This window comes from Mesorhizobium sp. CNPSo 4670, assembly GCF_057784235.1.
The window spans coordinates 57,483-159,220 of sequence record NZ_JBWJFQ010000016.1 but is presented as its reverse complement, the minus strand read 5'-3'; the positions used below and the strand labels follow the sequence as shown (position 1 = coordinate 159,220).

Genomic DNA, 101,738 nt, shown 5'->3' with positions numbered 1-101,738 from the left:
CAGTCGCGAACGCGACATGATCACCTCGACGTTGATAGGGGGGTTCGTCGAGGTCGACCTCGACCGCAATGGCGTCGTCGAGACGTGGCGGCGGACGCTCGACAAGCAGACCATGATAACGTGTGTTTGGACGGACAGGCCCGCGACCTCCCCATCAGTGTAGCGCAGGAACGATTTCGCGCCCGCGCATTTTCTCAAAAACAGCTGTCGACGATGGTGAGGCGGCCAGAGACCGCCGATGAACAGATAACTGGCATAGCGGCGGCAGAAAGTGTCGATCGCCGGCGCAAGGCAGAACAGGATATCGACGAGGCGGAACGCGCGATCCGGGCGGCCTTCCAGCAGGTCGTCCAAAGTTGGGCGGCGCAAGCTGCGTTCAACCGCGCCGAATCTGCTTCTGCCGACTTGGCGAGGCGACTTGAGTCGATCCGGAGCCGTCTTGAACAGGGCGGTCTGAGTGCCGAGCAGCAGGCCGTTCTCGACCAGCAGCCGATCTATAATCGAACCTTGGCCTCGTTCCAGACCGCCGTGAAACTGGTCCAGGCAACGCTCGACCAGGCAAACCTTCTGAAGGAGATTCCAATGGAAGGGTGGGAAAGCCATGTCGAGACCTCGTCCGTCAATAACGCACGGCAAGTCATCATGCGGTTGAACGACCGGATTCGCGGCGCCATTGACGAAATCACGGAAGCGCTTGCGATGGCGCTTGAGGAGCTCGCGCGGCATCAGGGCGAATTCGGCACCGACCAAGCCAAATTCAACGAGCAATACGCTGTCGCGAGCTTGGCGCAATCACATCTGACAACGCTGCTTGCAGAGTTCCGTCAGCTCGGAGAAGAACAGCAGGTCGCTGAGAGAAGCCTGCAGGACGCCAAAACGGCCATGTCCAAACTGGTCGGGGTCGAGGTCAGGCTTGCAGAGGCGAGGACGCTGCTCGGAACGAGGCTGACAACGATGCGAGAAATCCTCAACGAGGCATCGGATCACGTAATCGAGATGTCCACCGGAGTGCTTCGCGCCCATGTGGAGGAGGAGACAATCCCGCGTCGCTTCGTGGACGCTCTGATGGAGCTTTGCGAACGTTGTGGCATCCGCGAAGTAGAGGTCCGCTGCCGGGAGCTCGTCGAAACCGCAGCCCGTAACGGGCGTCAAGGATGGGAGGAGCTTGTCCACCGCTTGCAACGAATCAGGCATGGACAGGTCCTGCGTGGTCACGGGAATGAAGTCGATCCAAATGATATCACTGAGCTGAAGGCAGTGCTCACTTGGCTGACCGACAACCAGGCGCGCCTCGTGCTGGGGCGGTTGGACGATGATCGCCTCGGCAAATTCTTGTCAGCGTGGGCGTCGCCTTTCATTCGCTTCGACTACAGAGACCGAGGGAGCTACATGCCGTTTGAACGTGCATCGCCGGGACAGCAGGCCTCGGCGCTGCTCACGCTGCTCCTGCACCAGGAAGCAGGAACGCTCATAATCGACCCAGCCAGAAGATGACCTCGATAACCGAGTGATCATGGCAATCGCCAAGCTGCTGCAGACCACCAAACGCAAGCGTCAACTAATCTTCGCCACCCACAACCCGAATTTCGTCGTAAATGGCGACGCCGACAAGGTTGTGGCTCTGGTGCCGAGTGTCGAGCCGAACGCCACGGAGGCTGTAAGAGCAGCTCAAATTGCGATTGAAGAGGATGGGGCGATTGAAACTCCCGCAGTCAGGGAAGCCATAACCGAAACAATGGAAGGCGGAATGCGAGCTTTCGAATTGCGGGGAAGGAAGTACGCCGTCGTGTGAGGCGACAGGACCGCCGTTCTTGGTAATCGGCGCAGTCTCGGAACGGAGCATGAGCCGCTATGCTGGTGTGCTCCGCCAATCCCATGCTTGTCCACCGTCCCGGGACTGAGGACAAAGCTTAAGGACTACGGTTGCGCTGCTGTACCGCCCGCTCAACCCGCTTCACAGGCGTGGTCGTTGACAGCGGGCTGCGCTGTGCTTAGTGTCCTCTGTCCGAGGACAGAGGACGTCGCTCATGATGAAGAGCCAGGATGTTGTCGTCCTGTTCAAGCTGGCGAGCTTGGAGGACGACGCAAAGGATATCGGTCATGAATCTCCACCGGCCGGGCTAGCCGCGGGCGAGGATCCCTATTCCGTGCGCGCTCTCGAAGCAGCACTCGGAATCAGCAAGACCGAGATCAGCGCTTCGCTCAAGCGCAGCATCGTGTCGGGCCTCGCGATCAAGGATAGGAAGACAGGTCGGACCAAACCGAGCCGGCGCCATCTGCGCGAGTTCATCGTCCACGGTCTGAAATTCGTCTTTCCGGCGAGACCTGGCGCCATGCAGCGCGGGTTGCCGACGGCGTTCGCCGCCCCTGTGCTGCGGGAATCCCTGCACAGCGCCGGCAATCTCATCTGCGTCTGGCCGTACGCGCACGCAAAAGACATGGGTCAATCGGTCGATCCGCTCTTCAAAAGCGTGCCGGAGGCCTGCGAGAAAGATAAGCGGCTCTATGCCTATCTCGCCCTCATCGACGCGATCCGCATCGGTAATCAGCGCGAAAGCAAGCACGCCGCCGACCTGCTCGCACAGAGGCTGGAATGACAGTCCAGGGTCAGTTGAAAGCGATGCTGAAGACCGTCGCCGAGGCGCTTGGCGAGGAGTTACGCGCGCGTCTGGTCTTCGTCGGCGGCTGCACGACCGCGCTCTACATCACCGACCCCATCGTTCTCGAAGGGGTGAGAGCGACCGACGATGTCGACCTGATCGTCGATCTCGCTGGCTTTGCAGAATGGGTCGAGCTGACGGAGCGCTTGCGCGCACGCGGCTTCACCGAAGCGGTTGATGACACCGTCATCTGCCGCATGAAGCTTGGCGAGCTCAAGGTAGACTTCATGCCGGACGACAAGGCGATCCTGGGCTTCAGCAATCGCTGGTACGCAAAAGGGATCGAGACGGCCGTACCAGAAGAGCTGGAGGAGGCGCTGAAGATCCGGCGCCTTACTCCGGAGCTGTTTGTCGCGACCAAGTTGGAGGCTTACCGCGGACGAGGCGAAGGCGACCTCATCGGCAGCCGAGACGCCGAGGACATTCTCCTTCTGGTCGACGGGCGGGAAGAGCTCGTCGAGGAGATCGCGAGAGCAGAGCCGGAAATCCGGGTCTACATCGCCAAACAGATTGCGGCGCTACTCGACGATCCGAACTTCGACCATTTCCTTGAGGGAAACATTCGCGGACCGGCGGGCCGTGTCGACATCGTTTACCAGCGGCTGGTCGCGATCAGCACCCTCGAAGCGCGCTGACATGACCTTGCAAATCCAGTGGCATCGCCGCCAGGGAACGCGGACGGCCGACAACCGAGACCATGCAGGCATAGGCATCCGCGGCGACGCCGTCCTGGCCACCGTTCTCGATGGATCGACGTCAGGTTCGGCCAACGTCGTATGGTCGACTGGTTCGTAGCTGGGACTGAAGAGGTGACCGCCAACATCGCGATCGCCCAGCTTCGCATGACCCATGCGACGCTCGCGACAGACTTTCGCACCGATTCCGCCAGCTACTGCCTTCTGCACCTTGAAGAGACGGGCCCAGCCTTGGTGTTGCATGCAGGCGATTGCCTCGTAGGCCGACTAAAGGAGGATCGACGGATCGCATGGCTGATGCAGCCGCATACGCTCGCCAACCCGCTGCTGCCCGTAGCGATCGAGAGTGTCGCGAAGGACCCCGCGCGGCACAGGCTCACGCGTAGCTTCCGCTCGAAGCGCTTCATTGCTCCGGATCTGAATTCGATCCAACTCGACGACCGGCCACTGCTGGTTGCGACAGACGGCTTCTGGGCGGAACTTGAAGCGCACCAGCAGGTCGCCTTCATCGAAGGGCTTGTTGGGGCGGTCGAACAGGACCGCGACGATTGCGGTGCTCTCTCGATTGTGCGCGGCAGGTCTGGATCTGGGATCGAGCTCATTGATGTTGGGGCGGCGCCGAACCTTTATGTTAGGGCGGACAAGCCAAATTTACGCCGATAGCTCGCGACGGAGCGGCAGCGGCAACCCCAACCCTTTTCGCCTCTAGCGTACGATTGCCCTCTTCTTTTTTGTGGCCCTAAATGAGCCCCCACGCCCGGGAACTCCCCCGGCCCGTAAACTAGCAGGCTGGCGCGCGCCGACCAGTTCGCGCGCGCCCTGCCTCGACGCTTTCAGCGCCTTCCGCACCGTGCCAGCCGACAGGAGTGTTCACGACAGCACAACCTTGTCGAAAGGTAATCATGTTGCGGACCATGAACCCGATCATCGGCTGCCGCAGAAAACCGGTCTTCGTGGCCATGACTTGCCGGCTGCGGTCAAGGGTGCGACGCGCAACGACCATTCAAGACAGAGGGTCGTCAACCACCTCGTCCTCTGCCTCTTTGTCGTAGTCGCCCTCTCCGCCCGCCAGGCCGGTTGGAATATCGCCCGCCAACAGCTTTTCCTTTGATAGCAGTCCGGCATCCTCGAGCGCCTCGAAATCTGGCAGCTGGCGCAGCGTGTCGAGCCCGAACTGCGACAGAAAATTCTTGGTCGTCACATAGGTGTAAGGCGCGCCCGGCTGCGGGCTGCGCGGCCCCGAGGCGATGAGGTCCTGTACGCGTAGCACACCGATCAGATCGCGCGACACCTCCTTGCCGAAAAAGGACGACAGTTCGCCACGCGTGATCGGTTGGAAATAGGCAATGCACATCAGCACGAGCGCCTCCGACTGCGACAGTTCTTTTGTCCCCTTCCCGGCTGTGCCAAATGCGGCGTGAATGATGTCTCCAAAGGCCTTTTTAGTCCGGTGCTGCCAGCCGCCGGCGACGGACACCAGCTCGTAGGGGCGCCCTGCGAGCTCGGCACGGATGTCATCGATGATCAGCTCAATATTGCAGTTTCTTCCCACCACCCGCGCGAGGACACTACGTGTTACCGGTTCGCTGGCGGAAAAAATGACCGCTTCGACGCGGCCCATCCATTCGCGCCAGCGCAGCTCTGGCGGCAGGTGATCGAGCTCGGTGTCAAGCAGCGCCGGCTGATCGTTCGTCTTGTGCCGGGCAGAGGCTTCGCTCATCGCTAGAGTCCAAACAGCCGGAAGGTGGGACGGTCGGAGAGCTCGCGCACGGCCTCCAGGTGCTGCAGCCGCTCGAACAGCCGCCGGGATGCAAAGCGCGACAGATTCTTCGTCGTCAGCGATCCAGAGACGGCGTCTTCGTTGAGCAGCAGGAAGACCACCTCGCCGGCACCCTTGGCGCGCAATTTCGGCGCCACCGCCAGGAGTTTTGCGGCGCGGCGCGACAGCTCGGTGGCCAGCCGGCAGGCCTGCGCCGCCGCCTGAACAAACGCCACGCAGACCGCGCGCTCAAAATCTCTCTCCGCCGGCCGGATGCGCTTGCCGCCGGCCTCGGCACGAAAAGCCGGACCAAAGGCTTGCGCCATCAGGAGCGGCAGCGGTCGCGGCCAGCGCAGGCTTTGCGCTAGTACCAGGTCGGCGAGCCACCAGGCCAAAAGCTCCGCATCGGGACGGATGGCGACGACGTGAGCGGCGATCGCAGCGGCGGCGAACGGCGCCGGCCGCCCCGAGCGCGCCATGTCGTCGATGTGTTCACAAAGCGCGGCCAGCGTCTTGACCTCCCAATGGAGGCCAAGTTGGTCGAGTATCTTTTCGAGCCGGTCAGGGGTAGCGACGGGCGGCTGTCCGGCCAACTGCCGCCAGGCGCCGAAGATGGAGCCGGCGGGTCCGGGGTCGGCCCCGGCCTGGCGCAGGTACCAGGCGTCGCGCAAGGCGGCCGCGTCCTCGGCGCGGCCGGCGAGCCGCATGCCGGCGGCGGCGCAATTGAGCGCCAATCGTTGCCGCCAAACGCCGGCCCAGGCCGGCTGCGCGCGGGCGAGCGTGTCGAGGGTGGCCAAGGCCGCGCCGGCATGGAAGGCGGCGTCGGCGTCGCTGGCGTCGCGCGCGTGCGCTAGCGCCCAGGCCGGAACGGCCGGCGGTGCGGCGGAGCTGGCGGTCGCGGGATCGAGGCGAATCATGATTTCGAGGGTAAAGCCAACGTGCGCTTTGTGCCATGCTTTTCGCGCCAAAACGCACAGCCCGTCGGCACGCCAAAACGAATGATAATCCTTTCGAATCTTGGATAGAGTCTCCCAGACCATGGATCGCTGAATCCTGCAGCCCGAAAACCTACGCGGGCTAAGGAATTGACCGAAGAGGATACGCCCCGGCCCCCCTCCCCTCTCTGGGCAGGAAAACCCTCGGCCGATGTGATGGACGCTCTGTGCGTATCTATCATCGTAGGCGCGTCAAAACTACCGCCTAACATGGTCGTCAAGAACAGGGCGCCCACATTTCTCATCCGGCCATCCTCGCCGTCAAGCCATTCGCCTTCAGCGCCGCCATCAGCATCGGTCCGACGGAAAACTGCCCTGCCCTCGCCTTTTCGGTCAAAACCCGCAGATAACCGCCAGCCGAGTTGATATGCTGGGCGCGCTGCAAGATGCAGGCAATCACAATGGCGGCGACCTCCTGGCCCATTTCATGGCAAGCTTCCTCGTATGCCGAGGGCGAAATACCAAGGTAGCCTCTCACCTGGGCCGCGGTAATCATCAAATCGCGCCAGTTTCCGATCCCCTGCACCGCATAGTCTGAAATTTCGGGGCACGCTTTCAGCACCAGCCCTATCGGATAGCTTTTCAGCTTCTCATCGGTTCCCTGCCTTGGCTCGACCGCCGCCCTGCTTTTTTCGAAAGCTGGTTCAAATACAAAAATGGATTCTGTGTTTGAATCAGATTGCTGCCGCTCATTTTGGGACTCATTGGCGCTAGGATTCGTGGAATTTGTGAAGTTTTCCAGCATGATATCCACTTCATCATGAAGCGTTGTCAGGTCCGCAACAATTGCCTCCAGCTCGGGGAGCCCTGCCCTGCGCGGGATTGCATCCACAACGGCTCTAAAGCGCCTCCAGACGGCTCCCCAGTCGCCAGGAACACCCTCCTCGATCGCAGCCTCGACCAGTTTGTAGATATCGCGACGATGGAGCGTAATCCGCTCCCTCATTAACCTGAGCGCCTTGCTGTCGGCCCGTACCTTTTCGGCAGCATGCTGAAACTCAACTGCCCGCGCCAGCAGCGGCGCCAGCGAGAACCCGAAGGCTTCCTCGATCGCACCACCCCTTCCCTTCCGGGCGAACCTTTTCCCGTTTGGACTGTCACGGCGGATAACCAGGCCGCAACTCACCAGCTCGGCCAAGTGTCGCCGCAATGTGGAACTGGGCATGCCGTGTGTGCGAAGCGACAGCTGCGCATTTGAGGGAAAGACCATCAGGCCATTTTCCTCGCTGATTTGGTCGTCCGGATAGAAAGACAAGAGCCCGCTCAGCACGGCCAGGGCGCGGTCTCCCACACCCACGGCAGTCTTGCCTTCGCACAGCCAGCGATAGACCTGCCATTTTTCGACAAGAGCTCCTTCAGGAATCTCTCGTGCTGCCGTGTTCGCCTTCACCAAGGCAAGCGTCATCGGCCGCGGCCCAAAGGGCGTCGTCGCGTATCCACTCTCCATTTCCCTCACCTTTCAATAAGGCAAAAGAAATCCGCTCGCCGAAAACCGACGCTATGTCTCTTGACAGTGATTCGCGGAAATGAGATTCTCGAAGTGCGATCTACGAGAAGGGCTTCCGCGACGGCGACGTTCGGGGGCCTTTTTCTTTTGCGGTTTTAGTCTCCTGTTGCTGTTTTCCCCGACTTTCTGAAAGCCTCATAGAGACCTTGCAGATTGTCAGAGATCCAAGTTCCAAAGCGGCTGCCGTCCGTCTCCTTTACGGCGATCGTGACGGCCTTCCCTGCTCTTTGGACGCTGACGCTAACTGACCTGTCATCCGGTGCCCACGATTGTGCAACGGGCTTCACACCGGCCTTACGGACGCGCTTTTCCTTTGCGTTGAGCGCCATGAACAACTGTTCAAAGCGTCGGTTACTCTCCAGCCCACTGAACTCGGGTTCTGAGAGGATTTCATCGACTATGTCCGATCTCTTGCCGACGAGCAGAGATAGCTCAACCCAGCGCTCGCGGCCTATAGATGGAGCTGATCCAATTTTGCTTATGACAGATGGCGGGATCCGGGTAGCAACCGACACCATCTTTGAGACGGCGGCGGCGTTCGCTGCCAATGCCGACGAGATGACATCTCTGTCGTAATTCAACTCCTCGAGACGCTTTGCGAACGTCGCCTTCTCGATAAAACTAAGATTTGCTCGGGCAGAATTCTCCTGGCCCTGAGCAATGACATGAGCCTTATCGTCAATGTCCTTGATGACCGCCCTAACCTTCCGTCGGAGATCTCGGGCCACCCGGACCCTCCGATGCCCAAAGACGATCATGAAGCGGCCTTCGATGCTCGGATGGGGGCGCACAAGAATGGGGGAATCCTGACCCCTCTCCTGAATCGCTTCCAATAGTTCCTGATATTGTTCTCTGTCGTCATCCATGCGATCGGAAACGAACGAGCCGTCAATAGCGTTCGGGTCGAGTTCGACTACATGCTCACCTTCAAGGTACGCATCCGCCTGCTTTGCCAATTCGTTAACGGAGCGGATCATGGATTTCGAGGCACCGCGAATCGGATAGGCCGCGGTTGAGCTAGATGTCTGTTGCTCGTCTGTCTCCGTCTCTGCGAGGCCGGAAAGAAGATTCTTACGCGCCATCTTAGTCTACCTCCGGATACAACCTAGTCTGTTGAAAGCACAGTGCAAAAGTCCCCTTTTGTCAGCGGACAAGTCAGCGCCCCCATGCTTTATGTATCAACGTGGCGATTTCTCCGTTTACGAGATCGAGTGCATCCATTGCTCGCTCGTATGTGGAACGCGTCATCACGTTTTTTTCGACTTCGTAGAGGCTCTGCTTGGTAATCCCCGCATCAGAAATCGCCGTGGATTTCAGCATCTGGTTCTTCAGGATGAACTCACCAAAAAGCGTGTGGAGGAACGCTACCATCTGCGCCTGGGGCTGATCCGTCGGCTCGTATCGCGTTATAAGATAGCGATACCACTCCAAGTTCACCTCGGCGCCCGCTGCCCGGATCGGCTCCAGAATATTCCCGAGCATCAACAGGAATTGGCCCATCGACATGACGTCGAGCATCTGCGGATGAATGGTTATCAAGACCGACGTTGCCGCGGTCAACGCCGTAATTGTCAAATACCCCAGTTGCGGTGGGCAATCGATAACAACGACATCATACAGGGCGTCGACCTCCTCCAATGCCGTCGAGATGCGCGTGAAGAAGGCCCTTCCCACGTTAGACGTCCTGTCCGTCATTGCCAAAGGCGTATCGTATTCGAATTCCTGCAGCTCAAGGTTCGCCGGGACGATATCCAGTCCTGGGAAATTTGTTGGCCTGATAATTTCCGAGAGAGAGACCTTCTCGTCGTCGTAGCGGATCGCATCGTAGAGCGATTTCGTCTGGTCGAGTTCTGGCTGGAACCCGTGCAGTGAAGACAGCGACGCCTGGGGATCGAGGTCGACAGCCAATACACGGTGTCCCGTCAGAGCGAGATACTGGGCGAGATGAGCTGCTGTCGTTGTTTTGCCGCTACCTCCTTTGAAATTAACCACAGCTAGTATTTGAAGTTTCTCGCCGGATCGACGATGGGGAACATACATGCGGGCATCGGATCGCCCGTGTTGGTCAAGGTATTGGCGTAGCTCGATCATCTGCCCGGCCGCGTAGGACCGTCTCCCAGAAGACGAGGTTTCAGGTACCGGCCCTTTACCTTCTAGATGTAGTTTTTTTAGATGGCTCTGAGAAACACCGAGATACGTCGCTACCTCCGCCAACGAAAAAGGACGCAGATTCTTCTTGGCATGGGGAGGAAACCGCTGCATCGAGAGAAGGTGCAACTTTTTTGATATCTGCTCCCCTTGTTCGAGGATGCGTTTCTCGAACAGCAAAGGACTTTTCGCGGGAACGGGCGAACTCACGTTCATTCGATCAAGACTCTCTAAAAACGATTTTTGGCGGAATGTTGCCAAGCAACCGTCATTATGTCCGATTCGCTCGTGCCGGCAAGAAGTTTTAAGTTAACAACAGGTTAAACGCCCTCCAATCGGATACCGCGCGGCAAAACCAGTATAAACTGCCTCAAGGGATTGAATACGCTACCCAATTTGCTGATTTTGTCAGCGGACAAGAAAACTCAGTCTTGAGGTTCTCGTCCGGCAGCAGCAGGAGCCTCCAATTCGCCCGTCGCGATAAACCCCTCCAAAGCTGGGGCGGTGTGGGGCGATCCATGTCAAGCCATCGAGATCATGGGACATGAGAAGATTCAGGTCCCGGCGCTGCCCATCTCACACCGGGGCAGTTAGCGGCAATGGCGGCTCTCACAGAGCACTGGCGTGAAACTACCAATTTTTTGGCTGGCCAGTCTCGCTCTGTTTCCAGCGAGCATCGCGCACTCCAGGCTGCGACTTGCTTTGAGAAGGGCTAAGCGGGCCAGCGAAAGAGTGATACGCCGTGCCTGTGTGCCGGGTGCCGGTGGTAAAAGACAGAGGGCCGGGCGAAACGCCTATCCGCCAAGGTCGGCCAGCGTTTTCGCAAGGATATGAAGCGGAACCGCCTCGACGTCATGTTTCAACGGAAAGCGCTCTGCTCCCGGATAGACCACGAGGCGACGGCTCGGATTTACGTTTTCGCACGCCAGATGAAAGCCCTTCTCCACTTTTGGCGTCAGGTTGCGGTTGATTTCTATCGCCCAAGGGCGGCTGCCTGGAGGGGTCACGAGGTCGATCTCGGCCCCGGCGGATGTGGATAGAAATTGGCTTCTGTGCCGGACGGTGCGACCGCAATCAATGTCTCGATGACAAAACCCTCCCAGCTGGCGCCGACCGCGGGATGAGCGAGGATGTCCTCAAGGGTTGTCAGTCCAAGCAGCGTATGTGAAATGCCGCTGTCGCGCACGTGAACCCGCGGCGACTTGACCAGACGTTTTCCGACATTGGCATGCCGCGGCTCGAGCCTTCGCACCAGCAGCAGATCGAGCAGCAGGCGAAGTACGAGGCAATTGTCTTGCCATCGACTCCGAGGGCCCTGGCGAAGTCGGCAGCGTTGAGGAGGCTGGATTGATGATGTGCCAGCATGGTCCAGAAGCGGCGCAGCGTTTCGGCCGGAATGCGAGGCCCGAGCCCGAGCAGCGGGATATCGCGTTCGAGGTAGGTGCGGATGAAGTCCTGCCGCCACCGCTGACTGGCGCGGTCGCTTGCCGCCAGAAAGCTGTCGGGAAAGCCTCCGCACACCCAAAAGGGTTCAGATGTTCGGTCCGCACCTCCAGTCCATCAATCGGATGCATTTCAAGATAGGCGATACGGCCGGCAAGCGTCTCCCCAGTCTGCCTGAGGAGATCGATGGAAGCGGACCCCAGCAGCAGAAAGCGCCCGGTCTTCTTCCCGCTGCGGCGACCGCGGTCGATCAAGCCACGAAGATTTTGGAAAAGGTTTGGCAGCCGATGGACCTCATCGAGGATCACCAACTCGTCTTCGTGCTGGTAGCGCTGGGACGTTTATAAGCTAGGCGAGTTGCGTTCCGATCCGGCGCTTAATCATCCTCAATTATGGAGTGCAATTCCTGATTTGCAAGGACGGACTCGCGAGATCGCGGGCAGCCTAAGCTATTCGCACGCACGCCCGAATCTGGAAGAGGTACGCCAGATTTCAGGGGAGTGGCACCGTCCTCTACAGTCCCGACGCCTTGGTGAGATTGACGCGAAAACGGTCTCGCCGGCGTTGGTAACGGCGTGTCATCTCCGCCGAGGCGTGGCCAAGCTGCTTCTGCACATAGCGTTCATCAACTTCGGCGGAGGAAGCGAGGCCTGCGCGCAGCGAATGGCCGGAAAACTTTCGGCCACGCTCGCCTTCCGACAGGTCGCCGCGTACGCCGGCGGCGAGTGCCGCACGCTTGACGAGACGGGCGACCTCCTGATCGTTCAACCGATCTGTTCCCACTGCCTTGCCTTGGCCGGTCACGCGTCGAAACAGCGGGCCGTGGGCGACGCGGGCAAGCTTCAGCCAAGTCTCCAGCGCCACCACCGGGCAGGTGGCGTCGGACGAGCCGCGACCGATTTCGACCTCACGCCAGCCGGTCTTACCGCGCAGGGTGACGAGCAGCCCTTTTTCAAGGATCTCGACCCAGCCACGACTATCCTCGGTTTGATCCCTGGCCACGTCGAGGCCGACGATTTCCGAGCGGCGCAGGCCGCCTGCGAAGCCGAGCAACAGCATAGCACGGTCGCGCAAACCGCGTAGGGTGCCGCGGGGAAGCGTCTCCAGCATGGCAAGCAAATCCTTGGGCAGGATCGCTTCCTTCTGCCGGGGAGGGGACGCATGGGTGTTGCGGATACCGGCCATAACGGTGGCGATATGCCGGTCCTTGCGGTCGAGCGGCTGGCCGCGCTGCGCATAGTTCCAGGTCAGGGAGGAAAGCCGGCGTTCGATCGTCGACACCGCGTTAGGTTTCTTGTCGCCGGTCGCCTTGCCGGAGGCGCAAGCGGTGATGTAGAGGCCGACGACCTGCGGATCAGGCGGAAACATCTCGACGACCTGGCGCCGGCACCAGCCGGCAAAATGCTTCCAGTCCGAGCTATAGGCGCGGCGGGTATTGGCGGAACTCGCCGCCTCGACATAGTCGCGGGCGCGATCGGCGAGGTGCTCGAGGTGGCCGGGAAAGCGCAGCCGGTCGACAGGATTTTGCTCCGGCAGGGCAGGGGAGGGATCATTCCTGGCGGCCGTCAACCGCGCATTTGACTCTTCAGCGGTATCTCGGCCCATGGCGTGGACGATCTCCACGATATCAGGCAGGTCATCTTGTTCGGGCAACTCGCGGATCCTCAACTATGATTCGCAATATATCATGTCGGAGACGATTGGCTGGAACGTCAGCCCCGAAATAGGCCCTGGTCAGATCGCGGCGGTCGGTATGATGTTCAACGGCTTTCATTTTCGTTGAACATGGTCTATGTTCTATGTACGCCTTTAAGACACATACAATTGCCGGCGAGCCGTGATCCAGCTATACTGCGACCATCAACTCCAATGAAAATAGCCAGGGAGGGAATAAGGATTTATGCCTCGGGCAGCGATTGAAGCGAATGAGCGGATGAACCTGCGGGTAGCGGCGCAGCAGAAGGCGACGCTGATGCGGGCGGCCGCGCTCGTGCATGCCGATTTGACGGAGTTCGTTACCCGCGCGGCGTTGCGCGAGGCCGAAGCGGTGATCAGGAACGCCGAGAAGATAGAGGTTTCGGAGCGAGATTTCCTGCGCATTCTGGAGCTGCTGGACAACCCGCCTCCGCCGAACGAAAAGCTGCGCGCCGCGATCGCCGCCTTGCCGCGTGATCGATGAGCCTTCCGGCCTGGCACGAGGAGCCGATCTCGAAGGCGCACGACCGCAGCGGCTTCGATTGCGGCGACGCGGACATGAACCTGTTTCTGGCTCGCTATGCGCGCCAGAGTCACGAGCAGAACGCCGCCAAGACCTACTGTGCGATAGAGACGGGACGGCCCGGGCGAATCCTTGGATTCTATTCCATCGCGCCAGCGGCCGTTGACCATGCAGCCGTGCCGGCGCGCATGACCAAGGGGCTGGCCCGTCACGATGTGCCGGGTTTTCTGCTGTCCCGCATCGCCACCGACAGGTCGGTAGCGGGGCAGGGGCTGGGCGGTCAGCTGCCGGCGGCCGCGGCCAGGCGGTGTCTGCGGCTGGTGACGGAGGGCGGCGGTATCCTTTTTATCATCGACGCCAAGAGCGAACGCGCGGCCGATTGGTACGCCTCCTTCGGCGCCGAGCGGCTAGAAGGCCAGCCGCCAGGTCAGCCGCTTCGGCTGGCGATCCATCTGGCGACGTTCGCGGCGGATTTGCGGGCTGCAGGCCATCTCTGAGCATGTTTCTCGATAACGAACGATAATGCAACATTATCGTTCGTTTGATATGCGCGACAGGCGCAGCGCTTTCTGAGCAAATAGATTGCTAAAAGCGCCGCCGTGATTCATCGTGCTTGCGATGATTCTGCGACCCAGACCCTCTCTGTCTCGCCATGGCGTGCTCGGCGGCACCCCTTCGATCGCACCCATGGCGACGGTGCCGGCCTGGTTGCGCCGGGCCATCCCCGATGCGCAAAGCGGTGCAGGAAAAGATATTGAGGACGTGGCGCTCGTTGCCGGCGCCGCCGTCGGCGCACTCGATGCGGTGGTTCGGCGGCAGGAGCGGTGGGCCGGCGCCTGGCGGCAGCGCCTAGCGCTTGTCGCTGCCGCGCTAACGGCAAAGCAGGCCGGCCGCGTCGAGGACGAAGCGGCCTTGCGCGATGCCGTATTGCTCACAAGACCGGGCGACAATGTCGGTCCCGCCGGCCTTTTCCTTCTTGCTTGGCGGCGGCTGGCATCTCGGCCAGCAGACGATCTGCTGACGGAGAAAAATGTCGCGGCGGTGCTGGAAGATCTAGGTCTTACGCTCAACGATGAGGCGGTCAGCGATCTGAGGGACGATCTGCGACAGCTTGCCGCCAACACCGGCACGGTCGAAACGCTGGTCGGGGCCTTCACGGCCGCGGAGCGTTGCGGCTTCCGGCGCGTTCTCGGAGCCTGGCTTGCCGATGTCTTGCTCGCGCAGCGGCTAGGCTGGACACATGCAATCCCTTTGTTGGGCGCCGAAGCGACCTTAGTTGTGGGTACGGGCCGGGCGCGTCGACCAGTGACTGCCGCTCTGGCTGCCGGCTCCGAAACGGAAGCCGGTTGGGCCAAAAGCCTGCTGGCCGCGCAGGCGCGCGCTGCGCTGCGCGCCATTGATCTTTTCGCCGAACTTGAGCGCCGCGCGGACCGGCTGCTTGCGGTTGCGCCGAAACTCAGGGCCAAGGCGGCGGACGTCGTCGTGGAAAAGCTGCTCTCTGACGACGCGATCGTCGCCTCGGAACAAATCGCCGGCATGAGCGATCGCGGCCTGCGCCGCCTGTTCGACCGGCTGGTCGAGCTCGGTGCCGTGCGTGAATTGTCCGGCCGCGCCACCTTCCGCATCTACGGGCTGTGAAGACAATGGCGGAGAGTGCACGGAGGCGAGGGGGGAGCCGGCCAGATGACCGTCGATCAGCTGACCAGCTGTTTGACCGGGAACTGGATCATCTGCCGCCGGAAGCGCGTTGGCGTGAATGGATGCACCGGGTCGAAGCAACGATCTTCGCCGCTAGCGAGCCGGTCGACCGCGAAATGCTCGCCCGCATCGTCGGGAAAAGCTGCAGCATTGATCTTCTCATCGACGACATCCGCGAGGAGCTGCGCGGCCGCCCTTACGATCTGGTTTCGGTCGCCGGCGGCTGGAAACATTTGACCCGGCCTGCCTATGCAGACGCCATCCGCGCTGCTGTAGGTGGAAGTGGGAAGACGGCCGACCTTACGCAGTCGGAGGTTTTGGTGTTGATGTGCATCGGCTACTTCCAGCCGATCACCCGCGCCGAACTGTCATCGTTCTTTGGGAAAGAAGTTTCGCGCGACCTGATCGGCCACTTGCGCGGCGAGAAGCTGATCGCCTCCGGCCCACGCAGTCCGACGCCGGGCGCTCCCTACACCTACGTTACGACCAAAGAATTCCTGTTGGAGTTCGGGCTCGACACGCTGCGCGAGCTGCCGGACTTCGAAGCGCTCGAGGACGCCGGATTGCTGTCGAAGGATAAGCTACTGGCGGGGGATATTCCGGTCGGGTTTGCCAGCGGAGAGGTTGACGGCGAAGAGGAAGATGCAAGCGGTGGTAGTAGCGAGGGTATCGAGTTTGGTACCTGAGAGAGGGGATGCTTTTTGGAATCTGGGCGGTTCTGTTGCAAACGGTCGGCTCTGTCCCAATGAGAAGGCATTTGCCATGGCTAACCCTGGCTGTGGTGAATCTTTACGTTGCAAAACGGGCGGGGGGATTGGACCGGCTTGTGGCGCACGGCTTTATTGGGAGCGCAGATCCGGGCGACGGCCCTGCCAGGGCGATGTTTGATTAGTCGCCCTGTTCATGGCCCACCTACGGATCGCGGCGTTGTGCCAATGCCCAGGTTTTGCTTTATTACTGGTGGTAGCCGATTCCTACGCCTGACTGATGGCAACGGCTAGCCGAGGCCAACCCATCCGAGAACCGTCTTCCACACCCGAATCCACCACCTCGTCCGATAGTAGGCTTCGCGCCGACTGTGGTCGTATTGCAAGGCGGTCACGGCCTGGGCAGCGCTCATGGAAGGCGCCCAATGGATCTTTCCGTCAGTGATGATGTAATGAGACCGGCAGGGCAGCTGTCCGTTGCCGATTGAGGGCCAGACGGTAGGCTTTCCATTGCGCTCCCTGACGCTCCACCCGGCCGGCCCGAGGGAAATCGGGACCTTGCTGCCGCAACCGCAGGCGCACAGGTGCACGGCGATCTTGTATTCGTCGGAGACGTACAAAATACCGGCCTCCGGCTCCGCGGGAACGTAGTGGACCTTCTCGAGGCGGAGTTCCGTCACTCGACGGGCTCCGCAAACAGGTGTGGCATGACGGTGTTCATCAGCAAATGATAGGCCGGCACCGCGTGCGCGTAAAACCCACAGTGCTGCTTGTAGCGCAACATGGCGATGCTGGCATTGAGAGCGTTGAGTTCGGCGATCTGGATGTTGAGCCGATACTCGTCGCCCGGCGGGTCGGTGAGGGGCACCAGCCCCTTGCCGCGGACTTCGGCGGCGTTTTCAGGGAGGAACGTGGTCGTGCGGACCATGCCGGCGAGTGCGCCGTTTTGGCGGACCAGCCCCATTCCGACATCGATGAAAGGAATGCCCAGACGCATGAGGAGGTCGAAGATTTCCGCCCGTGCGGTACCCTTGTCGACGCAGACGAACGCGAAGGTTACGCCTGCGAAGTCCGCCTCGCAGTCGCCGTCGATGGCTTTGGCCTCGAGATGCAGCCCCTTGCGGAAGTTCTCGTAGCGCTGCCGGTAGACTTCGGCCTTCGGCTTGTCGAGCTCGTCCCGCAGCAGCCGCCCGGGCGAGCGGAACGCATTGTGAACGTGGAAGGGCTTTGGATCGAAGCCCCTGATTTCAAGCACATTGGTCTTCACGAGGAAGTCCAGCACATAGGCGCCGGTGCCGCCCAATCCGATGACGGCCACCACTTCACGGGCAAACTTCGCGGCAAGGTCGCCGATCAACGCACGGCTGGTCAGGGTGTCGCGGAAAAGGAAAACACTTTCGGGGCCGGCATCCTCGTCGACGTTGAACGTGAAGGGGTTGGCGTCAGGGTATTTGTGAATGGCAGGCCCCGAGAGGATCGACAGGTAGTGCTCGACCTTGACGAAGAAGTCGGGCAGCCCGCCCGGCGGCTTGTTGGAAAACGACCGCTGCACCACGACGTCGTTCTTGGCCAGCGTCACGGTGGCCGCACCGCCGCCGAGCATAGGTATCGGCTTGCCGTCCAGGCCATACGGCACGCCGCCGGCAAAGAAGACCTGATGGTCCTCAGGCCGAACCCGCGTGCCGTCAATGTCCTTGATGACGCTGACAATCGCGCCCCAGCACAGGTTTCCCTCCGCGTCGAGGTACGGGATGTCCCTGACGACAAGGTAATCGCTGTCGAGCCGGAGCGCGTAGCCCCGGTCGATCAGCTTTTGGATGTCGGCATTATGACTCGCTAGTTGGAATAACATGGAACTCCATCTCGTTCTTCGCCTTGACCGAGGAACCGGGCGCCAAAGTGCCTTCCTTGGGCTTTTCGCCGCGGGTGTAGGTCACAGAGTAGACCGTCTGCGGATGCTGCGGGTAGGTCGGGTCGAAATACGTCACTACTTCCGCGTAGGTCAGATCGTGGTTCTTCGGAACCTGGTGCGCGGTGCCGTTCACCACGATGGTGATGGTCTTGTCGTGATCGTCCTTCTTGGCGGCGCTGTCAGTCATTGCGTGTTTCCTTCTGTTAGCCCTTGGGAGGGTAGGGGTCGTTGCCGTACGAGTTGGAGTCGCGGATCTGGCCGTTGGGGCGGTGGATCACGACTTCACTGTGCTGGTTGATTGCGATGTCCCGGGCCGAAGAGATGGCGTCGGCCTGGGTGGGGTGAAGGGACGTTGGACGGCTGTTGCCGGCGCCGAGCACCGCCCATTGTCCGTCACGAGGTACCACATGCTGATTTTTGCCCATGAAAGTCTCCATTGAAGCCGCTTTGCTACAAACTCGTACAACTATATCTTACGGCAAGGCTTGCGTCAATGCCCACGGTATGATGTTGTAATGCTTTATCAGACGGAGTGCCGCGCAAGCGTGCGCGCCGCTATGACTCGTGGAGAAGGGCTGAATGGTAGAATTGGCCGTCAAACTGAAGCAGCTGCGCGTGAGGAACGCGAAATCCTTGCAGGAGGTCGCTGATGCGGTAGGGGCTTCCAAGGCCCATATCTGGGACCTCGAGCGCGGCGCCAGCAAGAACCCGTCGCTGGTCCTGCTGAAGGGCCTTGCCGACTATTACAAGATTGGCGTGGCTGAATTGGTGGGTGAAGATCCGACGGCCCCAGAGGAAGAGCCTGACCTGATTGCCCTTTATCGCAACCTCAGCGAACTGAAGCCTGAGGATCGCGAGACCATAGCGCTCATTGCCGAGCGGCTGAAAGCGAGCCGAAAATCATGAACATCACGCGGATGGATCTTGCCGACGCGGGCAGCCCCGAGCGCCTCGTTCTCGAGATCCTGAAGCTCGAGCCGCAGCTGCCGATTCCGGTGCCGATCGAGGAATTGTGCCTGAGACTGGACATCCACGAAATCGTGCCGCTCACGACGCAAGGCTATGAAGGCGGGCTCATCACCACGCCCGACAAGTTCAACGGATCGATTCTTTTCAACGAGGCAAGCCCACCGGAGCGGCGGCGCTTCACCATCGCCCACGAGCTTGGGCATTTTCTCATCCCGTCGCACGTACCCGCGGCGGAAGGCCGCTTCTTGTGCAAGTTGCAGGACATGCGCGAGCTGAAGGGCGGGGAGTCGGACCGGCGCCTGAAAATGGAGGTCGAGGCCAATCGCTTTGCCTCGCAGCTCCTGATGCCGCCCCCGAAGTTCCGGATGGATGTCGCGGTCGGCAAAGACCCTGACATCCGCCAACTGTCGTCTATCGCCAAGAAGTACCACGTTAGCAAGGAGGCGGCCGGCCGCGCGTACGTCAAGTTCCGCGAGGAACTTGTCTCTATAGTGGTGACGCATAACGGCAAGGTGCTGCGCGACTATCGCGACACGCTCAAGTTTCCCCGACTTGCAATCCCGACCGGGGCCATGGTTCCCGCACACTCGCTGCTACATCGCCGGAAGCATGAGATGGGCGTGCCCAGTGAAATCGACGAGACTGACGCCGGCGTGTGGCTCCCTGTCGAAAGGGGTCGCCAACCCGCGCCGCTCTATGAGCAGGTCCTTCTGCAACGGCAAGGTTACGCGATCATCATGTTGTCGCGGGACGCAGTCGCCGCCGATGAGGAAGATGTGGACGAGGAAGCCGAAATGACCTCGGCAGAACGGCTCAAACGCCGCCTGTTTTCTGACCGGTGAGGACGGCGTGAGCGACCCGGCGGCTTTTTCTCATAGCGGGGGCAGGGGGGCTGGTTTGAGCGCAGAGCATTCGGTCGTTTCCATGAGGGCAAAGCGCATGGGCCCATTGAGCTGGCCGACACGGTCGTTGCCATCGAGCTCGAAGGCAAGCCCTGTGAGTTCAGGGACGTGTCGCTGCGGCTCGATGAACACCTTGACCTCCAGCTGAGATGGACAGGACCCCTTAGGCCTGGGATGGTCAGGATTGATCAGGATCTCAAGGTCACCTTCGAAGGTGGCACGACGGCCGAGTTCCTGATGCTTTCCCATAAATACCAATTTGTGGGGTACGAAGAATTCTCGGCGACGTCGCGATTCTCGCCTCTGGATCTCGCGGGGAAATCCAAGGGCTTCGCGGAGGCCGTGATTCTGTGCGGTCCGGCAATCCATCCGAAGAAGGTCGGGATCACGCTGGAGTTCGGCAATCTTGCGGTGACCGTGCAGCCATTCGATCACTTCCTCGCGTTGGGCGGCGGAGGTGTCCGTCTGTCGTTGCTGCGCACTATTTCACATCGGGCGCTGCTTCGATCCCTGGATGGCAAACCTCTGAAGGCCACCAAACTGTATGAATTCCTCGGCCAGCTATGCTCCTTCCTTGGATTCATAAAAGGGACCCGGGTCGGGTATGGTGAGGTCCGCAACGCTGCTCGCAACGGGTTCCGATGTCTTGGATTCACCCGGGCCGACAGGCTGGAGGCTCCGAAAAAGTGGTTTCATTGGGCGATGGCCGATGACTTGCCGGGACTGTTTGCTAGCTACATGACCATCTTTAAGACCCCGGAGGCCAAGCGCGGCGTCGGGCGGGCCCTTGCGTACTACAAGATAGCGAACCTCTCTCGCTACGATTCGGTGGAGACGGGCCGTCATCATGTCGGCGGCCGGCTTGGAAACGCTCGCAGCCTATGTTCTGGGGACACGGGGAGGGTGGAGCGTTTCGATGTTGGGCAATGTAAGTCTTGCCGAACAAAATCAGGGCCTGCACCCGGCCGATCAATCCGACCTGCTTGGCAAACGCTTGAAAGCCAAGAAGGGGCAGCCGGTCCGCGACGGGTTCTCGCTACTGACCGAATTTCGCAACGGCGTTACGCATTCGTCGCCCTTCAATTACGACATGGACATTTTCCACGCTTGGGACGCCTCACGGTGGCTTCTTGAAATGCAGCTTCTGGCGCTGTTCAACTACCGCGGAAAATGCCAAGATCGGCGTCTGGAGATGCGATCTCACGCTGGCAATCTTGCGACCTTTCCAGTCGCATAGGCAAGGGGCCAGGTGCTGTTGAACAACGATGGGCGTGACGGCAGGACTTGAACCTGCGACCTCCTCGCCCCTAGATAGCGGTGTCACGCACCACCCAGGTCGAAAGCGAGGCGCTCTATCCTCTGAGCTACGCCACGATCTGCCTATGCATCGTTGTCGACGACCAGTTGCGGCTTCTTGCGCTTCAACCGGTCTGACCTTTCCTCGGTCGCCTTCTTGATCTCGGCGGCCTTTTCCAACGCAAACGGCCTGGCGGCCTCGATCAGGCCATCGAAATGATAGCGGTTCGTCATGCTGCCATTGGGCGTGTTGCGCCGTTCTTCCCGGCCAAGAAGTTTAAGGGCCTCGAGGGCGGCAATGCGTTTCTGAATGGTGCGGGGTGTCACCCCGATCGCCTTGGCGATCGTCTCCACCGAGGGGTGGGGCAGGTTGTCGGGCAGCCACCAGTACTGGACCAGGTGGATGATGATGTTCATATCAAGCGCATCTAGGCCGAGAGCCTGCTGCTTTTCGATGATGATGTTGGGGAAAGCGCTCCAGCCAGTGGCCATGAGCGCCTTGGTCCATTTCTTCTCGTTGGTGCGAAGCTTGTCGACGTCTGCCTTGGCGGTCTCTGGCTGGGCCATCTGGACTCTCCGGTGATCAACTGAGCCTTAGATATCGGTGGTCGTTGCCGAAGCGCAAGGGGTTCAGGGGTGAATCTTGAGTCGGGGGGAGGGTGTTTCAAGGTTCGCCCGGCCTATGTCCCTGGATTCACGGGCCGGGGAACCGCGCTGCACCCAAAGAAGAGGACTTGATAATATGAAGTGTCGATTAGACGAAGAGTGCTATACGCAAGCGATAAGATAGGGCCCCCCGACCAGAGGTTCACCCGGGGGTGTTGACAAAGAGAGCGTCAATACCCATACTTTGCGTGTGAGCATCGCTCCGGGGTTGGCGCCAGGCGCCAGCCGAACTTTTCAAAACGAAGGCCCGGCTAGTCCGGGTCTTTGTTTTTTATCCTTTCAAAGCAGCTGTATTTGATGCCGCAGGATGCCAGGTCCTCGGGCGGCAGGTGCGCGTCGATGAGACGCTTGTGGTCCATCAGGGCCCTGTAGGGCCGGTAGGACGGGTCATAGCCGCCCTTGGCCATCGGATAGAGGTAGAGATCAGCGATCTGCAACATCGGAGTGGCTTTGGTCCTACCGCGCGGCTCACCGCGCACAATGTCCATGAACTCCTCGGCGGTTAACGACCCGTAGCTGGCGGAGTTGGCACCGTCGAACGGCATTCCCTGCGTTTTCAGGATCCGCGTGTAGGCTATGAGGTCGCGGTCCTCGGCCTTGCCGGCCCGCTCAAAGAACACGCGCAGCTTGCGGTCCTGGCTGCGGGCATATTTGGCGGCGCGCTCGATCAGGATGCAGTAGGCCGTTTTGCACATAAACCACAGGCGGTCCTGATACCGGTCCCGGTAGCGGGCGACGTAGCCGGGTCGGTCGATGACCGCGGCGATCCCGATCACGGGCAGCGTAAGCAGCATCTCCTGCAAATCGCCCAGGAATTCAAAAGCGGACTCCGGCTTCTTCAGCCAGCCGAAGTCGCCACGGCCGCCCCGTATCGCCCAGGAGTGCAGCGGGTAGGTGATGCCGTGCTTCTGGCAGAAGGCCTTGTGGCGCGTGTAGAGCTCGTCGACGTCTTCCTTCTTGATGAGGATGCCGCCCAGAGCGAAATAATCCATCTCGTCCCGGCGCTTCTCCTTTGGTTGTCGGTCTGGCTCGCGGCTGCCGCTATCATCGAGGTAAAGGTGGATTTCGCGGTCTGTCATAGGCAGGCTTTCATTGTCCTCACAGCTTGGCGCAAAAACCGGAAACTGCATAGCAATCTGGTTGCCAGATGGGCCGGCAATTCAGCGCGTCGGTTTTCGTGCTGCCTCACCGCTACTCGTCGCTGCCGCCGAATAGGTCGCCTACGGGGACGACGGTAGCCGCGAAAGTCGCCGGGATGGGATTATATGAACTGGCGGTCCAGCACTACATCGCTGCGTCTGCGCGCGCTTTGGCGAGCATCGGAAGTGGATTGCCGACAACAGTCCGTTCTTGGAGGTGAAGGCCGAATGGGAGAAGCAGCCGTTCGACCAACAATACATAGACGATAACCCGGTTTTTAAGGAATATTGGAGGCTGCAAAACCTGGCCTTGAACAAGCCAAACATCTGGATCGGGGAGCCAACAAAACCGGTGCTATCGCGTGGCAACGGGCAGGCGGTGGTCGGGCGGTTCCTGTTGACCTACCGGCAAACCGAGGATTTTGAGAAACTCAACAAGTACCTGCTTGGTCACCTCTTCGACTGGCGGGGAGGGAGCAAAAGTGCTGATTGGCCGTGAGCTTGTCGATCGGATGAAGGGCTATGAGTTTCTCGATCAATTGATGCCCGAGGAGCGCACCGCTCTGAACAGCACCCCGATCGGTTTCTCCTGTTGAACAGATCAACATTGTATTCGCGAAAGAGCCAAAGGGCGATGAAATCATCCGTCTAGGCCGCAAGGTATTGCCAGACATTGAGCGTTTCCTGGATACCCTCAAATCATATCTTGCGCAGCAGGACTTACCGCTTCCGGTGCTGCAGATCGACGTCGGGACGCCAAAGAATAAAGGTCCGGTCAAAGTGAAGGCCATTGCGACGAAGCCGGGCAAGGGCACGAACGAACTTGCAAATCGATAGATTATTTGGCCTCGAGTCGGTATGAAACGGACGTTGCTTCGCAAGTGCCCCAACGCTAATGTTCGCTTCAAAGTACGCGCGGGGGGCGCAGTGGGGTTTAGATACAGAAAGTCATTGAGGCTTATTCCTGGCGTTCGCCTGAACGTCACCGGGAAAGGGCTCAGCAGTGCCTCCTTTGGCAAGCCCGGCTCCACGGTGAACATGGGCCGTGGCGGCATTCAGAGCACGGTTGGTCTTCCCGGTTCGGGTATGTCCTATGCTTCCAAGCGCAGCGGCAAATCAGCTCTTTTTCTGGGTTTATTGCTCGCTGCACTCGTGGCCCTGATCTACCACGCCGCCAGGGGGAGCCGTGCGGCCCAAGTCTCCCTGCTTGTTATCGGCGTCGTCGGTGTGGGGGCGGTCTTAGTTGTCCAGACTTCCGACACAAAACCTGGCGACGCGCCAAACTCGACATTGGCACCCCGAACCGACCGCCAGGAACCAGGGCAGACCAAACCGCTGCCGCCGGCAAGCCGCGACATCAGCCCTTCGATTCTGCCGCCATTTGTGGAAGCGGCCAAAGCGCCGGTTCAGCAGGACGCTCCGGTTGGCGATAGCTGGCCCACCTCCGCTGGTGATCAGCACACGCCAAGCGCGTCATCGGGGAACGATCTGGGCTCCTCGGTATCTGTCGAGCCGCCGCTAGGCGAGCAATTCCCAACGGCAGTCGTGACCAGGACCGCGAATATTCGTTCGGATCCTTCCATGGCCGGCGCCGTGATGAGCCAGGTGCCGGCGGGCACCGCTCTGACCGTACTCGAAATCAACGGTCGCTGGGCACGGGTCAGCAAGGACGAGATCACATTGGGGTGGATCAACCGGTCGCTGCTGGCGGCGCAGCCTTCCTACCAGTAGCACACCGGGCTCCTGCCGCCAGGCCTGCTGTAGGCGCTCCGGCCCCCGCACAAACGCCCATTGCGCATCAGGTCGTATGGGCAGTCGCATCTGCCGACCACTGGGTCTCTGACAGGATCGCCCGAGGCATGCTCCGAAACGGTGCCGTCATCTGGTGCAGCCGCTGGCGCAACCGGTGTGGTCGAAGTCAGCTCGACCGGCTTCGCCTCGCTGAGGTAGTCGCCATGGATCCATCCGATCCGTGCGGAGACCTTCACATTGTACCAGTCTCCCTGTTGACCGTTGGTCTGGACAAGGTCGCCTAGCGGAAGCGTGGTGACGATACGCGACCCGGTGTCCGGCGCGACCCTGACACGGACTTTTTTGGTGGTGTACAGCCAGCGAACCAACGTGGCGGGGTTGGGCTTCTGGGCAGCCACCGCGTCGGGCTTTGCATAGGCAATCGAGTTGTTGCTCGGCTGTGCCTGAGGCGCCGCGGTGGTCGTTGCCGCGGGGACCGCGGGCGGGGCGGGCGGCGGCGATCGGGCGTCGATGCTCGACATGGCCCACCCGATAGCGCAGAAAACCGCGATGCCCCAACCGATCCGTTGTTGGCTGACCATTTCACCCTCCCTGCACAATACAAAACAGAGCAGTCCGCGAAAGTCGAATCGACTTTTGGGTGGCTAAATCTCAAGTCAATTGACAGCAGAAACCGAGCATCTGTAGATAGGGAAGGGGATTGAAAATTGGGGCGGGCAAGCGCATCGACGCGCTTTGCAATTCCGGTTTCAATAATTTTTGGACGCTACCTGCCGAATGCCGGGAGATCCGGGGCTTGCGGGAAGCGATATTTCGGCGAAAAGGCGAGTAAAATGTCCAACCAGTTTGATCAGATACCATTTGGCGCTGCAGAATTCGCGGATAACCCAGAGCCTCGCTGTCCATGCCTCCTTCTGCTTGACACGTCCTATTCTATGAACGGAGCGCCAATCGACGCGCTGAACCAGGGCCTTGTCGCGTTCAAGGACGAGCTCGCGGCCGACAGCCTGGCGATGAAACGCGTCGAGGTCGCCATCGTCACCTTCGGACCGGTCAACATCGTCGCGCCTTTCCAGACGGCTGACCTGTTTACGCCCAGCACGCTGGCGACCAGCGGCGACACCCCAATGGGTGCGGCGATCGAGCAAGGCCTCGAGATGTTGCGACGTCGCAAAGATGAGTACCGCGCGAACGGCATCTCCTATTACCGCCCTTGGGTCTTTCTGATGACGGACGGCGCGCCCACGGACAGCATCGTTGCTGCCGAACACGCGGTCAAATCCGGCGAGGCGGCAAAGGCGTTTTCGTTCTTCGCCGTTGGCGTCGAGGGTGCCAACATGGACATCCTTGCCAAGCTCTCCACACGCCAGCCGCTGAAGCTAAGTGGCCTCAAATTCCGCGAGCTGTTCTCATGGCTCTCCGCATCGCTGTCGGGCGTCTCGCAGTCGCAGGTCGGACAGACCGTGGCGCTCCAATCTCCCGCAGGTTGGGCCGAGGTGTGATGTCTTGGCGCATAGCGTCGGCTAGCGCCATCGGCACTTCGCATGTCACGGCCGGCAAGCCCTGTCAGGATAATTCGGTCCATGCCCTGATCGAGGGCAGGGAAGGTCCAATCCTCGCGGCCGCCGTCTGTGATGGGGCTGGCAGTGCAGCGCATTCGGAGGTTGGATCTTGGCTAGCCGGGCAGAACCTGCTGGAGCTCATTTTCGTGCACTTCACAGAGGACGGCGCGCTCGATCAGATCGACCGGTCAAAAGCGTTGGGCTGGGTGGCCGAAATTGCCGAGCGCATCGCCGCTCATGCGCGCGCACTCGGGCACGAGGTGCGCGACTATGCATGCACGCTGCTGGTTGCCATCCTCGGTCCCACGAGCACCGTGTTCTTTCAGGTCGGTGACGGCGCAATGGTCGTTTCCCACGGCAGTGAAGACGGATGGTCCTACGTGTTCTGGCCGCAGCACGGCGAGTTTGCCAACACGACGAACTTCGTCACGTCGTCAAATGTCGCGGATGTCCTCGAATTCGAGTTCGCGCCGCGGCGCATTGATGAGGTCGCGCTGTTCTCGGACGGTATCGAGAATCTCGTATTGCACCAGGCTTCGCGCAGCGTTCACCAGCCTTTCTTCGATACGATGTTCCCGGCTGTCAGACGATCGGCGGTGGCAGGCGAGGATACAACGCTGTCGGATGGGCTGAAGGCTTATCTGCTTTCGCCGCAGATCTGCGAGAGGACCGATGATGACAAGTCGTTGATCCTGGCCACAAGATCGCCAGCTGAAGCGATGGTGGCCGCAAAATGAATGCCAGGGTCCGCGAGGTATTCACCCTGCGAGGGGAAGCCCTCAAGCTTGGCGAAATCGTCGGCCAGGGCGGCGAGGGCGCAGTCTACGACCTGGCTGCACACAAGAACCATGTCGCCAAAATCTACCACCGGCCGCTCGAGCAGCAGAGGATCGACAAGATCCGGGCCATGGGCAAGATCAAGACCGATTCACTCGAAAAGCTGACGGCCTGGCCGACGGGGCTGGTCTGCTCCAAGGACAGCAAGCCCATCGGGCTGATCATGCCGAAGATCAGCGGTCGCAAGAGCATCCATCAGCTCTACAGCCCCAAAAGCCGCAGAACCGACTTTCAGCGGGTTGATTGGCGATTTCTGACACGTGTGGCGGCAAACACTGCGAGAGCATTTGCGGCCGTTCACGACAACGCCTGCGTCATCGGCGATGTGAACCACGGCGGTGTGCTCGTGGCGCAGGACGCTACCGTGCGCCTGATCGACTGCGACAGTTTCCAGGTTTCATATCTGGGCCAGCAATATCTTTGCGAGGTGGGCATCGAGACCTTCACACCGCCGGAGCTGCAGGGCAGATCGTTTTCGGGCATCGTGAGGACGCCCAATCACGACAATTTCGGTTTGGCCGTGATGGCCTTCCTGTTGCTGTTTATGGGCAAACACCCCTTTGCCGGCCGCTACGCGGGAACCGGCGACATGCCGATTTCCAAGGCGATCGAGGAGTACCGCTTTCCCTACGGGGCGAACGCCGCCGCGGTCGGAATGGCGAGGCCTCCGAGTTCCCCCGAACTCGCCATTGTCGGCCCACGACTTGCAAAAATGTTTGAGGATGCCTTCTCGCAAAGGGGAACGTCGGCTGGCAGGCCCGTGGCCCGGGACTGGGTGGCTGCCTTGGCGGAATTTGAAGCGAATCTCAAGCAGTGCTCAGCCAATTCCAGCCACTGGTCACTTGGCTCATCGCCGTGCCCTTGGTGCAAAATGGAAGGCGCCACGGGCGTGCCGCTGTTCTCAACCATCGTTCCCGCAGGAGGGGCGACGCTTTTCGATATCGCCGGATTCCAGCGGCAGGTGGACGCCATCCCGCACCCCGGGCCGGTGCCGACCGTCCCCGAAACGAATGTGACACCAGATCCCAACGCCTTGAAGCTCAAGGGGCACGCGCGCCGCACCAACTTCCGGGCAGGAATGGCGGCCGCAGTGGTCGGCGTCGCTGGCTTGATGATGGCGCAGATCTGGGTGCTGGGCATCGCCTTGGGGGTCTTTCTGGGGTTGAGAGGTTTCTTGAACATGGACCGTGAGGCTGCGGAATATCGGCGCATCGCCGGCGAGGCCGCCACCCAGTGGAAAAACGCGCAAACCACGTGGATGCAGAGGGCCGGGCCGGATGCCTTTGACAGGCAAAAAACGGTGCTCGCGGCGCTCAGGCGCGAATGGGACATCTTACCTTCCAAACGGGTAGCCAGGATCTCGGAGCTCGAGCGCAACCGCCGTCAGGCGCAACTGCACAGGTTCCTAGACAACTTTGAAATCTCATCGGCAAAGATCGAGAGCATCGGACCGGGCAAGAAACAGGTCCTGGAGTCGTATGGCATCGAAACGGCGCTCGATGTCGAGAGAAACAAGCTCTACAGCGTGCCCGGATTCGGACCCAAAACCGCGCAGAAGTTGTTGAATTGGCGAAGGTCCGTCGAAGCCCGTTTTATCTTCGATCCCTCACGCGCGATCGATCCACGCGATATCGCGCAGATTGACCAGGATATTCTCGGCGACCGCAAGCGGCTGCAGGGCGCCTTGATTCTCGGTCTTGAGCAACTCAAGCAGACAAGAGCCCAGATTCTTGCCGCCCGTGAACACAGTCGCCCGGAGATGGAGCGATTACGGTTGGCATTGGATCAGTCGTCGGCAAACGTTGCCGCGATTTCAGGTTGAGACGGCTAACGCTGGATCGCCAATCAGCTCGGTGAGTTGTGGCTTACCTTCATCTCCCAGGTTGCGCGCCAGTGTGAAATACCCATTTCGCCCTGTTGGAGGCCTCGACGATTGTTGCCGGCCGGAGAGTGCTGACTCGAAGGAGAGGTGAACGGCGGCTTTGCGCCCAATCCCGGTCGTTGAACTTAACACTGTCGCCACCCAGAAGCTGACATCCCTCCATTGAACGACTGGACCGGTAGCGATACCGGCCTGACGCGGCTTTCAGGGGCTGCCGCGGGTCAGCTCGCGGACATGCCGGCAATGGGTCTTCAGTTCTTCGACCGGCGTATTCTCGATCACGCTGCCGGCGACGGGCGCGTGATGGAAATTGCGTGTATAGAAGTTGATGTCCCTGAGATCGTCCAGCGCGCCCTTGTAGCGGTGGTCGGCGGGCGCCGTCTCCAGCTTGCGGATGATCCCGTCGAGCATTTCATCCGGCGCGAAAAGTTCGGGATCGCCGTTGCGGTAGAAATGCTCCAGCACCTTGCGCAGTAACGCCCGAATTTCTCCCGGCTCGCCTTCGGTGGCGTCGATGAACTTGATCATCTTCATCCGCTCGGTCTCATTGCGGGGCTGGGTTGCTTTCTCAAGGTCGAACGCTGCAAGGCTCGCGATGCCTGGCGCGCCCGTCTGGATGGCGCAGGACGTAATCTTGGCTCGGTCGATGCGGTCCCATAGCAGGCGCAGGAATCCCAGCTCGTGGGACAGCACGATCACCTGCGCGGCACGGTCGGTCAGCTTGTTGATCTCATTGACAGTGAAGGTGCGGCGGAACTCGTCCATACTGGTGAACGGGTCGTCGAGCACGACGATGGTCTCGGCAAGGTGGGGGTCGGAATTGACGGTCGCGAGGAACAGCGCAAGCGCGAGCACGGATTTGTCGCCGCTCGAAAGGGTGTTCTTGAAGCTGGGCGCGGCAATGTCGTCGGCGCGTGGGGGCACGGCGGTGCGATTGATCAGGATCGAATAGGCGGCGGCAGGCTCCTTCCCCTTGTAGTTGGGCGGCTGATAGTCGATCTGGAACCCGGCCCCGAGCCGGTCGAGATAGGCGTTGATCGTTGTCCCGAGCGTTGAGGTCACGCGGTTGGTGTGAGTGGTCAGCTTGCCGCGCAGCTCTTCCTTCTGCGCTCTCAGGTTTTCCTGTTCGTCGAGAAGCTTCTTCCGCTCGTCGACAATCGCAGCCACGGCGGCCTCGTGCCGTTTGCGGCGCGCCTGCAGCAGTGCCAGATCGTTTTTCAGGGAGTCGAGATTGGCGCTCGCCTGGGCGCGCCGGACATCTTCGATGCGCCAGCCGAAGGCGGCGATCTCGTCATTATAGGCGACTACAGCCGCCCGCCCTTCGTCCCACTGGCGCGCCAGCGCCTCGTACGCGCACTCCTCGATCGGCGAGACTAGGTCCTCCTGCTTGTTCTGAAAGGCCCGATCGAGGCCCTCCGCGGCGTCCTCCATTCGGACGGCGATCTGCGCGACGTCGAGCGCGGCATCGCTGGCCTCGCCCGTAAGGGTCTTGAGGTTTGCGATCGCGGCGCGGTTTGCGTCCGCCTTGCCGGCGAGCGCCTGCCGGAAGTCACCGCGCCCGTAGCGTTCCAGCGTCTGGCGGCGCTGCTTTACGGCGGCAGCAAGGCTCTTATAGGCATCGCTGAAATAGGCGCCATAGAGGTCGAGCAGGCTGCGGTCGCGGAGTTCCTGTCCGCAATAGGGGCAGTCGTGCGCGGCATCGAACGCAAGGCCAAATTCCAGCCATGTCTCGTGCGCGACCGGCGCCGGGCGACCAGAGGCGTGCCGTGCGATGTGATCCTGGAGCCGGCGGTGCAGATCAGCGGCCACATCGCCGATGGTCTGACCGAGCACGGCTGTCAGTTCGGCGGCCGAGGTCGGAACAGGAAGGGCCTGCGGCAGCGCCGCGGTACTGATCTGCTCTTTCTCGGTGGCACGGCGGACTTCGAATTCCTTCGCGGCAATAGCGTCATTCGCCGCGTCGAGGGCGGCAAGATCCGCAAAAGCGGCGGCCGTCATGCGCAGGTTAAGGGCGGCGGTGGTGGCCGCGAGGTACTGGTCTTTTTCTTTCAGCGCCTGCCCGGCTCCCTTAAGCTGCTGGTCGATCTCCACGGCCCGCCCGATCAGCATGACCCCTTCCGCGCCGACGACTAGGCCGTACTGGCGCTTCATGTGATCGAGAGAGACGGAATCACCAGAGAAAACATTCTCGTTGATAAAGGCCTGATCGAAGATGGCGATACCCGGGCGGGGGCCTGTCCAGACCGCGCCGTCGAAGGCGCATTGCTGTCCGTCGACTAGCAGCAGGACCTTCTGCCGGCCGCCGGTTGCGAGAGTTTCGCGGCCCTTAATGATGTCCGGCTGATTGCGCGTCAGCGAGCGCAGGATATCGGCCAATGTGGACTTGCCCCAGCCATTCTCACCGAAGATGAGCGCGACCTTCGAGAAACGAAGACTGGCCGGTGCGGTCAGCTTTTCAAAGCGACCGACTTTCTGGATGTCGATGATCTTCTGCAGCGCCGGCATTCGCCCTCCCAACAACTTTTTCCGTTGGACCGGCGTTGGTGATCAGCGCACGCAAGCCGCTGCTATCAGGTCTCCCAGGCCCATATCCAAGACTAACAATCAACATTTACTCGCGATTGCGGTCAATCGCCGAATGCGCCCCTGGAATATGGAAGTTATTTGTCTGTTTTGATAGGCAAGCAGCGTCGAACGCCTTGTCATGGGGAGCGTGGGGCACCGGACGGGTGCCCAGTTTGGTCCGTGAAAGGCGCGCTGGCCGAGATTCGCAACTGAACGCCGCCATTCGGCTTTCGATCCAAAGACGGCTTCGCGCCCCATGTCGGTCGCAGAGCCTTCGCTCAGGAGCAGACATTCCGCAGGCGGTTTTTGCGCGTCATATGATTCGACCTTGCTGCCGGTCGGAAGCAACCTCGTGGGGTCATGGCAGAGATTGCCGTCCAGCCGGAAAACTGGGCGGGCATACCAAGGTGAAGTTTATGTTGTTGAGGAACATCCGTTAGACATTGTGTGGCGCGGTGCCTCGCGGCTACAGAGGCCAGTCGAGGCAACTTCGAGTTGCTCTAACCATCAAAGGCTAAGCGGTGGGGCCGGATATCGAAGATCGCGTAATTTCTCTTGGCCGCGGGCTAACTGCGATACCTGAGCGCCTTCTGCTAGCCCATGCTCGCGGCGAAGTCCTATTCATTTGCGGCGCAGGGATTTCGAGACCTGCAGGACTCCCTGATTTTCGTGAACTCGTAATCGATGTGTACGCGCGTCTGGACACAAGCGTACATGCCGTCCTGGCTGGTTTGCCAGCTGGTGTGTGTAACCAATGGCAGGTCGATTGTTCTGGCTTGACCGAACGCCAGACGGCTGAAGTTAAGCGGTTTATCGTCGGCGACTATGACGTTGTCCTGGGCATGCTTGAACGGCGTCTTGACGATAGGACCCGCGGCGACAGCCAAGTCAGGCGTGAAGTCGCTGCGAGTCTCCGCTCCGGTGCCAACAATCCTGCACCGATCCATCGGGCGCTCATGCGCCTCGCAGACCGAGGCGGGGTCAGGACCATTGTCACCACGAATTTTGATCTGCTACTCGAAGTAGCATCTCAGCGGCTTCGATCGCCCGTCCAGACCTATGCATTGGGTTCTATCCCCAGGCCTTCTAGGCAGATGGATTTCTCGGGTGTCCTTCACATACACGGCGCTCTGGACAGAAACCTGTCTCGCTTTTCCGAGCTCGTGTTGTCGGATCAAGATTTCGGTGAATTCTACCTGAGGCGGCGGGTCGTGCCTGATTTCATATACGATGCGGCTCGCCTCTTTCACCTCGTCCTGGTTGGATATAGCGCAAACGATCCACCGATGCGCTACCTGTTGAATGCAGTGGCCGCCGATGGCAGTCGCTTTGACGACTTGAAAGAGCGCTTCACCTTCTTCGGCACAAACGCGCCAGATCCGGTATCATTGGAGGACTGGAAGGCGCGCGGGATCACGCCGGTTCACTACGACTCCAATGGCAATCACAATGCGTTACTGGAAACGCTTGACCGATGGTCCGAACTGTCGGCCGTAAATGGAAGCAAAGCAAAGATCGACGCGGAGCTTCGCCGGATCGTCAAGGCAACCCGGGCGGCAGCCCCAGAACCTGATCGCGACTTATATGATCACCTTTTCCGCCGAAGCAATGCGAGCGAACGCGTGCGGTTAGCATCGCTAGTATCTGACGCGAAGGCGGACATTGGTTGGCTCGACGCCATCGTGAAAATCGCTAGTGAAAGAGAGCGAGGGCGGAAATCATGATCCGACCTTCGGCTTATCTCGACCCGTACGATCGGGACACGTTCCGAGCAACGATCGCATTTCTGCACAAGCGCTTAGCAGAGCAAGGTACGATCAACTGGGCACTGAGCCTGGGACGGGATCAACGTGTTGAACGAATCGCCGTTGAAGACTTGCTGAACAGTCCCGGCGCCCGGGACTTGCAGGAACCCTGGGCAACTGCTTGGCGCCTGGTTGAAGAAAGCTGGTCCTCCGGCTATTCCGAGAGAGATGATGGAACGGCGATCTATGGCATCCAGAAGCGGCTGCGTGCCGGGGATCGTTCTGGTGCGGTTGTTTCCGCCATCGTGAATCTTGTTGCTCCACGCCTTAAAGTGGAACCGGTTGATTCCTGGCGCTGGCAGTTCATCAAGAAGCCGCGGTCCCCTAAGTCTTTCGAACATCTCCTTTCTGCGAGCCTGACGAGCGGCGGTCTTATCGATCTGAAATTGCTTCAACTCGCCAACCTGTCAGACATCCAATTCCTAAACTCGGTAGCCAGTGCTCTTGAAGCCGCGATTCTGCACGGTCTCGATATCGCTAGACGGCTCGGATGGGATGGGCAGCGTCGCTTGTGGCAGCTCGGAGATTTGGGGCGGGTCTACTACATGACCGCTCCTCCGCAGGCTGGCGAAAGCAAAGACCCGGATTCCTACCATCACGGGATCGCCCCCTCCGTGAAGCTCCTCCATGCCGTTGTCGCGCGGATTGCTGAACTTGACTCAGGCGCCGCGCGGCCATTTCTGATGCGATGGAGCCTGGTTGACTCCCCGGTGCACGTTCGCCTGTGGGCTGCCATGTCCCGGAACTCTCAGTTGACCTCGGCTGAGCAGGTCGGGTCCTTCCTCGTAGGGCTCGATGATCGCAAGTTCTGGGACTTGCACGTGTTTCCCGAGATCGCTGAGCTTCGGGCAACGCGTTTTGGTGATCTGAATCAGAGAATCCAAGAAGCCATTACCGAACGCATCCAAGTCGGTCCCCCTCGGGATCATTGGCCAAAGAAGGCTGAGGCGGCAAAAGTCAAGAACGCACGCCTCTACTGGTCTGTTCGCGAGCTGAAGCGTATAGAGGTTGCGGGTGGCCAACTGACATCAAGTTCGAAGTCATGGCTCGACGCACGAATGCCGCAATTTGCCGATCTTGCCACGATGGCAATCGACGCAGGTTTTCCGGAAGCGGCAACCGCAAGATGGATGCCTCCGAACCCCGATGATCGGTACAATATACTTGAGGGGGTACCGCGTCTGCGCGCGCTTGAGACGGCGCTTTCAACGAGCCGCGGCGGCTGGGACGACGACCCCGCTGAACGGGCGAATGATTGGCTGCAACAACCTGAAAAGGCCGCACTTGTCCTCGGAGATTTGGAAGCCGCAGGAAATGGCGTAGATGACTTCCCCAGAGTTTGGAACCGTTTCGGCTGGGCACATTCACCAGGTTCGCAAGGACCTCTAAGCGCGGCGCAACGTGATCTTCAGGGTGAGGCAGTAAGAGTGCTAGCGCTTCTGAACCAACTCTCAGAAGGGACGCTATCAGCATCGATAGAAGGGGTCAGCGCGTGGCTGGACGCGTGGAAAGAGCAGATTGTCTCCAAACCGCTGGGATTGCCCGTGTGGTTGCGAACTTGGCCGATTGCCGTTGAGGCGACCAATATCAGACCGGAGAAAGGCGATGATACCGATCTCAGCGTCACCGCCCGCTCCGAGGACGACGATCGGGAGCCGATGGATCTCGACACGCTCAACACGCCCGCCGGAAAACTTGTTGGTGTTTTCTTGGCGGCATGCCCAATGCTCACGCCCGATTCACAGGCATTTGCCGTTGGATCGGTTGAGCGACAGATGCGCGATGTCGTGATTGCTTCAACCGGGCGAAGCGGACTGATCGCTCGGCATCGTTTGATCGAGGCACTGCCTTACTTCCTCCGCGCTGACCCGGACTGGACACAGGAGCATCTGATTGTCCCGCTACTGAACGACGACGGGGCGTCGCTCGCACTCTGGCGCGCCATTGCCCGGCGCACCCATTTCACCGAGGTCTTGAAGATTATCGGCAGCGCAATGGTGGAGCGAGCGACCGATCGCCGGCTAGGGCGGGAGACGCGGCGAAGACTGGTGTTCAGCATCGTCATCGAGTCGCTCCACGCTTTCCGCGAGGGGCGGGAATCCGCCGTACCCAATCCGCGGATTCAACAAATGTTGCGCACACTCGATGACGAGGTTCGTGCGTCGGCGGCGAACGCGATCCAGCAATTCGTCCGCGATTTGTCCAAGAAGGTTCCCGAGGAAGGCCAGCCTGAAGGCGAAGAACCAGAGAACGCACCTTCCGCCGCGGCACTGTTCCGGTCCGCAGCTGCGCCCTTCCTTCGCGACGTTTGGCCACAAGAGCGCTCGCTCGCAACTCCAGGCGTCAGCGGCGCACTTGCCGATCTTCCCGCCACCACGGAAGAGGCTTTCGCCGAGGCCGTAGACACTATCGCACGCTTCCTCGTGCCCTTTGAGTGCTGGTCGATGCTCAACTACGGCCTCTACGGCGACGAGGGCGGGGCGAAGAAGCTCGCGATCATCAACGACGAGGACAAGGCAAGAGCATTGTTGCGATTGCTCGATCTCACCGTGGGAATTTCGGAAGGCGCCGTCATTCCCGACGATCTCACCGATGCATTGGATCAGATTCGGTTCGTCGCGCCATCTCTTGCCGATGAACCTGCCTTCCGGCGCCTCTCAACCTCCGCTCGTCGTTGAAACGTGTGATTGCCAGAAGCCGTCGGTCAGCTATTTCGTCCTGGAGTTGGGCTTACTGGACATCGTCCTCGATGAGCGGATGTCGCATGAGACAGCTGGTTGGCGGCGGTTCAATTCCGGTTGCCGGATTCTAACTGGGCGCAACCAAACTGGTGAAAACGGCACTAAGCCAGGATTTTGGTCCTTCATCCTACCAAATCGCCAAAATACATCAGGTGGTTGGATACCATCAAAAATACCAACACCGAGACGGGGGAAACCCACTTAATAATGGTGCCGGCCTTCATCGCGCCGCCGACCTAGCGGCCCCTCGAAACCTCTAGTGCAGACGCAGGGCTTTCGTCCGCGCATTCGGGTATCGCCGCCTTGGTGTAGCCCTGCCGGATGCGTTCGGCGTCGGCCGGATTGCTGAAGGGTAACCGCCCCACGTGCTCTGAAAAGCGATAGCTCGGATTTATCTTTTTTAGCTCGGCGCTCACGCGCCGCGCTTCATCGAAATCGCCAAGGTGGCCAAGCGCGGCAATCAGAAGCCCCCGCGACAGGTCGGTCTTGGGCGACAGGCGGATACGCTCGCGAAATGCCTCGGCCGCTTTCTGGTACTGCCCGGCCAGGAGGTAAGCCGAGCCGATGAAGTGCCAGGTCAAATGTCCCTGCAGCGGATCGAGGCGCAGCGCGTGCTCCAGATCCGGAATCGCCTCCAGCGGCGCGCCGTTGTAGATGTTGCCCACCCCGCGGAGGCCGAAGGCCAATGCGAAGTTGGGGTTGAGAGCAAGCGCCTTCTCCACCTCTTCGCGATGTCCGGCCGGATCCTTCTCCCAAAACTTCACCAGCGCGGCCATGTAATGCCCATAGGGTAGGTTGGGGTCCTTCTCGAGCGCCAGCCGACTATAATGGGCAGAGAGTTCCTTGCTGTCGGTGCGCCCGCTCCAGTGGTTCTGGAAGTCGTGGTTGTACGCGTGAGCCAGGCCGGCATACGGTTCGGCATAGTCGGGGTCGAGCTCAATTGCCTGGGTGAACAAGGCGACCGCGCGCTCGAATGTCTCGTTTGTCTTATCAGGACGGGACAAGACCTCGCGCCCGTGCAGGAAAAGATCATGCGCCTGGATGTTTCTCGTTGGTGTATGGGCGATGCGGGCCGACTCGGCCGGGGTCAGGGCAACCCTGAGGGCTTCGACGATGCGGTGCGTCACGTCGTCCTGCAGCGCGAAGATATCGGTCATGTCGCGGTCGTAGCGGTCCGCCCAGACATGGGTCCCGGTCCGCGCATCGATCAACTGGGCATTGATTCTGACGCGGTTGCCGGCGCGGCGGATCGAGCCCTCGAGCACCGCAGTCACGCCGAGCTCGCGCCCGACCGTCCGGACATCGATGTTCTTGCCTTTGTAGGTGAAGCTGGAGTTGCGGGCGATGACCGAGAGGCTGGCGACCTTCGACAGGTCGGTTATGATGTCTTCGCTGATGCCGTCGGCGAAGTAGTCCTGCTCGGTGTCGCCGCTCATATTGGCGAACGGCAGGACGGCGATCGACAGCTTTGCCGACTTTGATCCTGCCGGCCGGCTCGTCGAGGGTTCCGACGTCGCGATCGCCTTCGCGCCGGCGGCACCGACCGCCAGCGAATAAACTCGGATCGGCTCGGCTATGTTCTTGAGCTGCGTGCTGCCGAGATCGGCGACCGAGAGGTCGAGCCTCGCTCTGACCTGGCGATAGGCATCTTCGGACAGGCAGATGCACCCGGGCGCCGCAACGCCCTCCAGACGCGAAGCGATGTTGACACCATCGCCCATCAGGTCGCCGTCGCTTTCCTCGACAACGTCTCCCAGATGAATGCCGATCCGGAACTCGATGCGACGGTCCTGCGGTACACCGGCGTTGCGCTCCGCCATTCCGTTCTGCACCTCGATAGCGCAGCGCACGGAATCCACCACGCTGCGGAACTCGACCAGCGCTCCATCCCCGGTGCGCTTGATCACGCGCCCGTTGTGCACGGCGATGGTCGGATCGATCAGGTCGCTGCGTAGTGCCCGCAACCTCGCCAAGGTGCGATCTTCGTCTTCGCTGGCGAGCCGACTATATCCGACCACGTCTGCGGCTAGGATTGCGGCTAGCTTGCGATTCTCACCCATAGCGCCCTCCGCGGCTATCGAGGTTAGCACAACGAACCGTTGAGCGCCTCCCCATTCGATGGGTGCGATCCAGGCGAAAGCCGTCGTTGAAATTAGCGCGCGCCTAACGGCAGCTATTCAAGCCTCGACGCCCGGAAGCCGACAGTCAGAACTCGGCCCCCTTGCGGCCATTCACAAGCCGGGCCGATAGCCGAAGTGAACCAGTGCTATTGACGTCGAAACCACATACGCCGCCACTGCATGTTCGCCTTTTGTGCTTCGAAAGTCGCATAAAGGGCAGACCGGTATGATGTCCGGAATTATTTGGCATTTCATGGGGTTTACCAGTCCGGAATTAAGTGCTGCGGATGTCCAGCTATACAATTGAAAACAAGAGGGTTTTCAGGCCGAGGATAGGGGTTCCCGATCCAAGGACCGGGTTTACCAATGGCCTCAATGACAGTTAATTCTGGACTGGCGTTAGGTGATTGAATTTGCGCGGAATATAGGCTCCGCTGTTGGTCAACCCGCTCACGGTCGGTAACAGATTGACTGCTCGCCGGCAACACTCATCGATTAGCGGGCACGAGGCGTGATATCCACGCCGTGGATCAGATAGAAAGCCGTATCGGCATGCGTTTCGAGATCGGGCAGCCGACGCGGGAGGATTGCGTGAGGATCGGCGCCGAACACAACGTTGAGGGAGCCGACGCCTACGAAGCGATTGCCATCTACGGTGAGAACACCTCCCTTCGCGCACTTTGCCACCTCCTCCAGAACTGCGCCGCCGTTACCAACGGCGTTGGCAGCATTCGTCTTACCCGGATCGAGACCACGCTTCGTGTCATGTCGTGCGGCAGCGGTGCGCTCAAGCTATTGCACGAGCGCGGAAACGACCTCCGAAGATCGGCTTAATTCCGGACAGCGACAGACAATTCTGAACGGCACACTGAAACGCTTACAGTACCGATCCTGACCTTGATGGGAGGCACTACCGCGAGTGCGTTAGACACGCCGCCTGCCAAGCTCGACAAAAAAATTAATGTCCAGCTCTTAAATGGACAAACAAATTTTACCAGCTCACTAAACTTATGATTGATGGTGCGATCAGGACCGCGACGCCCTCGGCGCCGTAGTCTCAGACTCAATTTGCTTTACAGAGAAATCACGGATATGATCGCCGCCCCCCCCGACCGCATCAAAGTCCTGTGGTTCCTGCCGACCCATGGCGACAGTCGCTACCTCGGCACCTCGGAAGGGGGCCGTGCGGTCGACCTGCCTTATCTGACGCAAGTGGCGCAGGCAGCCGACACGCTCGGCTATTATGGTGTGCTCCTGCCGACCGGCCGGTCATGCGAGGATTCCTGGGTTGTTGCCTCGGCGCTGGCGCCGCTGACGAAGAGGCTGCGCTTCCTGGTCGCCGTGCGTCCCGGCATGCGGTCGCCGACACTCGCGGCGCGCATGACCGCGACGCTCGACCGCATCACAAATATTTGACCTGGGGCGAGCCGCCGGCCGATGTCGAGCTCAAGCTCGACGCCGTGCGCGAACTTGCGCAAAAGGCGGGGCGCAAGCTCCTTCGGCATCCGCCTGCATGTGATAGCGCGCGAGACCACGGCGGAGGCCTGGGCCGCGGCCGACAGGCTGATCAACCGGCTCGACGACGCGACCATCGCCTCGGCGCGGAAGGTCTTCGCGCGCATGGACTCGGTCGGCCAGGCACGGATGAGCGCATTGCATGGCGGCGACCGGTCCAAGCTCGAGATCGCGCCGAACCTCTGGGCCGGCGTGGCCTGGTGCGCGGCGGCGCCAGCACGGCGATGGTCGGCGATCCGGCCACGATCGCCGAGCGCATCGACGAATACCGGCGGCTCGGCATCGATACCTTCATTCTCTCGGGCTACCCTCATCTCGAGGAGGCTTATCGCTTCGGCGAACTGGTGCTGCCGCATTTGCCCACCGAGCATCCGGTCAAGACGCCCGACTCGTCCGTCAACACCGTCCGTTCGGCGAAACGATCGCCGGCGACCACCGTCTGAAATCGCTCGCCAGCGCCTCGTGAACGCGCTGCCGCCCCGGCCGCGAAGCCATATCGTCATCCTCGGGCGGCGGCTTCACTGGCGCGGCCGTCGCCTGGCACCTTGCCCGGCAACCGGCGCGCCCCATGATCAGCGTGATCGAGCCGCGCGCCTTGCTGGGCGGAGGGCTGGCCTATTCCAGCGAAGAGCCATCGCACCGGGTCAACGTGCCGGCGGCCCGGATGAGCCTGGCGCCGGACGGCCCGGAGCACTTCCTGCGCTGGCTGGGCTCCAGCGGCGAGGTCGAGCGCGATGCGGATGCCGTTTGGCGCAACGATGATATCTATCCGAGGCGACGTGTGTTCGGCCGCTATGTCGCCGAGCAGCTGGAACCCTTCGTCGCGGCCGGCGTGATCGACCATGTCCGGGCCAGGGCCACCGGGGTGACACGAGCCGCCAACGGTCGTGGCTGGGCCGTCCAGACGCCCGAGCGGCGGCTATCTGCTTGCCATGACGCATCCCTTGCCGGGCGTCATAACCGCGCTGGCGCCGATCGTGGACGCTGCCGGCTTCATCGCCGATCCCTATGCCGCCGGCGCGCTGGCCGCGATCGATCCGCGCGTATCGGTGTTGATCGTCGGTTCGGGCCTGACTTCTGCCGATACTGTGGCGGATCTCGATCGCCGCGGCCATCGCGGCCGCATCCGGGCGGTGTCGCGCCACGGCGATTTCGCTTCGACGCCGGCGAGCACCGCGCTCGGCCTGCTCCCAAACATCCGCTCGACCCTGGCGGCGGCGAAGGCCTTGGGTGTCAATTGGCAGTCGGTCTTCGACCAGTTGCGGCTGCAAGGGCCCTTGCTGTGGTCGGCTCTCGACCTTGGTGAACGAACGCTGCTGGTGCGGCGGCTGCGCGCCTTCTGGGACGTGCACCGTTTCAGGATAGCGCCGCAGGTCGAGAACGTGCTCGATCGTCGCCACGCCGAAGGTACGTTTGAGAACATAGCGGCAAGACCCGTGGGATCGAGCCACGAACGAGGCGTCCTCACCGTCAGCCTGCGACGGCGACGCGGGGCCGGTGGTGTTGATGACCGCATCAAAGCGTGGCCCCAAGCCGAAACCAGGCGGTCTGATCCGGATGGATCGCCATGGGCTCGGCATCGAAACCGGACTCGACGGCCACGCAATCGGGCCGGACGGCCAAGCGCTTGCCGGGCTGTTCATCGCCGGTCCGCTGGCGCGCGGCACGTTCGGGGAACTGACGGGTCTGCCTGAAGTTGCCCGCCATGCGCAGACCGTCGCGTCCGAAATCGGCAGCCAGCTTGGCGCCTTTGCGGCCACTAAAGCGGCTCGTTGAAAACCGACGGCGAATGCGGCCGCTAAAATTGGTATATCCGTCCAGCAAGGGCGTTGTCACGTTGTTTGAAATGTGGCCGCGGAAGGCCGATACCGCGCTTTTCAGGCGGCCGGCGCGGCGGCGGGGATCAAGTTTAGACAAACACCATTCACGCTCGCCACGAGATGACGTACCTACGCAGCGCATTGGATCAGTGTAGGTCCCCTGCGGAAAGCAGGTAGGCGTTCCCAGGTGTTTGATCGGTTGGCCAGAGGCAAGGGTCCTTTGAGGCTTGAACCTCGAACAAGGGGGGAGCTTTGGGCCAGCCCCAGCAAGCAGGTCTCGGATCTGCGGATCGTCGAGCATCGGTATCGCCAGCGACCGGTTCGCTCCTATTCCTCGCGTGTGAACGATACCGCCGCGCGTCATCGCCGGCCTTGACGGTTTGCATCCGTTCATTTCCCGATTGCCGAATGGGAAGCGAGAGGCGACGCTTGGACAGATCCTGTTCGAGAGTGTCGTAATAGATGGATCTCTGCTGAAGGACGTGGGCGAGGATCCGCACGGATTCGCGTTTTTGCCGGTACGTCCGGCAAGGCAAGCTTACCGGACATGATTGGGTGGCGACAGGTGCGGCGGTTCCTGGCCAGGATTGTCGTAACAAGCGCCGCCGTACGTCATCTTGGTCGCGATGATTCTCCGCCCTAAACTCTTCCGCGCCATCCTGCCCATCATCGCAAGATCCCAGAGATCGTGCCACGAAATTGCCCTTCGGACATGCCATGATGCCCATGATGGGCACAAGCACGTATGTGCGGCGCGCAACGCATCGACCCAACGGCCGCCGCTCTTGATGATATGGATGATGCCGATGACGCGGTGGTCGTCCACCCGCGGCTTGCCGCGCCTGTCGGTGGGCAGATGCGGCTTCAGCTTCGCAAATTGCGCACCCGTCAGCAGAAATAGTCGCGATTCATCGATGACCTCCATCTGGAGACCGTGAAGCACGATAGCCGAGCGCTTTATGGGTCCGGGCCTAATCCGACACTATTCGTTGTCACCGGCGGATCGGCTGGATCATTGCCTCGGGAATTGAGGGGCCCGGCAGCAGTGTTACACTAGAATGCACGGATCGACGAGTCACCGCGGGATCGTCGAGCGCTCTTAGCAGCTTGCTCGTAGATTCACGACTGCTGACAACCCCCTGCCGAGGTCAAAATGCGTTCCAAAATCGAGGATTGTAGTCAACGAAAGATTTGGGGGTAACCAAATCAGCCCATTCGCTCGGCTTATGTGAGCCAGGACTTGCCGGAAAGGCGATCGTCTTTTTGCCGTTCACGAAGACACGATGATGAATATGCGCATGAATTGCACGTGCCAGGACCTGGCTCTCCACGTCGCGTCCGATTGACACGTAGTCCGACGCAGATTGGCCGTGCGTAATACGCGCCACGTCCTGCTCAATAATTGGCCCTTCGTCGAGGTCTTCCGTGACGTAGTGCGCCGTCGCGCTGATAAGCGCTGGCGGATCGGAGCTCTTCCAATCGAGATAGTGGGCGTCGTCTCGAACTATTTCGACTACCAAAAGCTCGTGGTGAACCACGACCTTCCATTTTATCACATCACTCGTTCGAATTAGCTGACAAGAAGTGACTTGAGGTTCATCGTGGGGTCGGCCAGTGCTGCAGGCGAAAGCTTGAGGCGCCTCGCGATCAAGGTCTCGGAGAAGCGGATCTCCTTTGCGATGACGCCAAGTGAACCAAAGCCACACGCCGCAACAAGTTTGCTGTCGTGGTCCAGGTAGAAGAGGACCGTGCCCTTTGGACCAAGATCTCGGTGCACGGCAGGGTGATCAGGGCAGATGCCCGCGATCTGAAGCGTCTCTTCATATTGATCCGACCAAAACCACGGAATGTCGTCGTGAATTTGGTGTGCTCCCAGCATGTTGGCAGCCGCAGTCATCGCCTGACGCCGGGCGTTCCGCCACGCCTCCAGTCGCAGCCGCCTTTCATAAAGGGGGTGTGGAAACGAGCAGCAGTCCCCGGCAGCAAAAATGTTGGGATCGCTGGTCGCTAGTGTCCCATCGACAACGATGCCGTTGTCGACGGACAGACCAGCTGCCTCTGCTAGCTTCACGTTGGGCACGGCGCCGATCCCAACGACGACCATGTCGGCGTAAAAGACTCTCGCGTCTTCAAGAGTGATCAGTGTCTGCTCAGCGCGCTCTTCTATCCTGGTGATGGACGCAGATGTAACGATCTGAACGCCGGCTCCCTCGTGCCTACCCTGGATCAAGCGGGCCAAGACTTCAGGCACCGCCCTGGTCAACAGACGCGGTCCGGCCTCAAGCACGACACACGATGCCCCGCGAGAAACCGCACTCGCGGCGACCTCCAGTCCGATAAAGCCCCCGCCAATGACAACGATTTTAGAGCCTGGCACAATGGCCCCCCTCAAGCGAACTGCGTCGTCGTGCGTCCGAAGGGTGAGAACATTCTGCGCGCTGCCGTATCTCGGTGGGAGTGTACGGGGAGCGGCCCCAGTCGCAAGGAGGAGCCGTTCGTAAGGCACGTTCGCCCCATCGGAGATTTTCACCGTATGATGCGAGCGGTTGATCGATAAAGCCGATCGACCGAAGAACGTCGTTACGCGAAGTTCCCTCAGGCGATCGGAGGTCAGTATGTGCTGCGGGCCTGGCGGCGGTTCTTCCATCAGAAACGCCTTGGAAAGGGGAGGTCGCTCATATGGCAAAGAATCTTCCGAGCCAATCAGGATCAACGGTCCCGTCCAGCCACCTTCGCGCAAAGCGGTGACCGCGGCTGCTCCAGCCTCGCCGGTGCCAACGACGACCATGCCTCGTTCGCTTTCCATTTGTCCCTCCTGAGAAGTTCGCGTGTGTTGCCGCGATAAAAAAGGCGAAATAATCTCTGGCAGTGCCGGTCGCGACCAACTTCTCGCTCACACCCTGATGTAGACGGCGTCAGCTTCAACCTTCACTTGATAGCTTTTGAGGTCGATACAGGCAGGCAGGGCGCGTGACTCTCCAGATCGATAATCGAACGTGCCGAAGTGCTTGGGACACTCGATGATGTTACCGTCGACTATACCATCGGCGAGATGCACCTTTTCGTGCGAGCAGTGGCCATCCATCGCGAAGAACTTGCCGTCGGGTGACCGCACGACAACAAACGTTCGGGTGCCGACATCGACCCTCAGGATTTCCTCGGGTTGGAGTGCGTCGACGGTGCACGCGACTACCCAGTTTTCTCCACTTGTCATAAGAGCTCCTTGAACATGGGTCGGTTCGAATACTCGCCGACATTGCTACAGATCGGCCCCGCCACAGGGCCGAGATTTTGGTGTTGCATCGCTGGAAATTACGGTGCGCCTTGATCAGGCAGAGCCACCGCGGCTGTATTTCTTCGCCTTGATCCGTCTGGCCATCACCTCGTCGGACTCTGGCGAGCCGTCGTGGAAGGTGCCGAACCATTCATCGAGCGGGATGCGCTTTTCTCCGTAGTTCACTTCGAAATACTTGTGGTGGAGATAGTGATAGTAGTTGTCGGTGTCGATCATGTGGTCTCCATCTACGACCATCTTGTCGAATCCCACATGCGACTTGGCTGGAGAAAGTCCTGCATGCATGAGTTGGAACATCGAATGAAGCGGATGTGACGGTACGACGAAATGTATCACGACGCCCGTGAAGTACAGGAGGTGCTCGACGGGATGCATGGAAAGACCCGACCACGGCCCCGGGTTGACATTATTGTGGTGAAGTTTGTGAACCCAGTGGTACAAAGGGCCCACATGTATCAGCCGGTGAATTAGGTAGAAGTGCAGTTCGCGCCAGGCGGGCACGAGGATGAGCAGTGCTACGAAGTAGACAGGGTGCTCGGCGAAGGCGACATACGGGAGATACCCGTTGGCATAGAGCCACCATGTGACGGCCTCGACCGCTGTCCAAATTGGAACCGCACTGCACATCGTCCAGAAGATGTTCTCCGCGTTCTGATTGCCGAACATGAAGGTCGGGTTATCGCTGTCGGGCCACTTCGCATTATACTTGAATTTCGTCTGCTGGCGTCGCATGACATAGAGAATGAGGTGAAAGCCTCCATAGAGAGCAACCGTCAAAGCAGCGTTTCGGGCAAGGATCAGTGATACCCATCGCGCATGAAACTCCCGCATGGTCTCGAGCGAAGGAGTAAGATAAAGCCACACGATCAATGAAGCTGCGAAATAGCCGGCATTCCAAGGCCAGAGGTAACCGGGGTATCCCAGAAACCAACGCAGGAACTTCAACGGCTGAGCTGGCCAAACAAAGATAGGGGAGCGTTGTAGCTTCTTATTCGGCGTCCAGTTCCCGCGCTTATCGCGCTTTCCGTACAGGGTGTCGTCCATTTCCTTTTCTCCAGTAAATCGGCATTCTGAACCGGTCATTGGCGCCGGATTTTACCGTAGAGGGCGATCAGAGCTCTCGATGTTACGGACCGGTGAGCTCTCAAACGCCTTTTGCGTCGAGCGCAGAGACGAAAGCTTCGAATTCCATGTCGCTGATCTTCGACACTTCCCGGTCACCGGGAAATGCCCTCATACCGACGTCATCACGAAACGCCCGCAGCGCGCGGACGCGCTCTTCCTGCACACGCTTCTTCAGTTCATGCAGATTGCCGTAGGCTTTGGCGTGACGAGGCAGGCGCTCGGCCTCACCACATATGTCTTCCGTAAAAAGGAAGAGCGCGTCGGCATCGGGACCCGAACCGAGTGACACGGTCACAAGACCGGTACGTCGCCGTATCTCTGACATCACTTTGGCAGGAATGACTTCGCATTCGACTGCGAAGGCGCCAGCATCCTCAAGTCGCCGGAATCGCTGATACAGTTGGACGGCTTCGTCCGTGGTTTTTCCGACTGCGCGGAGCTTTCCCACCCAGGTGGATTTTCTTGGTACCAGTCCGAGGTGCCCCATCACCGGGATGTCTTCAGCAGCCAGAGCGCCCACCGTGGACAGCCCCCTGGCAGTTATCACGGCGTCCGCTCCATCGGTGAGCGCCTTGAACGCGGAGCGCAGAATTTCGTCGGGCGTCACTGCCTCGGCAAACCCAAGGGCAGCCGTTGTGAAGATCCTGCGCGATCCTCTTCTAACCGTTTCTACGTTGCGGGCGCGGGCGACAACCATCTCTATGCCCGCTTCTTCGGCTGCCGCGGCTTCCTCTTCCGTGTTGGCAGTGACCTGCGTGTAGCGTTTGCCAAGCGACCGGGCGGCTCGGAGATCCGCAACGGTGACCGTACGTTCGGCCTCTTTGGCACTCCAGTCGAATATACGTTGCATGCTGGTTTTCCTTCCCGTGAACTCACGGAGCCGTTTGGGCGATCTTGACCTCGGCCGCACAACACGTGTGCGACCGAGGAAACCTTGGGAGGCATGGTAGCTAGTTCAAGCGGTGGGTATATTCGATGGCTTTGCATCGCTCATAACAGGAGCACCGCCCACCGCATCGATCGGATCTGGACCAGACACTGGGCTTCCCGGCCTAGCTACGCTGGCACATGTTCAGCGCTCTGGGAGAAGTTCAGTGAACGGTACATCTCATCGACCTCATCTCGTCTTGCCATGCCTGGAATTACCCCAAGCTTGGTGCACACCAGAGCGCCACAGGCGATGCCGAGCTGTGCTGCCTCTACGACGCCACGCCCCTCGGCTAGTCCCACAGCAAAGCCGGAGTTGAACGCATCGCCGGCGCCTGTAGTATCGACGACATCGATCTTGGCTGCGGGAATTTGCACATCGATCGAATCCGTGACGATTAGAGCTCCCTTTTCGCCAAGCGTGACGACCACATTTCGCGCGCCGCGCGATCGAAGAATATCGACCAGTTCGCGAGAGGGGCGAGGATCGTCGGCTTTGAGCCCGAGAAGGATTCTCAGTTCGCTTTCATTAGGGGTGAGATAATCCACGTACTGGAATATCTCATCCGGGAGCGGCGTCGCGGGCGCGGGGTTCAGGATGGTAATCTTGCCGTGTTTGCGGCCTAGTATCATCGCTCGAATTGCCGCGGATACAGGCGCCTCTAGCACCGCCATTACAACGTCGCTGTCCTGGATGCAGCTCTCGGCATCATCCACGAAAGTGGCGTCCATGAGGTTTGTGGCGCCGTGGTCAATGATGATGAAGTTTTCGCCTTTCTCGTTGAGAATGATGAAACCAACTCCGGTCGGGCTATCTGCCACTTGCCGCACATGAGCGCTTCGGACGCCTTCGACTTTGTAGAGGTCGGTAGCGATCTCGCCGAACTTGTCCTGCCCAATCATTGCGACCAGTGCGGAGTCGGCTCCCAGACGCGCAGTACCGACGGCCTGGTTAGAACCCTTGCCGCCCGGTCCCATGTCGAAGCTGCTGCCAAATAGGGTGACGCCGAAAACAGGGATTTCGGGAGTCCGAATGGTCAGGCCGACTGCGAAACTGCCCACGACCGTGATTTTAGGTTTAGCCATAGATCCCTCCCTCGGTAGCAAACGGGGCAGCCGCGTCGAAGCCGTGTCGTCTTTCGGATCCATGGCGAATGAGGCGCCGGGGACTGCGGACACAAAGTACCTTCATTTTTCTCCTCCCAGTGCCTAGGATCACCCTACGCATACAAAACGCGCATCCTCCGGAGCGACCCGAAGGCACGCCGTCAATTCACTAAAGCACCATAAGCTGGTCAGATGGCGCTGAAAATGGACAAATGTCGCGCCGACATGTATGAAACGCGCATGACAAATATACCGCAGCGCACTCTGTTTCCGGAGAGTCACTACTACGTCCCGGAGGATGGCTGGACTCAACACGCTTACACCGTGGTACGAGCCGGCAAGGCCGTTACGTCGGTCGATCATTTTATTCAGCGTGACGCTTATCCGGGTCAAGATGTCATGGTCTGTCTTTCAGGTCGCGGTTTTGTCTCGACCGAGGGTCGGACATTGAATGTCGAACGCAATCAATTGGTCTGGATTGCAAATGAACTGCCCCACGCCCATTGGCCGGATAAGACCGATCCTTGGACCGTGCTGTTTATGAGGCTCGACGGACCAAGTTGCACCGCGATTCGCAAGAAGGTCTTTGGTTCGGGACCTACAATCGTTTCTCTAGCTTCACTGGAGGAAATCGAAGCTTGGTTCGGGTCACTGTTTGAAGCCCTGCGTGCTCGACGGGACGATATCGATCTCGCACTCAACCGCTTCGTTGGGGAGCTGGTTCACAGCATCGCAATGCCACGGACAACTTTCGGTAAAACCAGGCTTCCTGCCGCCTTGGTCGAAATTGTCGGCAAGATGCGCAAGGAACCCCAACGATCCTGGCATGCGGAAGAATTATCCGCGGTGTCCGGGCTCAGTCCTGCTCAAACTCGACGCCTGTTCCAAAAATATCTGCAGATAAGTCCCCGGCGATGGCTCACCAAGGAGCGCATCATGATGGCGCAAAAGATGCTCCTCGAGACTGATCTGACCGTTGGCGACATCGCCGATCAATGCGGTTTTTTTGACGCCTATCACTTTAGCCGCGAATTCAAGCGGAGCATTGGTACAAGTCCGCGTAATTGGCGACGAGGTGAGGGGCGTTGAATTCGCAAAACCGCCACACCTATGCAAGCTCGCGCTGAGGTCTCCTCGGAACATGGCCGGTCAACAGTCGCATATGTCCCCAATGCGGTACAGCCTCCCGCCCGCCTGCCCGAACCGACGCGCAAGCTAAACGTCGCCGCTGATGGCCTCCCCAGCTTCGTTGACGCTGAAGCATACCAGCGAGATTTGTAGATTGCTAAGGAAGCGCGCGTGTTCAGCACGATGCGATGCGCGCGATAGGTTCCGGCCAGGATGTTGTGCACCTGTTCGATAACCAGAACCTGCACACCGGTTGCTTCCATGATCCGCAATGCGTCCTGTTCCACTGAACTTGATGCCGCTAATGCGCATAGTGACGCCATTTCGATTGATGCACAGATTGAAGCTTAGACCAATACCTTATGAACACATTTAGCGAGCAGAATTCGCCTAATACTTTTCAAACCCGACCATTTTCATGGCCCAGCGGCTGACGCCGCCTTTGTCGTTGCGATGGATAAACATCTTTCTGATCGACGTCTCGAGGTTTCTGCGCTCGATCGTGGACAAGAAGGCAATGTCGAGCTGGCGCGTCTGCTTGAACCTCTCGACTACCGCAGCGGTCGGGTTACAGGACGGCAATCTTGAGGCAGTTGGGTCCACGACATGCAGATCCTCGATGATGTAAAAGCCGCCTGGCTCTACGATAGGAAAAAGCTTTGCTAGAGCAAGCTGCTGATGGTAAGCGGCGTGCGAGGCATCGTCGATGATGATCCTTACGGGCGGCAGTGAGCCCGCAAAGCGTTCCAGGGCCGCCGGATCGCCCATGTCCAGCGGCTCGAAACGAAAGCGGTCTATATTGAAGGCACTGAAATCTGAAATGTCGCAGCCGATGATGTTGGCATTTGGAAAAAACTCCAACCACATCTTGATCGACGGCATGTCTTCGACCTTGCGAGTGAGCAGTTCTTCGCGATCGGTACAGCCGCGCTGCAGTCCAATCTCGACCATCGTGAAAGGTTCGCGGCGGAATTCCTCGAACAGAAACGAGTAATAGCTGGTGTAGCCATGAGCGTGGTAGACCTCATCGCCCTTGTCAGTTCCGAGCGCATTGGCCAGTTTCGTCAAATTTGGAACGCTCATTGTAAAATCACCTTTTTTGCACCAGCGCCACACGGAACAAATATTTTCGGCTAGCACTGTCGTTACGAAAATTCGACGGAGCCAGCCATAGCGCTGGCCCCTTACTAAGGCGATGCGTTCAAGAGGCGTGCCAAACGCCCAGTGCTGATTTGTCTTGGCTATCCCGTATGTGGCATGTGTCGCGCGCCATACAGAATGTCGTAACTCCGACATTGGATCGCAGGCGTTCCATATGGATGCCGTACCTTTTAAGCCTGCTGCCGATCTGGCGCCTGACGAGAGGCCATGTCGAGGAGGAAGGTTGGAGGAAATAATATGCGCGGCGGCTCGATCGAAAGCGCAGTCCCCGACGTGGCCGTCGCTCCCGTGCGGGTCTCGCCATCCTCTGCCGTCATGACGTTGACGCGGCCGCTTGAAGCGCTTCATGGTCCTTTCCCGTTGGGTCGGCTGGTGCGAATTTTCCGGTTGATTATTTGATGCCTCTGTGGACTGGTGTTCGACACCGAGCATGAGTTCGCGCCTGCCAGCGCTAGAGGACTGGAGCTGTCGGTGATCATGACCCGGCGTCTGTACTTGAGCCTTCAGTAACTTGCACATCAGACGCTTTGCCGCCTTGGCATTTCGGCGGCTTTACACCAGCACTTCGAGTACGAAGCCGTCCTGATCGACGGCACGCCACAGCCGCTGCTGCCTGCCATTGATGGCCAAGCTGCGGCACCTCAGAGGGTTGTCGCCGCGCTCAGGCCATGCGGAAAATCCTTCTTCTGAGGCTGCGGACGGAGGTTCATCCGGATTTTTTGTTTTGTAGACCCTGCGCTGGTTGACGAAGGTACGTTTGTTTTATTAAGCTGTCTACGCAAAAACATTTGTGCCATAATTGTTAGCGAGTGAACATTGGGGAACATTCCAAAGCTGATCATCAAGCGCCTCGCGCTGGGGATTTTTGTCCTATGGGTGGTGTCGCTTTTTATCTTCCTCGGGGTGTCCCTGCTCCCGGGAGATGTGGCGACCGAAATCCTAGGCCAGTCCGCCCTCCCTGAAACGGTCGCGGCCTTTCGACACGAACTGGGGCTCGATCTGCCCCTCCACATCAGATATGTGCACTGGCTAGGTGGATTGCTGACCGGGGATCTCGGCCACTCCCTCGCAAACGGGCGTGCCGTCTCGCAATTGATAGGCGAGCGGCTGGGCAATACCTTGTTCCTGGCAGGCGTTGCGGCTTGCTTCTCGGTACCGGTGTCCGTGCTCTTGGGGTTGCTCACTGCGCTTTATCGCGGGTCGCTCTTCGACAGGTTCACGAACGCGGTCACACTCACCTGGATCTCATTTCCCGAGTTCTTCGTCGCCTACATCCTGATCATGTTCTTCTCCGTCCAAGCAGGCTGGTTTCCCAGCTTGTCGACGATCAGAGACAGCGACAGCTTTACCCATTCCCTCTACTTAGTGACGTTGCCGGCATTGACGCTCACTCTGGTCGTCACCGCGCATATGATGCGCATGACGCGGGCGGCAATTATCAGCGTTCTGGGTAGCCCATTTATAGAGATGGCAAAGCTGAAGGGCATTGGCCAGCGGCGGGTCATCGTGTGGCATGCACTGCCCAATGCCCTGGCGCCGATCATCAACGTCGTGGTGATCGATTTGGCCTACCTCATTGTAGGCGTTGTCGTGGTCGAAGTTGTCTTCGTCTATCCGGGACTCGGGCAACTTATGATCGACTCCGTTCAGCGCCGCGATATTACGGTCGTTCAAGCCTGCAGCCTAATATTTGCAGCTACTTACGTTTTGCTGAACATGTTCGCCGACGTGTTGGCGATTGTCACCAATCCAAGGCTTATGTACCCCAAATGAGTACTCCCGCTGATCTTTCCCCGTCGCCGAACACAGCCCCGGCCGGCCGGCCTCATCACCCGGATTCCCGCCGCTTTGGGGCATTGCTCGACGGCCTTCACCGGGCGCCTCTAAGCGCTTGGTTCGGTCTTGTCATCGTGGCCATCTACGTCGCGGTTGCGCTATTTGCGTCCTTGATCGCCCCGTACGGGGAAGGGCAGGTGGTCGGCTCGCAGTTCGATCCGTGGACCGCCCAGCATCTATTGGGCACCGACAATCTGGGTCGGGACACGCTGTCGCGATTAATATACGGCGCACGAAACACCGTCGGCATCGCGTTTCTAACGACATCGCTTGCCTTTCTTATTGGCGGCAGCGCAGGGCTTGTTGCGGCTGTCGTCGGTGGTTGGGTCGACCAGGCCCTAGCACGACTGATAGATATCCTGATGGCAGTCCCGCAGTTGATTTTCGCCTTGCTGCTGCTTACAATTTTTGGTGCGTCGGTCACTTCGTTGGTTTCGATTATTGCCGTGCTCGACGCGACGCGCGTCTTTCGCCTGGCGCGCGCGGCGGGAATGAACATCGCGGTGATGGATTATGTGGAGGTGGCGCGCCTGCGGGGTGAGGGGCTGATCTGGATACTCTCGCGAGAGGTGTTGCCGAACATTTTGCCTCCGCTCGTAGCCGAGTTCGGTTTGCGTTTTTGCTTCGTTTTTCTCCTGATCAGCTCCCTTTCGTTTTTGGGCATCGGCCTGCAACCGCCCACAGCGGACTGGGGCTCTATGGTGAGGGACAACGCAATTCTTATCACCTACGGTGATATCACCCCACTGTTGCCCGCCGCCGCCATTGCCCTTCTGACGGTCGGGGTAAATTTTCTGGTGGATTGGTTCCTGCACGAATCGAGCGGTTTAGATGACGAAACTTGATAGCATCCGTGGCACCAAAGGTGATGTCATACTGGATGTGAGAGGCCTTCGAATCGGTGCCAAAAGCAAAGCCGGTTGGACCCAAATCGTCAAAGGGATTGATCTCACGCTGCGACGCGGTGAGATACTTGGTCTTATCGGCGAATCCGGCGCCGGCAAGTCGACGATAGGGCTAGCCGCCCTTGGGTATGTTAAACCTGGTTGCCGGATCACGGATGGGACCATCCTTTTCGCTGGAGGAGATTTAAGCGAGCTTTCCGAGGCAGAGTTGCGGCGTCTCCGAGGCGTTAGGATCGCTTACGTCGCTCAGTCGGCGGCAGCTGCCTTCAATCCAGCGCATAGGCTTATCGATCAATACAGCGAAGTTGCCGTCGTTCACGGTGTTAGCGATGCTGCGTCCGCCCGAGCTCAGGCGGTCGAGCTTTATCGAAAGCTGCATCTGCCTGATCCGGACACTTTCGGCGAGCGCTTCCCGCACCAGGTCTCCGGTGGCCAGTTGCAAAGGGCGATGGTGGCGATGGCGTTGGCGTGCAAGCCGGATATCATCGTCTTCGACGAGCCAACGACCGCTCTTGATGTGACCACTCAAATCGAGGTGCTGGCAGCGATCAAGGATGTTGTCCGCGACTTCCACACCGCGGCGATCTATATCACCCATGATCTGGCGGTTGTCGCCCAGCTCGCCGATCGCATCATGGTGCTCCGGCACGGCGAGCTGGTAGAAGAAGGCAAGACCCGGCAGATCTTGGAGCAGCCTTCGGCCGACTATACGCGCCAGCTACTGAGGCGAGATCCTCCAAAAGGCGATACAACGACCGCAAGTCGAAAGATCCTGACCGTCTCCTCCGTGGATGCCGCTTACGGTTCGATAAGGGTACTCCACGACGTCAGCCTCTCCGTAGGGGATGGCACCACGGTAGCGGTGGTGGGCGAATCAGGCTCTGGGAAATCAACGCTCGCGCGCGTCGTTACCGGCCTGCTGCCTTGCAGCAACGGTACCCTTTTGTTCGATGGCAACGCGATTGATTCCTCGCTCAAACGGCGAAGCTTGGATTTACGGCGGCGCATCCAGCTCGTTCATCAAATGCCCGACACATCGCTGAATCCGCGCCACCGCGTGCGGGAGGTACTTGGGCGGCCATTGACCTTTTATCACGGGCTCACAGGCCGGCTTCGCACGGCACGCATGATTCAGCTGCTTGAGCAGATCGAGCTCGATGCCACTTTTCTGGATCGCTTTCCCGAAGAGCTCTCAGGCGGCCAGAAACAGCGTCTGTGCATCGCGCGTGCGTTAGCCGCGAAACCCGATCTGATTATTTGTGACGAGGTAACATCAGCCCTCGATCAATCGGTGGCGCAGGGCATCCTTAGGCTGCTGATGGAGCTACAGAAGAATCTGCGGGTTTCATATCTGTTCATCACGCACGACTTGCAGACCGTTAGAGCTATCGCAGACGAAGTCGTTGTGATGAATCAAGGACGCGTCGTTGAGCAGGGCCCGAAGGACGAGTTCTTCGCCCCTCCACATCATCCTTACACGCAGCTCCTTCTGACCTCTGTTCCGGAGATGAACCCGGACTGGTTGGACTCGATCCGAGAAACTCGTGCAGCGCTAGCTACAGTGGTCGGCGCAGCTTAATGGGATTTCGACCGCGCCTCAAGTTCTGATGGTGTCGTCCCTTTGCGGCACGATCGTGCCAAAGAGGCGTCCACATCATCACTCCAATCGTGGTCACCACGTCCTAATCGCGAGACTCCAACGTAAAAGACTATCGGCGGCTCCTATGCCGCGTCACGCCATAGAGGAACCGGAGTGCGCAGAGGATCTTGTTCCCCGACCAGGAGATGCCCTTTGACACGAGTTGAACCTTGGAAGCCATTGATGTCAAGGCCCAGCCGATCAGGCGATCGGCCAAACTTGCGGCTAAACTTCGCGACTGCATAAGGATTGCTGCGTGGTGTGGCCGAAGATAGATTGGGGATTGTCATGTCCTCAATCATCCGGCGACGCAGAGGGCTCATCTCAGCCAGTGGATCTCCTGTCTGAAGGATGGGTTTGCAACACCCAAATCCTCTCAGACGGGAGAGGCGTCTCTCGAAGCGGGCACCAATTGCCGCGACTAGCGGCTTAGTTGTGTGCCCAGCATGTTCAACCGCTTGGGGGTGAAAGTCCCTTAGCCAACCTGATGGAGGTGAAGGCTTAGCAAAGCGCAAGGGCATTACCGCGAGGTGGTGTCTGAAGGAAGCGTGGAGCCGGCCCGAGCCTCCTAAGCAACCTCCTGCTCGACGATCTCGACAAGGAACTGACCCGACGTGGCCACCGTTTTTGCCGCTACGCCGACGGCTGCAACATCTATGTCCGCAGCCGCCGCGCCGGCGAACGGGTCATGGCTTCCGTCAGCCGGTTCCTGACCAAGAAGCTGCGGCTGAAGGTCAACGAGGCAGAGAGCGCGGTGGCGCGACCGGAGGAGCGGAAGTTCCTGGGTTCAGCATCTCGAACGACGGGAGCGAGCGGCGCATCGCGCCAAAAGCTCTCGACAAATTCAAGACGCTGATCCGGGACATGACACGCCGGACACGGGGCATCAGTCTGCCGCAGCTGATCAAGGAGCTAGAGCCATACCTCATCGGTTGGCGCGGCTACTGCGGCTTCTGCCAGACTCCACGGGTGCTTACGAACTTGGAAGCGTGGATCCGCCGAAGACTACGCATGTATCTCTGGCGGCAATGGGGGAACGGGCACGTCCCCCTGTCCCGATCAATCCGCACGCAACTCCTGCAGGCACTCGTCGGCGTGCTTGCACGGCAGATGGTCCAGCGCGTTCCTGAGGAAGTGCCCGTAGCAGCGCTGCCAGGCCGCTTCCGGGATCACCTCGCCGATCGCCGCGACCAGGCCGCATGGTCGTCGGACACGACCAGTTCGACGGATCTGGCGACGGCCGTCCCAGTTGATGCCGACGGCAATAAGGACCGCTTGGCTCATGACGATGCCCCGTCTTCACGTTGCTATGGGGCGGCAACGCGGCGGGTGGTGCCGGAAAGTAGAGCACTGTCGCAGAACGGATTGAAAACCGCGCTAAGTATCTCCACGCGCCGTTGCGAATGGACGGGGATTCCGCTCACCGGAAACCCTTCAGCGCCTCGTCTCGATCTTTTCCGCCCTGCGAAACCTTTTCGCTCCGTCTCGCTCAAGACAGTCCGCGTTTGCAATCCATCTTGCCCGGCTGAACGCAACGACGAGTGCAAAGCCGTGACTGCGTTCTGCTAACAGAAGCGCACACCCCTTCACCGCATTCATAAGCATACGACGTGACAGCGCCTAGAGTGCTGGTTGCCTCGCTGCACGATGGCGCCAGCGGTATATTTCTCAGCCAATTACCCTAACATGCATCAACTTTAACACTTCTTCATCAAACCATCACAAATAGCAGATGCATAAATACGGCGTTGTTCTCAACATAATCAAACACTTGGCGTACAATGTCGCATTCCGCCACTACGTTGACGGCAACTCAATACCTGATAGTCTTCAGCCGACGATTTGGTCAGGAGCAAGGGTAGTCCAATGGTCAGACGTATTGCGACGTTATCTACATTTCAATTCTGAACACTAGGGATAAACGATGAGATAGGGATCGTCTGGCGGTAGGTCAGAGGATTTTTGCTCGGCGGGCCCTGGTTCGAACCCAAGTTCCTCAACCAGTTGCGACATACTTGTCTTAATCGCCGCCTTCTTGGAACTTCGTTCAGTTGCCGCTGACCTCGACAACTCGACGATACTAAGAGCCTAGACGCAAGAGTGGATGACAAGTGAGAAGTGCTCGGCCAGAACGATTGCGCCTGCGCGAAGGAGAAAGATATGCAGCTTATACTGGAGCGCTTGGCCGCAAAGATAACTCAAGCCGATACGGTTCAGCAGTCTTCCGGACGCTTACGTACTGAGGAGATGTTCGACCCTGACTTCGTGCCGCCCATTCCAGGAGACGACGTCTATCAGTTTATTGGTCACTCTGATGCCATGTTTCCAGACGGGGGCGGTCTAACAGAAAAGACAAACAAATGGAAAACTCCACCTGATCGCCTGCCGTGGAGCACCATACGTGGCAATCAACGTAATGTACAAATAACGGCCCACGATATCCCGAATGTTCTGGACGGATTTGAGAATTCCGTAAAGGTACTCTCACTTGACTGTTTCGATACGTTGCTATGGCGCAAGACAGCGACACCTAGAGACGTTTTCGCCGTATTAGCCGGTAATCCCGTCGCGCGAAGTTTAGGGATAACTCCTCACCAACGCATTAGCGCAGCTTCGCGTGCCTATCGAGCGAAGGCTCTAGAGAACGGTTCCGGGGAGATCGATATCGATGACATTTATCGACTTTTTACATCGCTTTCCTGTAAGGAACGGGAGCTATTGGCTGAGGTGGAAATCCAGACCGAAATGAATGTTTGCTTTGCCTTCGCCCCATACGTAGAACTGATCAGGCTGGCGCAAGCCCGTGGTATCGAAATTATCGTCGTGAGCGATACGTATTTGCGCGAAGACGAGTTAAGGCGCCTCTTGGCTCGGCATTTGCCTGCAGACGTTATGCAGGCAATCAGTAAGATTTACTGCTCTGTCGATTATGGTGCATCAAAGAGTCATACTCTTTTTGACATCGTAATCAAGGAGTGTGGCGTCCCCGCGTCGCAACTACTTCATATAGGAGATAATGCCGTAGCCGATGCTCAGGTGCCGCGGAAATGCGGAGTGCGTGCGCTGCATTTCGTGCCGTTTGCTCGTCAGGTCGTAGACTTTTTACGACTACAGCACGCAGCGTCTTCGTTGATTTTACTCGAACAAGCTGCGCCGGGAGCAGGGGCTTCGCCCTGCTATAGTCCATTTCGGCCCATTTTTGCTGTAGCAAACCTGCAGCCGTACGCGCCTGAGACGATGATCGGCTACATGTCGTTTGGCCCGGTGCTATACACCTATGCCCGTTTCCTTGTAGACGAGGTCGAGGCATTGCAACAGCAGGGCAAGCGAGTAAAGGTCTTTTTTCTGTTGCGTGATGCTTATCTTCTTTCAGCTGCGTGTGACGCCTATGCGCGCAAGTCTTTCGGCAAGCTTGTGCGAATCCGCAAGTTCTTTGCTGTTGCGGCCTCTTTCAAAACCCGCGCCGATGTCGATTATTACATCAGCGGGATCGAGCCCGAATATGACACTCTTCATGCAACTGCAAAGCAGCTTTTGCTTCCGCCTGAAGTGACCGAATTGTTAATACGGGTCGCCAATCAATCGAACGATCCAAAAACGGCGTTCCATCAGTTACTGCACGACGAAGGCGTGCTGGAGTTGATCTTCAAAAACTCCTGTGCTTTGCGAGCCCGTTTGATGTGCTATATGTCAAAGGAATTGGAGTTTAAGGAAGGCGATACCATCATCTTGGCGGACATAGGCTATAACGGTCAAACGCAGGAATATTTGGCTCGCGCCTTCAGAGACGAATTGAAAGTCGACATACTGGGTCGCTATCTGGTCGCCTCCGACGAGCCTTACCGTGCGGCAAACAGCAAAGCACTCATTACATCGCCTTGGTGGAATTACACTTTATTTGAGCAATGCTGTGCTGCCAAGGAAGGAGCGGTCGTGGATTATGATGTTGACGGCGAGCCAGTTCTTGGGGAGATCACGCAAAGTGAAAACCAGTACGAGAAGATTTCTAATGTTCAATCTGAATGCTTGCGGTTCATCAATGATGCGAGGGCATTGTTTACGAAGACCGGTGTGACGCACGAGTTGTCGCTTTTGCAGGAGGCCGCCCATGCGGCTCTATTCCGTCATGCATACATGCCTATTGAAGCGGAGCTGGAGTATTTCAAGGACTTCCAGCACGACAAGTTTATGGGTCCAGATCGCAATAAGACGATCTATCATCTAGAAAGTGCTTGGAAGAATGCGAGGTGTCAGCCCTCACCTCTTCGGTTGGGCGCATATGAAACGCGGAGCTTGGGGCTTGACTTCACATTCAGCGGTCTCGTGCAAAGAAGATTTCAACTTGATCTAAACCCTGAAGATATGAATGTGCGTTTCTCACCTCTGAAAGTCTTGATAGAGGGAAAACACGAGTCCAGGGTCCTCGTGCTTAGAGCACACCATCTGCACGACGGATATTTCTCCATTTTGCTTCCATGTGTAAACGGTACCTGCTTGAAAATGCGCTTGGGGGAACATTATGAATGGCTGCAAATCGAGAAAATAAAACTGCTAGAGGAGAATATGCCACTATTCAATTTTTCAAGAAGCGTGGGGAAGAACGTGTTGACCTCTCTCGGTCTAGAAGGAATTAACCGGCAGGGAGAGATTTACCGGTGCCTGTCACAAGAAAGTGTCGCGACAATTGGTCCCATCGAGATGCAACGGTGCGGAACGCCTCACTACTATCATATGATATTTCGCCCATTGGTTTCAAGGGCATTTGACCCGATGAGTACGCTAGGTCCCTCGCAATAAAGGAGGAAAAGGCACCATAAAATTAACCGACGGCTGATGAAGATGTGCGTCACTGTCAGAAGTTGCTCGTAATCCGCTCTATCGTCGCGACCGCCTTCCCCTCGAGATCATTGCGCAAGCGGTATGGCTTCCCGCTCAGCCTGCGTATGGTTGAGGAAATGTTGGCGGCCCGCGGCATCAGTCGTCACGTATCGGACCATTCGACTCGCCGCAGCCATCCGGGACAGGCTTTTGCACTGCCACGTCACTCAAACAGAAGGTGCCGTGTGAATGATGACGGTATCCTTTCCATCGAACTCGATTTTTGAAATAGCCTCGAAATAGGCCTGGTTGCTACTCAGCCTCAGTGTATTGCTAGCCCGAAAACACCTAACCGAAGACGCTGATCGGCGCGCCAAGAACCTCCATATCAGGTTCAACCGCCAAGCCGGGACCCGGCGTTAGATACATGCGGCTCTTCTCAACGAAGGCTCCGCCTGCTGCCGTAACCGTCTCTATCAGATTCATGGTATTCCAGACCTGAAGAAGCACCCTTTCCGGTGTCGAATATGCCATGTGGCCGATTGCTGCATTGGCGATACTGCTACCACCCGTATCTTGAATATGCATTGGGACATTCAATGCTAAACACACGTCGCGAATTGTTCGCGTCTTGGTTAGACCACCATGACGGCCTATTTTAAGATTTAAGCCATTCAGAACACCATCGCTCTTAGCCCGGATGAGAATGTCAAGGCTGTCGACACATTCGTCTAAAATCATCGGGCGACAGGTTGCGCGGCTGAAGTCTCGGCACTCTTCGTAAGTGCGGCATGGCTGCTCGAACACAATGTCAATGTTCTGAGTGCCTCGTGAGACTCGTATCGCTTCATCAAGGCGCCAACCACCATTGGCGTCGATTTTGAAGGTCTCTCCTGGCTGCAATCGCGTAGCGACGCCTTGTAAAAAGGCGATGTCACGATCTGGATCGCCGGAGGCCTTTGCCGCGAACTGTCGACAGCCATCGGCTCTCTGATAAGTGATGTTGCTGTCCATCTCAGCATTTATTTCATTTCCAATCCCGTCCGATAGGAGCGGCGGCTGGGCGTTGCAGGACCCGAGCAAATCGTGCAACGGCATATTCAGCTGCTTGCCCAGCAAATCCCAGCAGGCCATATCAATTGCCGTTTTCACATAAGGATGGCCCATAAGATGGCGATCCATTAGTTCATTAATCTCACTGACAAGAAGAGCGTTTTTTCCAATCAGAACCGGACCTAATTCTGCAATGCCAGTCGCGACTCCCTGGCCGTAGGCAGGAAGATAGTTTGATCCCCACGGAACGCTTTCCCCAAAGCCAACCAGACCGCTCTCAGTTGTCATCTCGACGATAGTAGATTGCACTTGAGGGTAAGTCCGGCCGCCCGAAAGCCGCGTCTTCTCACCGCGACATTTTAGGGGGACTTGATAGACTTTGAGTGTGGCTATGCGAGATTTTGAGTCGTCGTCTACGTTCTTCATAGTTTTTCTTTCCGACGACGCAGCTAATAACGCTATCTGCTCGTAGTGGAACCTTTCCATTTAGCTATTGGCGGTTCCGCGTCCTAAGCAGAATAAGCTAGCCCCAACTGCGCAAGCCGGTAAGGTTGGGGACGCGCCATAAGCCCGGAGATCACTCCGCTGGTGGGCTGCTGTCCGAATCCTGGGCATTGGGGACCAGGAGGCGTAAGATAATTGCAGGCGACCCAGGCTGGTGCTGAGGCCGCCTGCGGCGGCAGCGGGGGGGGATGGCAACTAGTTATTCGGAGAACCAAGCCCGCTCAGCCAGGCGAGCTCCCGCCATGGCGCGGATCGCGTCGGGCTCGACACCTTGCACCTTAGTGCTGTAGCCGTCCAACGTTGACCGGAAGGCGAATATGCAGCTGCCACCCTCATCACTGCAGAGTACTTGCATTTCGTTGTACATTTCACGTCTTTTTTCCGTGTCGAGTTCGGTCTGTGCCGTCTTCAGGAGTTGGTTGAAGCGGTCACCGCACCAGTGTGATTCGTTCCAAGGCGCATCACATTGGAAGGCGAGTGAGAACATCATTCCGGGCGTCGGCCGCACGCCCCAGCCCGTCATAAAGTATGGCCGCTTCATCCAAACGTTCGACCAATATGCATCTTCAGGCTCGCGCTTGACGGATAAATTGATTCCAGCGCGCTTGGCTTGCTCCTGCATCAGTACGGCACAATCGACGGCGCCACTGAAAGGAGCGTTGGCGGCGCTAAGTTCCACGTCAAGCTTGGTCATTCCGGCTTGCTTGAGATGCCACTTAGCCTTTTCCGGATCGTATCGACGTTGGGCTAGTTCTTTGTTGAAGAACGGATCGTTGCTAGGAATCGGATGGTCGTTGCCCAACTCGGCGAAACCTGAAAACGCGCTTGCGACAAGCGCTTGACGGTCAATTGCGTATTTGATGGCAAGCCGCACATTCTTGTCGGAGAAAGAGCCTTCTCGGATGTCCATGGCACTCGCCGCATAGCTTTGGCCGACCGCCTCAACGATTTTAACGTTGTTCTTTCGGCGAACCAATTGCACGATCTTCGGCTCGATCTGGTCGGCAGCGTCGACAGCTCCTGTGGTGAGCGCATTAGCGCGCGCGGTCGCATCGTTTATGAACGTAAACTCGATGCCATCGAACCAAGCGCGGTCCGATTTCCAGTAGTTTGGGTTGCGGTGGGCCGACAGGGTAACGCCAGGTTGGAAGCGATCAAGAATATACGGCCCGGTGCCAACAAAAGTGGTCCAATCGTTGAACCCTTCAGGAATGATCTGCAGGTGGAAGTCGCCCATTATTACCGGAATGTCCGCGTCGCCTGACGCGAGTTCGATCACAACAACATGATCCCCATCCGATCTAATCTCGGTAATCCCCTTGAGCAGGCCCTTGGCCGCCGACTTGGAATCCTCTCCCAAATGCCGTTTGAGGGAATAGATAACGTCCGCGGCAGTTAACTTCTTGCCGTTGGTGAACTCAACCTCCTTGCGTAGCTTAAACGTCCAGGTCTTGGCACCGTTGCTGCTTTCCCAGCTCTCTGCAAGTTCGGGAACTGGGCTTTTATTAGAAGCGAGCTCCACCAGGTTATTACCAAACAGCCAACCATAGGCGTATTGCGGATCGGAGAAATAAGTCAGCGGATCGAGGCTGTCGCTGGTACCGCCATTCGAATAGCCAACGCGCAGGATTCCGCCGCGTTTCGGTGCGGCCATAGCAGGCCGACTTGCTATCCCGACGATGCCGATTGAAGCGATAGCCGCCCCTACTCCAAGGAGCGTGCGACGTGTCGGGTGCCACGATTCTGATGGAGTACGTTTCATTGCTTTTCTCTCCCATTTAGTCCCCCTTGCGTTTCAACGGTCGCTGTCTGAGGGCGACGAACAGCGCTGCTCCGGAACATCTTCTCGCCCGCCGCGCTCCTCGCAACCATAGCGGCGCTTGGCACGAGAGCGAATGATGTTCGGCATTGACGGTGAGCGTACAATTGTTTCATTTAACTGTCTATAGAAAAACACTTGTGTCATAATCCGGCAACGAGAGGCGGGCCTATGGGAACAATGCGACGATGGTTCTGAAGCGCCTGGCCCCGGCATCTTTGTGCTGTGGATCGTCTCGCTGATCAAATTTCTCGGAGTTTCGGTGCTTCGGCGCGATGTGGCGACAGAGATTCTGGGGAAAGGCCGCTCATTTAAGTGGCCGCGTTCCGCCGCGAGCTTAGGCTCGATCTACCGTTGCATGTACGCTACGTTGGGTAATTCGAACGCCAACGCCCCCCGTCTCGGAATTGGCTGAGCGTTTGGTACGCGAAATATTCTGTTTCCGACCAGCTTTGCCGCCCTCTCGGCGTTCTCTCTGCTGGCGCATCTGCCATAGCGCGGCCTGCGGTCACCAAAGTCGATCACGGCACTCGCCAGCCTTCCCCATTCCACAACAAGAGCCGCAAGCTCAATCGCAGCAGCCCGATCCATAGTGGTCGATCAGCGTGCGCCGTGCCCGCTACATGGCAGCGCTGGGCGCCATCGGAGCCGGTGGCGCTTCAGAACTTTCTACAGCGCCATCGCGGCCCGGTCAGCGTCAAAGAAGCTGGCTATCATCGCCGTCGCAAGGAAGCTCCTCGTCGTCATCAATGCGACCTTCAGACTTGGCTGGGCACCGCCGACGCGACGAATCCATCGAGAAGATGTTTTTCTTCTTTTTGGCAATGCGATCAGTTCGATCTCGTGAGCGCTTCAAAAGCGCTCGTAATAGCCATCGCAGCGCTTGGCGCAGATGATGTTCAATTGACGATGGGCGTACGCTTGTTCTATAGTCCTTAACGATACAAACGATTGTGTCATTATCCGGCAATAGGTTGGCCCATTGGGAGGGCAGGTCTCATGGGAATATTGGGACGTTGGTTCTGAAGCGCTGGGTCCTTGGCACTTTTTGACAGCAGGGAGGAAATCATGCCGACACTGAAGATCTAGCTAGATAGCCGCCGCTTACGTTGGCGCTGGTAATGGCAATGGCCATAGGGCGCAGCATCAGCCGGCGGAAGGTGCAAGTCCGCTAATCTGCGCAGCACTCACCAACGTACTGTCGAGTCGCACCGTGAATCGCTTGGCTACAAGGATGTTAGGGTTATGAAAGTCACTAAGGTCTCAATCTATAAGGTAACACTGCCAGGAAAATCAGTTGAGTCAGCCAAGCGGTACTTTAGTGCAGAACACGATAAGTCTAAGACCGATTACGATTCAATTATCGTAAAAGTGGATACCGATGCCGGGACCTCTGGGTTAGGTGAGGTATGCACTATTGGAACAGATTACATGCGGGGATTCCCTGAAGGTGCGGCCGCTGGCGTACCGATCATCGCAAAAACTTTGATTGGCGAGAATCCCTTTCATGTTGATCGTATAAATCGAGCTTGGGACCAGAGCTTCAGAGATGACCTGTACGTCAAGGCGCCGTTAGATATGGCCCTATGGGACATTATCGGTCGCGCGACGGGCAAGCCCGTCTGTGATCTCATGGGAGGGCGATATCCTGGTCAGGCACCGTTATACCGATCCATTTCGTTCCCACGGTCGCATGAAGTAACCCCGGAAGAGGTAGTCAATGGTTGCCTGGACGCAAGAAAAGAGGGATTTCGGCACTTTCAACTGAAGGTGGGAAAGTCGCGCGGACGTACGATCGAGAAGGAGATCGAACAGATCAAGGCAGCTGCTGCCATACGCCAACCTGGGGAAGAAATCGTTGTCGATGTAAATACCAAGTGGACGCTTACCGACGCCATCAAGGCGGCTAACGCACTGCGTGATCTCCCCGTAATCATAGAACAACCTTGCAATACCTGGGAGGAATGCATCGAATTTCGCCGGCATTGCGACCTGCCTGTGAAACTCGACGAGTTGATCGAGACGCCGCAGGACATAATTCGCGGCTATCAGGCCGGAGCAATGGATATCATCGCGATTAAGGTCGCCCGCGTGGGTGGATTAACGCGGGCACGCCGGATGCGGGATCTAGCAGTCGATCTTGGCATTATGGTGGTGCCCGATGATGCATGGGGCAGTGAGATTGTCTCTTCGTCGCTGTTACACTTCGCGGCAAGTACCGATCCAAAGTATCTTCATTGCTATACTGACTTGACCGATTACGTAGACTATCAAACTTGTGAAGGGTACCCAAGGCGCGCCGGCCCCAACATCGTCGCATCGGACGAGCCAGGCCTCGGCTTGACGCTTATCCCGGAGAGGTTAGGTGGGCCAATCGCAGTTATCAAATAGCACGCTGCATGTAGCTGACATTGCACCGAGCGGATAGACAAGAATACTCTAAAGCTGAAAAGTAAGAACTCGTTCGGCGTCGTGACCTCATGTTGTATAAACCGTAATATACATTATTTTAGAAGCACTTATGGGTAACCTAGCAGAAACGATACTTTGAAAATCCGCTACCCCGAAACCGTCTCGGCTTTTTGTTTGGAATGGCGGACCCGATAAATAACCGTTGTTTAGTAACTGGATTTTGGGATATAGGCAGCCGGTTCCACAACGCCCTTTTGGAATCTTTCGATTGCCAACGCTGTGGCAAGGAGCCGACTGCTGCATTTATGGTGGGGAAGGTTCTGAGAGGTCAGCAAGATTGATATAGCTAAATTGGGAGGATCAACTTATCCATCCGGGCTCAAGCATGCTCGGTTTCTTGGGATAAGGCTTGTCCGCCGATACGGCCTTTTATGGGTGCCCTATGAGGCTCAGATTCTGGCATAGTTGGAAACCGAGGCGACACTCGGCAGCCCTCGTGCTGCGGAGGCTGATGAACATCGATTAGGGTAAACATTCGGCGAGGGCCGCGGTGGCTATGATTTCGGGCAACAGTTTTCTGCGGTAGGTTTCCGCGGTGCGTGACCCGCAGCCCTGCGCTCGTCGACGATATGCCGAAGGTTGTCGATGCCGTCTCGGTGAAGACGACGATAGGTTCGCTTAATTCGGACGCGGGATAGTCGTCGTAGGCGCTCAGGCGTGGGTCTTCAGAGAACATCTCGATCGAGCAATCGCGCAAAAAGTCTTCGTCCTCTTCGAGCATCTCGGCCACATATTTGAGGGTGTAAAGCGCAGAGTTGCGATATCCCATTTGATGGCCTCTTTTTTGGCCCAGATCAGGCAGCTTTATCTGCTGCGATCGTCAAGGGGCCCCAATTTCAGGGAAGCAAGTCCTCGAGCCGTGTGCCCGGCGTGTCGGCGATGCGGGAGAGAACATCGGCAGCGGGGCGCTATGAACAGATAGATTTTTGCGGGCGATCGCCGCGGGGCTGAGCTGCGAAGATGCTGCGCTCGAAGCCGGAGTGTCGCAGCCTGTAGGAACCAGATTGTTCCTACAGGCTGGCGGTATGCCACCAGGGATGTGCCCAGTGCAGTTCCGGCCAATCCGGTCACTTGCGCAAAGCAGCAGTTGTTCCCTGTCGCCTTCAGCCTGTCAGGGAACATGGGAGACTAGCTGTAGGACGCGACCGGCCCACCCAAGCTCTCGAAGTCGGGCTCGACACCCAGTCCAGGCGCGCCCGATGCAAACATCTTCCCCTCCCTGGTTAATGGGGCGGGAGTGCCGGTGTGCTCGTTATTGTAGTTATGCAAATCCGTCGTATTGATCAGGAACTCATTTGGGGTGGAGGCGGCAAAATGCGCAACGGCTGCCGTGGTGATTTCGCCGCCCCAGCTATCTTCGGAAACAACGGGGATGCGATTATCAATAAGCATGTCCCGCATGCGGCGCGCCTTGGAAAGACCGCCTTGCTTCGAGATCTTTAGACAAATGACTTCCGCCGAGCGATCCGCAATGACGCGTCTCACCATATCGAAGCTGTCAATGCATTCATCGAGCTTCATCGGCAGATCGACCTTGCGCCTTACCTGAAGGCACTCGTCATAGGTCTGGCAAGGCTGCTCCATGATATAGTCAAGGTCACGGGTGGCCTTCCCTACGCTGAGGGCTTCGTCGACGCGCCATCCTTGGTTTGCATCGGCAAAGGCCTTTTCGCCCGCAAGCAGATTGGGCACGGTTGCGCGAATGCGTTCTATATCGTCTACCCAGTTGGCGCCGACCTTAATTTGAAACTGTCGATAGCCCTGCTGGCGAAGGCTGTTCATCTCAACGACCATGTCCTCGGGCGCTTTTTGAGGCGCAACCTTATAGAGGGGAGCGCCATGCGTATGCCGTCCCCCAAGCAGCATCCACACAGGCTGCTCGACCGCTTTGCCGAGAAGGTCCCAACAGGCTGCGTCGAATGGGGCCTTGGCATATCCATGACCGCGTATTGTGTTGTCCATGATCCTTTCAATCACCCCGACCTGCCGTGGATCATGCCCCATGATAGCAGGCGCTAGCAGTCTCGCAGCCGCTTCAGTCCCTTCGCCATGGGCTTCCATATAGTTTTCCCCGCAGGGGCAGAATTCGCCCGCGCCTGTGAGGCCAGCATCGGTGCCGATAACCACGACCGTCGATCGAGCGGTCGCGATTGCATTACCTCGGCCCCATTTGTACACGCCGCCGATGTAGGTGAGGTTCTTGCGATAGATATCAACTGAAGTGATCTTCATTTTTGGCAGGGCTCCGTTGTGTCGGCCTAGTCAATAATTGTACTCGATTGACCGAGCACGTCAGCGTCAGGATTGACGCCGATCTCCGGTCCGTCAGGCGGCGATATCTCCCCGCCACTGCGCGCGGATGCGCCAGGGTCCAGGCCCGGCGCAACATATCCGGACAGGTTGCAGGTGTTCAAGAGCCAGCTTACGGGGGTGGCGGCGGCCAAGTGAAGCAATGCTCCAGTGGTGACGTCAGATCCCCACGTTATCCTCGATGCACATCTGGGCGCCGAGATGCAGTCTCGACCGTCTCAAACAAACGGGAGGGGGAAAAGAATCCTTGACCCGCCGCCCCAACCAAGCCCACCCGTCGTCAGGCACGCCATCCTCACCGCGCTCGCGCTGCCGCCCCCAATCCGTTGTCCCCACTGCCGCAGAACCCTCTCCGCTAAAAATCTGCCAAAATAGTGTTAGGACGTGGTGACCACGATGTTCCCGACGTGCCGTTTTTCCATAAACAACTGCTGCGCTTGACGGAGCTCCCGCAAAGGGTACTGCGCTGCCAGCAGCGGCTTCAGTAGTCCCTGCTCAATGAGGCCTACAAGTCGCTTAGCCGTGCCAGGTGGCACAATGGTTGCGCCAGTGAGTTGCAGATCCTTGTAGATGAGCTGTCGCAAATCGAACTCGACTGTGGGCCCTGAAATGGCGCCGCAGCTGGAGTACCGTCCTCCTTGGCGCAAAGCCTCAATGAGATGACTGAAAATTTTGCCTCCGACAACGTCAATCGCGACATCGACCTGGCCGCCTACCGCTGACCGAATTGCGTCAGATAGCACCGGTGTGTTTCGATCAACCACCGCATAGGCGCCAAGTTCCCTGAGACCGGCCATCTTCGACGGGCTCGCTATAGCAATGACCCGCGCTCCGCGCAGCCGACACAGCTGCACAGCAGCTGACCCTACTCCGCCCGAAGCTCCCGCGATCACCACTGTCTCGCCGGGTCGAAGATCCGTTCGCGCAACCAGGTTCTCCGCCGTCGTGTACGCGCAGGGGAATGTTGCAAGCTCGGCATCGGAAAGCTCGGTGTTGATACGCAGCGCATTGCCGGAGCGTATCACCGTATATTCGGCAAAGCCGCCGTCGCACTCCGATCCGAAATAGATCGCATTGGCAAGGTCCATCCAATCACCGGTGCCAAGCAACCAGGGATCCACAATAACCCGCTCACCAACACGCGCGGGATCCACCCCCTCACCGACACCAACGATGGTGCCAGCGACATCAGCGCCCTGGATCAAAGGGAACCGAACCGGCGCACCACCCCAGCTTCCTTCCTCTGATCGAGCGTTGGCAAAGCCATCGCTGCCGGTCGATGGCGTAATTCCGTCTGTTACCGATTTGGAATACCAAGCCGTGCGAGTGTTGATGTCCGTGTTGTTCAAACCACAGGCACCGACCCTGATCAGAACCTGCCCAGCGGCCGGCGCCGGAATGGGCCAATCTTCCCGGTAGTGGAGTTTATCCAGGCCGCCGTGGCCAGTAAGTACAACGGCACGCATCACGGATTGTGAGCTCACGTAAGTCTCCCGGAATGGAACGTTGATACCGGTGTCCCAAGCCGGTCGGCGTCGGGGCTCACTCCTAGGCCGGGGGCCGAGGGGGGCGTAGCATAGCCTTTGACATTCCGCGCCCCTTGACCTGGAACAGGATCGACGGCCAGATGGTGATGACAAAGCCAGCTCGCCAGCCTGTTTTCGCGCGGGGTGGAGGACGCAAGGTGTATGGCTGCCGTGTCAGCTAGGGCGGATCCCCCGAGATCCTCCAAATGCATCTGCCAGCCGACCGACACGCCGAAGTCGCGTATCTGCCTTGCCTTGGTCAGCCCGCCAACGCGATTAGGCTTCACCTTGACGCCCTCGCACGCACCGAGCTTCCATGCATCAAGATGATCCTGGAAGGTATGCAGACACTCATCGAGCATAATAGGCTGTTTCACCCGGCTTGCCACTCGCGCGCATTGCGCAAGGGTTTCGCAAGGCTGCTCTACCCATCCACGCAAGGCGACATTGTTCAGGACTTGAACCGCGACCGCAGGAACCCAGGCGCGGTTCACGTCATAGGTGACAATTTCGTCTGGACGCAAAGCCGCTTCGATTGCCTCTATCCTCGAGATGTCAACGACAGGGTCACTGCCACCAACCTTCGCCGAATGCGTCCGATATCCATGCTCGTAGGCCTGACGGATCAGCGCGATCATCTCGTCGTTCGATCCGGTGGAAATAGACGAGTTGACGGCAACCGGATCGGCTTTGTCGCCCCCAAACAACCGCCAAAGAGGCATTCCAGAAACGCGCCCCAGTATGTCCCAGCACGCCATGTCGAGTGCCGATTTGACATAGAGGTGGCCAGGCAAGGCAACGTCCATCGTCCGATTGATGGCGTCGAGCGCGCAAGGATCCTGGCCCAATAGAGAGGGCGCCAGCGTTCCAATTCCAGCACGAATACCGGGCCCATGGGCGGGTAGATAGGTGTTCCCCCAGGGGCAGCCTTCACCCCAACCCGATACGTCCTCATCGGTGTCGATCCGGACGAACGTGCTGTCGAGCTTGTCGAAGCGGAGCCGTCCTCCCGACAGCCAATACGGTTTCGAAAGAGGCAGGTCTACCTGCCAGACGGTAATGCTGGTGATCTTCATAGCATCCCTTGCTCCTGCAGCACTTTGCGGGCAACGCGAAAGCACTCGAGCGCCTGGGGAACGCCGCAATAGATGCCGACAACGTGGATAACAGCGCGGATTTCGTCAGTTGACACGCCATTGGTAATGGCGCCACGGCAATGGGTTTCCCATTCCTGCATTTTGCCCAAAGCGCCGATCATGGCGAGGTTCATCAGCGAGCGCGTTTTCGCGTCGATCGTCTCATCTCCCCAACCAAAACCCCAACACCATGCTGTCATCGCCTCTTGAAAGGGCCGGGTGAAATCATCGGCCGCAGCGAGATTGGCTTCGACGTACTTTGCACCTAACGTGGCCTTGCGCTTGGCAAGACCGACGTCAAACAAATCCTGTTGCAACGGAGTTCTCCTTCAGCGAATGGCAATCGCGATGTTTTTGGTTTGCAGGTAGTTCCAAAGCGCCTCTCGGCCTTTTTCGCGGCCGTAGCCGGATTTGCCGTAGCCACCAAAAGGTGTCTCGACGCCCCCGGCGTACCACTCATTGACGAACACCTGTCCGGCTCTTAAGCGCCGCGCATTCTTCATTGCGCGATCGACATCTGCCGTGAAGATGCCGGAGACCAAGCCATAATCGGTGCCGTTCGCCAGACGCAGCGCCTCATCGTCACTGCCGAACTTCAAAACCGAGAGAACAGGCCCAAAGACCTCCTCCCGTGCGATCGTCATATCCGGTGTTACGTTGTCGAAGACGGTCGGCTCCAAGAAAAATCCTGGACGGTTGAGGCGCCTGCCACCGACGACCGCCCGACCTCCCTGCCGCTCGGCTTGCCGGCACATGGATTCAGCTCGATTGCGCTGCGCGTCCGAAATCATGGCGCCCATGTTGGGACCGAAATCGGGCCTATCCACGCCAGGACCTGCTGAAATGGAGCGCGCCATGTCCGCAACGCGTTCAACCACTTCATCGTGCACATCCTCATGCACGATCAGGCGAGACATAGCGGAACACACTTGGCCGGCGTTGAAGAAGATCCCCCAACGGACATTCGACACAAGGTTGTCCAGGTTCGCGTCCGGCCAAGCGATCGCTGCCGATTTACCGCCCAGTTCAAGCACGCACGGAACCACATTTTTTGCGGCGGCCGACGCGATACTGACCCCTGTGGGAACCGACCCGGTGAAAACAATCTGATTTACGTCGGGGTGGCTGACGAGGGTCCCGCCCGCCTCGCGGCCCAAGCCGCAGAGAATGTTCACCGCCCCCCGCGGCAGCCCCGCGTACTCGGCTGCGCTTGCGATGAAAGAATTGGTCAGAGGGTCGAGTTCAGGCGTCTTTACGACGCACGCGTTGCCCGCTGTCAGAGCCGCCGACAACGAGCGTGCGGTCATCTCGAGTGGATAGTTCCAGGGGACGACATGCGCGGATACGCCGAACGGTTCATAGACCGTGAAATCGTAGTAGCTGTCTCCGAGAGGTATGGAACGACCTTCGATCGTTTCGCACTGATTGCCGTAATACTCGAAATATCGAGCCGCCCCTTCCACCTCGATGTGGGCCTCCCAAAGCGGTTTGCCCGCTTCGCGGCATAGGACATAGGCAATCTCATCGATATGATCGAGCAGATAGGTGCCCATCGCCCGCACCATTCGCCCCCGCTTGACGGGGCGCATTTCTGTCAACGCGCCGGACTCATGACAGGCCTTGGCAGCCTTTACCGCGCGATCAACGTCTTGCGCGCTCGCCAAGGCTTGCTGCGCAAGCGCCTCTCCAGTTGCAGGATCATCGACGGTGAGATTTCCGGCACCGCCGTCGGCCCACTCGCCATCTATGTAGTTCTTCCAATAGGCCTTGATCTCAGACATCGACACCTTCACGCATCCACTGCTGCAACATTCGTACCGAGTGCTCGGAGTTCACACCGCAGTTCGGATCGATAACGAGCGGACCCGGTCTGTACCCGCGACTGTGCAAGCCGCGCTGGACGGCTTCGACGATATGGATATCCTCTTCGACGGTTGTCGCCCTGTCCTGGATCGCCAATTTTCGGATGATGTCGGACTCGGCTCCGTCGATCGTATACCAACCACGCCAGACGACGACTTCGTCGACATTCTTAATGCGCCAGTGATAGGTGTTGAGAATGTTGCCGGGATAAACCTGAAAGGAAAATGTCGGCCAAAGAAACCAGGATGAATATTCCCCAGCGCGCGCATTGGCGTTGAGGTCAATGGGATAACTCATTCGGTCGAGATTCTGGCATTCGGTAGTATGACGCAGACAATAGCCCTGAGGCTGGATGTCATATGTTTCGGGCTTTATAACCCCGGTAGCAAACGTCTTATGATTCAGAGCACAGTGGTAGCATTCGGAATAGTTCTCGATCGATACCTTCCAGTTGCAGCTTTCAGGAATCTCGACCCATTCCAGAGGCTTCAGCTGGTCGATGTGAGGGACAAATTCCGTCAGCTCCTGGCGAACTTTTGGGAACCATTCGTCCATCGGTTTGGCGTGCGGATCGAGATTGACAAAAACGAATCCGCAAAACAGTTCGACGTTCACGCTCGTCAGACAGATGTCGTTGCGATCGAACCCTGGGACGGCATTGACGTTGGGCCCGCCTCGCAGCTTGCCCGTGAGTTCATAGGTCCAGGCGTGGTAGGGGCATACAAGAAGCCGAGCGTTCCCGCTTCCCCGTACCAGTTCGTGCGCGCGATGCTGGCATACATTGTAAAAAGCGCGGACCTGGCTATCTCTGTCGCGAATGCAAAACAGGTTTTGCCCTGCGAGCTCAAAGGTGAAGTAATCGCCAGGTTTCTCCACCAAAGAGGAATGGCCTGCGAATTGCCACGTCCGGCTCAGAAGTCCGTCTTCTTCCTTGGCGAAGATGGTAGGGTCGGTATAGTACCGCGCTTCCAGCGATCGCAGGGGCTTCGGCGGCTCGGACGAAACGTTCATCGTGGTTCCTCTTTCCAATAGACACCAAGCTCGTAGCGGCGTTTATGAAACCGCTCGATATTACTGACTGCATCGGCCGCCGCTTCAGCCACCACGAAAGCAACGATCGTTTCAAAAAGCGCCGTCAAGGCAACGGTCGACGGGAAAAACTGCGGCGTGTCGGTCGGGATGACGAAACGTTGGTCGGCGCGGGCCAGGATAGGCGACGCGGGACTGTCGGAGATGCCAACGACCTTGATGCCATAGGCGCGAGCCAACTCCACGGCCTCGACGACCTCGCGCCGGTACGGCTTGAACGTCATCGCTATCAGGAGATCGCCTTTCTCGGCGCGAACCAACCCGTCGACAGGAAGCGATCCCTCGCGCGGAATCGCAACGACGCTGTCCACTGCCATGCTTGCCAGATAGGCGAAATTTCGGGCTACCGAACTGGCAAAGCCCAAGCCCAAGACGTAGGTGGTGCGCGCCTTTACAATGGCATCCGCCAGTTGCTTGATCTCGGTCGCGCTCGTTCCCGAAAACAGACCCTCGATATTCTCGATCGACGTCGATGCCATCTGGCTATAGAGGCTGGCCAGTTTTCCGCCTTTGGATAGCGACTGCAGCCAGCGAGCCCGGTCGGGAAAATCCTCGCGTCCGCGCATCACTTGCTCGCGAAAGGGTTTTCGAAAATCCTCGTAACCCTCAAAACCAAGCGCGCGCGCCATTCGCACCAGCGTATTGGGCTTTACGTCCGCGCCTTGCGCCATGCTTCTAATCGACGTGATGCTGATCATGTTCGAATTCTCGAGCACGTGGGCAGCTGCCTTCTGCAACTCGGGAGTGAATGTAGATAGCCGGCTCGTCAGAGCGTCGAGAACCATTGTGGCTGTTTTTACCTTTGGTACAGTCATGTGTTTCATCCTTGACAATCGTACACTTGTTCGATAGCCCTGTCTACAGGCAGTTTTCTCGGGAGACGACAATGAGCATATCTCACGCGCGGGTAGTAATCATAGGCGGAGGCATCATGGGATGCGGCCTCGCCTACCACCTTGCGCATGAAGGCTGGACCGACATCGTATTGTTGGAGAAGGCCGAATTAACGTCAGGATCGACGTGGCATGCCGCCGGGCAGATCACACATTCGACCTCTAGTTTTTCACTCGGAAAATGCGTCGGCTACAACATCGATCTCTATTCCAAGGTGCTAGAAAAGGAGACCGGACAATCCGTAACCTGGCATGGCTGTGGCTCTTTACGGCTGGCTTACTCGGATGACGAACTTGACTGGCTCCGTCAGACCTTGAGCGTCGGAAAGGCGCTGGGCTTCACCATGGAGTTGGTAGATCTGGAGCGCATCAGACAGCTTCATCCCTTTTACAATCTCGAAGGCGTGCAGGCGGCCTTGTACACGCCCGAGGACGGCCATGTTGACCCTTCCGGTGCCACCTTCGCACTCGCGCAAGGTGCACGTCAGCTCGGAGCTAAGATCGTTCGCCAATGTCGGGTCATGGACGTAAAGCCAGAGCCCAACGGCGAATGGCGCGTCTTTACGGAACAGGGCGAGATCGTTTGCGAGCATGTCGTTAACGCGGGCGGCACTTACGCGCGCCAGGTTGGCAAATGGGTTGGGCTCGATGTCCCCACCACCTCCATGACCCACCATTACTTGATAACGGACACGGTTCCGGAATTCATGACGCTAGAGAAGGAGCTTCCTGTCGTTCGGGATGATCGGTTGGTATCCGGTTACATCCGGATGGAGCAGAAATCTGGCCTGATTGGCATCTACGAGAAGGCGAAGCCCAATGCTGTCTGGATCGAAGGCTGTCCATGGGAAGCCGAGCATGAGCTGTTCGAGCCTGATTACGATCGCATCATGCCTTGGCTTGAAAATGCGATGGGTCGGATGCCCGTGCTTTCCCAGCTCGGCATCAAGCGGGCTGTGCATGGTGCCATTTCTCACCCCCCGGACGGGAACCCACTGATCGGCCCAGCGCCGGGACTGAAGAACTTTTGGCTCAATTGCGGCTGTCAGATTGGCATCGGTTGGGGGCCAGGGCTGACGCGCGAACTGGCCCGTTGGATGGTTCACGGCGCCGCCGACATCAACATGCGCGACTACGACCCACGGCGTTTTGGCAAGTTTGCCGATTCAGCCTATCAGGCCACCAAGGCAAAAGAAGATTACCTTCTGCGCCATGAAATACCCTTCCCGCACCTCAACCGTCATGATGGACGGCCGGTCAAGCCAAGCGCACTTTACGACCGCCTGCAGAAGCGCGGTGCTGTGTTCGAAGAGGTATATGGTTGGGAGCGCCCTCGCTGGTTCGCGAGGGACGGTCTTGAGCAGAAAGACTACTACTCGTTTCGACGGCCCGCCTGGTTTCCGCTCGTTCAGAAGGAAGTCAATGGGGTGCGCGAATGTGCCGGCCTGATGGATATCTCAGCCTTCTCGAAGGTTCAGGTGTCCGGCCCGGATGCTGCCGGGTTCGTTGATCGACTGATACCGAACCGGCTCCCGTCGAAAACCGGCCGAATTGCTCTTACGCATTTGCTTAACGATAGAGGTCGCATCGAACTGGAAACGACGATCGTTCGCTTGGCGGATGACAGCTTCTACTTCACCTGCGCTGCCTTCTTCGAACAGCGCCTCCTGGACCACCTGACGTTTGCGCGTACGGCGAACGAATCCGTGACCATTACCAATCTTTCGGATAGGTGGGGCGCGCTTGCGCTTAACGGGCCACGGTCACGTGACATTCTGGGACCGAATACCCAGGTTGATCTTACAAACGCGGCTTTTCCCTGGCTGACGGCTCAGGAAATCGAAGTCGCGGGGCAGAAGGTTTGGGCGTTTCGCATGTCCTATGCGGGCGAGCTGGGCTGGGAATTCCATGCCTCTAGAGAAAGCCTGCCGGCTATCTACGATGCCCTGCACGCCACCGGCAGCGCCTTCGGCTTAGTCGACTACGGCTCATTCGCAATGAACGTCATGCGCTTGGAAAAGATGTTCAAGGGAGCAGGAGAATTGACCAATGAAGTGACGCTGCCAGAGGCCGACGTCATGCGTTTCGTGAAGTTGGACAAGCCACAATTTGCCGGAAAGCAGGCGACGTTGGAAGCAATGGAGAGAGGGCCGAGTTGGATTTGCGCTTATCTTGCCATCGAAGCCGACGGCGTGTCCGATGGCAATGGCGGCGAAGCGGTGTTGCTGGGTGATCGGCAGGTCGGCTCCGTCAGCTCCATTGCTTATTCCTCGACTGCGGGGAAAATCCTGGCCTTCGCCTATGTCGCTCCCGAAGCTGCGCAGGTCGGAACGAATTTGCAGGTCATGGTGCTCGGCGAGCCTCGAGCGGCGTCAGTTCTCGGCGACGCCGTCTTCGATCCCAACAATGAACATCCACGGGTTGATGCTGAAAGCTCAAGCCCGTCCAAGAAGGTTGCGGCACATGCTTGACACCGTCGGGAATGCTAGTGCCACACAAAGCGATTGGGTGAGCCGGGCGAAGGCAGTCTTACCCGGCGGTGGATTTGGAAATTTTGATCCTTCCATCGTCATACGAGAAGGCCATGGCGCTCATGTCTGGGACGAGAATGGCAAGGAGTATATCGACTTTTTGATAGGCTCGGGACCTATGATCCTAGGTCACGACAATCCCGAGGTGATCGAGGCCATTCGCGAGCAAGCGACGAGGGGGCTTACCTTTTTCGCCAGCAACAGGCATGCGATCGAACTTGCGGAAATCATCTGCGAGGCGGTGCCGTGTGCAGAAAAGCTTCGATATGTTTCGACGGGCGGCGAGGCGGACATGTACGCCATGCGCCTCGCACGAGCGCATACTGGTCGCGATAAGATACTAAAGTTTGAGGGCGGCTATCACGGGATGTCGTCTGAAGCGCTTATCAGCGTTTTTCCGGACCGAATTGAGAATTATCCCAACGGTGTTCCAGACTCGGCTGGGATTCCGGAGCAAGTCCGGGACGGCGTCTTCGTCGCGCCCTTCAATGACGTTGAATTCCTGCGTCAATTCCTGGCCGAGCATGGCTCGAAGATTGCCGGGATCATCGTAGAGCCGCTCCAGCGCTTGATCCCGCCGGCGCAAGGCTTCCTGGAGACATTGCGCGAGGAATCGTCGAAGCGAGGCATCGTTCTAATCTTCGACGAAGTTGTCACCGGATTCCGCCTGGCCTACGGCGGCGCTCAGGAGCGATATGGCGTGGTGCCGGATTTATGCACCTTGGGCAAGATCATCGGCGGCGGCCTTCCGCTTGCAGCAGTTGCGGGGAAGACGGAGATCATGGCCCACTTCGACAGAGCCGCTGTTGGGAAGGACGGGTTCACGCTTCAGATCGGGACGCTAAGCGGTAATCCACTTGCCGCTGTGGCCGGCCTCAAAACCTTGGAGATCCTGCGTCGACCCGGTAGCTACGACCGACTTCGAGAATATGGCGTAGCGGTCATGGGCATGCTCAGCAGCGCGCTCGACCAAACCGCTGCCGCTTACCAGATCGTTGGCGATCCAGTGCTGTTTGACGTGGTCTTCACCGAGCAAACCGTGAAATCATATCAAGACGTCGCAAAAGGCAATTCCGCGGCGGCCGGTAGATTCAATACCGCCCTGCGTGAGAAGGGGATTTTCAAGTCTCCGGGTAAGATCTACCCATCCCTTGCCCTGACCGACAGTGATCTGGCCTGGACGAAAGAAGCAATCGATCACGCTGCCACTAGGGTGCTGGCAGCATAGAGCACAAAAATCCCTGAGGAATATATGCAGGACAATGTTGTCATTGTCGGCACGGGGCAGGCTGCGCTCTCATGTGCCGTAAGATTACGCGACTGCGGCTACGAGGGCGCCGTTACCATGCTTGGTGATGAGCCATGGCTGCCCTACCAAAGGCCGCCGCTGTCCAAGGCCTACCTGAAGGGCGAGACAACAGCGGAGCGATTGGAATTTCGTCCTCAGGAGTTCTTCGCAAAAGCTGGAATTGTGCTCGAGCGGGGCAGCCGGGTTACCTCCGTCGATCGGGGCAACCGAAGTGTTACAACATCGGCCGGCAGAAGCTATGCTTATACCAAACTCGTTTTAACCACAGGCTCGCGGGCACGGACCCTTCCGGAAGCGATGACGCACGGCCTCGACGGGATTGTGACCCTGAGGAGCATCGCGGACGCCGATCGCCTTCGGCGCGCGTTAGCAAGTGGAAAGCGCATCGTCGTCGTTGGCGGCGGTTTTGTGGGGCTGGAAGTTGCTTCGATTGCTGTTCGAATGGGCCATGGAGTTACCATTGTCGAAATGGCCGACCGTGTCCTCAAGCGCGTCGCGGGCGCTCCAACAGCTCAAGCGATCGAAGACCTCCATGTGCACCACGGTGCGACCATCCTAACCAATGAGCAACTGTCAGGATTTTCTGGCGACAGCGGCAAAGTCTCGAGCGTATATTTGCAAAGCGGGAGGATGCTTCCTGCCGATTTGGTGCTGGTTGCGATTGGTGGCGTGGCGAATGTCGAGCTCGCCGCGGAAACCGGCCTGACAGTCGAGAATGGCATCGTTGTTGACAGATACGGGCAGACATCCGCCCCCGACATCTATGCGGCTGGCGATTGTGCCGCTTTTCCTTTTGGCGGTCGGCTAATCCGCCTCGAATCGGTACAAAACGCCATCGAGCAGGGCGTCGCGGTCGCAAGTGCCATTATGGGCAGACCGGTGGCATACGAGCCTGTCCCTTGGTTTTGGAGCGACCAATACGACACCAAGTTGCAAACAGCTGGTCTGGCACTTGACTACGATGATATCCTCCCGGTGTCCGTGCAACCGGGCTCTTCGGCGTTTTGGTACTTTCGCGACGGCTTGGCCGTGGCCGTCGACACGATGAATGACGCAAAAACGCATATGGCCGCGCGCCGGCTCTTCGGAGCTCGTGTCGAGCTCCGGCGTGAATTGTTTCTAAAACCCGACTTCAACCTCATGCAGTACGCCCGTACAGCTACCGCGTCTTAGTGACTAAGGGAAAATCGATGAAAGTGCTTGTGCCCGTGAAGCGGGTTGTGGATGCGAACGTCAAGGTTCGCGTGAAGGCCGACGGTTCGGCGGTTGAGCTTGCCAATGTGAAAATGGCGATGAACCCGTTCGACGAAATCGCGGTGGAAGAGGCGATCCGGCTCAAGGAAGCCGGCAAGGCAGAAGAGATCATCGTCGTGTCGATCGGCCCGCAGCAGGCGCAGGAAACCTTGCGCACCGCGCTCGCCATGGGCGCCGACCGTGCCATCCTGGTCAAGACCGACGAACAGACCGAGCCGCTCGGCGTCGCCAAGGTGCTGAAGGGCGTCGTCGACGCCGAACAGCCCGGCTTCGTCATCCTCGGCAAGCAGGCGATCGACGACGATTCGAACCAGACCGGCCAGATGCTGGCGGCCCTGCTTGGCTGGGCGCAGGGCACGTTCGCCTCCAAGGTTGTGCTCGACGGCGACAAGGCCACGGTGACGCGCGAAGTCGACGGCGGCCTGCAGACTGTGGAATTGAAGATGCCGGCGATCATCACCGCCGACCTGCGCCTCAACCAGCCGCGCTATGCCTCGCTGCCCAACATCATGAAGGCCAAGAAGAAGCAGCTCGACGAAAAGAGCCCGGCTGACTACGGCGCCGACGTCAAGCCGCGCCTCAAGGTCGTCAAGACCGAAGAGCCCGGCGGCCGCAAGGCAGGCGTCAAGGTCAAGAGCGTCGCCGAACTGGTCGACAAGCTCAAGAACGAAGCCGGCGTGTTGTAAGCGATCGGGAAAGGAACAGATAAAATGGCAATTCTCCTCATCGCCGAACACGACAACGCCAGCCTTTCCGACCAGACCGCCAAGGCGCTTTCGGCGGCCTTGCAGATCGGCTCGGATGTGCATGTGCTGGTGGCCGGCAAGGGCGCCAAGGGCGCTGCCGATGCCGCCGCCAAGCTGAAGGGTGTCAGCAAGGTGCTGCTCGCCGAAGCCGACGAACTGGCCGAGCGCCTCGCCGAACCGACGGCGGCCCTCGTCGTGTCGCTCGCCGGCGGTTACGACACCATCATCGCGCCGGCGACCTCATCGGGCAAGAATGTCGCGCCGCGCGTGGCCGCCCTGCTCGATGTCGCGCAGGTCTCCGAGATCATCGAAGTGGTGTCGCCCGACACTTTCAAGCGGCCGATCTACGCCGGCAACGCCATCCAGACCGTACAGTCGACCGACGCCAAGAAGGTCATCACGGTGCGCACCGCTTCATTTTCCGTCGCCTCCCAAGGCAATGCGGCTGCCGTCGAGATTATCTCGGCGGCAGCCGACCCGTGTGTATCGTCCTTCGTCGAGAACAAGCTCTCCGACACCGACCGTCCAGAACTGACCTCGGCCAAGATCATCATCTCTGGGGGTCGTGCGCTGGGTTCGGCGGAAAAATTCCAGGAGGTCATCCTGCCGGTTGCCGACAAGCTCGGTGCCGCCGTCGGCGCCAGCCGCGCCGCTGTCGATGCCGGCTATGCGCCGAACGACTGGCAGGTCGGTCAGACCGGCAAGGTCGTCGCCCCCGATCTCTACATCGCGGTCGGGATTTCCGGCGCCATCCAGCACCTGGCCGGCATGAAGGATTCGAAGGTCATCGTCGCCATCAACAAGGACGAGGAGGCCCCGATCTTCCAGGTTGCCGACTACGGCCTCGTGGGTGATCTGTTCGCCATCCTGCCGGAGCTGGAAAAGGCGCTCTCAGGTGGCTGAAGCGAGAAGGATGGCTTGGGTCGATCCTCTTGCTTGAGGTTAGGAAACGACGGCATCCTCTGGTCGGTATGCCACTAAATTCGAGCGGTGACAGAGTGAACTTAATAAACAAAAGATTTGTGATCGAGCGGCAATCGGACCGCGTAAATCTAGATGCCTTCCCATTCATGCCTTTGGCTGATGGAATGACGGAATTCTTGGTAGTCCTTGTTCCGGGATTTTCACAACTGTGTATGTCGTCGTTCATCGATCCATTGCGGTACGCAAACAGATTGTCCGGGCGCGATCGGTTTCGATGGAGATTGATAAGCGACGACGGCACCCCTGTTATGTGTGCCAGTGGCATCCGAGTGTGCGTGGATGCAAGTCTTGATGAGGAAGCCAAGCTTCTGAAATCGAAACGTTTACCCGATGGCATCGTGGTTTGCACGGGCGAGGGAATCGAGCACTATCAATCAGCACCACTGGTGTCGCTTCTACGCCTCTGTGCGCGTCGCAATGTGAGGCTTTACGGACTTGGCACCGGCGCATGGGTGCTTGCTGCGGCCGGTCTGTTGTCAGACATGCGCTGCACCATCCATTGGGACACGATGGCAGCGTTCTCGGAGACATTTGAAGGCCTCAAGCCGACCGACGCTCTGTTCGTCGAGCAGAAAGGAATAGTTACTTGCGCCGGTGAATTTGCGGCATTTGATCTCGCGATCAGCTCAGTAGAACAGCGATGTGGTTCCGATGTGGCGCGATCAGTCTGCCGCTTCCTCACAGCGGATCGATGGCGCGAGGGGGAAAGCTGCCAATCAGCTCCCCTTGGGCTTCGCTTCAGCGGCGCGAGCGAAAAGCTAATCCGCATCATTCGCATTATGGAAAATTCTGTAGATGAGCCATTGACGATCCGCGCGATTGCTCAACAGCAAGGCCTTTCTTGCCGGCAAATCCAGCGCCTCTTTCTTCACCATCTCAAGGCGACGCCGATGCGATACTATCTTTTGCTCAGGATGGCGCGGGCGCGCCAACTGCTCGAATTGACCGATATGTCCGTGCTGCAGGTGGCAATCGCTTGCGGTTTCGTCTCATCATCGCATTTTTCAAAATGTTTTCGTGACCATTTCGGCGAGGCTCCCAGCGGTCTGCGACGCGGTTAATATAAGTGGATCTATCTCTGTTCCGGCCCCGCAGCCAAGGCTGCCCCTTGCTTGACCGCAAGCAGCACGTTGATGCCGCTAGGCCGGAACCGATGTCGAGCACGCAGCGGACGGAAACGTCGATTCTCTCCAGCATCTGCGCGACCTCCTGTATCCATCCGGCGTATACCGGCGTATCGCGTCTTGTTCGGGTGATGAACGAGTGGTCTTAAGCGTGCTCTTATGAGCGCACTTAGGAGCAGTTGATGGGTCAGATCACGTTGCTCACAGGCCCCGAACGTCGGCGGCGGTGGAACGAGGAGGAACGGCGTCATGGCCTTCTCCGAATTCGGCATCGAAAGCCTTCAAAACCTCATCGCCATCCATCGCGACGGAAACAAATAGGTCCGTCCGCGTCCCTCACCGGATGGATACGACCTCCTCAGGCCGCCCTCCGAAAGGAAGCCCTCGCCCCAGATGAATTCCAAGGCATCGGCTAGATCCGTAGGACAGTGCATCGTTGGCTCGCCAGTGACGCAGGGCTGTCCGGGGAAATTCATGCATTGGTGAAGCCCATCTGGTTTGGCGAGGAATTGGGTTTTCGTTGATTTGGGTTGACTGGTTGACTGGCGGCGGTTTGTCGATGGCGGCGATGTTTCGTCGCTCGAAGAGACATCGGACGACGAGGTCGGTGAACCTGAGAATGGGCATGGCGATGCGGCAGGCGCGAGCTGCGATGCGCAGCTGCGCATAAGCGATCATGGCGGCGAAGAGCTGCAGGCGGATGGCATTGTCGTTGGTGCCGAGGAACTTGCGGATCTTGAGATGCTGCGGTGTCGCCGTCCTGGCGTTTGACGGTCAGGCGACGCAGTGATCGGTTGGGGTCGCCACATGTCACCATAGATGATCAGCGGGCGGACATAGCGTGAGCCGTAGCTTTGCACCCCTGTGATCCGTGAAGAAGACGAAGCCCGAAAGCTGTTTGCTGAAATATCGTGCCATATAGTTGCTATCGAGTTCGCCGAAGATAAGGAACATCGGCCGGTTCTTCCTGCCAACCGACGGCAATTTTCATGGCACCCAAGGAACGCTCGATATCAGACAGTAACCACGATGTTTCCCACGTGTTGCTTTTCCATGAAGGCTCGTTGGGCCTTCACAAGATCCGGCAATGTATACTCCGCTGCGAGGAGAGGGCTCAGGAAGCCACGTTCAATTAGATGAACCAATCGCCTAGTCGTTCCCGGCGGCACGATCGTTGCGCCGGTCAGTTGAAGGTTCTTGTGGATGAGTTGCGTGTGGTCAAAATCGACTACTGGTCCCGAAATGGCGCCGGAGCTCGAATAGCGTCCACCTTGGCGCAAAACGTGGACGAGGTGGTGGAAGATACGGCCTCCGACGACGTCGAGCGCGACGTCGACATCGCCGCCAGCTGCCGTACGGATCGCCTCGGACATTTCCGGCGTCTCGCGATCGACGACGGCGTCGGCGCCAAGCTTCCTCAAAACGATCGATTTGGATCGTGATGCAATGGCGATGATTCGAGCTCCGCGCAATCGGCACAACTGGATCGCAGCAGTTCCCACGCCGCCCGAAGCGCCGGCGATTACGACAGTTTCTGCCGGCCTCAGGTCTGTGCGTGCCACCAAATTCTCTGCCATGGCGTAGGCACCTGGGAACGGTGCGAGTTGGGCGTCGGACAAATCGCAGTCAACGCGAAGCGCGTTTTCAGAGCGTATAGTCGTGAATTCAGAAAAGCCGCCATTGCATTCCGACCCGAAGTAGATGGCGTTCGAAGGATCCATCCAGTCTCCCGAACTGAAAAGCCAAGGATCCACGATGACCCTTTCACCAATCCGAGTAGAACTCACGCCATCACCGACCGCGGCGATCCTGCCCGCCACGCTGGAGCCTTGAATAAGCGGGAAGTTTATCGCAGTGCTTCTCCAACTGCCTGCGTCACACTGAGCCTCAGCAAAACCGGCGCTTCCAGTAGTGGGCGTAATGCCGTCGGCGACACGCTTGGAGTGCCAAGCCGTCCGCGTGTTGATGTCGACGTTGTCTAGGCCGCATGCGCCAACCTCGATGAGCACTTCTCCGGCGCGCGGCGCCGGAACGGGCCAGTCTTCACGGTACTCAAGCTTCTCAAGGCCGCCGTGGCCAGTGAGGATGACAGCGCCCATCAACGTCTTCAAGCTCATAATTGCTCCTCAAGGGTACGAGAATGTCGATGCAGAGGGTGGAGACTTCCGAGATCTGGGCGACTCCCATGCCAGGCGCGGAGGGGGCATACCCCTCAATGTGTCTGGCGCCCTGTCCGGAAACCGGATCCTTGGCGGATGGTGATGGCTAAGGACATCTCGACAAAAGTGTCCAAGCAGCACGACGTCAATCGTTGGAATGATTGTATCCGGCCGAATCATTTTACCCGGCACGCGAAGATCGCGTCCTAACAATGGAGATGCAAGCGGAATATCGAGGGCGTTTTTTCGGAACCAACGCTGGGCGGCCTGATTTCTGAGCGAGTTCGGCTGGCCATCGCGAAGCCCGTCAGGAGAGCTATCGCGAACAATTGCCTTACGGTGAACATCCCTAAGTGGCAAATCGCCACTTATAAGTCTCACTAGCGCATGCTGGGTCACCCTGAAGAAGGCCCCGCGCATTACAATGTCTGTTGCCGCGTAACTTCCTCTGGGTTCGAGAGGAAGGCCGGGGTGCAACAGTGGAGCGTTAGTGAAGGGATCTCGTTCATAGAGTCAGGACATTTGTGGCCTCTCGCACGGGACTGCGTGGAGAACCTTCTGATAGAATTCTTCCAGCGGCGCATTGCGTTTAGGAGCTGCGCGTCGTCAGACATTTTGCACAAGCTCGACAAAACCGAACAACCTACTGCAACTCCCGCGCCCGTCCGGCACCATTCCCAGTCTCCCAGATCGAGTCGAAGTTGCGCAACATCACGTCCGCGACGCTGAAGGTCTGGTTTCCTTGCCGCGAAGTCAGGCGTGCGTCGATGTCGGGATAGATAAAAAAGGGAAGGGAAATTCGCTCGGCCGGACCAGTGTGCACGACCTGATGCGGCGTGCTCTTGAATCGGTCATCGCTCAACGCTTGAAGCATGTCGCCGAGATTGACAACGAGACTGTCGGGCAAGCTCGGCGCCGGCACCCAACGTCCCCCGAACCACACCTGCAAGGAGCGCGTGGGGAGTTCCTCTTGAAGCAGCAGGGTGAAGAACCCATTGTCGGTATGCTTTCCAGCGGTCCCGCCGGTAGATGGATACCGGATCACGCGTTGCAGGACCGTCGGTGGGCTGAAATGGCATCGGAACCAGCCCTCTTCCATTTCGAGCAGATCTGCCAACGCCATCCCGAGCTTAGGCACAACTTCGTTCACCACAGTAGCCTGCAAAGCAAGCAAGCTTCGCGCGAAGCCAGGAGCCACCGCGTCATCCGGAAGGCGTGTGCTACCAGCAAACGGACGCCGATCGCTTTCGTTCTCGATTCCGAGGTCGAACATTTCTTTCGGATCGGGGCCGGCCTCGGGATGTAGCACCTCGCCGTACAAGGGACTGTATCCACGGGCGGTACTGGGGTACACGTTTTGGGCGGAGTGGCCGTAACGTTCTTTAGTCGGTTGTGGCAAGGCGAAGAACCGTCGGGACGCCTGGATCGCTTCTGTGATCTGTTCTTTCGGGATTCCGTGCTCCAGATAGAAGAATCCGTACTCCTCGCAGGCCAGGCGTAGGCGCTCGCGCTCTTCGTGTCTCGTTGCATCGGCTGCCAATTTTGCCAGTGAGATCTGCGGTAGTGTGATCATAGCTGCTGCTCCGTTTCTGCGCAGGCCGTATCGGGCACTTTAAAAACCCAGTAATGCGCGCCCTCCTCGGCGATGTAATTTCCGTCGCTCAGACACTGTGCCGCCACAAGCACGCCCGCGTCCTGCAGACGCCTCACCTCATTCTCAAAGCATGTGGCCGTCGCATAGCTCTTGCGCGTGCTTGCGATGATGAAACCCTTGGGGCGCGTGACGCGAGCCAATTCGCGCAATGCATCAGGTCGGACGTGACCGAGCGTGAATACCCCGCAGCAGACCGTAATATCGTAGGTGGCGCTCAAGTAGTCGGAGAACGGCCTGTTAAGGTCGATATCGCCTTGGACATGCCGGTAGGCGCGGGTTTTCCGGGCCTGTTCGGCCATCTCATCGGAGAGGTCAACCCCGTCGATCAGCCGGAAACCAAGGCGTTTCAATTGCACGCCGACGAGGCCCGTTCCGCAGCCAGCGTCCAGGATTGCAATGGCTGCTCGCTCGCCAGCCAGATAGGCTGTCTGCACGGTGCCGGCCAATTCCGCCACCACCCTCGGTCCGCAGTATTCCTCGCGGCCAACATCCAACTCGTAGGAACTCGCCCAACCCCTATAAAAGTGGGCCAAGCGAGCGGCATCCCCGTCGAGGACATGGGAGGCCTTGATGCGCTTTGCAGCTTCGTCGAATCCTGTCTGTTGATCTAGGTTGTTCATCACGCTTCCTCGGTTTGGGGGCAGATGAGATGCAGTGCAGTTCTCAGCGGAGGCGCAACGGCACTGGCTGGACCCACTACCTGCTTGTTGCCGAATCGCTGCGCATGGCTATCCGACCATGCGGAAGCTCCTACGCTCCAGGTGATCACGTCGTGGATCAAGACATCGCTGAGGCCCATGCCGCGCCCCAGGTCAAACGCCTCGTCGAGGATCATTCGGTTGACGTCGGTGAGCTGGTCGACCAGAGACTTGAGCAACTCTATCTGGATGTCACTGAGCGGGACTTCGTCGAGCAGAAACACGTGCTCACGCTTGGGTTTCGTCCGTCCAACGGGGTCGGTCAGGAATTCTCGGTCGGGCGGATACGCGGGGTCGGCACCATACTTGGATGGCGCGCGATAGCCCGGCACTTGCAGCCGAACGTCGAAGACCACCTCCGCCAGCTCGATGACGCGTAGATGGTTGTCGTATCGGTCGAACGTCCGCCCGGCCTCGCTATAGCGCTTTTCGACCGCGCGCCCGATCGTCAGTCCCACCCCGAGTTCGTCGGCCAGCTGGACGGTCAAGCCCATGTCCTTCACCGTGATCTCCAGGGTGCAGGAACGATCGTAGCTGCCATCCAGGAGAAACGGGACGAACTGCTCGATAGCAACGGAGTTCGCGGACGAGCCGACAAACTTGCGCCACGCCTGCTGCGCTGGAACCCCTTCGCGCACGCTTTGGCAGAGCGCGTGGCCGCTCGCAACGGCTGCAGCGTAAAAGAGTAGGTTCGTGAGTAGTTTGACCGACTGGCCCTGACCGATGTCTCCGACATGGAATGAGACAACTCCCATGGTTTGCAACACCGCTTCGCTCCGCACATAGGCCTTGGATGGCCCGCCGACGAAGAAGCTGACATTGGCAAAATCGACCCCCATGTGGGACAGGTTGCTTACGGGCGCTTCTAGCGAATCCACGCCAATTGCTGCGGCCCGACGGGCGATCTCGAGCGTATTGTGATAGTCGGTGGTGGACGTATCGATCCAGACGCTCCCCGGGCGCATTCCGGCCAAAGCGCCTTGCTCGCCCGTCATGTTGTCAAAGACGTCTTGTGGCAGCGGCAGGCAGGTGATGACAATGCCGCAATCGCGGGCCGCGTCGCGCGGTGCGTCGTGCCAACGGGCTCCCTTTTCGACCACATCCTTCGCAGATGCTGGATCGATGTCGTAGACGTCCACCGGATAGCCGGCTTCCAAGAGCTTGGCGATCATCGGTCGCCCCATCCTGCCGGTACCAACGAATCCGATGCGTTCGACGTCGCGGAAATAAGCTGCGCTTATAGCGGCAGACACGAGCTTTCCTTTCCTAACTACAGTCGCGACTTTCTCTCAGCCGTGCGTCCAGCGGTACCTGTCCAAAAAAAATAAATTCTGATCTGCAGTAAAGTCAAATAAAATGTATGATAAATATAGTATACATATTCATTGCTGGTTTGTTTCACATGTTTAATATTTTGCGGACAGCGTTCACAATTGCGGACCATACAAGGCGGAGCTAGGGACACTTTTCGCCCCGACGTGCTTCACCGCGGACATTCCCCGAAGAAAGGAGGGCGGCTCCTCGGACATATCATCGGCGAAGCAAATCTTCGCAGGCCCAAGCCATCGGCAAGCTACTCGCAAATCGTTCCCATCACCGGTCGCGCGTGCCGCCCGCGCTGGAACTGTTGAGCGTCTTTCGTGCCGCCACGGGGCGTCAATCGCGCCGAGCCCCGAGGCGGGATCATCATCGAATCACCCGTAGCTGTCTGAGAGAGAATCTGCTGTGATACGCATCGGTCCAACAAGGTCGTCCGATCCAGAACCGGTATGCTGGATCGTCCGGGTTGCCAGACGCTTTGAAGGCGCAATATGCGACCGACGCCGCAAGGTCCTTGCCATGCTTTTTAGTCGCTGCCTCTATCGCCTCGTCGTCAGTTAATCGCCTCCATCCCGGAACCACGTTGCCGCAATTTCCCACATCAATACCTTCGATCTGCTCCCGACAAGTAAGTCGCGATCTAGCCCTGCTCAACAGTTTTGCACGATCCTGATCATAGGGCAGCGGCTGCATAGGCTGGGTTCCCAATGCGCCGCGGCGGCGTCATTGCCAAGGTTAAGAGATTTCGCGAATGGAATTTAGGTTAGACGAACGAGACGCAAAGACGTTTGAGCGTCTGACTGCGTCCTTGCGCGATCGCCGCTCGGCCGAAAAGTGGAACGACTTCCTTGATGACTGCGTCCCAGGATCCGGCATCATCGCGCGCATCCAGGCGAAGTCTCGGGCGCAGGGCCGACCGGCTGCGGCATAGTTGAGGACAAGCCGATCAGTATGGTTACCTTTTCCGCCACCTCGTCCAGAGTAGCGGTAAGCCGGTTTATCTGCGAGGCGGTTGCAGCCAGCTCCGGGCCGTAACGGGTCACGAGATATTCCCGGTTCTGGCTAAGGGAGTGAAGATGTTTGGCGGTTTTTGCGCGAAGGCGCAGCCCCGCTTCCAAGGCGAGACCCGTGCGCGCCGACAAGTCATGCTGCATTTTGCGGATCTGGTTGGGGCTGTGCCCACGGTGAAGCAAAGCGAGGTCAGATAGAGTTCGATCGCATGGATCGCCGACAACCTGAACGGTGCTCGAGTGAGCGGTTTACCTGGCTGGCCGAACTGAAGCAGCATGGTTGCCGCCTTGCGGTATTCTTCCGCAAGTTCGTGGACCTGCAGCGAGGAGACCAGCTCTCCTGGGTATTTTTCGTTCCTCAATCTCCATTCACGTACTCTCCATTCATTCAATTAAAATGGCACGCAGAAGTTTTGGTAAAGAGCAAAACAATCTTATTCTTCGGGACTCTCCATTTCTTGGCATCGCCATCGTAAACCGATCAAGACCCGATGCGGTGGGGTCTGGGATCGAGGCGACCGCAGTGGCTCTCGACGAATGAAAGGGCACATGTCGCGCCTGACTTGTCGTTGCCTCGCAAATCGACGCCGGAAGAGATCGGGCAAATGGCCGATGGCATCACGCCCGCGTTTTCCTATCGCGCCGACAGCACATTGTGCGACGATCGGCGGGAGTCGATGTGGCCCCGCCTTCGTGAACTGCTGGTTCGGCAGGTGGGGAGGAACAATGAAGGTCGAGGCTTTCAATAGCCCCATTTTCGTGAAGCGCTCCACCTACATCGTGCAAGAGATTGCAAGTCTTGCCGAGGCTATCGATCTTCTCGATGAATGGCCGCAAGATCTCAGAGATCGTGCCCACGAAACTGCCCTTCGGACGTGGTACGATGCCTACGATGGGCACAAGCCGGTATGTGCGGCGCGCGACGCTCTTTACCGACTTTGCAAAGCAGGTTGGCATATTGGAAGATGCGACCTCTGCGATGCAGCGTCAACTCACGTGTTGTTGTTGTTGTTCTTTTCGGCAGCCGCTTCATTTTGTCAACCAGCCGCTCCAGCGATCCGGCGCGTTCCAACTCCGCAAAGAAATAATGCGGCGTGACGCGACCCAGCCGGTGCATCTTGGCCAGGTTCCACACATAGGGATACTCGACCATGAAATCGGCTCGAAGCGAGGCCTTGGGCTGTTCGGCCTTGGTCACGATACCGCCGCCCACGAGCCGATCGGCCTTCTCGATGATTTGGCGCACCCTCGTTTTCGACAGGCTATGTTCCTGTGCCAGGTCGGCAGCACTCTTGCCCCTCATAAAGCCTTCGACCAGAGCAACGTTCCTGTCGACAGTCGGGCTGAATGCCCAACAGACGCGCAGTTTTTCCAGCATCATCCGTTTGTTCATCCGGTTATTTGGCCCGCCTGCAAACCCTACCCGGCCATATCGGCCATTGGAAGACCCACCAAATCCGTCATAGCGAAACGGAATTGAGTCGGCTCGGGCGGCGACGGGTCCCACGACGGTTGTTAAGCAGTCAAAGCCGGGTTCGCGCACAGGGTGGTGCTTCTGCCGGCGACAGGTCGACGTCCACCGAACCATATTCGGGATAATCGATGGTACAGATGCCGCAGCCTGCCTTCGTGCCAGCGGGCACTCGTCGCCGACAGTTTTCGCAAAAAAGCCTGGGCGTTCTCGACGACGCTACGGCATATTAATTCCTCCCGCGGCTATTTTGCGCGTCTGACGGAGAAGGCGGGCAGAATGACCTCCTTCGAACGCGAGCCGATCGGGTGAGGCGCGGGCAGGGGATGGGCGCCATAGCACCTAAGCGGACGACGGTTGATCAGGGGCGCACTTCGGACAAGTACCTTCATGCTCAGCAACTGTCGAAGGAGGGAATGGGCGCCGCTGGAGTGCGAAGACGAGCACGCGGCCGGTAAAGGATAATCTCCAGCGGGCTGTTTTGGCTGAGGCCAAGGCACCCGAAGCCTCACAATCAAGCCGCGATTTTTTCTTTTACGCGGCGAGGGGATGAGGCCGCCAAGCTCGATGCTAGCCCGGGCCCCCCTGGCGGGATCGTCAACCGGGATACTCCCTAAATATCGAGACGTTTAAACCGAGGTTCATCACTCGTCCGCTAGGGTAGCGCGTGAACAGTCGGGGGCGAGGGGGTCATCCATTGGGCATTACGCGAAATGCACGTCGGACGCGGGTCTATGTTCCCAGCCAAGGTCCGGCGAGTTGGCAAGCCTTCCTCGCCGAACCTGAGAGGCAATGGCGAACCGGCTACTCGGCAAAGACGCTTGCTCACTGCTGGGAAAGTGCTGAAGGCTTGCCGGCCGAAGTCGCGCAGATGTTCGATTGTCCGGCCGAGCTACTGCTGGCCTTGCCCGAGCACAGGGTGCCACTCGACGGGGGCAACCGTGACAGCCAGAACGACGTGTTTGCGCTTATCCGCTTTGGCGAACAGACCTGTGCTGCAACCATCGAAGGCAAGGTAAGCGAGCAGTTTGGACCGACCGTGGGAGAATGGTATGCCGAGCCGTCGCCGGGAAAGCGAGAGCGCATGCGCCAACAGTGTGGCTTGCTCGGCTTCGATGATGTGCCGCCATTTCATATCCGTTATCAGTTGATGCACAGGACGGCTTCCGCGTTGATCGAGGCTCGGCGCTTCAAGACCGATGAAGCCGCCATGATCGTCCACTCGTTCTCGCCAGCCCGAATGGGGTTTGAGGATTTCGCCACCTTCGCAAGCCTTTTCGGCGCCGAAGTCAAACCTGACACGTCGAGCTCCGTGATCCTGAAGTCAGGGCAGCGGCTCCGCTTAGGTTGGGCCAACGGCAACGGGGATTTTCTCAAATGCTAGGAGTTCCGGCGGATGCCAGATCGAACAGCATGGGGACCACTGCACGGAAGCGAAATACGACCAAACAGATGGGCGATGCTTGCGAGATGATCGTTGCCGCGGAGCTCACGCTCGCCGGCATCCCTGCTTTGAAAGTTCCCGACAACTGGCCCGGTTACGATGTGATCGCGCAGCCATTCGACCGGCCAGCGCAACGCGTTTCGGTAAAGTCGCGGACATTCAAGCGCGGTGCCGCCTATGTCGGCTACAACGACTACGACCAATTCGATTGGCTGGCGATTGTTCTGCTGCCATCCGAGGGGTTCAAGGCTCGCGCAATCTACCTCGTTCCCAGGCCCGTAGCCGAGGGATTGGCGCGACGTGACAAGGCAACCAGCAAGACCGCTGCGGAACGATACTTTCGTGACTTTCGTGTCGATCAAGTCCCCGCGTTGTTTGCGGAGTGGGATGCCAATTTCGAATTGGCAGCGACCCCAGTGTTTGCTCCCTTACTGAACGATCTCAAGTAACGCGGCGTCGATCTCACGAATGACGATGCGGCGGCGCAGGTTCGGGCGATGGCGTGGCGCGGCGCGTCGGCCGGGGCACAGTCTTTGCAGAATTCGGACTCGGCGCCTTAGTGGTGGTCGAATCCGTGTTCCGGTCGCTTGCGGATGGTTGTGGAAGACCGCTCGACATGGTGCTGCTCGACGGAGCCCTCCGATTTCATAACAGGCAGGCCGTTGAGCGGTTCCGATAGGATTCTGGACTTTCCGTTTGTTTTGGGCGCATTCTTGCGTCGGGGAGAAGGGGCTTGGGCAAATCCCGCTACGATGATCGGTCGGGGCCGTGGCGCAAACGTAATGGCGCAGGACCCCCGCTCGCACGACGCTGGGCCAGCGTGCCGATGCGGCTGGTCTTCGTGACGGTGGTTGCGACTTCCGCGCTGGTGACGCAGTTTGTCATGCACAACAGCGGGGGCTGCCGGAAATCAATCTGCAGAACCTGGTAACGTCGCGACCGGTAGCAATTGCTGGGTTCGCATCTGTCATCGACGGCGACACGATCGAGATCCATGGCCAGCGCATTCGCTTCAATGGTATCGATGCACCGGAGTCAGCACAACAGTGCGACGACGCGAAGGGCTTTCGGTATCAATGTGGCGCCAGGTCCGCCACCGCTCTCGATGCCTTTCTCGCCGCCTCGCGACCGACCCAGTGCACGTTTGTGTCATGGGATCGGTATGGCCGCTATGTCGGCAATTGCCGGCGGGCCGATGGTGTCAGCGTCGCCGCTTGGATGGTCGAGAACGGCCAAGCTCTTGATTGGCCAAAATACAGCCAAGGAGCCTACGCCATGCTGCAGGAGAAGGCCAAGGCGGCAAAAGTCGGCATCTGGGCAGGAACGTTTGAAGCGCCTTGGGATTGGCGTGCCAAGCATCGCGCTAACAACGAACCGTCATCGACGATCGCTCCCCTGCTCGCAGCGTCGCCCAGTGCCTGCAACATCAAGGGCAACATCAGTGCCCGCGGGGAGCACATCTATCACATGCCTGGCCAAGAGTATTACGATCGCACCGTCATCACCACCAGCAAGGGAGAGCGCTGGTTCTGCAGCGAGGAAGGGGCGGTGGCCGCCGGTTGGCGCAAAGCAAAGCGTTAAGCCACAGGGGCAGGTATTGCCCTGCTTTTCACCTGCGCTGGCGCGGGCCGCGGACCGCTGAGGCTTCAACGGCCCCGAAAGTGCGAGCATGAGGCAGCGTCAATTGATGACTTCCCGCTGGCGACATCGCGCACGCGCCGGGTAAACGAGCGACTTTGTTCAAAGCCTGGCTTCCGTCGCCCTAGCGGCTGCCTGGCAACCAGACGGGATTGCTTCTGCGCGTCGGGCGGATCGCGGCTGATAGCCACGCATCCGCTTGGCGCGCAGCAGCTCGAGGAAAAGGGCGACGGCTTCACCCTCGGTATCAAAGGAGTGCTGTATCGTGCGGCCGGTGGTTCCAATCCGGCCCCAACGCCGGACCAGGCAGGTCTGGCCGAACAGGGTCTCCTCGATCGACAGTGCATAGAAGCGCGCCATGTTCCGACGCGCGTCGCGACGTTCGATACAGAGGCGATAGAGCTGCGCGATCATTGCGCACAGAATCGCGCAGCCGGACGCGCGCGTCCAACGAATGGTTTGAATCAGCAGACGCGGATCGATTCACTCTGGTGATGGATGGAACCGAACGTCTGTCGTTCGAAAGCGTCTCTGATGACCCTTCCCGCAAAGATGCAGCCAATCCTTGTTGGGCCGTGTCGTGCGCGGTCTGTCGTAACGATCGACGCTGATCACCGCGTAGAGCGCTAAATTTTGCCCTACAATTTGCCGATCAGCCGTTGGCGGCTGCTGTGTTCCCGCGCCCAAGCCATGTCAAGCGTCGGCCCGAGCAGATATGTGCGTGGCCGAGGCGTTGAAAGCGGCGAATGTCCGAACTCATGCTGCGACAGTCGCTCTGTTGAAGGCCCCAGCATTTTGCCGCGGACGCACGCTTATATTGTCGATCAGCCGGGTTTGTCCGAGCCAGCTGGCGGCGAGGAGTCGTGCGGGACGGTCGAGCGCTGCCATTGGCATTAGGTCTTCCTCGGCACGCAGTTCGAGATATTCCACTCGCTCAAAACCCGCAGCAAGTATGGACTGGCGCGCGACGGCAAGAATGGGTGCAACGGGGTCTCCGTCTGTCAGTTGCTCGCTGGCCTCCCGAAGGATTTCGGCCAGTCGCGGTGCTGCTTGGCGCTCGGCTTCGCGTAGCCGCGCATTGCGGGACGACATCGCCAGTCCATCGCTTTCGCGCACTGTCGGACATGCGACAATCTCGATCGGAACGTCGAGGTCGCGCACGAGTAGGCGCACCACATGCAACTGCTGGAAGTCTTTCTCGCCGAAGAAAGCGAGGTCAGCGCCGGACTGCAGAAAAAGCTTTGTCACGACTGTCGCCACGCCATCGAAATGACCGGGCCGGAATGCACCGCACAGCCCCTCGCTCACCCCGCTCACGGATACTGTCGTGACAAAGCCCTTCGGATACATGTCCAACGCATCCGGTGCATAGAGGACGATGTGGGCTCCAATCGGCGCCAGCTTCGCAGCATCGTCATGTTCAGTACGTGGATATGCTTGGAGATCGGCAAGGCTGTTGAATTGCTTCGGATTGACGAACAGCGTTACAATCACGCGGTCGGCCTTGGCGAGGGCTGCTCGCACCAAGCTGAGGTGTCCGTCGTGAAGGGCACCCATGGTTGGAACCAGGGCAACCCTCGAGCCCTCTCGGCGCCACGCGGCTACGATGCTGCGCAGTTCCGCAACTGTGCGAAGGATGGGAATGCTCACGCCGACTCTCTCCTCTTCTACCCGCCTCGCGCCGCCAACGAGATGGTCGTATCGGTGCTCGTGCCGCCTGCGCACTTTGCACTCGCCGCACCTCGACTTCGCCCCGAGACGGGCCGGGCCATCTCAAGGTCCTTCCGCAACGTCAGGCGATGATGCATTTGCCACATTTTTGTGCAAGTGCGAAGACAAAATTGCAACGCACAATAATTTGCCGACGACGCTCTCGTCGGGGTCCGGCAGCGAATGTCCTCTAGGAAGTTCGCCAGTTTCGGCGCCGGTTGACAGGGCGCTATTGCGCCGGTTTGGCACGATTGAAGGAGGAAACATCGGCACGACTAACTCTGTCTCCCGACCTAGCTCCCCCTTTCCAGTTTTGAGTTCGCGCCGAATGCGTTCGCAAGGCCTCTAACGCGCGACGATCGCTCGTTGGACTATGCGTCTACGCTCAGGCCTTGGCTTTGCGTTTCGTCGCGGGTTTCTTGGTGGGAGCAGGTTTCCTACCCAAGCCTAGCGATTTTGCCAAAGCCGAACGGGTCGCCGAATAACTCGGCGCGACCATGGGATAGTCCTTCGCCAAACCCCATTTCGCCCGATATTCATCAGGCGTCAGCCCGTGACTGGTCGCAAGATGGCGCTTAAGGGACTTGTATTTCCTGCCGTCCTCGAGACTGATGATGTATTGCGGAAACACTGACCTTTTGGGATTAACTGCCGGCTTCGGGGCGGGCTCTGATATGGGAGACGACTGGCCAATATTAGTCAATGCCGAATTCACGCTCGCGATCAAATCCGGTAATCCGGACACTGGAACCGCGTTTTTCTGGACATAGGCGGCAACGATATCTGCAGTAAGCTCGATCATATTATTGCTTGGTTCCCCGGGCATCATTGTGCTCCTTCAATCCCCACATTTCTCATATCCGTCAAAGGGACTATATGTACCCAACCTATGCCACCTGAATTTTCTACAATCAAGCCAGCTATTAGAAATTTCTGCGCGACAGTATTTGGGCAAATCGATTGTTCGTTTCGCGGCATAGAGGAAAGACGCCAAATCAGTTCTCGTGCAGGGGCGCATACTGGGAGAATGGCGCATTGCCACGTCCTACGAAGTATTTCCCCGTCTATATGAAGCTCCCTGAAGGAGGACCGATAATGTAAGCAAAGAAGAGATGGCAGAAAGGTATCGATACGTCACGGGAAAAACGCGCCCGCGACGCGGTGCGCAACCTTCAGTCGAGTGCTTTGGCTTGTGGCTACGGGCTACAAGGCTGAGGCTTCATCGGCATGTCACGACGGTGGAGGCTAATTAGGGAGGGGGGTCTCCTCCCAATTGGCTTTATGTCCTTTGTTCTCCTCGCACGACTCCTTGGCCAGTTGATGCCATGTAACGAAGCTCGAATGAAGCAGAGGTGATGGGGGCGGCACGATGATCATCCTCGTTATCGGCTGATCGGGATTCGTGGGTCACGCCATCGTTACGGGCAATAGGTACAGGCTGACCCTGCTGTACAGGGGCAACCGCCCCGTCAAGGGGACCGGGCTGCTCGGGGCAGACCGCAACGAGGCGGCGGTGTTGCGCGCGGTTCTGGAAGGGCGCGCCTTCGACGCAGTGGTCGACACCAACACCGGCTTGCCGAATTGTCCTTCAAGCCACCTGGAGCGTTTTCATGACAGAAGAAGCCGACAACAATATCGACACCCTCATCGAGCTCACCGCGGAAGTCGTCTCGGCCTATGTTTCCAACAATCCGGTCCCGGTGGGCAATCTTCCTGCCTGATTGGCCAAGTGCACGCAGCACTCAAAGGGACGATCAGCAACGCTTCTGCAGAAATGCCGAAGACTCTCGAGCCTGCGGTGACGTCGGGCGCGGCTGTTTTCGCAGACATAGCGGGAGAAGCGCTCTTATGCGAGCGGCGGGGATAATCGCCCGCTGGCGAGGCAATGAAATGCCAATACGGAAAAAGCCCGGCGCGGGGGCGCAACCGGGCTTTTCCCTTTAGCCGCACGACAGTCGCGCCTACGTGATTTCGGCATCGACGACTCTAAAGCTAGATAGAAATTCTGAATAAACTGTTGCCGGCTAAAGCCGCTGCGCAAGCAATGAAAGAGGGCAAGGCTCATCAAGCTCTCAGAGCAACGCGCCGTACACCAGCGCCGGCTTAGGCGCTGGCCGGGGGGCCTCCCTGCGGCCCTGTACGCTATGCCATGGACAAAGGGGGAACTTCGATGACCAGGATGCTGTCTGACATGCTCGCCACGCTCAATGTGGCGTTAGCGGTGATCATCACGATTGGCGGCGGTGCCGTCGACTGGGTTAGGTTCCACCACCATGGTGTCAGTGGTGTCGCCGGGCTTGTCGGCATTGCCCATCGGCTTCATCGTCGCCGCGTCAGCATGCGGCACGCTGACAACGCTCATCCTGATCGAAAACCATCTGCGCAACGTGCTGGCAGTCGAGCGACATCGCGCATGAGGGCAATAGGATCGAACGCACGTGCATTACGACCCCGGCCTGCCTGAACCGACGAACCCGCGCTCTGACTTGGCACCCGCGATCGCGCGTTCGAAATGCTTGAGGATCTTCCCCGCGCAGCAATCTCACAGGGCTACGACTTCGTGCCGCTGTCGCCCAAACTGGCCGCAAAGCTGGTCGACGACAAAGCGGGAGCCAAGCGGGCCTCCGGTGCGAGACACGATCCTCGGCCAGGTGCGGAGTCGCGCTCCACTTCGACTTGGCACGCCCGTCGTCCTACATGCTTCTTTTCCAAAGGGTTCTCGGTAGCCGGTTGGAGGTCGTCAAGCATGTTGACGGCACAGCACGGGCCAGACAGTTTCGCGGGAGCAGAAGCCGACCCTCTTTCAACTGCTTACCTCGCTCAAGGCGAAAAGCGGAGTCGCACCCTCCTTTGCGTTGTTCTCGAAACGGAAAGCCAAAGGTTTCTAACCGGACACACTCTTGAGATAGGCGATAACGTTTTTGACGTCGTCAGGATTCTTGAGGCCAGGGAACCCCATTTTGTTCGCCGGCACTTTCGCCTTGGGATTTGCCAGATATTCGATCAGGTTCGGCTCATCCCATACAAGGCCCGCAGCGCCCACATCCTTCATGGCTTTCGAATAAGAATAGCCAAGGACGGTCCCCGCTGTCCGGCCCACGACGCCTTTCAAGGATGGCCCGACTCTGTTTGCTTCGGTATCAGCGCTGTGGCAGGCAATGCACTTTTTGAAGACCGCCTTGCCTCCCTCGATATCCTGTGCGCCGGCGACCGGAGGCAGTAACGCCAAGACCATTGTGGCACCGACGAACAGATATTTCACGCAGGAACTCCCCCCTCCTCTCCTAACCTCGTCAAGCGTGATGTTGTAATTGAGGCTCTTTCCGATCGCTACGATCGATGCAAGCCCTTCAGCGCGTCGTTTGGGATTTTCAACGGGACTGCATTTTTTTCCTAAATCGTTGACGAATCGCTCTAAGTCAGTTTTCCGCATAACGAATTCGTGCCTTTGCTCGATGTTGCCAAACTATCCATCTCGCTCTCACAAGCGATCAGATAATGGTTCCGTGAACACGCAAGCGCCGTACCAAACCTCAAAATCCTGACTTTGCGCGATGTCTAACAGTAGCCATTGTCAACTTGCCGATCTTTGGGTTGCGAGTCGACAATTTGCCGGTTGCAAAGTTTTGTCTGGTCAGAGAATTTGCCAGAGTGGTGGCAATCATGCGGCAGCGAGGATTTCGAACTGCTCGGCGAGAGACGGGTTCGGATTGAAGGCGTACCGCGCCTGTCGTTTGCGCATCATGTGGACCATCTCGATACCGGACAGGGTGACCGCGGCGGCGTGCGTCGATTTGAAACCGAGCATCGGCCGCACCCGGCGCTTGATGCGCCGATGATCCTGCTCGATGCGGTTATTGAGGTATTGGCTTTGGCGGATGCGGATCGGCTCGACCGGCGCTGGGAGCAATCCTGCAATCGACTTGTGGCATCGCAGGAAACGATGGCTTTCCGGTTGGTCTGACTGCCGTCGATGACGGTGCGATCGGGACGGCCATGGCGTGCCAACGCTTTTGTGCAGAAACGCTTGGCGGCCGGCAAATCCCGGTATTCACTGAACCAGAACTCGACGGTGTCGCCGACGCTGTCGATGGCGCGATAGAGGTACATCCATCGCCCGCGCGCTTTGATGTAGGTGTCGTCCGCATGCCATTGCCGGTCACGGCGCGCTTGCGCCGGTTGACGCGTTCCATCAGCAGCGGCGCGAAATGAACGACCCAGCGATGGATCGTTGAATGATCGACACTAATGCCACGCTCCGCCATCATTTCTCGAAGATCGCGTAGGCTCAGTCCGTAGGCCAGATACCAGCGAATGCAAAGCAAGATCACAGATTGGTCGAAATGGCGGCCTTTGCCATGCGCCTTCGTTACCAAAAACTTTGCAACACATCCCTTTGAAGAACTGCCTGACCAGATCGGCTACAAGCCTCAGCGCGATCACGCACGGTCAGTGTTGAGCAAGCACGCGGACTGGCGGGAGCCCGGTGCGCTCAAGCCTGTCATGCCTCCCCTGTCAGATGGCTTGCCGCACGTTTTTTCCGGATTCTAATAGAAGAGATGTCTGGCCGGGAAGCCAGTGAGTAGGCCATCTCCACCATGCGTTGGCCGACGGCAGGGGGAGCCTTGAGTTGCGCGGGCGCGGTTCGCTTTCGACGGACCAAGCCCCGCGTCCAACTCAGGCAAGTTTCTTTCTACCTGGTGTGTCCGCCACGCGAATGATGCAACCTGATTCTCAAGGAGGCGCCGTAGATCATCAGCAGCGATGGTCCGCGCATGGTCAGATGGCCAGTACAGGGGCAAAACCGCCGCCTAGTGTGCGGAAATTTGTAGTCTGGCCCTGGTATAGGCGGGCAGCCGCGAGGAGCACCTGACCATCATAAGTATAAAGCCGCACGTCCATCTTGCGCGGCGTGGGCGCGCCATCGATCTCGATCATGCGCTGCCCTGGTGCAGCAAATGCCTGGGCCACATAGCCACCACGGGCGATCTCGGCCCACACCCCCTTCGTCACCTTGTCGCCGCGGTAGACCGCCTTGCTGCCGTGGCCGGAGAGCGGCTTGAAGAACATGTCCTTGCGGAATTGCCAGGCGGCATCCGAATTGTCGGGCGTGACCAGTGTGGTCCGCGGAATGCCGGCGAGCCGCGAGCGCATCTCCGGAGAAAGGCCGAATGCCTCCAGCGCTGCCGGATCGGATAACAATGTCAGATTGCGCTTGCTAGAAAAGAGCGCATGGTTGTGCGGATTGGGCGTGAGCACCACGGCGCCCTCCTGATAGGCCGCTCTGAGCGCGGCATGCTCCGGCCAATCAAGCGCAAAATCGACCAGGCGATTGTAGACTAGGTCAATCTCTTGTCCGTCGAGCAGAAGCCTTCCGCCATCATATTTCAGCTCACTCGCGTCCCCGATCATCGCGTCCATGCCGTGCTTCAGCAATAGCTGCCGGACCAGCACGAATTCAGGATAGAGATACTGCTCCGTAGGCTGATCATCGACGATCGCGATCCTTCGCGGCGAACCGGCTCCGCGCTGCCTGCGCCATTCGCTCTCGAACATCGCGATGACGCTGGTTTCGAAGTGATCGTCCCTTGTGCCAATCAGCGCCCGGTCGACTACGGAGCAGCAAGCCTTCTGAGCTCCGGCCAGCAGGGCATTGAGGAAAGCCCCGCCGGCGTTGGTGTTGACCTCAATCAGCTTGGGACCTTGATCGTCGAGGTGGAAGTCGTAGCCCATCAGCGCGCCGACCGGTCCAAAGTCCCGTTGCGCAATTGCGGGAGCCCAGGAGAGAACCCTTTCGCGGTAAGCTGGCAACTTTGCTGTCGCCTCGATGGCGACGACGATTCTCTGCATCTCGTCGAGGGCGGACACGGCAAGGAAGACTGGAACATTGGAAAACAGATGCGGCCGCGATGCCATGAATGTTTCGCAGAAACCAGGCTCGCCGGCTTCGTGGTCCAGCGCCGCCCAAAGTTTGGCCCGGTCGAGCGTGATGCAGAAGCATTTGAGGTTGAGCCGCCCCGACAGGGACGTGCTCAGATCCACCACGCCGGAGGCCGTAAGCATGAACGTATCTCCTCTGAACGGAAGGCGGCGTGCAGCACGTTGGGGACGAGCGGATGCTCGTCGTCGCGGCCGGGAAACAACCATCGCTTTGGCCGAGCGAGCCGGTAAGCGCAAGCTAGGCCGTCAGCCAGCGAGGCTCATTGGCATAAGCGCAGCTCACCTTGCCGCCCGCACACGGATCTTCACTTCGAGGTCACAGACCAGTTGTTGAAATTGAAGTTCTTTCCCCCCGGGGACGAGGTAATCTCGACGCCGTATTGGACGCTACCGACGTTTATGTCGCCAAAGTACCCCGTCGACTTTATCCACTGCAGGATACTCTTGATGTCCACTGTCCCGCTGTTGGTCTTCGAAGTGCGCAGCAATGAGATGACCTTGTGACCGTCGGGGCCTTCACCTTCAAACACGTTCCAAGTCGCTCCGCCTACATTGACATTGCTGTAGACCGGAATCGCCGCACCGGAAGGGGCATAATGATATGAAATGGGCTTAACGTTGCCGCTCCCGTCCGAGTTTCCGGTGTAGTTTGTCCAGAGCATTACCTCATGCTGGTTTGACCTGTCCCAGATATCGTAGGCGACATCCCAGGCGCCGCCAGTAGGAACCTCCTGATTGAAGCTCGAGCTCAGAGTGTTGATTGAACTGAGCGGTTTCCCGATACTAAAAGCCTCGTGCGGATAGCTTTTGATGCCCGGCGTATTAGG

At 58.7% G+C, this 101,738-nt stretch carries 86 protein-coding genes, 1 tRNA gene and 16 pseudogenes (1 of these 103 only partly in view); 47 read left to right on the top strand and 56 right to left on the bottom strand.

Annotation, left to right across the window (positions count from 1 at the left end; all coding sequences use genetic code 11):
• Positions 1–126 precede the first annotated feature (126 nt).
• The 5 genes from AC0ZT5_RS24580 to AC0ZT5_RS24560 all read left to right on the top strand — a co-directional run bounded on the left by AC0ZT5_RS24580 (position 127) and on the right by AC0ZT5_RS24560 (position 4,018).
• Entirely contained in the window at positions 127–1,494 is a 1,368-nt protein-coding gene (locus AC0ZT5_RS24580) for a hypothetical protein (RefSeq protein WP_488498536.1), read from the top strand.
• Positions 1,495–1,513: 19 nt separating this feature from the next.
• Positions 1,514–1,792 (top strand): hypothetical protein, encoded by a 279-nt coding sequence (locus tag AC0ZT5_RS24575; RefSeq protein ID WP_488498535.1) that lies wholly within the window; start codon positions 1,514–1,516, stop codon positions 1,790–1,792.
• A 235-nt stretch (positions 1,793–2,027) separates the two neighbouring features.
• Positions 2,028–2,597, top strand: a complete 570-nt coding sequence (locus AC0ZT5_RS24570) for a hypothetical protein (RefSeq protein ID WP_488480683.1) — start codon at positions 2,028–2,030, stop codon at positions 2,595–2,597.
• Positions 2,594–3,295 carry a hypothetical protein gene (locus AC0ZT5_RS24565; protein ID WP_488498534.1) on the top strand — a complete coding sequence of 234 codons (702 nt, stop codon included), beginning with the start codon at positions 2,594–2,596 and terminating at the stop codon, positions 3,293–3,295. Before AC0ZT5_RS24570 ends, AC0ZT5_RS24565 begins: the two co-directional genes overlap by 4 nt.
• A gap of 174 nt (positions 3,296–3,469) precedes the next feature.
• Entirely contained in the window at positions 3,470–4,018 is a 549-nt protein-coding gene (locus AC0ZT5_RS24560; RefSeq protein ID WP_488480685.1) for a hypothetical protein, read from the top strand.
• Positions 4,019–4,358: 340 nt separating this feature from the next.
• On the opposite strand, the gene scpB (AC0ZT5_RS24555) is transcribed toward AC0ZT5_RS24560, so the two are convergent.
• From scpB (AC0ZT5_RS24555) to AC0ZT5_RS24515, 9 genes and pseudogenes are all read right to left on the bottom strand, one after another.
• Positions 4,359–5,075, bottom strand: a complete 717-nt coding sequence (gene scpB / locus AC0ZT5_RS24555; protein ID WP_488480686.1) for an SMC-Scp complex subunit ScpB — start codon at positions 5,073–5,075, stop codon at positions 4,359–4,361.
• Positions 5,076–5,077: 2 nt separating this feature from the next.
• A complete protein-coding gene (locus tag AC0ZT5_RS24550) occupies positions 5,078–6,031 on the bottom strand; it encodes a DUF1403 family protein (RefSeq protein WP_488498533.1) in 954 nt (317 codons plus the stop codon).
• Positions 6,032–6,350: 319 nt separating this feature from the next.
• Positions 6,351–7,556 (bottom strand): plasmid replication protein RepC, encoded by a 1,206-nt coding sequence (repC, locus tag AC0ZT5_RS24545; protein WP_488498532.1) that lies wholly within the window; start codon positions 7,554–7,556, stop codon positions 6,351–6,353.
• 155 nt (positions 7,557–7,711) lie between these two features.
• The gene (gene repB / locus AC0ZT5_RS24540; RefSeq protein ID WP_488498531.1) at positions 7,712–8,698 is read right to left on the bottom strand and encodes a plasmid partitioning protein RepB; all 987 of its coding nucleotides are present in this window, start codon (positions 8,696–8,698) and stop codon (positions 7,712–7,714) included.
• Between the two features lie 73 nt (positions 8,699–8,771).
• On the bottom strand, positions 8,772–9,980 hold the full coding sequence (gene repA / locus AC0ZT5_RS24535) for a plasmid partitioning protein RepA (protein ID WP_488480742.1): 1,209 nt from the start codon (positions 9,978–9,980) through the stop codon (positions 8,772–8,774).
• A 578-nt stretch (positions 9,981–10,558) separates the two neighbouring features.
• A complete protein-coding gene (locus AC0ZT5_RS24530) occupies positions 10,559–10,771 on the bottom strand; it encodes a hypothetical protein (RefSeq protein ID WP_488498530.1) in 213 nt (70 codons plus the stop codon).
• Positions 10,768–11,285, bottom strand: a pseudogene (locus AC0ZT5_RS24525) (ATP-binding protein). The gene AC0ZT5_RS24530 and the pseudogene AC0ZT5_RS24525 overlap by 4 nt, the downstream one beginning before the upstream one ends.
• A 98-nt stretch (positions 11,286–11,383) precedes the next feature.
• Positions 11,384–11,515, bottom strand: a pseudogene (locus AC0ZT5_RS24520) (ATPase); the annotation flags it as partial.
• Between the two features lie 205 nt (positions 11,516–11,720).
• Positions 11,721–12,812, bottom strand: a complete 1,092-nt coding sequence (locus AC0ZT5_RS24515; protein ID WP_488498541.1) for a site-specific integrase — start codon at positions 12,810–12,812, stop codon at positions 11,721–11,723.
• Between the two features lie 295 nt (positions 12,813–13,107).
• Between AC0ZT5_RS24515 and AC0ZT5_RS24510 the strand changes: the two genes are divergently transcribed.
• The 4 genes from AC0ZT5_RS24510 (at position 13,108) to scpB (AC0ZT5_RS24495) (ending at position 15,809) form a co-directional block, all read left to right on the top strand.
• Positions 13,108–13,386: a type II toxin-antitoxin system TacA family antitoxin gene (locus AC0ZT5_RS24510; protein WP_488480691.1), complete on the top strand. Its 279-nt coding sequence runs from the start codon at positions 13,108–13,110 to the stop codon at positions 13,384–13,386.
• A complete protein-coding gene (locus AC0ZT5_RS24505; protein WP_488498529.1) occupies positions 13,383–13,922 on the top strand; it encodes a GNAT family N-acetyltransferase in 540 nt (179 codons plus the stop codon). The genes AC0ZT5_RS24510 and AC0ZT5_RS24505 overlap by 4 nt, the downstream gene beginning before the upstream one ends.
• A 190-nt stretch (positions 13,923–14,112) precedes the next feature.
• Positions 14,113–15,063 carry a DUF1403 family protein gene (locus AC0ZT5_RS24500; protein WP_488498528.1) on the top strand — a complete coding sequence of 317 codons (951 nt, stop codon included), beginning with the start codon at positions 14,113–14,115 and terminating at the stop codon, positions 15,061–15,063.
• Positions 15,064–15,068: 5 nt separating this feature from the next.
• Entirely contained in the window at positions 15,069–15,809 is a 741-nt protein-coding gene (gene scpB / locus AC0ZT5_RS24495) for an SMC-Scp complex subunit ScpB (RefSeq protein ID WP_488498527.1), read from the top strand.
• A 311-nt stretch (positions 15,810–16,120) separates the two neighbouring features.
• Here the strand turns inward: scpB (AC0ZT5_RS24495) and AC0ZT5_RS24490 are convergent, their stop codons facing one another.
• From AC0ZT5_RS24490 to AC0ZT5_RS24475, 4 genes are read right to left on the bottom strand one after another with little or no spacing between them, the layout of a single operon-like run.
• Complete coding sequence (locus AC0ZT5_RS24490) at positions 16,121–16,510, bottom strand: ubiquitination-like system serine protease family protein (RefSeq protein ID WP_488498526.1); 390 nt, start codon at positions 16,508–16,510, stop codon at positions 16,121–16,123.
• On the bottom strand, positions 16,507–17,682 hold the full coding sequence (locus AC0ZT5_RS24485; RefSeq protein ID WP_488498525.1) for a ThiF family adenylyltransferase: 1,176 nt from the start codon (positions 17,680–17,682) through the stop codon (positions 16,507–16,509). Before AC0ZT5_RS24485 ends, AC0ZT5_RS24490 begins: the two co-directional genes overlap by 4 nt.
• Positions 17,657–17,929 carry a multiubiquitin domain-containing protein gene (locus AC0ZT5_RS24480; protein ID WP_488498524.1) on the bottom strand — a complete coding sequence of 91 codons (273 nt, stop codon included), beginning with the start codon at positions 17,927–17,929 and terminating at the stop codon, positions 17,657–17,659. The genes AC0ZT5_RS24485 and AC0ZT5_RS24480 overlap by 26 nt, the downstream gene beginning before the upstream one ends.
• A 16-nt stretch (positions 17,930–17,945) precedes the next feature.
• On the bottom strand, positions 17,946–18,167 hold the full coding sequence (locus AC0ZT5_RS24475; protein WP_488498523.1) for a DUF2188 domain-containing protein: 222 nt from the start codon (positions 18,165–18,167) through the stop codon (positions 17,946–17,948).
• A 154-nt stretch (positions 18,168–18,321) separates the two neighbouring features.
• Here AC0ZT5_RS24475 and AC0ZT5_RS24470 point away from each other — a divergent pair, with 154 nt between their 5' ends.
• Positions 18,322–18,648, top strand: coding sequence for a helix-turn-helix domain-containing protein (locus tag AC0ZT5_RS24470; protein ID WP_337093097.1), 327 nt, complete (start codon positions 18,322–18,324; stop codon positions 18,646–18,648).
• The gene (locus AC0ZT5_RS24465; RefSeq protein ID WP_488498522.1) at positions 18,645–19,553 is read left to right on the top strand and encodes an ImmA/IrrE family metallo-endopeptidase; all 909 of its coding nucleotides are present in this window, start codon (positions 18,645–18,647) and stop codon (positions 19,551–19,553) included. Before AC0ZT5_RS24470 ends, AC0ZT5_RS24465 begins: the two co-directional genes overlap by 4 nt.
• A gap of 30 nt (positions 19,554–19,583) precedes the next feature.
• On the opposite strand, the gene AC0ZT5_RS24460 is transcribed toward AC0ZT5_RS24465, so the two are convergent.
• Positions 19,584–20,048 (bottom strand): hypothetical protein, encoded by a 465-nt coding sequence (locus AC0ZT5_RS24460; protein WP_488498521.1) that lies wholly within the window; start codon positions 20,046–20,048, stop codon positions 19,584–19,586.
• Positions 20,049–20,460: 412 nt separating this feature from the next.
• Here AC0ZT5_RS24460 and AC0ZT5_RS24455 point away from each other — a divergent pair, with 412 nt between their 5' ends.
• Complete coding sequence (locus AC0ZT5_RS24455; protein WP_488498520.1) at positions 20,461–20,850, top strand: hypothetical protein; 390 nt, start codon at positions 20,461–20,463, stop codon at positions 20,848–20,850.
• Between the two features lie 29 nt (positions 20,851–20,879).
• Here AC0ZT5_RS24455 and AC0ZT5_RS24450 read toward each other — a convergent pair.
• From AC0ZT5_RS24450 to AC0ZT5_RS24440, 3 genes are all read right to left on the bottom strand, one after another.
• Positions 20,880–20,987: transfer RNA gene (locus tag AC0ZT5_RS24450), tRNA-OTHER, on the bottom strand.
• 6 nt (positions 20,988–20,993) lie between these two features.
• The gene (locus AC0ZT5_RS24445; RefSeq protein ID WP_488498519.1) at positions 20,994–21,476 is read right to left on the bottom strand and encodes a helix-turn-helix domain-containing protein; all 483 of its coding nucleotides are present in this window, start codon (positions 21,474–21,476) and stop codon (positions 20,994–20,996) included.
• 350 nt (positions 21,477–21,826) lie between these two features.
• Positions 21,827–22,654: a DUF3800 domain-containing protein gene (locus AC0ZT5_RS24440; RefSeq protein ID WP_488498518.1), complete on the bottom strand. Its 828-nt coding sequence runs from the start codon at positions 22,652–22,654 to the stop codon at positions 21,827–21,829.
• Between the two features lie 271 nt (positions 22,655–22,925).
• Between AC0ZT5_RS24440 and AC0ZT5_RS24435 the strand changes: the two genes are divergently transcribed.
• Positions 22,926–23,213 (top strand): hypothetical protein, encoded by a 288-nt coding sequence (locus tag AC0ZT5_RS24435; protein ID WP_488498517.1) that lies wholly within the window; start codon positions 22,926–22,928, stop codon positions 23,211–23,213.
• A gap of 359 nt (positions 23,214–23,572) precedes the next feature.
• Positions 23,573–24,445: a DUF4236 domain-containing protein gene (locus tag AC0ZT5_RS24430; protein WP_488498516.1), complete on the top strand. Its 873-nt coding sequence runs from the start codon at positions 23,573–23,575 to the stop codon at positions 24,443–24,445.
• Here AC0ZT5_RS24430 and AC0ZT5_RS24425 read toward each other — a convergent pair.
• On the bottom strand, positions 24,436–25,047 hold the full coding sequence (locus AC0ZT5_RS24425) for an SH3 domain-containing protein (RefSeq protein WP_488498515.1): 612 nt from the start codon (positions 25,045–25,047) through the stop codon (positions 24,436–24,438). The two genes, AC0ZT5_RS24430 and AC0ZT5_RS24425, sit on opposite strands and share 10 nt — an antisense overlap.
• A 126-nt stretch (positions 25,048–25,173) precedes the next feature.
• On the opposite strand from AC0ZT5_RS24425, the gene AC0ZT5_RS24420 reads away from it, so the two are divergent.
• Genes AC0ZT5_RS24420 through AC0ZT5_RS24410 form a run of 3 tightly spaced genes read left to right on the top strand, consistent with a single transcriptional unit; the run spans position 25,174 to position 28,687 of the window.
• Complete coding sequence (locus AC0ZT5_RS24420) at positions 25,174–25,968, top strand: vWA domain-containing protein (RefSeq protein WP_488498514.1); 795 nt, start codon at positions 25,174–25,176, stop codon at positions 25,966–25,968.
• Entirely contained in the window at positions 25,878–26,765 is an 888-nt protein-coding gene (locus AC0ZT5_RS24415) for a PP2C family serine/threonine-protein phosphatase (protein ID WP_488498513.1), read from the top strand. Before AC0ZT5_RS24420 ends, AC0ZT5_RS24415 begins: the two co-directional genes overlap by 91 nt.
• The gene (locus tag AC0ZT5_RS24410) at positions 26,762–28,687 is read left to right on the top strand and encodes a hypothetical protein (protein ID WP_488498512.1); all 1,926 of its coding nucleotides are present in this window, start codon (positions 26,762–26,764) and stop codon (positions 28,685–28,687) included. The genes AC0ZT5_RS24415 and AC0ZT5_RS24410 overlap by 4 nt, the downstream gene beginning before the upstream one ends.
• A 264-nt stretch (positions 28,688–28,951) precedes the next feature.
• On the opposite strand, the gene AC0ZT5_RS24405 is transcribed toward AC0ZT5_RS24410, so the two are convergent.
• Positions 28,952–31,252 carry an AAA family ATPase gene (locus AC0ZT5_RS24405; RefSeq protein WP_488498511.1) on the bottom strand — a complete coding sequence of 767 codons (2,301 nt, stop codon included), beginning with the start codon at positions 31,250–31,252 and terminating at the stop codon, positions 28,952–28,954.
• Between the two features lie 836 nt (positions 31,253–32,088).
• On the opposite strand from AC0ZT5_RS24405, the gene AC0ZT5_RS24400 reads away from it, so the two are divergent.
• Both AC0ZT5_RS24400 and AC0ZT5_RS24395 read left to right on the top strand, forming a co-directional pair.
• Complete coding sequence (locus tag AC0ZT5_RS24400; protein ID WP_488498510.1) at positions 32,089–33,036, top strand: SIR2 family protein; 948 nt, start codon at positions 32,089–32,091, stop codon at positions 33,034–33,036.
• A complete protein-coding gene (locus AC0ZT5_RS24395; RefSeq protein WP_488498509.1) occupies positions 33,033–35,795 on the top strand; it encodes a hypothetical protein in 2,763 nt (920 codons plus the stop codon). The genes AC0ZT5_RS24400 and AC0ZT5_RS24395 overlap by 4 nt, the downstream gene beginning before the upstream one ends.
• A gap of 299 nt (positions 35,796–36,094) precedes the next feature.
• Here AC0ZT5_RS24395 and AC0ZT5_RS24390 read toward each other — a convergent pair whose 3' ends face one another.
• Complete coding sequence (locus tag AC0ZT5_RS24390; RefSeq protein ID WP_488498508.1) at positions 36,095–37,918, bottom strand: adenylate/guanylate cyclase domain-containing protein; 1,824 nt, start codon at positions 37,916–37,918, stop codon at positions 36,095–36,097.
• A 585-nt stretch (positions 37,919–38,503) separates the two neighbouring features.
• On the opposite strand from AC0ZT5_RS24390, the gene AC0ZT5_RS24385 reads away from it, so the two are divergent.
• From AC0ZT5_RS24385 to AC0ZT5_RS24370, 4 genes and pseudogenes are all read left to right on the top strand, one after another.
• A complete protein-coding gene (locus AC0ZT5_RS24385) occupies positions 38,504–38,812 on the top strand; it encodes a hypothetical protein (RefSeq protein ID WP_488498507.1) in 309 nt (102 codons plus the stop codon).
• A gap of 258 nt (positions 38,813–39,070) precedes the next feature.
• Positions 39,071–39,959, top strand: a pseudogene (locus tag AC0ZT5_RS24380) (LLM class flavin-dependent oxidoreductase).
• 102 nt (positions 39,960–40,061) lie between these two features.
• Positions 40,062–40,355 (top strand): annotated as a pseudogene (locus AC0ZT5_RS24375) (FAD/NAD(P)-binding protein); the annotation flags it as partial.
• A 25-nt stretch (positions 40,356–40,380) separates the two neighbouring features.
• A complete protein-coding gene (locus AC0ZT5_RS24370) occupies positions 40,381–41,187 on the top strand; it encodes an FAD/NAD(P)-binding protein (protein ID WP_488498544.1) in 807 nt (268 codons plus the stop codon).
• 272 nt (positions 41,188–41,459) lie between these two features.
• Here AC0ZT5_RS24370 and AC0ZT5_RS24365 read toward each other — a convergent pair whose 3' ends face one another.
• Entirely contained in the window at positions 41,460–42,032 is a 573-nt protein-coding gene (locus AC0ZT5_RS24365; protein WP_488498540.1) for a CYTH domain-containing protein, read from the bottom strand.
• A gap of 487 nt (positions 42,033–42,519) precedes the next feature.
• A pseudogene (locus AC0ZT5_RS24360) lies at positions 42,520–42,767 on the bottom strand (formyltransferase family protein); the annotation flags it as partial.
• Between AC0ZT5_RS24360 and purU the strand changes: the two are divergent.
• A pseudogene (gene purU, locus AC0ZT5_RS24355) lies at positions 42,768–42,884 on the top strand (formyltetrahydrofolate deformylase); the annotation flags it as partial.
• Here the strand turns inward: purU and AC0ZT5_RS24350 are convergent.
• The 5 genes from AC0ZT5_RS24350 to AC0ZT5_RS24330 all read right to left on the bottom strand — a co-directional run bounded on the left by AC0ZT5_RS24350 (position 42,884) and on the right by AC0ZT5_RS24330 (position 47,746).
• On the bottom strand, positions 42,884–44,119 hold the full coding sequence (locus AC0ZT5_RS24350) for an NAD(P)/FAD-dependent oxidoreductase (RefSeq protein ID WP_488498506.1): 1,236 nt from the start codon (positions 44,117–44,119) through the stop codon (positions 42,884–42,886). The pseudogene purU and the gene AC0ZT5_RS24350 sit on opposite strands and share 1 nt — an antisense overlap.
• 87 nt (positions 44,120–44,206) lie before the next feature.
• Entirely contained in the window at positions 44,207–44,527 is a 321-nt protein-coding gene (locus AC0ZT5_RS24345) for a Rieske 2Fe-2S domain-containing protein (protein ID WP_488498505.1), read from the bottom strand.
• Between the two features lie 114 nt (positions 44,528–44,641).
• Positions 44,642–45,652: a sterol desaturase family protein gene (locus AC0ZT5_RS24340; RefSeq protein WP_488498504.1), complete on the bottom strand. Its 1,011-nt coding sequence runs from the start codon at positions 45,650–45,652 to the stop codon at positions 44,642–44,644.
• A gap of 100 nt (positions 45,653–45,752) precedes the next feature.
• On the bottom strand, positions 45,753–46,583 hold the full coding sequence (locus tag AC0ZT5_RS24335) for a 3-methyl-2-oxobutanoate hydroxymethyltransferase (protein ID WP_488498503.1): 831 nt from the start codon (positions 46,581–46,583) through the stop codon (positions 45,753–45,755).
• Positions 46,584–46,789: 206 nt separating this feature from the next.
• Positions 46,790–47,746: a ribokinase gene (locus AC0ZT5_RS24330; RefSeq protein ID WP_488498502.1), complete on the bottom strand. Its 957-nt coding sequence runs from the start codon at positions 47,744–47,746 to the stop codon at positions 46,790–46,792.
• A 213-nt stretch (positions 47,747–47,959) separates the two neighbouring features.
• Between AC0ZT5_RS24330 and AC0ZT5_RS24325 the strand changes: the two genes are divergently transcribed.
• Positions 47,960–48,856 (top strand): AraC family transcriptional regulator, encoded by an 897-nt coding sequence (locus AC0ZT5_RS24325; RefSeq protein WP_488498501.1) that lies wholly within the window; start codon positions 47,960–47,962, stop codon positions 48,854–48,856.
• Here AC0ZT5_RS24325 and AC0ZT5_RS24320 read toward each other — a convergent pair.
• Both AC0ZT5_RS24320 and AC0ZT5_RS24315 read right to left on the bottom strand, forming a co-directional pair.
• The gene (locus AC0ZT5_RS24320) at positions 48,784–49,158 is read right to left on the bottom strand and encodes a hypothetical protein (RefSeq protein WP_488498500.1); all 375 of its coding nucleotides are present in this window, start codon (positions 49,156–49,158) and stop codon (positions 48,784–48,786) included. The genes AC0ZT5_RS24325 and AC0ZT5_RS24320 overlap by 73 nt on opposite strands.
• A gap of 127 nt (positions 49,159–49,285) precedes the next feature.
• Positions 49,286–50,404 (bottom strand): hypothetical protein, encoded by a 1,119-nt coding sequence (locus tag AC0ZT5_RS24315; RefSeq protein ID WP_488498499.1) that lies wholly within the window; start codon positions 50,402–50,404, stop codon positions 49,286–49,288.
• Between the two features lie 468 nt (positions 50,405–50,872).
• Between AC0ZT5_RS24315 and AC0ZT5_RS24310 the strand changes: the two genes are divergently transcribed.
• From AC0ZT5_RS24310 to AC0ZT5_RS24300, 3 genes are read left to right on the top strand one after another with little or no spacing between them, the layout of a single operon-like run.
• Positions 50,873–51,829 (top strand): ABC transporter permease, encoded by a 957-nt coding sequence (locus tag AC0ZT5_RS24310; protein WP_488498498.1) that lies wholly within the window; start codon positions 50,873–50,875, stop codon positions 51,827–51,829.
• Positions 51,826–52,737: an ABC transporter permease gene (locus AC0ZT5_RS24305; RefSeq protein ID WP_488498497.1), complete on the top strand. Its 912-nt coding sequence runs from the start codon at positions 51,826–51,828 to the stop codon at positions 52,735–52,737. The genes AC0ZT5_RS24310 and AC0ZT5_RS24305 overlap by 4 nt, the downstream gene beginning before the upstream one ends.
• A complete protein-coding gene (locus tag AC0ZT5_RS24300) occupies positions 52,724–54,376 on the top strand; it encodes an ABC transporter ATP-binding protein (protein WP_488498496.1) in 1,653 nt (550 codons plus the stop codon). The genes AC0ZT5_RS24305 and AC0ZT5_RS24300 overlap by 14 nt, the downstream gene beginning before the upstream one ends.
• 151 nt (positions 54,377–54,527) lie before the next feature.
• Here the strand turns inward: AC0ZT5_RS24300 and AC0ZT5_RS24295 are convergent.
• Positions 54,528–54,768 (bottom strand): annotated as a pseudogene (locus AC0ZT5_RS24295) (tyrosine-type recombinase/integrase); the annotation flags it as partial.
• A 248-nt stretch (positions 54,769–55,016) separates the two neighbouring features.
• On the opposite strand from AC0ZT5_RS24295, the gene AC0ZT5_RS24290 reads away from it, so the two are divergent.
• Both AC0ZT5_RS24290 and AC0ZT5_RS24285 read left to right on the top strand, forming a co-directional pair.
• Positions 55,017–55,292 (top strand): hypothetical protein, encoded by a 276-nt coding sequence (locus tag AC0ZT5_RS24290; protein ID WP_488498539.1) that lies wholly within the window; start codon positions 55,017–55,019, stop codon positions 55,290–55,292.
• Between the two features lie 8 nt (positions 55,293–55,300).
• Positions 55,301–55,417 (top strand): annotated as a pseudogene (locus tag AC0ZT5_RS24285) (group II intron maturase-specific domain-containing protein); the annotation flags it as partial.
• Positions 55,418–55,504: 87 nt separating this feature from the next.
• Here the strand turns inward: AC0ZT5_RS24285 and AC0ZT5_RS24280 are convergent.
• Positions 55,505–55,729, bottom strand: a pseudogene (locus AC0ZT5_RS24280) (transposase); the annotation flags it as partial.
• 867 nt (positions 55,730–56,596) lie between these two features.
• Here AC0ZT5_RS24280 and AC0ZT5_RS24275 point away from each other — a divergent pair.
• Together AC0ZT5_RS24275 and AC0ZT5_RS24270 are read left to right on the top strand one after the other, a co-directional pair.
• The gene (locus AC0ZT5_RS24275) at positions 56,597–59,233 is read left to right on the top strand and encodes a hypothetical protein (protein WP_488498495.1); all 2,637 of its coding nucleotides are present in this window, start codon (positions 56,597–56,599) and stop codon (positions 59,231–59,233) included.
• Between the two features lie 52 nt (positions 59,234–59,285).
• Positions 59,286–59,446, top strand: a pseudogene (locus tag AC0ZT5_RS24270) (IS6 family transposase); the annotation flags it as partial.
• Between the two features lie 156 nt (positions 59,447–59,602).
• On the opposite strand, the gene AC0ZT5_RS24265 reads toward AC0ZT5_RS24270, so the two are convergent.
• On the bottom strand, positions 59,603–60,733 hold the full coding sequence (locus AC0ZT5_RS24265; RefSeq protein ID WP_488498494.1) for a mandelate racemase/muconate lactonizing enzyme family protein: 1,131 nt from the start codon (positions 60,731–60,733) through the stop codon (positions 59,603–59,605).
• A 277-nt stretch (positions 60,734–61,010) separates the two neighbouring features.
• Positions 61,011–62,573, bottom strand: coding sequence for an ABC transporter substrate-binding protein (locus tag AC0ZT5_RS24260; RefSeq protein ID WP_488498493.1), 1,563 nt, complete (start codon positions 62,571–62,573; stop codon positions 61,011–61,013).
• A 708-nt stretch (positions 62,574–63,281) separates the two neighbouring features.
• On the opposite strand from AC0ZT5_RS24260, the gene AC0ZT5_RS24255 reads away from it, so the two are divergent.
• Positions 63,282–63,569, top strand: a complete 288-nt coding sequence (locus AC0ZT5_RS24255) for a hypothetical protein (RefSeq protein ID WP_488498492.1) — start codon at positions 63,282–63,284, stop codon at positions 63,567–63,569.
• A gap of 306 nt (positions 63,570–63,875) precedes the next feature.
• Entirely contained in the window at positions 63,876–65,021 is a 1,146-nt protein-coding gene (locus AC0ZT5_RS24250; RefSeq protein ID WP_488498491.1) for a mandelate racemase/muconate lactonizing enzyme family protein, read from the top strand.
• Positions 65,022–65,421: 400 nt separating this feature from the next.
• On the opposite strand, the gene AC0ZT5_RS24245 is transcribed toward AC0ZT5_RS24250, so the two are convergent.
• The 8 genes from AC0ZT5_RS24245 to AC0ZT5_RS24210 all read right to left on the bottom strand — a co-directional run bounded on the left by AC0ZT5_RS24245 (position 65,422) and on the right by AC0ZT5_RS24210 (position 73,841).
• Positions 65,422–65,871, bottom strand: coding sequence for a hypothetical protein (locus tag AC0ZT5_RS24245; RefSeq protein WP_488498490.1), 450 nt, complete (start codon positions 65,869–65,871; stop codon positions 65,422–65,424).
• Between the two features lie 359 nt (positions 65,872–66,230).
• The gene (locus tag AC0ZT5_RS24240; RefSeq protein WP_488498489.1) at positions 66,231–67,334 is read right to left on the bottom strand and encodes a mandelate racemase/muconate lactonizing enzyme family protein; all 1,104 of its coding nucleotides are present in this window, start codon (positions 67,332–67,334) and stop codon (positions 66,231–66,233) included.
• Between the two features lie 455 nt (positions 67,335–67,789).
• Positions 67,790–68,896: an alcohol dehydrogenase family protein gene (locus AC0ZT5_RS24235; RefSeq protein WP_488498488.1), complete on the bottom strand. Its 1,107-nt coding sequence runs from the start codon at positions 68,894–68,896 to the stop codon at positions 67,790–67,792.
• Complete coding sequence (locus AC0ZT5_RS24230; RefSeq protein WP_488498487.1) at positions 68,893–70,014, bottom strand: mandelate racemase/muconate lactonizing enzyme family protein; 1,122 nt, start codon at positions 70,012–70,014, stop codon at positions 68,893–68,895. Before AC0ZT5_RS24230 ends, AC0ZT5_RS24235 begins: the two co-directional genes overlap by 4 nt.
• Positions 70,011–70,391 carry a carboxymuconolactone decarboxylase family protein gene (locus AC0ZT5_RS24225; protein ID WP_488498486.1) on the bottom strand — a complete coding sequence of 127 codons (381 nt, stop codon included), beginning with the start codon at positions 70,389–70,391 and terminating at the stop codon, positions 70,011–70,013. The genes AC0ZT5_RS24230 and AC0ZT5_RS24225 overlap by 4 nt, the downstream gene beginning before the upstream one ends.
• A gap of 12 nt (positions 70,392–70,403) precedes the next feature.
• On the bottom strand, positions 70,404–71,855 hold the full coding sequence (locus AC0ZT5_RS24220) for an aldehyde dehydrogenase family protein (RefSeq protein ID WP_488498485.1): 1,452 nt from the start codon (positions 71,853–71,855) through the stop codon (positions 70,404–70,406).
• The gene (locus AC0ZT5_RS24215; RefSeq protein WP_488498484.1) at positions 71,848–72,948 is read right to left on the bottom strand and encodes an aromatic ring-hydroxylating oxygenase subunit alpha; all 1,101 of its coding nucleotides are present in this window, start codon (positions 72,946–72,948) and stop codon (positions 71,848–71,850) included. The genes AC0ZT5_RS24220 and AC0ZT5_RS24215 overlap by 8 nt, the downstream gene beginning before the upstream one ends.
• Positions 72,945–73,841, bottom strand: coding sequence for a MurR/RpiR family transcriptional regulator (locus tag AC0ZT5_RS24210; RefSeq protein WP_488498483.1), 897 nt, complete (start codon positions 73,839–73,841; stop codon positions 72,945–72,947). Before AC0ZT5_RS24210 ends, AC0ZT5_RS24215 begins: the two co-directional genes overlap by 4 nt.
• A gap of 71 nt (positions 73,842–73,912) precedes the next feature.
• Between AC0ZT5_RS24210 and AC0ZT5_RS24205 the strand changes: the two genes are divergently transcribed.
• The 6 genes from AC0ZT5_RS24205 to AC0ZT5_RS24180 all read left to right on the top strand — a co-directional run bounded on the left by AC0ZT5_RS24205 (position 73,913) and on the right by AC0ZT5_RS24180 (position 81,804).
• Complete coding sequence (locus tag AC0ZT5_RS24205; protein WP_488498482.1) at positions 73,913–76,390, top strand: FAD-dependent oxidoreductase; 2,478 nt, start codon at positions 73,913–73,915, stop codon at positions 76,388–76,390.
• Positions 76,383–77,678, top strand: a complete 1,296-nt coding sequence (locus AC0ZT5_RS24200) for an aspartate aminotransferase family protein (RefSeq protein WP_488498481.1) — start codon at positions 76,383–76,385, stop codon at positions 77,676–77,678. Before AC0ZT5_RS24205 ends, AC0ZT5_RS24200 begins: the two co-directional genes overlap by 8 nt.
• 24 nt (positions 77,679–77,702) lie before the next feature.
• A complete protein-coding gene (locus tag AC0ZT5_RS24195) occupies positions 77,703–78,932 on the top strand; it encodes an NAD(P)/FAD-dependent oxidoreductase (RefSeq protein WP_488498480.1) in 1,230 nt (409 codons plus the stop codon).
• Positions 78,933–78,949: 17 nt separating this feature from the next.
• Complete coding sequence (locus AC0ZT5_RS24190; protein WP_488498479.1) at positions 78,950–79,699, top strand: electron transfer flavoprotein subunit beta/FixA family protein; 750 nt, start codon at positions 78,950–78,952, stop codon at positions 79,697–79,699.
• Positions 79,700–79,723: 24 nt separating this feature from the next.
• Positions 79,724–80,662: an electron transfer flavoprotein subunit alpha/FixB family protein gene (locus AC0ZT5_RS24185; protein WP_488498478.1), complete on the top strand. Its 939-nt coding sequence runs from the start codon at positions 79,724–79,726 to the stop codon at positions 80,660–80,662.
• A gap of 68 nt (positions 80,663–80,730) precedes the next feature.
• Positions 80,731–81,804 (top strand): GlxA family transcriptional regulator, encoded by a 1,074-nt coding sequence (locus tag AC0ZT5_RS24180; protein ID WP_488498477.1) that lies wholly within the window; start codon positions 80,731–80,733, stop codon positions 81,802–81,804.
• Between the two features lie 535 nt (positions 81,805–82,339).
• On the opposite strand, the pseudogene AC0ZT5_RS24175 reads toward AC0ZT5_RS24180, so the two are convergent.
• The 5 genes and pseudogenes from AC0ZT5_RS24175 to AC0ZT5_RS24155 form a co-directional block, all read right to left on the bottom strand.
• Positions 82,340–82,614, bottom strand: a pseudogene (locus AC0ZT5_RS24175) (IS4 family transposase); the annotation flags it as partial.
• Positions 82,615–82,880: 266 nt separating this feature from the next.
• Positions 82,881–83,984, bottom strand: a complete 1,104-nt coding sequence (locus tag AC0ZT5_RS24170) for a zinc-binding dehydrogenase (protein ID WP_488498476.1) — start codon at positions 83,982–83,984, stop codon at positions 82,881–82,883.
• A gap of 685 nt (positions 83,985–84,669) precedes the next feature.
• The gene (locus AC0ZT5_RS24165) at positions 84,670–85,599 is read right to left on the bottom strand and encodes an isopenicillin N synthase family dioxygenase (RefSeq protein ID WP_488498475.1); all 930 of its coding nucleotides are present in this window, start codon (positions 85,597–85,599) and stop codon (positions 84,670–84,672) included.
• Positions 85,596–86,300: a class I SAM-dependent DNA methyltransferase gene (locus AC0ZT5_RS24160; protein WP_488498474.1), complete on the bottom strand. Its 705-nt coding sequence runs from the start codon at positions 86,298–86,300 to the stop codon at positions 85,596–85,598. The genes AC0ZT5_RS24165 and AC0ZT5_RS24160 overlap by 4 nt, the downstream gene beginning before the upstream one ends.
• Positions 86,300–87,631, bottom strand: a complete 1,332-nt coding sequence (locus AC0ZT5_RS24155; protein ID WP_488498473.1) for an NAD(P)-dependent oxidoreductase — start codon at positions 87,629–87,631, stop codon at positions 86,300–86,302. Before AC0ZT5_RS24155 ends, AC0ZT5_RS24160 begins: the two co-directional genes overlap by 1 nt.
• A gap of 347 nt (positions 87,632–87,978) precedes the next feature.
• Between AC0ZT5_RS24155 and AC0ZT5_RS24150 the strand changes: the two are divergent.
• Positions 87,979–88,090 (top strand): annotated as a pseudogene (locus AC0ZT5_RS24150) (IS1595 family transposase); the annotation flags it as partial.
• Here AC0ZT5_RS24150 and AC0ZT5_RS24145 read toward each other — a convergent pair.
• Complete coding sequence (locus tag AC0ZT5_RS24145; RefSeq protein ID WP_488498472.1) at positions 88,065–88,391, bottom strand: hypothetical protein; 327 nt, start codon at positions 88,389–88,391, stop codon at positions 88,065–88,067. The pseudogene AC0ZT5_RS24150 and the gene AC0ZT5_RS24145 sit on opposite strands and share 26 nt — an antisense overlap.
• Before the next feature lie 854 nt (positions 88,392–89,245).
• On the opposite strand from AC0ZT5_RS24145, the pseudogene AC0ZT5_RS24140 reads away from it, so the two are divergent.
• A pseudogene (locus tag AC0ZT5_RS24140) lies at positions 89,246–89,584 on the top strand (DUF982 domain-containing protein); the annotation flags it as partial.
• Here the strand turns inward: AC0ZT5_RS24140 and AC0ZT5_RS24135 are convergent.
• Positions 89,550–90,089: a hypothetical protein gene (locus tag AC0ZT5_RS24135; protein ID WP_488498471.1), complete on the bottom strand. Its 540-nt coding sequence runs from the start codon at positions 90,087–90,089 to the stop codon at positions 89,550–89,552. The pseudogene AC0ZT5_RS24140 and the gene AC0ZT5_RS24135 overlap by 35 nt on opposite strands.
• A 787-nt stretch (positions 90,090–90,876) precedes the next feature.
• Between AC0ZT5_RS24135 and AC0ZT5_RS24130 the strand changes: the two genes are divergently transcribed.
• The 4 genes and pseudogenes from AC0ZT5_RS24130 (at position 90,877) to AC0ZT5_RS24115 (ending at position 93,204) form a co-directional block, all read left to right on the top strand.
• Positions 90,877–91,563 carry a DUF6946 family protein gene (locus tag AC0ZT5_RS24130; RefSeq protein WP_488498470.1) on the top strand — a complete coding sequence of 229 codons (687 nt, stop codon included), beginning with the start codon at positions 90,877–90,879 and terminating at the stop codon, positions 91,561–91,563.
• Positions 91,564–91,592: 29 nt separating this feature from the next.
• On the top strand, positions 91,593–92,072 hold the full coding sequence (locus AC0ZT5_RS24125) for a hypothetical protein (protein WP_488498469.1): 480 nt from the start codon (positions 91,593–91,595) through the stop codon (positions 92,070–92,072).
• 361 nt (positions 92,073–92,433) lie between these two features.
• A pseudogene (locus AC0ZT5_RS24120) lies at positions 92,434–92,883 on the top strand (thermonuclease family protein); the annotation flags it as partial.
• 15 nt (positions 92,884–92,898) lie between these two features.
• Positions 92,899–93,204, top strand: a complete 306-nt coding sequence (locus AC0ZT5_RS24115; protein WP_488498468.1) for a sunset domain-containing protein — start codon at positions 92,899–92,901, stop codon at positions 93,202–93,204.
• 159 nt (positions 93,205–93,363) lie between these two features.
• Here AC0ZT5_RS24115 and AC0ZT5_RS24110 read toward each other — a convergent pair whose 3' ends face one another.
• From AC0ZT5_RS24110 to AC0ZT5_RS24100, 3 genes are all read right to left on the bottom strand, one after another.
• A complete protein-coding gene (locus tag AC0ZT5_RS24110; protein ID WP_488498467.1) occupies positions 93,364–93,675 on the bottom strand; it encodes a WGR domain-containing protein in 312 nt (103 codons plus the stop codon).
• Positions 93,676–94,017: 342 nt separating this feature from the next.
• Positions 94,018–94,911, bottom strand: a complete 894-nt coding sequence (panC, locus tag AC0ZT5_RS24105; RefSeq protein ID WP_488498466.1) for a pantoate--beta-alanine ligase — start codon at positions 94,909–94,911, stop codon at positions 94,018–94,020.
• Between the two features lie 445 nt (positions 94,912–95,356).
• Positions 95,357–95,773, bottom strand: coding sequence for a Ros/MucR family transcriptional regulator (locus AC0ZT5_RS24100; protein ID WP_488498465.1), 417 nt, complete (start codon positions 95,771–95,773; stop codon positions 95,357–95,359).
• 808 nt (positions 95,774–96,581) lie between these two features.
• Here AC0ZT5_RS24100 and AC0ZT5_RS24095 point away from each other — a divergent pair.
• Positions 96,582–96,722 (top strand): annotated as a pseudogene (locus tag AC0ZT5_RS24095) (MucR family transcriptional regulator); the annotation flags it as partial.
• 464 nt (positions 96,723–97,186) lie between these two features.
• On the opposite strand, the gene AC0ZT5_RS24090 reads toward AC0ZT5_RS24095, so the two are convergent.
• The 5 genes and pseudogenes from AC0ZT5_RS24090 to AC0ZT5_RS24070 form a co-directional block, all read right to left on the bottom strand.
• On the bottom strand, positions 97,187–97,333 hold the full coding sequence (locus AC0ZT5_RS24090) for a hypothetical protein (protein WP_488498464.1): 147 nt from the start codon (positions 97,331–97,333) through the stop codon (positions 97,187–97,189).
• A 522-nt stretch (positions 97,334–97,855) separates the two neighbouring features.
• Positions 97,856–98,206 (bottom strand): c-type cytochrome, encoded by a 351-nt coding sequence (locus AC0ZT5_RS24085; protein ID WP_488498538.1) that lies wholly within the window; start codon positions 98,204–98,206, stop codon positions 97,856–97,858.
• A 426-nt stretch (positions 98,207–98,632) separates the two neighbouring features.
• Positions 98,633–99,347 (bottom strand): annotated as a pseudogene (locus tag AC0ZT5_RS24080) (IS6 family transposase).
• Positions 99,348–99,750: 403 nt separating this feature from the next.
• Positions 99,751–101,118 (bottom strand): ATP-grasp domain-containing protein, encoded by a 1,368-nt coding sequence (locus AC0ZT5_RS24075; protein WP_488498463.1) that lies wholly within the window; start codon positions 101,116–101,118, stop codon positions 99,751–99,753.
• A gap of 98 nt (positions 101,119–101,216) precedes the next feature.
• Positions 101,217–101,738, bottom strand: partial view of a glycoside hydrolase family 12 protein gene (locus AC0ZT5_RS24070; RefSeq protein ID WP_488498462.1) — the 3' portion only. 285 nt of this gene lie beyond the right edge of the window; 522 of the gene's 807 nt are visible here — the last part of the coding sequence; its start codon lies beyond the right edge, outside the window — the gene reads right to left on this strand; its stop codon occupies positions 101,217–101,219.

Coding starts and splice junctions, on each gene's coding strand:
- AC0ZT5_RS24265 (WP_488498494.1), bottom strand. CDS start 60,733: ATGAAGAACGTAGACGACGACTCAAAATCTCGCATAGCCACACTCAAA.
- AC0ZT5_RS24215 (WP_488498484.1), bottom strand. CDS start 72,948: ATGAACGTTTCGTCCGAGCCGCCGAAGCCCCTGCGATCGCTGGAAGCG.
- AC0ZT5_RS24445 (WP_488498519.1), bottom strand. CDS start 21,476: ATGGCCCAGCCAGAGACCGCCAAGGCAGACGTCGACAAGCTTCGCACC.
- AC0ZT5_RS24250 (WP_488498491.1), top strand. CDS start 63,876: ATGAAAGTCACTAAGGTCTCAATCTATAAGGTAACACTGCCAGGAAAA.
- AC0ZT5_RS24455 (WP_488498520.1), top strand. CDS start 20,461: ATGTCGGCGGCCGGCTTGGAAACGCTCGCAGCCTATGTTCTGGGGACA.
- AC0ZT5_RS24470 (WP_337093097.1), top strand. CDS start 18,322: ATGGTAGAATTGGCCGTCAAACTGAAGCAGCTGCGCGTGAGGAACGCG.
- AC0ZT5_RS24190 (WP_488498479.1), top strand. CDS start 78,950: ATGAAAGTGCTTGTGCCCGTGAAGCGGGTTGTGGATGCGAACGTCAAG.
- AC0ZT5_RS24100 (WP_488498465.1), bottom strand. CDS start 95,773: ATGATCGAGCTTACTGCAGATATCGTTGCCGCCTATGTCCAGAAAAAC.
- AC0ZT5_RS24110 (WP_488498467.1), bottom strand. CDS start 93,675: ATGATCGCGCAGCTCTATCGCCTCTGTATCGAACGTCGCGACGCGCGT.
- AC0ZT5_RS24330 (WP_488498502.1), bottom strand. CDS start 47,746: ATGGCTAAACCTAAAATCACGGTCGTGGGCAGTTTCGCAGTCGGCCTG.
- scpB (WP_488480686.1), bottom strand. CDS start 5,075: ATGAGCGAAGCCTCTGCCCGGCACAAGACGAACGATCAGCCGGCGCTG.
- AC0ZT5_RS24480 (WP_488498524.1), bottom strand. CDS start 17,929: ATGACTGACAGCGCCGCCAAGAAGGACGATCACGACAAGACCATCACC.
- AC0ZT5_RS24210 (WP_488498483.1), bottom strand. CDS start 73,841: ATGACTGTACCAAAGGTAAAAACAGCCACAATGGTTCTCGACGCTCTG.
- AC0ZT5_RS24315 (WP_488498499.1), bottom strand. CDS start 50,404: ATGAAGCGCTTCAAGCGGCCGCGTCAACGTCATGACGGCAGAGGATGG.
- AC0ZT5_RS24325 (WP_488498501.1), top strand. CDS start 47,960: ATGGCGCTGAAAATGGACAAATGTCGCGCCGACATGTATGAAACGCGC.
- AC0ZT5_RS24305 (WP_488498497.1), top strand. CDS start 51,826: ATGAGTACTCCCGCTGATCTTTCCCCGTCGCCGAACACAGCCCCGGCC.
- AC0ZT5_RS24440 (WP_488498518.1), bottom strand. CDS start 22,654: ATGACAGACCGCGAAATCCACCTTTACCTCGATGATAGCGGCAGCCGC.
- AC0ZT5_RS24410 (WP_488498512.1), top strand. CDS start 26,762: ATGAATGCCAGGGTCCGCGAGGTATTCACCCTGCGAGGGGAAGCCCTC.
- AC0ZT5_RS24500 (WP_488498528.1), top strand. CDS start 14,113: ATGGCGACGGTGCCGGCCTGGTTGCGCCGGGCCATCCCCGATGCGCAA.
- AC0ZT5_RS24550 (WP_488498533.1), bottom strand. CDS start 6,031: ATGATTCGCCTCGATCCCGCGACCGCCAGCTCCGCCGCACCGCCGGCC.
- AC0ZT5_RS24570 (WP_488480683.1), top strand. CDS start 2,028: ATGATGAAGAGCCAGGATGTTGTCGTCCTGTTCAAGCTGGCGAGCTTG.
- AC0ZT5_RS24485 (WP_488498525.1), bottom strand. CDS start 17,682: ATGTTATTCCAACTAGCGAGTCATAATGCCGACATCCAAAAGCTGATC.
- AC0ZT5_RS24465 (WP_488498522.1), top strand. CDS start 18,645: ATGAACATCACGCGGATGGATCTTGCCGACGCGGGCAGCCCCGAGCGC.
- AC0ZT5_RS24300 (WP_488498496.1), top strand. CDS start 52,724: ATGACGAAACTTGATAGCATCCGTGGCACCAAAGGTGATGTCATACTG.
- AC0ZT5_RS24430 (WP_488498516.1), top strand. CDS start 23,573: ATGAAACGGACGTTGCTTCGCAAGTGCCCCAACGCTAATGTTCGCTTC.
- AC0ZT5_RS24335 (WP_488498503.1), bottom strand. CDS start 46,583: ATGCAACGTATATTCGACTGGAGTGCCAAAGAGGCCGAACGTACGGTC.
- AC0ZT5_RS24425 (WP_488498515.1), bottom strand. CDS start 25,047: ATGGTCAGCCAACAACGGATCGGTTGGGGCATCGCGGTTTTCTGCGCT.
- AC0ZT5_RS24390 (WP_488498508.1), bottom strand. CDS start 37,918: ATGGGTGAGAATCGCAAGCTAGCCGCAATCCTAGCCGCAGACGTGGTC.
- AC0ZT5_RS24180 (WP_488498477.1), top strand. CDS start 80,731: ATGCCACTAAATTCGAGCGGTGACAGAGTGAACTTAATAAACAAAAGA.
- AC0ZT5_RS24340 (WP_488498504.1), bottom strand. CDS start 45,652: ATGGACGACACCCTGTACGGAAAGCGCGATAAGCGCGGGAACTGGACG.
- AC0ZT5_RS24345 (WP_488498505.1), bottom strand. CDS start 44,527: ATGACAAGTGGAGAAAACTGGGTAGTCGCGTGCACCGTCGACGCACTC.
- AC0ZT5_RS24185 (WP_488498478.1), top strand. CDS start 79,724: ATGGCAATTCTCCTCATCGCCGAACACGACAACGCCAGCCTTTCCGAC.
- AC0ZT5_RS24170 (WP_488498476.1), bottom strand. CDS start 83,984: ATGAGCTTGAAGACGTTGATGGGCGCTGTCATCCTCACTGGCCACGGC.
- scpB (WP_488498527.1), top strand. CDS start 15,069: ATGGCGGAGAGTGCACGGAGGCGAGGGGGGAGCCGGCCAGATGACCGT.
- AC0ZT5_RS24090 (WP_488498464.1), bottom strand. CDS start 97,333: ATGAGCGTTGTCAGCGTGCCGCATGCTGACGCGGCGACGATGAAGCCG.
- AC0ZT5_RS24205 (WP_488498482.1), top strand. CDS start 73,913: ATGAGCATATCTCACGCGCGGGTAGTAATCATAGGCGGAGGCATCATG.
- AC0ZT5_RS24350 (WP_488498506.1), bottom strand. CDS start 44,119: ATGGAAAGCGAACGAGGCATGGTCGTCGTTGGCACCGGCGAGGCTGGA.
- AC0ZT5_RS24125 (WP_488498469.1), top strand. CDS start 91,593: ATGGGGACCACTGCACGGAAGCGAAATACGACCAAACAGATGGGCGAT.
- AC0ZT5_RS24415 (WP_488498513.1), top strand. CDS start 25,878: ATGGCTCTCCGCATCGCTGTCGGGCGTCTCGCAGTCGCAGGTCGGACA.
- AC0ZT5_RS24245 (WP_488498490.1), bottom strand. CDS start 65,871: ATGGGATATCGCAACTCTGCGCTTTACACCCTCAAATATGTGGCCGAG.
- AC0ZT5_RS24230 (WP_488498487.1), bottom strand. CDS start 70,014: ATGAAGATCACCAGCATTACCGTCTGGCAGGTAGACCTGCCTCTTTCG.
- AC0ZT5_RS24085 (WP_488498538.1), bottom strand. CDS start 98,206: ATGGTCTTGGCGTTACTGCCTCCGGTCGCCGGCGCACAGGATATCGAG.
- AC0ZT5_RS24200 (WP_488498481.1), top strand. CDS start 76,383: ATGCTTGACACCGTCGGGAATGCTAGTGCCACACAAAGCGATTGGGTG.
- AC0ZT5_RS24515 (WP_488498541.1), bottom strand. CDS start 12,812: ATGGGCCGAGATACCGCTGAAGAGTCAAATGCGCGGTTGACGGCCGCC.
- AC0ZT5_RS24365 (WP_488498540.1), bottom strand. CDS start 42,032: ATGGCATGTCCGAAGGGCAATTTCGTGGCACGATCTCTGGGATCTTGC.
- AC0ZT5_RS24220 (WP_488498485.1), bottom strand. CDS start 71,855: ATGTCTGAGATCAAGGCCTATTGGAAGAACTACATAGATGGCGAGTGG.
- AC0ZT5_RS24505 (WP_488498529.1), top strand. CDS start 13,383: ATGAGCCTTCCGGCCTGGCACGAGGAGCCGATCTCGAAGGCGCACGAC.
- AC0ZT5_RS24135 (WP_488498471.1), bottom strand. CDS start 90,089: ATGATGCTGGAAAAACTGCGCGTCTGTTGGGCATTCAGCCCGACTGTC.
- AC0ZT5_RS24565 (WP_488498534.1), top strand. CDS start 2,594: ATGACAGTCCAGGGTCAGTTGAAAGCGATGCTGAAGACCGTCGCCGAG.
- AC0ZT5_RS24405 (WP_488498511.1), bottom strand. CDS start 31,252: ATGCCGGCGCTGCAGAAGATCATCGACATCCAGAAAGTCGGTCGCTTT.
- repC (WP_488498532.1), bottom strand. CDS start 7,556: ATGGAGAGTGGATACGCGACGACGCCCTTTGGGCCGCGGCCGATGACG.
- AC0ZT5_RS24475 (WP_488498523.1), bottom strand. CDS start 18,167: ATGGGCAAAAATCAGCATGTGGTACCTCGTGACGGACAATGGGCGGTG.
- AC0ZT5_RS24145 (WP_488498472.1), bottom strand. CDS start 88,391: ATGCAGCCGCTGCCCTATGATCAGGATCGTGCAAAACTGTTGAGCAGG.
- AC0ZT5_RS24165 (WP_488498475.1), bottom strand. CDS start 85,599: ATGATCACACTACCGCAGATCTCACTGGCAAAATTGGCAGCCGATGCA.
- repB (WP_488498531.1), bottom strand. CDS start 8,698: ATGGCGCGTAAGAATCTTCTTTCCGGCCTCGCAGAGACGGAGACAGAC.
- AC0ZT5_RS24575 (WP_488498535.1), top strand. CDS start 1,514: ATGGCAATCGCCAAGCTGCTGCAGACCACCAAACGCAAGCGTCAACTA.
- AC0ZT5_RS24075 (WP_488498463.1), bottom strand. CDS start 101,118: ATGGTTGTTTCCCGGCCGCGACGACGAGCATCCGCTCGTCCCCAACGT.
- AC0ZT5_RS24195 (WP_488498480.1), top strand. CDS start 77,703: ATGCAGGACAATGTTGTCATTGTCGGCACGGGGCAGGCTGCGCTCTCA.
- repA (WP_488480742.1), bottom strand. CDS start 9,980: ATGAACGTGAGTTCGCCCGTTCCCGCGAAAAGTCCTTTGCTGTTCGAG.
- AC0ZT5_RS24240 (WP_488498489.1), bottom strand. CDS start 67,334: ATGAAGATCACTTCAGTTGATATCTATCGCAAGAACCTCACCTACATC.
- AC0ZT5_RS24160 (WP_488498474.1), bottom strand. CDS start 86,300: ATGAACAACCTAGATCAACAGACAGGATTCGACGAAGCTGCAAAGCGC.
- AC0ZT5_RS24275 (WP_488498495.1), top strand. CDS start 56,597: ATGCAGCTTATACTGGAGCGCTTGGCCGCAAAGATAACTCAAGCCGAT.
- AC0ZT5_RS24115 (WP_488498468.1), top strand. CDS start 92,899: ATGCTGCAGGAGAAGGCCAAGGCGGCAAAAGTCGGCATCTGGGCAGGA.
- AC0ZT5_RS24510 (WP_488480691.1), top strand. CDS start 13,108: ATGCCTCGGGCAGCGATTGAAGCGAATGAGCGGATGAACCTGCGGGTA.
- AC0ZT5_RS24320 (WP_488498500.1), bottom strand. CDS start 49,158: ATGGAAGCAACCGGTGTGCAGGTTCTGGTTATCGAACAGGTGCACAAC.
- AC0ZT5_RS24395 (WP_488498509.1), top strand. CDS start 33,033: ATGATCCGACCTTCGGCTTATCTCGACCCGTACGATCGGGACACGTTC.
- AC0ZT5_RS24260 (WP_488498493.1), bottom strand. CDS start 62,573: ATGAAACGTACTCCATCAGAATCGTGGCACCCGACACGTCGCACGCTC.